The sequence below is a fragment of the Streptomyces sp. NPDC040432 genome (assembly GCF_055595445.1).
This window is the reverse complement of the sequence record NZ_JBVIVP010000012.1, coordinates 110109-218666: the sequence shown is the minus strand read 5'-3', so window position 1 is coordinate 218666 and position 108558 is coordinate 110109. Positions and strand designations below refer to the sequence as shown.

95 protein-coding genes (1 of these 95 cut by a window edge) are annotated in these 108558 nt (G+C 71.4%); 35 read left to right on the top strand and 60 right to left on the bottom strand.

Annotated elements, in window-relative coordinates; genetic code table 11:
- Positions 1 to 190 precede the first annotated feature (190 nt).
- Positions 191 to 1771: a M28 family peptidase gene (locus ACZ58N_RS24490; RefSeq protein ID WP_471163607.1), complete on the bottom strand. Its 1581-nt coding sequence runs from the start codon at positions 1769 to 1771 to the stop codon at positions 191 to 193.
- Positions 1772 to 2140: 369 nt separating this feature from the next.
- Between ACZ58N_RS24490 and ACZ58N_RS24485 the strand changes: the two genes are divergently transcribed.
- Positions 2141 to 2983, top strand: a complete 843-nt coding sequence (locus tag ACZ58N_RS24485; RefSeq protein WP_471163605.1) for an AfsR/SARP family transcriptional regulator — start codon at positions 2141 to 2143, stop codon at positions 2981 to 2983.
- A gap of 111 nt (positions 2984 to 3094) precedes the next feature.
- Here the strand turns inward: ACZ58N_RS24485 and ACZ58N_RS24480 are convergent, their stop codons facing one another.
- The 4 genes from ACZ58N_RS24480 to ACZ58N_RS24465 all read right to left on the bottom strand — a co-directional run bounded on the left by ACZ58N_RS24480 (position 3095) and on the right by ACZ58N_RS24465 (position 8669).
- A complete protein-coding gene (locus ACZ58N_RS24480) occupies positions 3095 to 5227 on the bottom strand; it encodes a tetratricopeptide repeat protein (RefSeq protein ID WP_471163603.1) in 2133 nt (710 codons plus the stop codon).
- Between the two features lie 37 nt (positions 5228 to 5264).
- Complete coding sequence (locus tag ACZ58N_RS24475) at positions 5265 to 6488, bottom strand: hypothetical protein (protein ID WP_471163601.1); 1224 nt, start codon at positions 6486 to 6488, stop codon at positions 5265 to 5267.
- Positions 6489 to 6902: 414 nt separating this feature from the next.
- Positions 6903 to 8240: a cation:proton antiporter gene (locus ACZ58N_RS24470; RefSeq protein WP_471163600.1), complete on the bottom strand. Its 1338-nt coding sequence runs from the start codon at positions 8238 to 8240 to the stop codon at positions 6903 to 6905.
- 156 nt (positions 8241 to 8396) lie between these two features.
- A complete protein-coding gene (locus tag ACZ58N_RS24465; protein ID WP_471163598.1) occupies positions 8397 to 8669 on the bottom strand; it encodes a DUF3040 domain-containing protein in 273 nt (90 codons plus the stop codon).
- A gap of 331 nt (positions 8670 to 9000) precedes the next feature.
- Here ACZ58N_RS24465 and ACZ58N_RS24460 point away from each other — a divergent pair, with 331 nt between their 5' ends.
- Positions 9001 to 9723: a response regulator gene (locus ACZ58N_RS24460; RefSeq protein ID WP_471163596.1), complete on the top strand. Its 723-nt coding sequence runs from the start codon at positions 9001 to 9003 to the stop codon at positions 9721 to 9723.
- Between the two features lie 89 nt (positions 9724 to 9812).
- Positions 9813 to 10325: a hypothetical protein gene (locus ACZ58N_RS24455; RefSeq protein WP_471163595.1), complete on the top strand. Its 513-nt coding sequence runs from the start codon at positions 9813 to 9815 to the stop codon at positions 10323 to 10325.
- 65 nt (positions 10326 to 10390) lie between these two features.
- On the opposite strand, the gene ACZ58N_RS24450 is transcribed toward ACZ58N_RS24455, so the two are convergent.
- The gene (locus ACZ58N_RS24450; RefSeq protein ID WP_471163593.1) at positions 10391 to 11431 is read right to left on the bottom strand and encodes a vWA domain-containing protein; all 1041 of its coding nucleotides are present in this window, start codon (positions 11429 to 11431) and stop codon (positions 10391 to 10393) included.
- Between the two features lie 223 nt (positions 11432 to 11654).
- Between ACZ58N_RS24450 and ACZ58N_RS24445 the strand changes: the two genes are divergently transcribed.
- Entirely contained in the window at positions 11655 to 12569 is a 915-nt protein-coding gene (locus ACZ58N_RS24445; RefSeq protein WP_471163591.1) for a LysR family transcriptional regulator, read from the top strand.
- Positions 12570 to 12668: 99 nt separating this feature from the next.
- Here ACZ58N_RS24445 and ACZ58N_RS24440 read toward each other — a convergent pair whose 3' ends face one another.
- The 3 genes from ACZ58N_RS24440 to ACZ58N_RS24430 all read right to left on the bottom strand — a co-directional run bounded on the left by ACZ58N_RS24440 (position 12669) and on the right by ACZ58N_RS24430 (position 15772).
- Positions 12669 to 14117, bottom strand: a complete 1449-nt coding sequence (locus ACZ58N_RS24440; RefSeq protein WP_471163589.1) for an aldehyde dehydrogenase family protein — start codon at positions 14115 to 14117, stop codon at positions 12669 to 12671.
- Between the two features lie 34 nt (positions 14118 to 14151).
- Positions 14152 to 14712: an SRPBCC family protein gene (locus tag ACZ58N_RS24435; protein ID WP_471163586.1), complete on the bottom strand. Its 561-nt coding sequence runs from the start codon at positions 14710 to 14712 to the stop codon at positions 14152 to 14154.
- Between the two features lie 136 nt (positions 14713 to 14848).
- Positions 14849 to 15772, bottom strand: coding sequence for a sterol desaturase family protein (locus ACZ58N_RS24430; RefSeq protein WP_471163584.1), 924 nt, complete (start codon positions 15770 to 15772; stop codon positions 14849 to 14851).
- Positions 15773 to 15851: 79 nt separating this feature from the next.
- On the opposite strand from ACZ58N_RS24430, the gene ACZ58N_RS24425 reads away from it, so the two are divergent.
- From ACZ58N_RS24425 to ACZ58N_RS24415, 3 genes are all read left to right on the top strand, one after another.
- Complete coding sequence (locus tag ACZ58N_RS24425) at positions 15852 to 16514, top strand: TetR/AcrR family transcriptional regulator (RefSeq protein ID WP_471163582.1); 663 nt, start codon at positions 15852 to 15854, stop codon at positions 16512 to 16514.
- A gap of 193 nt (positions 16515 to 16707) precedes the next feature.
- The gene (locus tag ACZ58N_RS24420) at positions 16708 to 16881 is read left to right on the top strand and encodes a CsbD family protein (protein ID WP_471163580.1); all 174 of its coding nucleotides are present in this window, start codon (positions 16708 to 16710) and stop codon (positions 16879 to 16881) included.
- A gap of 814 nt (positions 16882 to 17695) precedes the next feature.
- Positions 17696 to 18364 (top strand): hypothetical protein, encoded by a 669-nt coding sequence (locus ACZ58N_RS24415; protein ID WP_471163577.1) that lies wholly within the window; start codon positions 17696 to 17698, stop codon positions 18362 to 18364.
- A 394-nt stretch (positions 18365 to 18758) separates the two neighbouring features.
- Here ACZ58N_RS24415 and ACZ58N_RS24410 read toward each other — a convergent pair whose 3' ends face one another.
- Positions 18759 to 19970 (bottom strand): FAD-dependent monooxygenase, encoded by a 1212-nt coding sequence (locus tag ACZ58N_RS24410; RefSeq protein WP_471163574.1) that lies wholly within the window; start codon positions 19968 to 19970, stop codon positions 18759 to 18761.
- 305 nt (positions 19971 to 20275) lie between these two features.
- Here ACZ58N_RS24410 and ACZ58N_RS24405 point away from each other — a divergent pair, with 305 nt between their 5' ends.
- Positions 20276 to 20926 carry a helix-turn-helix transcriptional regulator gene (locus tag ACZ58N_RS24405; protein ID WP_471163571.1) on the top strand — a complete coding sequence of 217 codons (651 nt, stop codon included), beginning with the start codon at positions 20276 to 20278 and terminating at the stop codon, positions 20924 to 20926.
- 149 nt (positions 20927 to 21075) lie between these two features.
- Here the strand turns inward: ACZ58N_RS24405 and ACZ58N_RS24400 are convergent, their stop codons facing one another.
- Entirely contained in the window at positions 21076 to 22506 is a 1431-nt protein-coding gene (locus ACZ58N_RS24400) for a short-chain fatty acyl-CoA regulator family protein (protein ID WP_471163570.1), read from the bottom strand.
- A gap of 270 nt (positions 22507 to 22776) precedes the next feature.
- Here ACZ58N_RS24400 and ACZ58N_RS24395 point away from each other — a divergent pair, with 270 nt between their 5' ends.
- Genes ACZ58N_RS24395 through ACZ58N_RS24385 form a run of 3 tightly spaced genes read left to right on the top strand, consistent with a single transcriptional unit; the run spans position 22777 to position 26371 of the window.
- Entirely contained in the window at positions 22777 to 24297 is a 1521-nt protein-coding gene (locus tag ACZ58N_RS24395; RefSeq protein WP_471163567.1) for an MmgE/PrpD family protein, read from the top strand.
- Positions 24297 to 25202, top strand: coding sequence for a methylisocitrate lyase (prpB, locus tag ACZ58N_RS24390; protein ID WP_471163564.1), 906 nt, complete (start codon positions 24297 to 24299; stop codon positions 25200 to 25202). The genes ACZ58N_RS24395 and prpB overlap by 1 nt, the downstream gene beginning before the upstream one ends.
- 17 nt (positions 25203 to 25219) lie before the next feature.
- Positions 25220 to 26371 carry a bifunctional 2-methylcitrate synthase/citrate synthase gene (locus ACZ58N_RS24385; protein WP_471163561.1) on the top strand — a complete coding sequence of 384 codons (1152 nt, stop codon included), beginning with the start codon at positions 25220 to 25222 and terminating at the stop codon, positions 26369 to 26371.
- Between the two features lie 203 nt (positions 26372 to 26574).
- Here ACZ58N_RS24385 and ACZ58N_RS24380 read toward each other — a convergent pair whose 3' ends face one another.
- Together ACZ58N_RS24380 and ACZ58N_RS24375 are read right to left on the bottom strand one after the other, a co-directional pair.
- Entirely contained in the window at positions 26575 to 27180 is a 606-nt protein-coding gene (locus ACZ58N_RS24380; protein ID WP_471163559.1) for a GNAT family N-acetyltransferase, read from the bottom strand.
- Positions 27177 to 28307 (bottom strand): ThiF family adenylyltransferase, encoded by a 1131-nt coding sequence (locus ACZ58N_RS24375; protein ID WP_471163556.1) that lies wholly within the window; start codon positions 28305 to 28307, stop codon positions 27177 to 27179. Before ACZ58N_RS24375 ends, ACZ58N_RS24380 begins: the two co-directional genes overlap by 4 nt.
- A gap of 361 nt (positions 28308 to 28668) precedes the next feature.
- Here ACZ58N_RS24375 and ACZ58N_RS24370 point away from each other — a divergent pair, with 361 nt between their 5' ends.
- Complete coding sequence (locus ACZ58N_RS24370; protein WP_471163554.1) at positions 28669 to 29310, top strand: hypothetical protein; 642 nt, start codon at positions 28669 to 28671, stop codon at positions 29308 to 29310.
- Positions 29311 to 29486: 176 nt separating this feature from the next.
- On the opposite strand, the gene ACZ58N_RS24365 is transcribed toward ACZ58N_RS24370, so the two are convergent.
- Positions 29487 to 29966 (bottom strand): MarR family winged helix-turn-helix transcriptional regulator, encoded by a 480-nt coding sequence (locus ACZ58N_RS24365; RefSeq protein ID WP_471163627.1) that lies wholly within the window; start codon positions 29964 to 29966, stop codon positions 29487 to 29489.
- Positions 29967 to 30191: 225 nt separating this feature from the next.
- Here ACZ58N_RS24365 and ACZ58N_RS24360 point away from each other — a divergent pair, with 225 nt between their 5' ends.
- Positions 30192 to 31322 (top strand): NADH:flavin oxidoreductase, encoded by a 1131-nt coding sequence (locus tag ACZ58N_RS24360; protein WP_471163551.1) that lies wholly within the window; start codon positions 30192 to 30194, stop codon positions 31320 to 31322.
- A gap of 244 nt (positions 31323 to 31566) precedes the next feature.
- Here the strand turns inward: ACZ58N_RS24360 and ACZ58N_RS24355 are convergent, their stop codons facing one another.
- The 4 genes from ACZ58N_RS24355 to ACZ58N_RS24340 form a co-directional block, all read right to left on the bottom strand.
- Complete coding sequence (locus ACZ58N_RS24355; RefSeq protein WP_471163548.1) at positions 31567 to 32070, bottom strand: GNAT family N-acetyltransferase; 504 nt, start codon at positions 32068 to 32070, stop codon at positions 31567 to 31569.
- 64 nt (positions 32071 to 32134) lie between these two features.
- On the bottom strand, positions 32135 to 33316 hold the full coding sequence (locus ACZ58N_RS24350) for a winged helix DNA-binding domain-containing protein (protein WP_471163545.1): 1182 nt from the start codon (positions 33314 to 33316) through the stop codon (positions 32135 to 32137).
- Between the two features lie 511 nt (positions 33317 to 33827).
- Positions 33828 to 34208, bottom strand: a complete 381-nt coding sequence (locus ACZ58N_RS24345; RefSeq protein ID WP_471163542.1) for a hypothetical protein — start codon at positions 34206 to 34208, stop codon at positions 33828 to 33830.
- Positions 34205 to 34792, bottom strand: a complete 588-nt coding sequence (locus tag ACZ58N_RS24340) for a TetR/AcrR family transcriptional regulator (RefSeq protein ID WP_471163540.1) — start codon at positions 34790 to 34792, stop codon at positions 34205 to 34207. Before ACZ58N_RS24340 ends, ACZ58N_RS24345 begins: the two co-directional genes overlap by 4 nt.
- A 201-nt stretch (positions 34793 to 34993) precedes the next feature.
- Here ACZ58N_RS24340 and ACZ58N_RS24335 point away from each other — a divergent pair, with 201 nt between their 5' ends.
- A complete protein-coding gene (locus ACZ58N_RS24335) occupies positions 34994 to 36313 on the top strand; it encodes a polysaccharide deacetylase family protein (RefSeq protein ID WP_471163537.1) in 1320 nt (439 codons plus the stop codon).
- Between the two features lie 119 nt (positions 36314 to 36432).
- Here ACZ58N_RS24335 and ACZ58N_RS24330 read toward each other — a convergent pair whose 3' ends face one another.
- Complete coding sequence (locus ACZ58N_RS24330; RefSeq protein ID WP_471163534.1) at positions 36433 to 38418, bottom strand: transglycosylase domain-containing protein; 1986 nt, start codon at positions 38416 to 38418, stop codon at positions 36433 to 36435.
- Between the two features lie 433 nt (positions 38419 to 38851).
- On the opposite strand from ACZ58N_RS24330, the gene ACZ58N_RS24325 reads away from it, so the two are divergent.
- On the top strand, positions 38852 to 39991 hold the full coding sequence (locus ACZ58N_RS24325; protein WP_471163532.1) for an amidase domain-containing protein: 1140 nt from the start codon (positions 38852 to 38854) through the stop codon (positions 39989 to 39991).
- A gap of 96 nt (positions 39992 to 40087) precedes the next feature.
- On the opposite strand, the gene ACZ58N_RS24320 is transcribed toward ACZ58N_RS24325, so the two are convergent.
- The 4 genes from ACZ58N_RS24320 to ACZ58N_RS24305 all read right to left on the bottom strand — a co-directional run bounded on the left by ACZ58N_RS24320 (position 40088) and on the right by ACZ58N_RS24305 (position 43332).
- On the bottom strand, positions 40088 to 40966 hold the full coding sequence (locus ACZ58N_RS24320) for a SigB/SigF/SigG family RNA polymerase sigma factor (protein ID WP_471163529.1): 879 nt from the start codon (positions 40964 to 40966) through the stop codon (positions 40088 to 40090).
- 646 nt (positions 40967 to 41612) lie between these two features.
- Positions 41613 to 41885 carry a GlsB/YeaQ/YmgE family stress response membrane protein gene (locus tag ACZ58N_RS24315; protein WP_471163527.1) on the bottom strand — a complete coding sequence of 91 codons (273 nt, stop codon included), beginning with the start codon at positions 41883 to 41885 and terminating at the stop codon, positions 41613 to 41615.
- Between the two features lie 148 nt (positions 41886 to 42033).
- A complete protein-coding gene (locus tag ACZ58N_RS24310) occupies positions 42034 to 42759 on the bottom strand; it encodes a hypothetical protein (RefSeq protein WP_471163525.1) in 726 nt (241 codons plus the stop codon).
- A 153-nt stretch (positions 42760 to 42912) separates the two neighbouring features.
- Positions 42913 to 43332 (bottom strand): hypothetical protein, encoded by a 420-nt coding sequence (locus ACZ58N_RS24305; RefSeq protein WP_471163522.1) that lies wholly within the window; start codon positions 43330 to 43332, stop codon positions 42913 to 42915.
- 89 nt (positions 43333 to 43421) lie between these two features.
- Between ACZ58N_RS24305 and ACZ58N_RS24300 the strand changes: the two genes are divergently transcribed.
- The 3 genes from ACZ58N_RS24300 to ACZ58N_RS24290 all read left to right on the top strand — a co-directional run bounded on the left by ACZ58N_RS24300 (position 43422) and on the right by ACZ58N_RS24290 (position 44696).
- Positions 43422 to 43583: a hydrophobic protein gene (locus tag ACZ58N_RS24300; protein ID WP_471163520.1), complete on the top strand. Its 162-nt coding sequence runs from the start codon at positions 43422 to 43424 to the stop codon at positions 43581 to 43583.
- A gap of 145 nt (positions 43584 to 43728) precedes the next feature.
- Entirely contained in the window at positions 43729 to 44082 is a 354-nt protein-coding gene (locus ACZ58N_RS24295; protein WP_471163517.1) for a PRC-barrel domain-containing protein, read from the top strand.
- A complete protein-coding gene (locus ACZ58N_RS24290) occupies positions 44082 to 44696 on the top strand; it encodes an ATP-binding protein (RefSeq protein ID WP_471163514.1) in 615 nt (204 codons plus the stop codon). Before ACZ58N_RS24295 ends, ACZ58N_RS24290 begins: the two co-directional genes overlap by 1 nt.
- Positions 44697 to 44783: 87 nt before the next feature.
- On the opposite strand, the gene ACZ58N_RS24285 is transcribed toward ACZ58N_RS24290, so the two are convergent.
- Entirely contained in the window at positions 44784 to 45566 is a 783-nt protein-coding gene (locus tag ACZ58N_RS24285; protein ID WP_471163511.1) for a response regulator, read from the bottom strand.
- 116 nt (positions 45567 to 45682) lie between these two features.
- Between ACZ58N_RS24285 and ACZ58N_RS24280 the strand changes: the two genes are divergently transcribed.
- Complete coding sequence (locus ACZ58N_RS24280) at positions 45683 to 47281, top strand: sensor histidine kinase (protein ID WP_471163509.1); 1599 nt, start codon at positions 45683 to 45685, stop codon at positions 47279 to 47281.
- A 238-nt stretch (positions 47282 to 47519) separates the two neighbouring features.
- On the opposite strand, the gene ACZ58N_RS24275 is transcribed toward ACZ58N_RS24280, so the two are convergent.
- Entirely contained in the window at positions 47520 to 47870 is a 351-nt protein-coding gene (locus tag ACZ58N_RS24275) for an STAS domain-containing protein (RefSeq protein WP_471163507.1), read from the bottom strand.
- A 376-nt stretch (positions 47871 to 48246) separates the two neighbouring features.
- Between ACZ58N_RS24275 and ACZ58N_RS24270 the strand changes: the two genes are divergently transcribed.
- On the top strand, positions 48247 to 49152 hold the full coding sequence (locus ACZ58N_RS24270) for a CDP-diacylglycerol diphosphatase (protein WP_471163504.1): 906 nt from the start codon (positions 48247 to 48249) through the stop codon (positions 49150 to 49152).
- A gap of 56 nt (positions 49153 to 49208) precedes the next feature.
- Here ACZ58N_RS24270 and ACZ58N_RS24265 read toward each other — a convergent pair whose 3' ends face one another.
- Positions 49209 to 49595 carry an ASCH domain-containing protein gene (locus ACZ58N_RS24265; RefSeq protein WP_471163501.1) on the bottom strand — a complete coding sequence of 129 codons (387 nt, stop codon included), beginning with the start codon at positions 49593 to 49595 and terminating at the stop codon, positions 49209 to 49211.
- A gap of 241 nt (positions 49596 to 49836) precedes the next feature.
- Here ACZ58N_RS24265 and ACZ58N_RS24260 point away from each other — a divergent pair, with 241 nt between their 5' ends.
- Positions 49837 to 52671 carry a LuxR C-terminal-related transcriptional regulator gene (locus ACZ58N_RS24260; RefSeq protein ID WP_471163498.1) on the top strand — a complete coding sequence of 945 codons (2835 nt, stop codon included), beginning with the start codon at positions 49837 to 49839 and terminating at the stop codon, positions 52669 to 52671.
- Positions 52672 to 52818: 147 nt separating this feature from the next.
- Here the strand turns inward: ACZ58N_RS24260 and ACZ58N_RS24255 are convergent, their stop codons facing one another.
- Positions 52819 to 54564, bottom strand: coding sequence for a putative Ig domain-containing protein (locus ACZ58N_RS24255; RefSeq protein WP_471163495.1), 1746 nt, complete (start codon positions 54562 to 54564; stop codon positions 52819 to 52821).
- A 464-nt stretch (positions 54565 to 55028) separates the two neighbouring features.
- On the opposite strand from ACZ58N_RS24255, the gene ACZ58N_RS24250 reads away from it, so the two are divergent.
- Positions 55029 to 55877 (top strand): aldo/keto reductase, encoded by an 849-nt coding sequence (locus tag ACZ58N_RS24250; protein ID WP_471163624.1) that lies wholly within the window; start codon positions 55029 to 55031, stop codon positions 55875 to 55877.
- A gap of 77 nt (positions 55878 to 55954) precedes the next feature.
- On the opposite strand, the gene ACZ58N_RS24245 is transcribed toward ACZ58N_RS24250, so the two are convergent.
- The gene (locus ACZ58N_RS24245; protein WP_471163492.1) at positions 55955 to 56452 is read right to left on the bottom strand and encodes a DUF4232 domain-containing protein; all 498 of its coding nucleotides are present in this window, start codon (positions 56450 to 56452) and stop codon (positions 55955 to 55957) included.
- A 241-nt stretch (positions 56453 to 56693) separates the two neighbouring features.
- Between ACZ58N_RS24245 and ACZ58N_RS24240 the strand changes: the two genes are divergently transcribed.
- From ACZ58N_RS24240 to ACZ58N_RS24230, 3 genes are all read left to right on the top strand, one after another.
- Positions 56694 to 57908, top strand: coding sequence for a 4-hydroxybenzoate 3-monooxygenase (locus ACZ58N_RS24240; protein ID WP_471163490.1), 1215 nt, complete (start codon positions 56694 to 56696; stop codon positions 57906 to 57908).
- A gap of 176 nt (positions 57909 to 58084) precedes the next feature.
- Positions 58085 to 59872, top strand: coding sequence for a methyltransferase (locus ACZ58N_RS24235; protein ID WP_471163487.1), 1788 nt, complete (start codon positions 58085 to 58087; stop codon positions 59870 to 59872).
- A 292-nt stretch (positions 59873 to 60164) separates the two neighbouring features.
- The gene (locus ACZ58N_RS24230; RefSeq protein ID WP_471163484.1) at positions 60165 to 61196 is read left to right on the top strand and encodes a terpene synthase family protein; all 1032 of its coding nucleotides are present in this window, start codon (positions 60165 to 60167) and stop codon (positions 61194 to 61196) included.
- Between the two features lie 90 nt (positions 61197 to 61286).
- Here ACZ58N_RS24230 and ACZ58N_RS24225 read toward each other — a convergent pair whose 3' ends face one another.
- From ACZ58N_RS24225 to ACZ58N_RS24160, 14 genes are all read right to left on the bottom strand, one after another.
- Positions 61287 to 62738: a cytochrome P450 gene (locus ACZ58N_RS24225; protein WP_471163481.1), complete on the bottom strand. Its 1452-nt coding sequence runs from the start codon at positions 62736 to 62738 to the stop codon at positions 61287 to 61289.
- Positions 62735 to 63358: a GTP-binding protein gene (locus tag ACZ58N_RS24220; protein ID WP_471163478.1), complete on the bottom strand. Its 624-nt coding sequence runs from the start codon at positions 63356 to 63358 to the stop codon at positions 62735 to 62737. The genes ACZ58N_RS24225 and ACZ58N_RS24220 overlap by 4 nt, the downstream gene beginning before the upstream one ends.
- On the bottom strand, positions 63339 to 63695 hold the full coding sequence (locus ACZ58N_RS24215) for a DUF742 domain-containing protein (protein WP_471163476.1): 357 nt from the start codon (positions 63693 to 63695) through the stop codon (positions 63339 to 63341). Before ACZ58N_RS24215 ends, ACZ58N_RS24220 begins: the two co-directional genes overlap by 20 nt.
- On the bottom strand, positions 63692 to 64099 hold the full coding sequence (locus ACZ58N_RS24210) for a roadblock/LC7 domain-containing protein (protein ID WP_281204722.1): 408 nt from the start codon (positions 64097 to 64099) through the stop codon (positions 63692 to 63694). The genes ACZ58N_RS24215 and ACZ58N_RS24210 overlap by 4 nt, the downstream gene beginning before the upstream one ends.
- Before the next feature lies 1 nt (position 64100).
- Entirely contained in the window at positions 64101 to 65507 is a 1407-nt protein-coding gene (locus ACZ58N_RS24205; protein ID WP_471163473.1) for a sensor histidine kinase, read from the bottom strand.
- Positions 65508 to 66131: 624 nt separating this feature from the next.
- On the bottom strand, positions 66132 to 66557 hold the full coding sequence (locus ACZ58N_RS24200) for a DUF6003 family protein (protein ID WP_471163470.1): 426 nt from the start codon (positions 66555 to 66557) through the stop codon (positions 66132 to 66134).
- 128 nt (positions 66558 to 66685) lie between these two features.
- The gene (locus ACZ58N_RS24195) at positions 66686 to 67828 is read right to left on the bottom strand and encodes a serine/threonine-protein kinase (protein WP_471163467.1); all 1143 of its coding nucleotides are present in this window, start codon (positions 67826 to 67828) and stop codon (positions 66686 to 66688) included.
- Between the two features lie 111 nt (positions 67829 to 67939).
- Complete coding sequence (locus ACZ58N_RS24190) at positions 67940 to 68095, bottom strand: hypothetical protein (RefSeq protein WP_471163464.1); 156 nt, start codon at positions 68093 to 68095, stop codon at positions 67940 to 67942.
- Between the two features lie 253 nt (positions 68096 to 68348).
- Positions 68349 to 69452 carry an AI-2E family transporter gene (locus ACZ58N_RS24185; RefSeq protein ID WP_471163462.1) on the bottom strand — a complete coding sequence of 368 codons (1104 nt, stop codon included), beginning with the start codon at positions 69450 to 69452 and terminating at the stop codon, positions 68349 to 68351.
- Between the two features lie 30 nt (positions 69453 to 69482).
- Positions 69483 to 70142, bottom strand: coding sequence for a DUF5825 family protein (locus tag ACZ58N_RS24180; protein WP_471163459.1), 660 nt, complete (start codon positions 70140 to 70142; stop codon positions 69483 to 69485).
- Between the two features lie 24 nt (positions 70143 to 70166).
- Complete coding sequence (locus ACZ58N_RS24175) at positions 70167 to 72068, bottom strand: RiPP maturation radical SAM C-methyltransferase (RefSeq protein ID WP_471163457.1); 1902 nt, start codon at positions 72066 to 72068, stop codon at positions 70167 to 70169.
- A gap of 264 nt (positions 72069 to 72332) precedes the next feature.
- Complete coding sequence (locus ACZ58N_RS24170) at positions 72333 to 74234, bottom strand: alpha/beta hydrolase family protein (protein ID WP_471163454.1); 1902 nt, start codon at positions 74232 to 74234, stop codon at positions 72333 to 72335.
- A complete protein-coding gene (locus ACZ58N_RS24165) occupies positions 74231 to 75538 on the bottom strand; it encodes an MFS transporter (RefSeq protein ID WP_471163453.1) in 1308 nt (435 codons plus the stop codon). Before ACZ58N_RS24165 ends, ACZ58N_RS24170 begins: the two co-directional genes overlap by 4 nt.
- A gap of 291 nt (positions 75539 to 75829) precedes the next feature.
- Complete coding sequence (locus tag ACZ58N_RS24160) at positions 75830 to 76045, bottom strand: DUF6243 family protein (protein WP_471163451.1); 216 nt, start codon at positions 76043 to 76045, stop codon at positions 75830 to 75832.
- Positions 76046 to 76458: 413 nt separating this feature from the next.
- Between ACZ58N_RS24160 and ACZ58N_RS24155 the strand changes: the two genes are divergently transcribed.
- Positions 76459 to 77121, top strand: a complete 663-nt coding sequence (locus ACZ58N_RS24155; protein WP_471163449.1) for a deoxynucleoside kinase — start codon at positions 76459 to 76461, stop codon at positions 77119 to 77121.
- A gap of 132 nt (positions 77122 to 77253) precedes the next feature.
- Positions 77254 to 78345: a PP2C family protein-serine/threonine phosphatase gene (locus tag ACZ58N_RS24150; RefSeq protein WP_471163447.1), complete on the top strand. Its 1092-nt coding sequence runs from the start codon at positions 77254 to 77256 to the stop codon at positions 78343 to 78345.
- Positions 78346 to 78364: 19 nt separating this feature from the next.
- Here ACZ58N_RS24150 and ACZ58N_RS24145 read toward each other — a convergent pair whose 3' ends face one another.
- The 9 genes from ACZ58N_RS24145 to ACZ58N_RS24105 all read right to left on the bottom strand — a co-directional run bounded on the left by ACZ58N_RS24145 (position 78365) and on the right by ACZ58N_RS24105 (position 91526).
- Positions 78365 to 79336, bottom strand: a complete 972-nt coding sequence (locus tag ACZ58N_RS24145; protein ID WP_471163445.1) for a TauD/TfdA dioxygenase family protein — start codon at positions 79334 to 79336, stop codon at positions 78365 to 78367.
- A gap of 71 nt (positions 79337 to 79407) precedes the next feature.
- Positions 79408 to 80358 (bottom strand): AEC family transporter, encoded by a 951-nt coding sequence (locus ACZ58N_RS24140; protein ID WP_471163443.1) that lies wholly within the window; start codon positions 80356 to 80358, stop codon positions 79408 to 79410.
- Complete coding sequence (locus tag ACZ58N_RS24135) at positions 80346 to 81269, bottom strand: aminotransferase class IV (RefSeq protein WP_471163440.1); 924 nt, start codon at positions 81267 to 81269, stop codon at positions 80346 to 80348. The genes ACZ58N_RS24140 and ACZ58N_RS24135 overlap by 13 nt, the downstream gene beginning before the upstream one ends.
- A gap of 1 nt (position 81270) precedes the next feature.
- Complete coding sequence (locus tag ACZ58N_RS24130; RefSeq protein WP_471163438.1) at positions 81271 to 82092, bottom strand: hypothetical protein; 822 nt, start codon at positions 82090 to 82092, stop codon at positions 81271 to 81273.
- 9 nt (positions 82093 to 82101) lie between these two features.
- Positions 82102 to 83901, bottom strand: coding sequence for an asparagine synthase (glutamine-hydrolyzing) (gene asnB / locus ACZ58N_RS24125; RefSeq protein WP_471163436.1), 1800 nt, complete (start codon positions 83899 to 83901; stop codon positions 82102 to 82104).
- Positions 83902 to 83937: 36 nt separating this feature from the next.
- A complete protein-coding gene (locus ACZ58N_RS24120; RefSeq protein ID WP_471163433.1) occupies positions 83938 to 84915 on the bottom strand; it encodes a peptidase in 978 nt (325 codons plus the stop codon).
- Positions 84912 to 86192, bottom strand: coding sequence for an ATP-grasp domain-containing protein (locus tag ACZ58N_RS24115; protein WP_471163431.1), 1281 nt, complete (start codon positions 86190 to 86192; stop codon positions 84912 to 84914). The genes ACZ58N_RS24120 and ACZ58N_RS24115 overlap by 4 nt, the downstream gene beginning before the upstream one ends.
- Positions 86189 to 90025, bottom strand: coding sequence for a non-ribosomal peptide synthetase (locus ACZ58N_RS24110; protein ID WP_471163621.1), 3837 nt, complete (start codon positions 90023 to 90025; stop codon positions 86189 to 86191). Before ACZ58N_RS24110 ends, ACZ58N_RS24115 begins: the two co-directional genes overlap by 4 nt.
- 274 nt (positions 90026 to 90299) lie before the next feature.
- Positions 90300 to 91526 carry an MFS transporter gene (locus tag ACZ58N_RS24105; RefSeq protein ID WP_471163430.1) on the bottom strand — a complete coding sequence of 409 codons (1227 nt, stop codon included), beginning with the start codon at positions 91524 to 91526 and terminating at the stop codon, positions 90300 to 90302.
- Between the two features lie 447 nt (positions 91527 to 91973).
- On the opposite strand from ACZ58N_RS24105, the gene ACZ58N_RS24100 reads away from it, so the two are divergent.
- Together ACZ58N_RS24100 and ACZ58N_RS24095 are read left to right on the top strand one after the other, a co-directional pair.
- Complete coding sequence (locus ACZ58N_RS24100; protein WP_471163427.1) at positions 91974 to 93104, top strand: glutamate--cysteine ligase; 1131 nt, start codon at positions 91974 to 91976, stop codon at positions 93102 to 93104.
- 143 nt (positions 93105 to 93247) lie between these two features.
- The gene (locus ACZ58N_RS24095) at positions 93248 to 93751 is read left to right on the top strand and encodes a cupin domain-containing protein (protein ID WP_471163425.1); all 504 of its coding nucleotides are present in this window, start codon (positions 93248 to 93250) and stop codon (positions 93749 to 93751) included.
- 55 nt (positions 93752 to 93806) lie between these two features.
- On the opposite strand, the gene ACZ58N_RS24090 is transcribed toward ACZ58N_RS24095, so the two are convergent.
- The 3 genes from ACZ58N_RS24090 to ACZ58N_RS24080 form a co-directional block, all read right to left on the bottom strand.
- Positions 93807 to 94574: an NPP1 family protein gene (locus ACZ58N_RS24090; protein ID WP_471163423.1), complete on the bottom strand. Its 768-nt coding sequence runs from the start codon at positions 94572 to 94574 to the stop codon at positions 93807 to 93809.
- Positions 94575 to 94746: 172 nt separating this feature from the next.
- Positions 94747 to 95070, bottom strand: a complete 324-nt coding sequence (gene cutA / locus ACZ58N_RS24085) for a divalent-cation tolerance protein CutA (RefSeq protein WP_471163420.1) — start codon at positions 95068 to 95070, stop codon at positions 94747 to 94749.
- 127 nt (positions 95071 to 95197) lie between these two features.
- A complete protein-coding gene (locus tag ACZ58N_RS24080; RefSeq protein ID WP_471163418.1) occupies positions 95198 to 95857 on the bottom strand; it encodes a hypothetical protein in 660 nt (219 codons plus the stop codon).
- Positions 95858 to 95993: 136 nt separating this feature from the next.
- Here ACZ58N_RS24080 and ACZ58N_RS24075 point away from each other — a divergent pair, with 136 nt between their 5' ends.
- The 3 genes from ACZ58N_RS24075 to htpG all read left to right on the top strand — a co-directional run bounded on the left by ACZ58N_RS24075 (position 95994) and on the right by htpG (position 100186).
- Positions 95994 to 96671, top strand: a complete 678-nt coding sequence (locus tag ACZ58N_RS24075) for a response regulator transcription factor (protein ID WP_471163415.1) — start codon at positions 95994 to 95996, stop codon at positions 96669 to 96671.
- Positions 96672 to 96846: 175 nt separating this feature from the next.
- Entirely contained in the window at positions 96847 to 98280 is a 1434-nt protein-coding gene (locus ACZ58N_RS24070; protein WP_471163618.1) for a sensor histidine kinase, read from the top strand.
- Positions 98273 to 100186 carry a molecular chaperone HtpG gene (htpG, locus tag ACZ58N_RS24065; RefSeq protein WP_471163413.1) on the top strand — a complete coding sequence of 638 codons (1914 nt, stop codon included), beginning with the start codon at positions 98273 to 98275 and terminating at the stop codon, positions 100184 to 100186. Before ACZ58N_RS24070 ends, htpG begins: the two co-directional genes overlap by 8 nt.
- Positions 100187 to 100294: 108 nt before the next feature.
- On the opposite strand, the gene helR is transcribed toward htpG, so the two are convergent.
- On the bottom strand, positions 100295 to 102523 hold the full coding sequence (gene helR / locus ACZ58N_RS24060; RefSeq protein WP_471163616.1) for an RNA polymerase recycling motor ATPase HelR: 2229 nt from the start codon (positions 102521 to 102523) through the stop codon (positions 100295 to 100297).
- Positions 102524 to 102864: 341 nt separating this feature from the next.
- Positions 102865 to 103713 (bottom strand): MurR/RpiR family transcriptional regulator, encoded by an 849-nt coding sequence (locus ACZ58N_RS24055; RefSeq protein WP_471163409.1) that lies wholly within the window; start codon positions 103711 to 103713, stop codon positions 102865 to 102867.
- An 87-nt stretch (positions 103714 to 103800) separates the two neighbouring features.
- Here ACZ58N_RS24055 and ACZ58N_RS24050 point away from each other — a divergent pair, with 87 nt between their 5' ends.
- A complete protein-coding gene (locus ACZ58N_RS24050; protein WP_471163406.1) occupies positions 103801 to 104676 on the top strand; it encodes an EamA family transporter in 876 nt (291 codons plus the stop codon).
- A 15-nt stretch (positions 104677 to 104691) separates the two neighbouring features.
- Here the strand turns inward: ACZ58N_RS24050 and ACZ58N_RS24045 are convergent, their stop codons facing one another.
- From ACZ58N_RS24045 to ACZ58N_RS24035, 3 genes are all read right to left on the bottom strand, one after another.
- On the bottom strand, positions 104692 to 105441 hold the full coding sequence (locus ACZ58N_RS24045) for a hypothetical protein (RefSeq protein WP_471163403.1): 750 nt from the start codon (positions 105439 to 105441) through the stop codon (positions 104692 to 104694).
- Positions 105442 to 105526: 85 nt separating this feature from the next.
- The gene (locus ACZ58N_RS24040) at positions 105527 to 105901 is read right to left on the bottom strand and encodes an avidin-fold protein (RefSeq protein WP_471163400.1); all 375 of its coding nucleotides are present in this window, start codon (positions 105899 to 105901) and stop codon (positions 105527 to 105529) included.
- A gap of 88 nt (positions 105902 to 105989) precedes the next feature.
- Positions 105990 to 106271: a hypothetical protein gene (locus ACZ58N_RS24035; protein WP_471163398.1), complete on the bottom strand. Its 282-nt coding sequence runs from the start codon at positions 106269 to 106271 to the stop codon at positions 105990 to 105992.
- A gap of 343 nt (positions 106272 to 106614) precedes the next feature.
- Between ACZ58N_RS24035 and ACZ58N_RS24030 the strand changes: the two genes are divergently transcribed.
- Positions 106615 to 107499, top strand: a complete 885-nt coding sequence (locus ACZ58N_RS24030; protein WP_471163395.1) for an endonuclease/exonuclease/phosphatase family protein — start codon at positions 106615 to 106617, stop codon at positions 107497 to 107499.
- A gap of 36 nt (positions 107500 to 107535) precedes the next feature.
- Here the strand turns inward: ACZ58N_RS24030 and ACZ58N_RS24025 are convergent, their stop codons facing one another.
- Positions 107536 to 107748, bottom strand: coding sequence for a proteinase inhibitor I78 (locus tag ACZ58N_RS24025; RefSeq protein ID WP_471163394.1), 213 nt, complete (start codon positions 107746 to 107748; stop codon positions 107536 to 107538).
- 468 nt (positions 107749 to 108216) lie between these two features.
- On the opposite strand from ACZ58N_RS24025, the gene ACZ58N_RS24020 reads away from it, so the two are divergent.
- Positions 108217 to 108558, top strand: partial view of an SDR family oxidoreductase gene (locus ACZ58N_RS24020; RefSeq protein ID WP_471163393.1) — the 5' end (the start) only. Its footprint extends 6906 nt past the window's final position; the window shows 342 of its 7248 coding nt (coding positions 1–342); its start codon is at positions 108217 to 108219; its stop codon lies off the right edge, out of view.

Below are 108558 nucleotides of genomic sequence, written 5' to 3'. Positions count from 1 at the left end.
GGGAAGGGCTTTGTTTTGGTGGGTGTTTGAGGTGTTTGTGTGCGTGTTTGGGGGTGTGGGGGGGGGGGTGTTGGTTGTTTGTGGTGTGGTGGCACCCGGGCCCCCCCCACCACTCCCCGACCGGGCTGACCGTTTCCCGGACTCGCCCGCGCGTGGCGCTGGTTGTTCCGGTTCGCCGCGGGCCGGCCGGTCACCCGCTGCTCGCACCGCCGCGCGGGTCGCTGCCGCTGTCACCGCCAGTGCCACTGCCATGGCCACTGCCCGAGTGGTCGCGTTGCGGCACCGGGCGGCCCGCCGGCGCGGCGGGCAGCGCGATGCCGTACGCGTAGTGGCCGACCGCGTCGGCGATGACGTCGATGTTGATGTCGAACGCCCGCATGTCGATGTTGGTGAGATCGTCGCCGGCCATGTGGTGGTTCACGTCGTACGCGACACCCGCCTGCCCGCCGAACCGGGCGGCCTGGGCCTCGGTCTTGATGCCATCGGCCCCGGTGAAGGTACCGCCCGAGGGGATGCCGGCCAGGAGGAACGGGGCGTAGTCCGAGAGTCCCGTGAAGTCGGCGCCCTCATGGGGGATGTTCTTCGAGTCCAGGAAATCGGTCATGGCCTTCTCCACCTGTGCGGAGCCCTCGGGGCCGGGGCCCGCGCCCGTGCCGTCCGAGTCGTCTCCGTCGTGAACGAACTGGACACCGTTCGGGGAGGCGATCGTGTCGAAGTTCAGGTAGAGCCTGATCCGCCGCTTCTGCTCCTCGGTCAGGGAGGCGAGGTACGCCTGGGAACCGAGGGTGCCGAATTCCTCGGCCGACCACCAGGCAAAGCCGACCTTGTTCTTGATCTTGTCCTGGGACTTGGCCAGCTTGGCCGCGACCTGGAGGATGCCTGCGGAGCCGGAACCGTTGTCGTTGATTCCCGGCCCGCCGTGGAACGAATCCAGGTGGGCGCCGAGCAACACGGTCTCCCGGGGATCGCCGCCCCGGGTCTCCGCCACCACGTTGAAGGTCCGGCGGTTCTCTCGGAGTTCGTGGATGTCGAGCGTGACGGTGACCGGGCCGGCCGCCGCCTCGGCGGTCAGCGCCTCGCCGTCCTCCTGGCTTATGCCGCCGGTGGGGATCCGCGCGAGGGCCGCGTCGCCGATGGTGCCGTTGATCTTGCCCGTGGTGTTGTTGTGGATGACGGCCCCGAGCGCGCCCGCGGCGTGGGCGTTGCCCTGCTTGACGGCGAAGCTGCAGCCGCCACGCTTGATCAGGGCGATCCTGCCGGTGAAGGCGCCGGCGGCGAAGTCGGTGGGTTCGCAGCCGTGGGAGCCGTCGGCGTCCACGGGCACGACGGCCAGGTCCGCGGTCACACCGCCCTCGGGGCCGTTGGCGGTGTAGGCCATCAGTTGGAGCGTGACGTCCCGCGGTGTGGGCCCGAGTACGGTGAGGGTCTCCGCGACGTCCTCGGTATAGGCGAAGTCGAACTCCTGCCGGGACACCTTGTAACCGGAGGCCTTGAGCACTCCCTCCACGTAGGCGGCGGTCTGTGCATGTCCCTTGGAGCCCGCCACTCGTGAGCCGCCGTTGTAGTCGGCGATCGCCTGGAACGTTCTCAGGTGTCGCAGGGCGTCCTTGGCCGTGGACTCCTCGACGAGTTTCCCGGCGAGGACGTCACCCCGGTCCGCCGGGTACGGGCCGAAGGGCCCCGCCGTGGCGGGGCCTGCGAACAGGAGGGGGGACAGGAGGGCGGCGGCGGCCAGAGCGGCGGTCGCAGCGGCGATACGACGTGCGGGCATGGGGTCCTCTCACGGCTGGTGCACGGATGGATCAGCTCGGGTCGGGTCGGCGACTCGGGAATCGGGCCGGGTTCCGGTGGGGCGGGCAAGGGTTGAGGGGCGGTCCCGACTCGGCTGTTCCGAAGTTGGCTTGTTCGGACCACTGACACTCCGTCCGTCGATCCCGTATCCATGACGTGAGCGCGGGTGTGCCCTGCCGCGTGCCGACCGACAGGACAGTGCGCCCGAGGGCGCCGGTAGCGCGGGGGTGGCAGATCAATGCTGGCCAGAACAGCGAGATCCTCGGCGGATCCGGACTTATCCGGCTGTCCGGGGCCCGTCCCCGGTCCCACCTCCGCACCCCGGGAAACGGAGGGTGGACCACGGCCGGTGGACGGGCCGACGTACCGGATCCTGGGGCCGCTTGAGGTCCACCGGGAGGGCGTGCCCTGCACACCCACCTCCCTCAAGCTCCGTGCCCTGCTCACCTTGCTGCTGCTCCACGCCAATCGGCGCTTCCCGAGCCACACCCTGATCGGCGAGCTGTGGGACGGCCGACCACCCCCATCGGCCGCGTCCGCCGTGCAGATGTACGTGTCGGGACTACGACGCGTCCTCGACCCCGCGCACAGCCGCGACGGCGGCGACGCCCGCCAACATCCGTTGCTGCTCACCTCCGGGAACGGCTATCTGCTGCGCGTTCGACCCGGCGCCCTCGACCTGGACCGGTTCCGTTCGCTGGCCGGTGCCGGTCGCGATTTGAGGGCCACCGGAGACTGCGCCTCCGCAGCCGAATCGTTTCGTCAGGCTTTGGCCCTCTGGCGGGGCACCCCTCCCGGAGACCTCGGCCAGGCGTGCCTCCCCGCCCACTACACGGTGCGGTTGGAGGAGGAACGACTGGCTCTGGTCCATGCCCGGATCGGCTCGGACATCTGCGGGGGCAGCGCGCGCGAGGTCGTCGGCGAACTGGAGGAACTCTGCGCACGCCACCCCCTGCGAGAGGACTTCCACGAACAGCTGATGCTCGCCCTCGCCACGGCGGGGCGCGGCGCCGAGGCCCTCAACGCCTACGCCCGGGCCCGGCGCACCGTGGTGGAGAACACCGGCATCGAACCCGGGCCGGGGCTGCGCACGGCGCAGCACGCGCTGCTGAGCGGAGCCCGACCGGACAACGCCGGGCACGACGGCTGCCGGCCGGTGGGCCGGCTCCGGCCGGCCCCGCCGGGGGCCTGAGGACCGGGCCGGGCGGTCCGTCCCTCCCCCGTCCGACCGTCCCGGCGTCCGTCCTTCGCGGCGTCCGTCCGTCCGCGATCGTCGGACGGCGATCGGGCCGCTACGGGCCGCCTACTCGTCGGTGCGCCCGACCTCGCGCAGGCAGGCCTCCCGACGACTCCGCGCATCGGGATCGTCGGTGACGGCGAGGACCGCGTCGAAGTCGGCCAGGGCTCGGGTCGGGTCCCCCGCCGCCTCGTGCACCACCCCCCGGTTGAAGCGGAACTCGGGCCGGCCGTCGAGGTCCACCGCGCGGTCGAAATCGGCCAGCGCTTCGACCAGGTCGCCTTCCCCGTAGGCGAGTTCCGCCTTGATCGCCCACGCCTCGGCGAGGCCCGGGTCGATGCGCAGCGCCTCTACGAGGGAGGCGCGCGCCTCGGCGGTCCGACCCTCCTCGCCCCAGAGGCGTCCCCGTAGGCACAGCAGGTGCGGGTGTCCCGGGTCGAGCAGCAGGCCGGCCGTCACGTCGTCCAGCGCGGCCTTGTCGTCCCCCTGGTCGGCCAGTAGCCCCGCCCGCGCGAGGAGCGCCTCAAGATGGCCGGGTTCCAACTCCAGGGTCCGGTCGAAGTCGGCCAGCGCACCGTCGCTGTCGCCGAGTTCCAGCCGCGCCTCCCCCCGGTTGTAGTGCGCCTCGGGGAAGGGCGGCTCCAGGGCCAGCGCCCGCTCGTAGTCCGCGATGGCCTCCTCGACGCGGCCCAGCCGGCGGAGCATGCTGCCGCGGTTGAAGTAGTGGTCGGCGAAGTCGCTGTCCGCGTCGATGATCGAGACGTAGTCGGCGAGCGCGTCCTCCAGCCTCCCGCTCATCCCGTTGACCTGTGCCCGGTTGTAGCGCAAGCCCACGCGGTGCCAGGTCCGTTCGCCGATGCCCAGTTCCCGGTCCAGCTTCTCGATCCCCTCGTCGAGCAGCCGCAACGCCTCGTCGGGCCGTCCGGCCCTGACCTCGACCAGCGCGAGCCCGTTGCGGTTGAACACCGAGTAGAAGGCGCGCTCCTTGGGGTCGGGCAGCAGGTCCGAGATCGCGATGGCCTGGTTGACCCATGCCCTCGCCCGCCGCTCGTCACGCAGTTCGGGCGGGAAGTGGCGGGCATAGAGCATGCCCGTCTCGTACGCGAGGCTCATGTGGTGCTTGGGGGCGGAGGTGGCCGCCCGGGCCTCCTCCTGCACTGCGGCCGATTCCTCGGGCCGCCCGGCCGCGGCGAGACACACGCCCGTTTCGCGGGTGAAGGGCCACCACAGGTCGGGGCGCTCCGCCGGATCCACCCGGTGGCGTCCCTCCTCCCCCATCTCGGCGGCGGCGTGGTAGAAGCCGAAGTACTTGCAGCGGGCCTGGGCCCACCTCAGGGCGTCGAGCCCGGCGCCCTCGGAGTCGCTGCCCCGCAGCAGGTGGTACGGCAGGGCGCCCAGCTTGAGGGACGGCTCGTCCTGCGCCCGGGTGGCCAGGGCCGCGGCCCGGCGGTCGTGCAGGGCGGCGCGCTCCTCGTCGGTGACCTGCCGGTACGCGGCGGCCGCCGGCGGGTCGTCGTCGACGCAGTCCCCGTCCACGTACCGGGCGGCGACATCGAACAGCGACCCGCTCGGGCCGTCCGCCCCCAGCGCCTCGTCCGCTGCGGCGGTGCCCGGCCGGTGGATGCGGGTGGTTCGGACGGCGAGTTCCGCGGGCAGGGAGACCGAGAGCATGCCGGGCGGGTCGGCGAGGGTGTCCGTGTCGGTGCCGATCACCAGGGTGAGCAGCTCGGGTGGAACCCGCCGCAACGCGGCGGCGAGGAACTCCCGGTCGGTGACGTCGGCGTGGTGGACGTTCTCGACCACGAGGGTGCGCGGGCCGTCCCCGGCATCGGCCAGCGCGGTGAGCAGGAAGTCCACGAGGCCGTGCGCGACCCGCAGCGAATGCAGGCGGGCCGGATACCGGGTCGCCTCACCCGGCGCCTTGGCGTTCTGTTCCAGGGCCCGTTCCTTGGGCGGCACCAGGGAAGCCAACTCCGGTGTGCTCTCCTGGAGTTCGATGTAGTGGCGGGCTGCGAGACCCGGTCGGCGGCGCAGCGCCTCGGGGGCCACCTGTCGCAGCAGGGCGCCGGCCGCGGTGTAGGGGCCCCGGAGGCGCCGGTGCGCGTCCACCACCGTGAGCGGGGAGGGCAGCCCGAGTCCGGCCCACAGGTGGCGGCGCTCGCGACGCCGGGGGGCGGATATCCAGTAGTGGCCGGTCATGAACCTACCTTTCGCGGGGAGGACGGCAGGGCGGGCGTCAATCGATGACGTGGTGGGTCCTGGACCGTCGTGCGCGCAGACGTTCCCTGGTGGCGATCCAGAGGGTGAGGGCGATCTGGCCGAAGGTGAGGAGGAGGAAGGCCGAGGAGTCCAGGAGTTCGGCCCAGCTCGAACGTTCCCCGGCACCGAAACGGTCGATCGCGCCGGAAACCATCCGGACGAACACCGGGGCGAGCGCCCACACGAAGGTACCGAGGCTGATGGTGTAGCCCGCCACGATGAGCCAGGAGTACCAGCGTGCCGCCCTGCGGTCCACCGGGTGCCACAGGGATTCGTCCGCGAGGCGGTCGCTCCGACCGCACCACCGCAGGAGCCGGTTGCGGAGCATGCGGACGGACGTGGTGTGCAGGTCCACGCAGCCGAGCATCGTGGTGATCAGCACGTAGACGTCGGTGCGCAGGTAGAGGAAGAACTGCCACAGCAGGCGCAGCAGGGCGGCGAAGGCCAGCCCGAGGCACACCCGGGTGGTGAGCGTGTCGGCGCCGCCGGGACCCCGGAAGGCGTCCGCGATCGTGATGAGCAGCGCGAGGAGGACGCAGTCGGCGACCATTCCGGCCACGATCGGCAGGTAGCGCTTCCTGCGCTCGACGGCGACCAGACCGTCCAGGGCCGTCTCGACGACCAGGAAGTAGAAGCGGTACGACAGCCGGGTCCGTGAGCGGACGCCCAGGCGTCGTGCGGCGAGGGCGTGGAACACCTCGTGGACGGCGATGAGGGGGACGGCGACGACCAGCAGCACGAGGCTGATCACGGCGTAGTAGTCGCTGAACAGCAGGTCCTCGGCGGTCGGTACGAGATTGGGCGACATGATCATGCGCAGCGCGGCCCAGGCGACGATGAGGCCGTAGCAGAGCCAGGCGAGCGGTGAGAACAGGGCCCGGCCGAGCCTTTGCCAACGCACCGGCTCGGCCCGGGCCGGTTCCTCCCCGGACTCCCGGACGAACCCCAGTTCGCGCAGGGCTCCGATGATGTCCTCGACGTCGACCTGCTCACCGTATTCCGCGGCGTACCAGTCGGCGGCCTGCGCGGGTGTGGCCCCGTCCGCCAGCCGGCGCACCAGGTGGGCGCCGTCGGGCGGAAAGATGCCGTAGGAATCCGTGTCGGGCCTGCCGATGGTGACTTCGTCGCCGTCCTCCAGGTAGACGAGGGGATGGAACGGCAGCGGCGTGTCGGCGTTGCTGCGAATGCCGTGCTCCGGCATGGGGTCTCCCTGGGCTTCCGGTCCGGACCCGGCGCGGCGGGTCCCTCCGCCTTCTCCGGGAGGCGCCGTCGTGCCCGGCGGGTTGCCCGAATCACCTCGGACTGCCCGCGGGCACGACGGCGCCGTGGCCCCTGGTGCGCCAGCGGCCGGTGCTCAACCGATCCGGGATCAGTTGGGGTTCGTGTAGACGCTGCACGCCGAGGACGTCAGGCGGACCGGGCCGGCCTTGCGGACCTGGATCTTCTTCATCAGGACACCTCCTTCACACCAGTGGGTGATGCGGACGTGCTCATCCTTGCGAGGGCCGCCATCGTTTCCCCAAAGGCCCGCCAAACCCCCCTCGCGAAGGGGACGCACACCACTGGCGCTCCGGCGCGCGGGCCGGAGCCCCGGGCGGCGCGCGGCCGGGGAGGCCTACTCGCGCCGCCCCGGGACGTCCGGCACAGGCGTCGCGGCCGTCCGAACAGGTGTGGGCGGTGCCGGCTCCCGGGCGGATGCGGGTGGGGCCGACGTCCGATCGGATGCGGGCGGGGCTGCGGGGTCGGGCGCCTCGGGTGGGCGGGCCTTGCGGCCGCCGGGCCGGAGGCCCGTTACGGAGGTGAGCGCGCGGGCGAGCAGATGCGCGCGCCCGGCGACCACGGGTCCGAGGACGGCGAGGACCAGGACGTAGCCGGCGACGAACGGGGTGAGACGACCGTCGAGTCCGGCGCCGGCCGCCATCGAGGCGAGGATCAGCGCGAATTCGCCGCGTGCCAGCAACGTGGTGGCGATGTCCGCGGCGGGACCGGGTCCGTACCGGTACAGACGGGCGACGAGCAACCCCGCCACGATGTTCATCCCGATCGTCAGAGCCGCTGCGGCGGCGACCGGCACGGCGACGGACGCGATGTTCCCGGGGTCGATGGACAGCCCGAAGGCGAAGAAGAAGATCGCGGCGAAGGCGTCCCGCAGCGGGTGGACCAGTGCGCGGATGCGCGGTCCCGACGGGGTGCCCGCGAGGATCAGGCCGACCATGAAAGCACCGATGGCATCGGCGACCCCCAGGAGCTCGGACACACCGGCGACGAAGACGGCGGCTCCGAGGAAGCTGATGACCAGCAGTTCGTTCTCGCGGACCGCGATCAGACGCCCCGTCAGCCGGGTCCCGTAGCGCGCCGCGGCGGCCAGCGCCAGCAGGAAGGCGAACGCCTTCGACGCCTGCAACAGCATCTCGGCCGTGCCCTCGGCTCCGCTGATGACCGGCTGGAGCGCGGCCAGGTACAGGGCCAGGAAGATGTCCTCGACCACGATGACGCCCAGGATCAGCCGGGTCTGCGGGTGCGAGATGCGCCCGAGATCGATGAGGATCTTGGTGACGATCGCGGACGACGATATGCCCATGACGCCGGCCAGCACCAACGCCTCCCTGGCCCCCCACCCCAGTGCGAAGCCGAAGCCCAGGCCGGCCCCGACGTTCAGCAGCAGGTAGATCCCACCGGCGGTCAGCAGTCGCCTGCCACCGCTGCGGAGGTCGTCCAGGTGGAACTCCAGGCCCAGGTAGAACAGGAGCAGTACCAGACCGAGCGCGGAGAGCATTTCGAAGTCGTGCGCGTCCTGGACCAGTACCGGTCCTGGGGTGTGGGGGCCGAGCAGAATGCCGGCCAGCATGAACAGCGGGATGGTCGGCAGGCCGATGCGCCTGCCCAGACGGGCGAGGAAGGCGGCGGCGAGGAAGGCGCCACCCATGGCGAGCAAGGTGTCGGCGTGTCCCATGGATCACCACTCCCGGCGGCGCGCGCGGGCGCATCGTCTCTGATGACGAGGGCGGATGGGTCCTCCTTCGTTCGGTGGTCCGTTCGGACTCCGGTGGTTTTCGGTCCTCGTTCGGAGTGACCACGGTGGCCCGGCCCGCCATGGCCACGGCCCCCGTCAGGGGCGTCGTCCCCGCCCGGGGGACGGATCGAGCAGGCGGGCCGCCTCCCCGGCCATGACCAGGCCCGCCGCGAGGAGCAGGCCTTGGGGCAGCACCAGTCCCACCGTGAGTGTCACGAGCGCGACGGTCAGCAACATCCAGGCCTTCCCGCGCCGGTACTCCAGCGGCCGGCGGGGGTGTCCCGCGTTCAGCGCATCCACGAACCGAGGGTCGGTGCGTGCCGTCCCCGCCGCGAGGTCGCGCAGCGGTCCGTCGTCGATGGCTGCCATGGCGCCTCCTGCCAGGGTGCGGGCGGTGGGCGGTGGGCGGTGAGGGCGTCGCGTTGATGGGGCAACGGTGTCACGCCCTCCGACGGGGTAGCCATCGGCGCCGGCACCCATATCCGGGGGAGGCCGACGTGTAGGTGCGCTCGGCGGGTCAGGAGGTAAATGGGTGTCGTCCCCGATGGACACCACCGGGGACGTACCACCACCCTGGGTGTACGGCGCATCAATGCCCCGGCGACTCCATTCGGGAGGCCGCGACAGCACAGGGACACGGGGCTCGGGGCGACTCCGGGGTACGGCTCGGCGCGCTCGTCCCGTCAGGGAGTCGACGACCATGGCCTTGACCACGACCGAACCGGCAACAGGACCGGAAACGGCATCGCGACCGGGACCGCGACCGGGACCGCGACCGGCCACCATCCGCATCGTCCTCGCCGACGACCATGCCCTGGTCCGCCGTGGCGTACGGCTCATACTGGACGGCGAACCGGATCTGACCGTCGTGGCCGAGGCGGGTGACGGCGCCGAGGCCGTCGACACGGCTCTCGCCGAGCGGCCCGACCTGGTCATCCTCGACATCGCCATGCCCCGCCTGACCGGTTTGCAGGCCGCCCGCGAGCTGTCCCGCCTCCGGCCGGACCTGCGCATCCTGATGCTGACCATGTACGACAACGAGCAGTTCTTCTTCGAGGCCCTCAAGGCCGGGGCGGCCGGCTACGTCCTCAAGTCCGTCGCCGACCGGGACCTGGTCGAGGCGTGCCGCTCGGCCATGCGCGACGAACCCTTCCTATACCCGGGGGCCATCAACGCCCTCATCCGCAACTATCTCGACCACGACGGTTGCGGCGACGCGCATGCCAGGACCCTCACCGATCGTGAGGAGGAAATCCTGAAACTCGTGGCCGAGGGCCACACCTCGAAGGAGATCGCCGACGTCCTGGTCATCAGTCCCAAGACCGTGGAGCGCCACCGCGCCAACCTCCTGCACAAGCTCGGCCTCAGGGACCGCCTGGAACTCACCCGCTACGCCATCCGGGCCGGCCTCATCGAGGCGTGACGGCGCCTGCGGCGTCTCCCGGTGCACCTGGTCGTGAGCCTGCCGATCCATGCCGTGCCACCATGCCGGGTATGGGTAAGGACACGTCCATGGATACGGAAGCCTCCGACACGACAGGCGCTGCCCGGCAGGTGCACCGGCGGTGGCAGGCGCGGGAGGCACCCGACGGGGACTTCATCGTGTTCGCCGACGGTTCCCTCTCCGTGATGAACCTCGTCCGCCTCTCCCGACCGGAGCGGGGCGGGCCGCGATCCGAACAATGGCAGTGGGTCGAGGTCCTGCGGGCCACCGAGTGGACCGCCCACAACTGGGTGGACGCCGGCTCCTCGCTCTCCTCCCACGCTCACGCCGGCAGTCGTGCCCTCGCGGGCGAGTCAGCCGATCACGGGAGCATCGGGTGGGTCGCCCTCACCCGGGACGACGACGAACGCACCCTGGAGTGGATCGCCGTCTCCAACCGGTCCAATCCGTTCTCGGCGGTCACCTTGGACGGGACCACGGTGACCGCCGTCAGCACGGCGGGCCGTGTCTGGGCCTTTCCCCGAGACGCACCTCAACGAGTGGAGATCTCCGAGGACCCGGCATACCCCTGGCCGCGCTGACGGCCCCGCACCCTGCGACCCGATCCCGGCGCACCCCACGCAAGGCTCGTCGGGGCACGGGGTCGTCAGACCATGACCAGGAGTCGCGTCTGCGGTACGAGCTTCCGGTTCACGCTGGTGCTCTGCACGAAGATGGTGAAGTCGTCGTTGTGGTCCGGCTTGACGCGGACTTCGGTGTCCGGCAGTCCGAGCATGGCTCGGGCCTGCGGCCCCGTGTACACCCGGTCCGTCTTCTTCTCCAGCACCGCGATCTGCTTGCGGGCCTGGATCTTCTCCGACTTGCTCAGCTGATAGAACGCGCAACCGGTCCGATAGGTGTGTCCGCTTTCCGTCACCCATTCCCGGATCGCCGTTTCCCGGGCCACCGCGATCAGCTGGTATTCCGAAGGATCCACCGGCGTGAGGCCGGCGGCTTCTATCGCCTTCTTGTTGACGGCGTCACCGCCGGCGGAGAACACCGTCCGCGATCCTCGAATGCCCTTCGTGCGGCCCACCATGAATTTCTCGGTGGCTTCCTGGATCACGTTCCCGGCTTCTTCGAGCCCCTGCGTGCTCGTGGCGTCCCAGACGGCGATGTTGTCCTTCGGGAAACCGCACTGCATGGCCTCGCGCTTGCCCATCTGGTCGGGTACCAGCACGGCGAGCGTCCAGTTGTCCGCCTGGTTCTCGACCAGGTCCGCCACTGCCTTCACCAGTTGACTCGGATTCCTGACGGAGGTGCCGGGGCAGCGGTGACTCGCGTTCTCCTGGCCGTCCGTCAGCACGAACGTCAGGAAGCTGTGGTCGCCGTAGAGCTGGGCGGTCTGCGCCAGTTCACTCTGCGAGGTGAGGGTGGCCGACAGGAGCGCCGTCATTCCGCCGACCCGGTAGAGCTCCTTCAGGGACGGCATGCGCAGCACGTCCTTGTCGTAGATGACGCACTTCACCTCGTTCGCGAACACGTACACGGTGACGCGGGTTTCCTGGTCCAATTCCTGCGACCGCCGGGCCAGATAGGAAATCTGCCGGTCCGCGACTTCGACGACCTTGCCACTCAGGTGCGACATGGACGAGCTGGCATCCAGTACAAGGGCGACGTGGTTGATGTAATTCTGGGTTCCGGACATGAAAGTGCTCCCCGCTCTTCCCGACTTGGTACTCCAATCCTCTCAGCGACCACTGACAATCGGCCTTGGACCGGAGGAGGGGGCGACGCGTTCAACTCCTCGCTCGCCGCGCGTTCTGACGGCCCGCCCATCTTCTCGACATCCCTCGTCGAGACCACCGTCGAGTCAAGCCCCACCAGAGGCTAGCAACGAGTGCATGCTTGTCGGCCGTAGGGTTACTCCCATGCAACTGGATTTGAACCTGCTCACCGCGTTGGACGCCCTGTTGGAAGAAGGCAGTGTCGCGGGCGCCGCGGCCCGACTCCACGTCACCGCACCGGCCATGAGCCGTTCCCTGGGGCGCATCCGCAAGGCGACCGGCGACCAGATCCTGGTCCGCACCGGCCGGACCATGGTCCCCACCACTCGCGCGCTGGCGATGCGGGCGCAGGTCCACGCCCTCGTGCAGCAGGCCCACCAACTCCTCGCCGCCCAGCAGGAACTGGACCTGACGACGTTGGAGCGCGTGTTCACCGTCCGTTGGCACGACGCACTGGCCGCCGCCTGCGGCGCCGCCCTGGTCACCGCCGTGCACCGCCAGGCCCCGGGAGTCCGGCTTCGACTGCCCGCCGAACCCGGAACGGACACCCCCGAGCTGCGTCGGGGAGAGGTCGACCTCGAATCGAGTTCCAGCGCTCCGACGCTTCCCGACATCCGCCATCGCCTCGTCGGCAAGGACCGCTTGGTCGTCGCCGTACGCCCGGGCCACCCGCTCGCCGAAGGCCCTCCGAGCCTTGAGGGCTACGCGGCCGCCGAGCACCTGACCGTTTCGCGGCGCGGGCTCCTGCGCGACCGCATCGACGACGCCCTGTCCGCGTTCGGCCTCGAACGACGCGTCGTTGCGGCCGGGCCCAACGCCGCGTTCGCCCTGCGCCTCGCACTCGACACGGACCTCCTCATCACCCTTCCCGACGCGGTCACCCGTACGGCCCGGGACGAACTCGGCCTGGTCACACTCCCGTTGCCGCTCCAGCTGCCCGACGTCCCGCTGTACCTCCTGTGGCATCAGCGGTACGACGACGACCGCGCCCACGCCTGGCTGCGCGAAACGGCCGCCGAAACCGTCCAGGCGCTGTTCACGCCACGGGCCACCCCGTAACAGCGCTCGGCAACGGGGCAGGCCGGCGAAAGCCGGCGCTGCCCGAGAACAGCACCTGCCCCGGGCGCGGTCCCCTCAGTGGCTCTCACCGCCGCGGCATCACATCAGGCGCCTGACGAGACGCAGGCCGCGGCGGGTGAACGGTGGTTGCGCCGGACGGAGGGTGTCCATCATGAGCGGCTTGCGCACGACGGGTTTCAGGTGGGAGAAGGCGCGCCAGGAGTACTTGCCGTGATAGGAACCGATGCCGCTGGCGCCGACGCCGCCGAACGGCAGACCCTTGGCGGCGACGTGGATGAGGCCGGCGTCGTGCACCATGGCGCCGGACGAGGTGTGTTGCTCGAACAGGCGGCGGGTGCCGGCGGAGGAGGTGAAGACGTACAGGGCGAGCGGCTTCTCCCAGCCGTTGATCACCTGGACGGCTTGCTCGGCGGAGGCGACCGGGAGGATCGGCAGGACGGGACCGAAGATCTCCTCCCGTAGGAGGGGGTGGTGGGAGTCCGGTCCGACGGCTGGACGGTCATCAGGGTCTCGGTCCGGGCCGGAGACGGCTACCGGGGTGGGGATGGCCACGACCGTGGGAGCGAAGTAGCGTTCCGCACGGTCGTGCTCGCCGCCGAGTGCCGGCTCCGTACCCCGGAGCAGGGCCGTGAGCCGGTCGAACTGCTTCTCGTTGACGATGCGTCCGTAATCCGGGCTCGTTCGCGGGTCGGTGCCCCACATGTCCGCGATCGCACGCCGGAGGGCGTCGACGAGTGCCGGGACGCGGTCTGGGGTGGTCATCACGTAGTCCGGGGCTACACACGTCTGACCGGCGTTGGTGAACTTGGCCCATGCCAGGCGTCGTGCCGCTTGGTGCAGGTGGGCGTCGTCGTCGAACCAGACCGGTGACTTGCCGCCCAGCTCCAGTGTCACCGGTGTCAGGTGCTCGGCCGCCGCCTTCATGACGATGCGGCCCACCGTCCCGCTGCCGGTGAAGACGATGTGGTCGAAGCGTTGGAGCAGGAGTTCCGTCGTTTCGGGTATGCCGCCCTCCACGACGCGCACGGCGCCGTCGGGAAAGTGTTCCGGTACGAGGCGGGCGATCAACTCCGATGTGGCCGGGGCGAGTTCGCTCGGCTTCAGGACGGCCGCGTTGCCCGCCGCCAGGATGCCGGCCAGCGGGTTGAGCAGGAGCTGTACGGGATAGTTCCACGGGGCGATGACCAGCACCACACCGAGCGGCTCCGACACGAGCCGGGCCCGCGCAGGCCACAGTGCCACCGGCACGGGACCGCGACCGGGCCGGGCCCAGCGCCGGAGGTGCCGCAGGGTGTGGTCGATCTCCGCGAGGGTCACGTTGATCTCGGTCAGCTGGGCCTCCCCCGCGCTCTTGTGCAGGTCGCTGCGGAGTGCGGCCTCGAATGCCTGCTGGTTGTCGGCGAGCAGGGTGCGCAGTGCGCGCAGGCGGCTTGCCCGTGCCGCGAGGGGGCGGGTCCTGCCGGAGTCGAAGAGGTGGCGGGCATCGGCCACGGCCCGGGGGACGTCGGAAACCGGTTCTGGAGTCATGGAACCTTCTGCGCTGCGCATCGGAAGCGAGGAGTCACGAGCTCGTCGTGATCTTTGCGGTGTCTTCCACGGACTGTTTGAGCCGTTGGAGGGTGGTGATCATGCCTGCGCGGTTGGTGTGGACGCGCGCCGTTGGGGACGTGCCCGCGACCGCGCGCCCCAGGAGGTCGGCGACGGTGCCGCGCGAACCGCGGCGCAGATCGTGCCAGTACTGGGTGACGTGGGTGGATCCTGTCGTGCCGGCGGGGTCCAAGCCGTGTTTTCGGCCGGGGTCCCGGAGTTGGAAGCCCCAGATGGCGAGGGGCAGGCCCGCGACGGACACCTGGAAGGCGAACTCCCTGGGGGCCTCGGCGACGGTCACCCGGCAGTGGGTGAACCAGTAGCGGACTCCGTTGCGGTTGAAGCCGATGAAGGAGGCGTGGGAATCGCCCTTGCTCGGGAGGAGGAGGACCTTGACGCATTCCGGACTCCACTGCGGCATTCGCCTCACGTCGCTGATCGACGCGTACACCTCGTCCATCGGTGCCGCGATGAGGACGGATTCCTTGAGCTCCCAGGTACGCGTGGGTGCGGGATCCGGGTCCTGTCCGTTCACGTGGTGCCCTCCAAAGTGATGTGCTCGCCCTTCCATCAGTGTCCGATGCCCGCGCCGGTGGGCCGCACGCGCCCCGGAGGTCTTTGCCGGCGTCGGGACTGGCAGGAGCTGTGGCCACGGCCGGCGGACCGCGGTTTCACGGGCTCGGGATGCGGTTCACGGGATCGGGACGCGAGGTCACGGGCTCCTGGCACGGGCCCGTCGGCTCGTGGGGTCCCGGGGCGATGGCTGCGGTTTCGGGCTGCCATCCGGGCCGGCCGAGCAGGTGGCGTGCCCTGTCCTGCCATCGCGTCGCTCGGGCGAGGTCGCGTCCGATGGCGGCGTACTCGTGCGAGACGATGCGCAACGGGTTGTAGGTGTCGATGTTCTTGGTGAGGCCGTACACGGGGCGTTCCTTCTCCTCGGCCCAGGTCCCGAAGATCTGGTCCCATGTCATGAGGATCCCGCCGAAGTTGCGGTCCAGGTATCCGCCCTGTGAGGCGTGGTGGACCCGGTGGCTCGAAGGGGTGTTGATGACCCGCTCGACGTATCGGGGCAGTCTGCCGATGCGGTCGGTGTGCAGCCAGAACTGGGTGAGCATGTTGATCGCGCCGCACAGCAGGATGGCCCAGGGCGGCACGCCGGCAAGCGCCAGCGGAATGTAGAAGATCTGGGAGGTCAGGCCCGTCCAGGGTTGGCGGACCGATGTGGAGAAGTTGTACTTGCGGCTGGAGTGGTGCACGACGTGACTGGCCCACAACACGCGGACCTGGTGGTGCCCGCGGTGCATCCAGTAGTAGCAGAAGTCCTGGGCCAGCAGGATCAGCGGGAAGGTCACCCACGTGACTTCGACCCGCAGGGGGGTGATCTCGTACAGGGCGACGAACGCGGCGACGGCGATCATCTTGTACAGGATGTCCACGACGGCGGCGCCGGCGCCCACGGCGAAGCTGGCGGCGGTGTCACGGGCCCCGTAGCCGCTGGCGTTCTCATCGGGGTGGAGCCGGTAGTAGATCATCTCGATGACGACGAGGAGCACGAAGAGAGGTGCGGACAGGGCCAACAGGGATGTGTTATCCATCGGATCCTCCTATCGGAGCGATGTGCTCCGATAGGGAGTATCGGAGCACATCGCTCCGACAGGCAATAGGTTGGACGCCATGAAAAGGACAGATCCCGGCCGTCTGCGCGCGGGGGGCCGCTTCGGACGCCAGGCCGAGGCCGAACGCAACGACCTCCTGGTGCTGAACGCCGCCCGCGCCGTATTCGCGGAGCAGGGCGCGGGGGCGCCCGTCGCGGACATCGCCGCCATGGCCGGAGTGGGAATCGGCACCCTGTACCGCCGCTACGGCAGCAAGGAGCAGCTCCTCCAGCACCTGTGCGCCATCGGCATCGCCCAGACCATCGCCGACCTCAAGGCCGCAGTGAAGGCGGAGGGCACCGGCTGGGAAGCGCTGGCCCAGTACATGGCAGCGGCGGTCGATGCCAGGGCGGGCGCCTTCGCGGGCCTGGCCGGAACGTTCGCCCTGACCGAAGAGGTGTCCGCCGCGAACGAGCGGGCCAGAACCCTGGCCGAGGAGCTCCTTCGCCGGGGCCACGACGACGGAACCGTGCGCCATGACGTCACCACGCTCGACATCACGCACGTCGTGGAGATGTTCAGCCGCTGCCCCCGCCGAACCGAACAGGACGACCACGCGCGCCGGCGGATGCTGGCCCTGACCCTCGACGGCCTGAGCACCGCCCGGACCGAACTGCCAGGGCCACAGCCGGACTGGGGCGAATACCAACAGAGTTGGGTCGCCCCTGGCCGGCCCTCATAGCGGAGGTCCCTCCTGGCGGCGAGCCTCCCTGATGGCGATCCCGGCGCCCGGTCGCCCAGGTAGCAGCAGCGGCGGCCGGTGCCGTTTCGGCCGCGGGAACCACACGGTGGGACAAGTCGCCCTGTTTGAGTCGGGGCTCAGGGGCCATACGAGGTCGTGTAGGACGTCCCCACGGAACAGGGAGTGATCAGCAATGTCTGGTGAGCAGAAGGCCGAGGCCAAGGGCGAGCAGGCCAAGGGCAAGCTCAAGGAGGCCGCGGGCCACCTGACGGGCAACGAGCGACTCACCGCCGAGGGTCGTGCGGAACAGGCCAAGGGCGATGCCCGCGAGGCCAAGGAGAAGGTGAAGGACGCCTTCAAGCACTGAACCCCCGCACACGGGGCCGGGACCGCCGCGGTGGTCCCGGCCCCGCGGTATGTCCGTGTTCTCGACTCCGACGCACAGGCTGCCCATCTGCGGGGGTGGGCAGCTGTCTGTTGGCGGTGAGCGCCATGCCTCAGTGCCGTGCCGCCACGTGCGCCTGCACCACGACGTCGACGGCGGTGGGAGGCGCGACGCACCAGGACGAGATCTCACGGGGTGAGCCCTCCGCATGGCCCCTGCCCGAGGTCGGTGAACGAGCAGCCTGAACGTCCGATCCATCCACGCCCCTTCAGGAAGCCGCGGCGGGGCGACAGAATGAGGGCATGCGATACGAGGAGAAGGCGAAAATCACCGCCGCGAGACTCCTTGTCCCGGTGGTAGTCCTCCTCGTATGACCGATATTGCTGGTGGCGGGAGTGTTCGTCCGTGGCCGGTACCTCCGCCATGTCCACCGGGACGGGGCGCCGCCTCTCGTGGAGAAGGAGCGGGGCCGGATCAGTATCCACTGGTTCGTGGTCGTGAACCCGTTCCTCGGCTGGCTCTGCCGGCCCACAGAGGCACTTGCCCTGGTCGTCTCCCGCCGAGGGCGACCGGGAGACTGAAGTACCCCTTCCAGAAATCCGTCGGCGAGCGCGCCCGCCACACTCGGCAACTCCGAACGCGCGGACGGGAACCACAGAACATGCCCTTCCCCCGACAGGGCGCACGTCGGCCGGTATGGCCTCGGACGCCGTCTGCCGCAGCCGTGAACTCCCCGTCATCCAAGTAGACTTGCTCGAACCGTTGCACGTTCCGAGCGGGCTTCACCGGGGATGAAATGAGCATACGCACCATACGTACGGCCGCGCGGATCGTCGGCCGGCGCACCGCATTGCGGTACCTCGCCATCGGAGCCGGTGCCGCGTTCCTGGCGGCCTGCACGGGCAAGGACAAGCCGGCGGCACGGGCTTCGGCCTCCGTACCGGCCGGGGCCACGCCACCTGCCTCCGCGCCTACGAGCGCCGTTCCGGGCTCCACCGCCCCGTCACCACCCGCGCCTTCGAAGGCCGCCGGTGGGCCGGGCGTGATCGAGCGTTCCGTGGAGGCCTTCCTCACGGGCACCTGGAGCATCCGGACCCCCGTTCGCGGCGGGCAGATCCTTCGGGGCCGGGCGACCGTACAGGGCCAGGAAGAGGCGAACGGAAGGTGGAGCATCGAATGGGAGGATGGGCCGGCCTGGAGCGGGGGCTTCGTCTTCCGCCGCGACCGCCTGATGATGATGGTCCACGAGGGCCCCAAGGACGGCGCCAAGCTCGCCGCCTCCGCCCACGCCATACCCGGCAAGGTGGGTGACGGCTTCGACCTGATCCTGCCCTGGCAGCCTCCGGAGAAGAACGGCACCGGCGACGGCGAGCGGCTGTCGGTCGGTTACGCGAAGAACACCCTCACCATCCGCCACATCAATGCCGCGGGCAGTGCGACCGTCCACACCGCCACGCGCGCCTGACAGCAAGGGCCTGTTGGTGAGCGCCTCCGCGGGCTCGGGAGCGGACGTTCGCAAGCACGGTGCGCCCCGACGGCCCCGGAGTGCTCACGCGCTTCCTCCCGAGCGTCCGACATCCTCGGCCGGCCGCCCCGCACCCTCGACGCCTTCCTCGCCGAGCACCGGGCCCGTTTTCGCCGGCGGCCCGAGGACGCAGCCGACCCGGAGCGCGGGAGCGCGACACGGAACCCCTGACCGGGTTCGGTGCACGCCGACGTGCGGCGGGCCGTGGGCCATCACCCGTGTGGGAGTGCGTCGTGGGTGGGCCGGCCGGGGCTCGTCGCGGGAGGAGGCTGCGGCCGGCTCGTCGAGCCCTCCCGTGCCACCCTTTCCGCACCGGGCCTCCGGAGCCGGTGGGTCACGGCGACGGGGCGGGTGCGGGCGGGTAGACCGGCAGGTCGATCGCTTCGGCGGGCGGGGTGAAGAACCGCGACGCCAGACCTCCCAGGCGCGCGGCGGCGGGACTGCCGGCGATCCGTAGGACGGTGTTCATGGCGGCGAGCCCGGTACGACTGCGCGGGTTGGCGATGCGGGGTGTGCCGGGCGGCAGCTTCTGCGCCCGGTCCACGTACGGACGCATGACCTCCTCGTAGCGGGCGAACGCCGCCCGGTGCGGCCGGGTGGCGAGTTCGCCCGCGAGGACATAGGCGCCGGTCAGCGCCAGACTGGTACTCATCCCGCTGATCGGGGAGGCGCAGTACGCCGTGTCCCCGAGCAGGGCCACCCGTCCGGAGGACCAGGACGGCAAACGGGCCTGACCCACGGCGTCGAAGTAGAGCGGCGCGCCGTCGAGGGAGGCCAGCACGCGGGGCGCGGCCCAGCCGACGTCGGCGAAGGTGCGGCGCAGGATCATGTTCTGGCTGTCGCGGTCGAGCTCGTCGAGCCCCCGAACGTCCGAGAGGAAGGCGAGGGTGGCGCGGATGGTGCCGAGGTTGTCGGGTCGCAGGGTGATGCTGCGGCCACGACCGGCGCTGTGCCAGCGCCACAGGTCGGTGTCGTCGTCGGTGCGGGCGAGGGTGAGATAGGCGACGTAGAAACCGAGTTCGCGGACCGCGTCGACGCGTGGGAAGACCAGGGACCGGGTCCGGGAACGCAGGCCTTCGGCGATGACGACGATGTCGAACGAGCGGATCGCCCCGTCGGCGAAGGTGACCTCCACCCCGTCCGCGTCCTCGTCGAGGGCCACGATCCGGTTGCCGAAGACGTACTCCGTCCGGTCGCGGGTGCGCTCGACGATGATGCGGGACAGCTGGCCTCGGAGGATCTCCAGTTCGGCGGTCGCACCGCCGGAGTCCGTGGTTCCGGCCGCGAAGCGGGCGAGCGGGGCGCCGGCCGCGTCGACGAACTCCGTACCCGTCTCACCGGTCGAGGCGGCGCGGACGGCGTCCTCGATGCCCATGCGGCGGGCGACCTCGCGGCCGGCGCCGCGAACGTCGATGTTCTGCCCGTCCTCGCGGAGCTCCGCGAAGCGTTCCACGACGGTGGTCCGCCAGCCGTAACCGTTCAGCCACCAGGCCAGGGCCGGGCCGGCGATGCTCGCTCCGGAGATCAGAACCGTGGGCGTGCGCATGAGGGCCTCCAACCGTTTCGTCGTTCGGTCGGCCGAGGCTACTCCCCCGGCGCCGTGCACCGGGGTTGCCGGTGCGGGGAGTCGCGGGGCCGGGCACCACCTGGCCGTCAGGACTCGGCGGTCCCGTACCCATGGCGGCTCCCTTGATGCCGGTGGTGCCGGTGACACGGGTGGTCCTTGCGGGTCGCTCGGCCCGCTGTCCCGCTGGTCCCGGCCGATCGTCCCGTGAGGTCGGGGCGTCGGCCCCGGTGGATTCGGGGCCTTCACCCGGCGGAAGCGCGTCTCCCGCCCCCTACATTCGAGCAATGACCGAAATGACCGGATCGGACGGTGGCCCAGGCGCTCACCGGTCCTCGGGCGTGCCCTCGCGGCGACGCCTGCTGTCCCTGCTGCGGGCCGCGAGCCATCCGATGGGCGCAGCCGAACTCGCCACCGCGACGGAGCTGTCCGCGGCGACCGTACGCCACCACCTCCGCGCCCTCACCGCAGCCGGTCTCGTCCGGTCCCTGACCCTTGCGGGACCTGTCCGCGGGCGCCCCCGCCTGTGCTACGCCCCGGCCGGGTACGCGGGAGCGGATCCCGCGCACCGGGCCCTCGCCGATGCCCTCACCGGGGACCTGGCCCGCGATCCGGCCCTCGCCCGGCAGGCGGGCCGGGCCTGGGGTCGCCGCTTGACGGCGGCGAACGGGCTGCTGCCCCCGGTCGCGCACGTCCTCGCGCAGGCCACGCGCATGGGCTTCGTCCCGGAGGCGGTCACCACCCCGGAAGGCGCCACGCGGCTCCTCCTCCACGACTGCCCCTACCGCCAACTCGCCCGCGCACACCCCCGGGCGGTGTGCGCCCTGCACCAGGGCGTCCTCGACGGCCTCCTGGAGGAGCACGCCGTGAGGGCGCGGCTGCGCCCGTTCCTCACCCCGGGGATGTGCGGCGCCGACATGGGCCCCGCCCTTCCCTGACCGGCGTCGCCCCGAACAGACCGGCGCCGGGACTCCGCCGACGGCCCGTTCCGTCGCCCCACAACGGCATCACCGCGTCGTCGCAGCGGCATCACCGCGGCGACGTCGCCGCGGCGGTCGGTGCCCCGGTCGACGGACACAGCCTTGGATCATCCGCCCTTGAACACCGGGTACGGAACGTACGTCTGTCGGTCGGGGTCCACGGCGAGCCGCCCCCCGGCCGGCGGCCTGGCCCGCTGGGCGCAGTCCCGGCGTTCGCAGATCCGGCAGCCGAGCCCGATGGGCGTCGCGGCCGCCGGATCCGCCACCGCGAGGCCTTCGGCGTAGACGAGCCTGGACGCGTGGCGGAGCTCGCAGCCCAGCGCGACGGCGAACTCGGCCCGTCGTGCGCGGTGGCCGTGGCCGCCCCGGGTCACGGTGCGGGCGATCCAGAAGTACTTCTTGCCGTCGGGCATTTCCGCCACCTGGGTCAGGATCCGGCCGGGTGCGGAGAACGCCTCGTAGACGGTCCACAGGGGGCAGGTGCCGCCGAGGCGGGAGAAGTGGAAGTCGGTGGCCGACTGCCGCTTGGAGATGTTCCCGGCGCGGTCGGCCCGCAGGAAGGAGAACGGCACGCCGCGCTGTCCGGTGCGCTGGAGGGTGCTGAGCCGGTGGCAGACGGTTTCGAAGCCGACCCCGAAGCGGGCCTGGAGCAGTTCGATGTCGTGGCGCAGTTCCTCGGCCGCCGCCCGGAAGGGTCCGTAGGGCATCAGGAGGGCGCCGGCGAAGTAGTTCGCCAGCCCGACCCGGGCCAGCCCCGAGGACGCCTCGGAGTCGAACTCGGCGTCCTGCACCAGGGAGTCGAGCAGCGGACCGTGCGCGAGCAGGGCCAGCTGGGTGGCGAGCTGGAAGGCGCGTTGCGCGTCGGTGAGCCACGGGGAGAGGAAGAGCAACCCGCGTTCGCGGTCGAAGCGGCGGGCGTCCGCGGAGCGGTCGGGGGCGCCGTCCAGGAGCGTCACCCCGTGTCGGGTCGCGAGGACCTCCGCGAGACGGTCCGCGGTGCGGGCCACGGAGCCGCCACCGAGGGCCGTCGCGGCGGTCTCGGCCTCGGTGTCGAGCACGTCGAAGTGGTTGTGGTGGGCGTAGAAGAAGTCCCGCACCTCGTCGTGCGGTTCCGCTCGGACCACGGCGGTCGAGTCCCCCGGGGGAGTCAGCGCGGCGGCCTGCTCGGCCGCGTCACGATAGCGGTGGTGCAGCGCGACGAGGGCCTTCGCGATGTCCGGGTGGTCCCGGGCCATGTCCGCGATCTCGCCGGAGGCCACCGAGACCCCGCCGGCCTCGTCCGCCAGGGCGGCGCGCAGATCGGTGGTGAGGCGTTCCTCGTCGGCCTCGGAGAAGAATTCGGGGTCGACCCCGAACACCTCGGCGATCTTCAGAAGGACGGGCGCGGTGAGGGGCCGCCGACTGTGCTCGATCTGGTTCAGGTAGCTGGTGGAGAGGTCGAGCGCGCGGGCCAGCTCGACCTGGTTCATGCCACGCTCGCGTCTCAGTCTGCGCAGTTTCGCGTGGGCGTAGATCTTGCGTCCGGCCGTGCGTCCCATGGGCGACAGCGTTCCTTTCCACCCGGTCCTCGGTTGCGAAGATAGCACTCGCCACATTCGCAGAATTCGCAGGTTCGCAAGCTTTTCCGGTAGGGATTCCGCAGGTTGGAGCAGTGGAACCGGGCCTGAAAGCGGGAAAGGCTGACATCGAAACATTCGCCTTTCGCCCATCGGCACAGGCGCCCATCGGCACAGGTACACATTCATGGATCCGCACAGGCGCAGATCCGCGCGGGTGTTCCGTTCCGTCTTCCGCATCCGAGGAGTTCCGTGATCGAGCACGAGGTACGCGTCCACCCCAGTTCCGACCGGCTCCCCCGCGAGCAGCAGCTCGCCTGGAAGCTGGCCGAGACGGCCACCGCCACCGAGCAGGTCTCCGCCCTCGACCCCGGGGCGGTCGACATGGCGATCAACAGAGTCGTGGACAACGCCTCCGTGGCCGTGGCCTCACTGCTGCGTCGGCCGGTCGCGGTGGCCCGGGCACAGGCCGCGCCCCACCGGGCGGCGCCCGGGGCCTCCGTCCTCGGGCTGTCGCCCAAGGTACGCGTCTCCCCCGAGTGGGCGGCCTGGGCCAACGGCACGGCCGTGCGCGAGCTGGACTTCCACGACACCTTCCTCGCCGCCGACTACTCCCACCCCGGGGACAACATTCCGCCGTTGCTGGCCGTCGCCCAGCACACCGGTCGTTCGGGCGCCGATCTGCTGCGCGGGATCATCGCCGCCTACGAGCTGCACGTCGCACTGGTACGGGGCATCTGTCTGCACGAGCACCGCATCGACCACGTCGCCCACCTCGGCGCCGCGACCGCCGGCGGCCTCGGCGCGATGCTGCGCCTCGACACGGCGACCGTGCACCAGGCGATCCAGCAGGCGGTGCACACGACGACGGCCACCCGGCAGTCCCGCAAGGGAAGGATCTCCAGTTGGAAGGCCTTTGCCCCGGCCTTCGCCGGCAAGGCCGCGATCGAGGCCGTCGACCGGGCCATGCGCGGAGAGGGCTCCCCGTCGCCGATCTACGAGGGCGAGGACGGTTTCCTGGCCTGGATGCTGAACGGCCCCCGGGCCTCCTACACGGTCTCACTGCCCGCTCCCGGCGAGCCTCGGCGCGCGATTCTCGACACCTACACCAAGGAGTACTCGGCCGAGTACCAGGCGCAGGCGATCATCGACCTGGCGCGCCGGGTGCGGGAGAAGACCGGACCGACCTCCCGGATCCGGGAGGTCGTCCTGCACACCAGTCACCACACGCACCACGTGATCGGGTCCGGCTCCGGCGACCCGCAGAAGTACGATCCCACCGCCGGCCGCGAAACCCTCGACCATTCCATCCCCTACATCCTCGCCGTCGCGTTGGAGGACGGCGCCTGGCACCACGAGCGGTCCTACTCCCCCGAGCGTGCCCTGCGTCCCGGGACGGTCGCTCTGTGGCGCAGGATCTCGACCGTCGAGGACCCGGAGTGGACGCGCCTCTACCACCACCCGGATCCCGAACGGCGGGCCTTCGGCGGACGCCTGGTCATCACCCTCGACGACGGCGGCGTCATCGAGGACGAACTCGGTGTCGCGGACGCCCACCCCGCCGGCGCCCGCCCCTTCGACCGGGCGGCCTACACCGGCAAGTTCCGAACCCTGGCCGAAGGCGTCGTGGCGGCCGACGCCCAGGACCAGTTCCTCGACGCCGCCGGTCGACTCGCGGAGCTGGACACCGCCGGTCTCGCGTCCCTGTTCCCCGCGGTCGACACGGGTCGGACCGCGGCGTCCGACGCGTCGCTCCCGAAGGGACTGTTCTGATGCTGCACGCCCGCACCACCGTGGCCGACAAGCGCCGTACCTTCCGCGAGCAGTTGGCCTCCGGGCGGCTGTTGCGGATGCCCGGCGCCGTCAACCCGTATTCGGCGCGCCTGATCCAGGACGCGGGCTTCGACGGGGTGTACCTCTCCGGGGCGGTCCTCGCCGCGGATCTGGGCTTGCCCGACATCGGTCTGACGACGTCGACCGAGGTCGCGGCCCGCGCCCAGCAGATCACTCGGACCACCGACCTGCCCGCCCTCGTGGACGCCGACACCGGCTTCGGCGAACCGTTGAACGCGGCCCGCACCGTTCAGCTCATGGAGGACGCGGGCCTGGCCGGCCTCCACCTGGAGGATCAGGTCGCTCCCAAGCGCTGTGGCCACCTCGACGGCAAGACCCTGGTAGCGCGCGAGGCGATGGTCCGGCGGGTGCGTGCCGCCGTCGACGCCCGTCGCGATCACGACTTCCTCCTGATGGCGCGTACCGACGCCCGTACGGTCGAGGGCCTGGACGCGGCGATCGACCGTGCCAGGGCTTACGTGGACGCGGGCGCGGACGCGATCTTCCCGGAGGCCCTCGGCAGTGAGGCCGAGTTCGCGGCCTTCCGACGGGCGGTCGACGTACCGCTGCTGGCCAACATGACCGAGTTCGGCAAGGGACCCCTGCTGTCCCACAGCGCCCTGGAAGACCTCGGCTACAACCTCGTCATCCATCCGGTGACCCTCTTCCGCCTCGCCATGGGCGCGGTCGAGGACGGTCTGCGCACGATCGCGCGGGAGGGGACCCAGGATTCCCTCCTCCCCCGGATGCAGACCCGGTCCCGCCTGTACGAGGTCCTCGACTACGACGCCTACTCGGCCTTCGACGGAAGCGTCTTCGACTTCACCCTGCCGCCCGGCACCTGACCCCACCGGAGTGAGCCATGACCGCCACCACCCCTGAGATCCACCGCGGCCTCGCCGGTGTCGTCGTCGACACCACCGCGATCTCCACCGTGATCGAGGAGACAAACTCCCTCACCTACCGCGGCTATCCGGTGCAGGAGCTGGCCGCACGCCACTCCTTCGAGGAGGTCGCGTACCTGCTGTGGCACGGCGAACTGCCGGACGCCGGAGAGCTGGAGCGGTTCCGGGCCCGGGAGCGGGCCCTGCGCCCGCTCGACCGGACCACCGCCGAACTGCTCGCCGGTCTGCCCCGGACCTGCCATCCCATGGACGTGCTCCGCACCGCGGTCAGCTTCCTCGGCGCGGAGGACCCCACCGAGGACGAGGAGGGCACCACCGGGCATCCGACGAAGTCCCTGGGGCTGCTCGCCAAGCTGCCCGTCGTCGTCGCCGCGGACCACCGGCGCCGGCTCGGGCGTGCGGTGATCCAACCGGATCCCGCACTCGGATACGCGGAGAACTTCTTCCACATGTGCTTCGGTGCGGTGCCCGCCCCCGAGGTCGTCCACTGCTTCGAGATCTCGATGATCCTCTACGCCGAACACAGCTTCAACGCCTCGACCTTCACCGCCCGGGTCGTCACCTCCACCCTCTCCGACCTCTACAGCGCGGTCACCGCGGCGATCGGCGCGCTGAAGGGGCCCCTGCACGGCGGTGCCAACGAGGCGGTCATGCACATGCTGCGGGAGATCGGCGATCCCGAGCACGCAGCCGACTGGCTGGACCGGGCCCTGGCGGACAAGCGCAAGATCATGGGGTTCGGCCACCGGGTCTACAAGCACGGCGACTCCCGCGTCCCGATCATGCAGGAGGCGACCGATCGGCTCGTCGCCGGAGCCGGGGACCCCGGGACCACCACGCTCGCCGCCCTGCACGCGGCCCTGCGCCACGCGATGATCGGCCGCAAGGGCATCCATCCGAACCTCGACTACCCCGCCGCGCTGGCCTACCACCTGATGGGCTTCGACGTGCCCATGTTCACGCCGCTGTTCGTCATGAGCAGGGTCACCGGATGGACGGCCCACATCACCGAACAGCTCGCCCACAACGCGCTGATCCGCCCGCTCGGCAGCTACAACGGGCCGGCGCAGCGCCCCCTCCCCCAGGCCGTCCGAGGCCGTAGCCGGTAGCGCGCCGGGGGCGGCGCCCAGCGGTGGGTGGCGCAACCCGGGGCGGAGGATGACGACCGACCGATCCATCGTGAGCCGCTGCCCCGGGGCAGGGTGCAGGCGGCACACGGTGAACCGACTCCCTCCACCGGGCGGGCCCGGTGGAGGCCAAGGCGTGGGCAGAGGCCGCCCCGGGGTTGGCGGGCGCGCGTCGAATGCGGGGTTCAGACCCGTTCGAGTCGCGGTGCACCGTCGAGGATGGCCAGTTCCCGGGCGCCCGCCTGGCGTTTCCAGTCCGGGGCGACGGCCGCGTAGGTGGTGACGTCGTACCAGCAGCCCTGGGTGTGGAAGAGCTGGCGGAGCGTGGCTTCGGGATGCAGTCCGGCGGCGCGCATCACCCCCGGCATGTGGTGGTGGTCGCTGCGGTGGCCGGCCCAGATGCGGTGGAGCCCCAAGGGTCCGAAGCCGTAGGCCATCAGCAGGCGGCCCGCCTCGTGTCCGTGACCACGTACCGGGGTGCCCGGCAGCAGCACCAGGCTGGTCAGCATGGCGTTGCTGCCGTAGTCCTCGACGAGGAGCCCCATGGTGCCGACCAGTGCGTCGTCGTTCGGCGCGCACACGGCGAGGGTGTACTTGCGGCGCGGATGCGCGAACGGTTGGGCGAGGCTCTGGGCAAAGGCGTCGTGGGCCTGCCCGGCATCCATGCGGTCGACACCGAGGTAGCGGGTGAGGACCCGGTGGGTGAAGATGCGCGCGAAGGCCTCGTGGTCGCTCGCGTGCAGTTCCCGCAGCCGAAGGTGTTCGCCGCGCAGCTCGGGGACTCGGTTCACAGGTCGGCCCCCCGTGGTGCGGGCTGCGACGTCCGGGCGGGAACGAGGGCCTCGAAGTCGATGGAGTGACGGCCCGATGCGAGGGGTTCGCCCAGCAGGATGCGGCGGGCGGTGTCGGTGACGAGAGCGGCGCCGAGCATGACGCCGCTGGCGAGCTGGGGCCAACTGGAAAGGGTGTGGCCGACGCGGGTGAGGGCGTCGGTCATGGCGGGGCTCAGTCTCCGCTCGTCGACGACGTCGAGCAGGAAGCGGATGGTCTCCTCCCGGTCCATCACCTCGACGCCGGCGGCGGTCGTGGTTCCCGTGCGGCCGTGGAAGAGCGGCCGGTCCGGTTCGAGGTCGAAGCGCTCGATGTCCAGCAGACCCCGGTCGTTGGTGTCCATGAGGACGGGGACCCCTCGGCTGCGCGCGTGCTCGCGGGCGGCGACCTTCACCCACGGGGTGTCGCACTCCTCGATGAGCAGGTCCAGTCCGCCACCCGCACCACCGGCCGGACCATCGTCCCGGCCGTCGTCCCGACCGTCGCCCCGGCCGTCGAAGAAGTCCGCGATGTTCTCCTCGGTCACTCCGCCGCGATGGATCTCGATGTCCAGGTAGGGGTCCAGCTCGTACATGCGGCGCGCGGACAGCACGCTCTTCTCCAGGCCGAGTTCGTGGACCCCGGCACGCAGCCGGTTGAGGTTGGACAGGCCGAGTCGGTCGAAGTCGGCCAGGCGGAAGGCGCCGCCGACCCCCTCCATGGCGCAGGTCATCGCCGCGCTGCTGCCGACCGACAGCCCGATGACGCCGATGCGGCGCCGCAACAGGCTCCGCTGCTGCTCGCGGGTGATCTTGTCACGGTTGCGGTCGGTGCGAACCAGGCGGAATTCGGCCTCGGGGAGCACGTGGACCAGGCGCCCGGACCAGGGGTACCAGGCCCATCTGCCGTAGGCGTCGGGCCTGGTCCCCAGGGTTTCGGCGATGGCGCGGGACCGGGAGCGGGAGCCGAAGGCATCCTGTGGTGCGAGGCAGCGCAGGAGTTCCTCGACCTGCTCATCGATGCGATCGTGCACCTCGCGCGGCCGGTCCGACTCACGCAGTTCGGCCAGGGCCGCCGCGTCGGCCGGCCGGGAGGCGTCCAGGAGCACAGGACGAAACGATTCATCGGAAGGCTGGGGCGAGGAGGGCACGAGAAGGTCCGGCTCCGGGCCGGGAAGCAGGGGGGTCGTCACGTCATGGACGCTAGCAATCTGAAGATCTTGAACCGGCGCATCTCACTCCAGGGGGCGCAATCGAATTGATCTTCTACCTGAATGCGCCCCTTTGTGCTGCGCACGCCCTCTGTCAGTCGGTCGGGGAGGTTCCGCCGGGCTCCGTGGAGACCGAACGACGGCCTCCACCGGCAAGCATCCAGCCGCACCACCATGTTCGTGGCGGCGAAGGTGAGTTGCTATCGTCACGGGGATTGCCGGTCCGAGGGGCCGAGCGGGGAAGGCCGAAGGGACAAGCATGGAGCATCCGCCGCAGCAACCGGCCTGGCCGCCGTACCCGCCGTCGCCGGCCCCGGCCCCGGCCCCCTCCCGAGCCAAGATCTGGGCGGCGGGAGCCGCCGTGGTGAGCGCCATCGCCGGCGTGGCGACCGCCGTCGCCGCCTTTTCCAACGGATCGCCCCAGCCGTCCGCCGTACCGCCGCCGGCTTCGTCCGCCGTCGGCGACCAGCCGGCGCAGAGCCCCGCCGTCACCGCCGCCCCGAGTACCGCGACGGGCGCCGGCGGAGCCCCGTCCGTCCGGTGGTCGGGCAAGGTGGTCCTGGGGCTTGAGGGCATCGACCTCTCACAGGTGCCACCGAGCAAGGGCTCCGGCTTCGGCATCCGGCCGGCGGCCGGACGCAACGGATCCAGTTCGATGGAGGTCAAGGGCACCGTCGCCCTGTGGGAGAACCCCGGTGAACCCACGCCACAGGGTTGCAAGGACCTCCTTGCCTCCCAGTCGCGCAACGCCGTCGTCGTGGCGGAGGGCGACAGCGTCTGCCTCGTCGAGGAGAACTCCCCGATCGCCGCGCTCAAGGTCACCGCGACCCAGTACGACGAGGGCAGTTACGGCCTGATCGAGGGGCAACTGACCACCTGGAACCTGCGCGCCACCAAGTAACCGCACAGGGCGTTCGGCGGCCCGGCCAGGACCCGGTCCGCCGACGCACGGGAGGTTGGCGCGCGGTTGCGCCCGGATGTCTCCCGCGCCGGTTGTCCCCCGCGCCGGTCCGCTTCCTTCGGGTGACGCTCGACGGCCACCCGTGCCCGCTGACCCGTACACGCCGAAGCGCGACCCTAGGGCGCGGGGGGCGGAGGTTCGTCCGGAACCCGGGGGCGGCAGAAAGGGAGGGCGCCTTCTTCCTCCGCGCGCGGCCAGTACCGTCCCTCGATGGCCTCGGCGCTGCGGTTGAGCCGGACCAGGACGTCCTCCAGCTCCCGCACCTCCTCGGGCGACCAGCCGGCGACCACCCGGGCCAGGCAGGACCGGTTCACCTCACGGTCCTCGGCGAGCCTACGGCCGCCCTCGACCGTGATCCGCAGCTTGCGGGCCATGCCGCCGTCCGGGTCCGCGACGCGCTCGGCCAGGCCGCACCGCAGCAGTGCGCCCGTCTGGCGGTTCACCGTCGACGTGTCCAGCCCGAAGGCCTCCGCCAACTGCCCGATGGACATGGGGCCTTGGGTGTCGATTCGGCTGAGCAGCAGATACGCCGACCGCTCCAGGCGCTCGGGATCGCGCTCGCGCCGGGCAAGCACCTGGTGCCGCGAGAGCAGCATCAGCTCCCGCTCCAGTTTCTCCAGCACTTCGCCTCCTGCTCCTTCCGGCGCTCCATTATCGCGGACCCGCGGCTCCCGGCAAGGGCGGACCCGGTACCGCCCGGCTTCCGGGTGGTACCACACCACGGCCGCCACGGACCCTGCAATATGCATGATACATAGCATGTGTACTATGCACTTCTCGTTGTCACCCGACGAGCCACAGCCTCAACCCGGAGGACCCGCATGACCGTCACCACGACCACCGCCTCCCGCGCGGCCGAGATCCTGTCCCGGCCGGTCACGCTGAACGGACTGACCGTCCCCAACCGCATCGCGATGGCTCCGATGACCCGCATGTTCTCCCCCGGGGGCGTGCCCGGTGAGGACGTGCAGGCGTACTACGCCAGCCGAGCCGCCGCCGGGGTGGGCCTGATCGTCACCGAGGGCACCTACGTCGGTCACGACTCGGCCGGGCAGAGCGACCGGGTGCCGCGGTTCCACGGCGAGGAGCAGCTGGCCGGATGGTCGAAGGTCGCCGCGGCCGTGCACGAGGCGGGCGGCACGATCGTGCCGCAGCTGTGGCACATAGGAATGGTCCGCAAGCAGGGCGAGGCTCCGTACGCCGAAGCGCCGGCTGTCGGCCCGTCCGGCATCCGCGTCGACGGCACCGAGGGAACGGGCCGGGCGATGACCCGCGCCGACCTCGACGACGTCATCGGGGCGTTCGCCGACGCGGCCGCCGAGGCCGCCCGGATCGGCTTCGACGGAGTCGAGCTCCACGGCGCCCACGGCTACCTGCTCGACCAGTTCCTGTGGGAGCGGACCAACCGCCGCACCGATGCCTACGGCGGCGACGCGGCGGCCCGTACGAAATTCGCCGCGGAGATCGTGGCCGCGGTCCGCGAGCGCGTCCCGGCCGACTTCCCGGTGATCTTCCGCTACTCGCAGTGGAAGCAGGAGGCCTACGACGCCCGGCTCGCGCAGACCCCGGAGGAGTTGGAGGCGATCCTGTCCCCGCTGGCGGCGGCCGGTGTCGACGCGTTCCACGCCTCCACCCGGCGCTACTGGCTCCCGGAGTTCGAGGGCTCGGACCTGAACCTGGCGGGCTGGACGAAGAAGCTCACCGGCCGGCCGACCATCACCGTCGGCTCGGTGGGCCTCGACGGTGACTTCATCCGCGCCTTCGCCGGCGAGGGTGCGGCGCTCGGCGACATCGACAACCTGCTGGACCGCATGGAACGCGACGAGTTCGACATGGTCGCCGTCGGCCGGGCGCTGCTCCAGGACCCGCAGTGGGCGGCGAAGGTCCTCGGCAACCGTTTCGACGAGCTCCAGCCGTACGACGCGGCGGCGCTCAGGTCCCTCAGCAGGTAACCCCGAGCCGGTCTCCACGAACCGCGGTGCGGTGGCCGGACCAACCCGTCCGCACGGGTCCGGCCGGAGGAGGTGTGCGCCCTGCGACATCGGTTCGCCGATGTCGCAGGGCGCACACGTCGTGGACCAGGATCAGGAAGTCCCGGGCCCCGTCACGACCGCCTGCGCCGAGCGATCCTGCGGATCCGGACGAACCGCAGGACGGAGCCGGAGCGGGCCGTGGACTCCGGCGCGGGCCCTCTCGTCACGGCAACGAGCGGGTGAGCCAGGCCACTTCGCCGTTCTCCTCCATGGAGACACGGTCCCGCTCGAACCCGAGCTTCTCCAGGACACGGAGCGACGGAGCGTTCCATGTGCCGACGGTCGACCAGAGCCGCTTGCGCCCGGTCGCGATGGCGGCATCCAACACCGCGGCGGCCGCCTCGGTGGCGTAGCCGCGCCCGTGCGCGTGCTGGAACAGCTCGTAGGCGATTTCGGGCTCTTCCAGGGTGGTGCGGCCGATGATCAGCCCGCAGTAGCCGATGAAGTCACCCTCGGCGCGGCGCTGGATGGGGAGGAGCGCGATCCTCGTGGTCTCCGTCGCGGTGAGTAGTTCGGCGATGGACGTCCGGATGCGTTCGACCTCGGGGGTGCCCTTGCCGCGCTCGGAGAGGAGCGCGCAGAAGTCCGCCGCGTCCGACTCGGCCCACGGCCTGAGTATCAGTCGCTCGGTCTCCAGGTGGAACGACATCGTCTCGTACGTGGTCATGGCCCCATGCTGCCCCACCGATCCTCCCCGACCGCCGCCGGATCAGGGATGCTTCGGCCGGACCTCAGGATTCGGTGGTGAGGCGGCGTTCGAGGGGCGTGCGCATACTGGGACGGATGCGGACGTCGCCCAGGAAGGCCGCCATGCGGGCGGTCTCGGCGGTGATGGCGGCCCGTGCCTCACCGGTGCGTCCGTCGGATGTCAGGACGTGGGTCGCGATGTGCCCGTCGGGGCGTTGGGCCCAGCCCCCGATGACGCGGCCGTCCCACCACACGGTGGGGCCGATGTTCCCGTAGGCGTCGAAGAGTTCGGGGACGAGGGAGGGGTCGAGGTACCAGTCGCGGTGGCGCCATCCCATGGGGGTGGGGTCGAGCGCGGGGAGCAGGGCGGCCGCGGGTTCGGTCCGGGTGGGCGGTTCCAGTTGGTCGGGCAGGGCGTGGCCGGGGCCGTGGGACAGGTCGATCTCGATGGCGCCGGTGCGGGCGAGGGCCTTGCGGGTGTCGGTGAGGTTCCAGCCGGTCCACCACTTGACGTCGTCGGTGGTTGCCGGGCCGAACGCCCGCAGGTAGTGGGTGGCGAGCTGGACGCGGGCGTCGTCGGCGGCCGGTTCCGCGTGGGGTTCAGCCGTGGTCCAGCGGAACCGGGAGGACGCCCAGGTGCCCAGCGGACGGCCGCGCCGGATGCGGCTCTCGGCCGCCATGACGCCGAGGACGCGGGTGGTGATGCGGGGCGTGGCCGCGTAGGGCTTGCCCGGTGCGACGGAGAGCCGCGTCCTGAGGGCGGGCACGGCTTCGGCGAGCTGGGCCGCGGTGGCCTCGCCGAGATCGGACAGGGCGGCGAGCACGGACCGTTCGGTGGCGGCGAGCCAGGCCTGGTCGTACCCGTGCTGTTCGCCCAGCGTCTTGAGGAGGTTCCTGCGTTCCCGGACGGCGACGGCTCGGGCGGTCGACGCGTCCACGACGGGGGCGAGGTGGTCGGGGACGACGAACATCGTGCGGCGCATGCACAGCATCCGCACCAGGGACCGCTCCTCGTACAGGGCCCGCTCCAGCCGTGCCGGGGCCGGATCGACCGAGCGCGCCGCCACCGACAGGTGGACGGTGGCGGGGTCCGTGGCGTGCAGGGCGAGCAACGCCGCCACGACCTGCTCGGGCGTGTCCGCGCGGGTGGACGGTGTGAGCAGGTGGGCGGTGGTCAGGCGGGCGCGCCGCTGCTCGTCGGTGATCTTCAGTCGTCGCTCGTTCATCGGGTGGGGGCGGCCGCGTGCTGCCGCCGCATCCGTCCTTTCGCTGGTGGGGGCGCGAGGGGCGCGAGGTCGCGTCCGGGCCTCGGGGGCCGTTCGGGGCGGACCATCATGCTGGGATCCGGCGGTGTGTGCGCGGCGACGCGCCCGGCGGTGTACCGGGCGACCGTGGCATCGACGTGTGGGCCACGGCTGCGCTTGGCGCTTGCCGGGGAAGAGACCTGGTCCGGCGCCGTCGGCCCCCTCCTCGAAGCCGCGTCGAACGGCCCGAGGCGCCGCACTTGGAGTGACCCCCATGGACTCCCCCTATGACAGGTGACGGCGCCCGAGGTGCCGGGCGGGAGCGCCGAAATCCAGGCGGGTCCCCACCGGATGATGTCCCCGCGAGCCTTGGCGGCCGTCGAGGAACCGGCGTTGGCGGCGGACTCGGTCGAGGCGCTCCACTGACCGTCCGGGCGGTCGAGACGCTCGACCGCGCGTCGGGCATCCGCGCGCCGTTCCTCCGGGGCTGCCGCTACGCGGTGCCCGCCGCCGTCAGCACCGCGACCGGCAGGAGCAGCATCCACTGCGGCAGCCGGAGCAACGGCTTCGGCCAGCCGACCGACAGGGTGACGACCAGGAAGGCCATCGCGTAGGCGACGAAGTGCGCGGCCACGAACCACGCCAGCGGGCCGGTCGCCGACGTACCGCCCGCGAGGGCGAGGTGGACCAGGACGGCCGCGGAGAGCAGCAGGTCGACACTCACCATGTGCCACACGGCGTGCAGGACGCGTTGTGGTTCATCGGCGAGTCCGCAGGTCAGCAACGGGCGCACCACGTCGCGGTGGCCGGCGACGACGTGCGTCACGGCCACACCGAACGCGGTGATGCCCGCGGCGAGGAGCCATCCGTTCATCGGACCTCGATCCCCTGGACGATGACGGCGGCCAGTCGGACGGCCAACCCGGGGTCCGGGTGCTCCCCGACCAGACCGACGTGGAAGAACACGGCTCCCGCCATCGTGTCCAGGACCAGATCCACGGGGGTGCCGGCCGCGATCTCGCCGCGCGCCTCGGCGCGTTCGAAGACGATCAGCAGTCCCTCCTTCGACGGGGCGAGGAACTCGCTGCGGATGCGCTCCTTCAACACCGGATCGGCGGCGAAGTCGGCCAGCAACCCCGGGAGGGCCGCCGCGGCCGCGGGTGCGCGGAACTCGTCCACCAGGCCCCGCAGCAGTTCGGTCAGGTCACCGGCCAGCGTTCCGGTGTCCGGAACCGGGGCTTGGTCCGTGGTCGTGAACACGGCCTCGAAGACCAACTCCGGCTTGCCCCGCCACCTTCGGTACACCGTGTCCTTGCCGACGCCGGCACGGGCGGCCACCGCCCCGATCGACGTCGCGGCGTAGCCGACCTCGATCAGCAGGTCCGCGGTCGCGTTGACGATCGCCTCGTGCGAGCGGGGGTCCCGGGGACGTCCGCGTGAGGACGGGAAGGAAGTCATACCATTTATCTTACGGGTCGACCCGTTTGGTAACAACCCCGATCGGCACGGCCCTGCGCGGGAACGGACCGTGCACGGCCGAGCCGCGAACCGCCGAGCCGCGTACGGACGAGCCACGTGTGAACGGGACGTCAACACGTTCTATATTCATACGAATCACCCACGCGGCCCGGCTGCGGCGATCAGGAGGAGACGACGGCTATGGCCGAGACCGAAACCGATGGCGAACCGGGCACCCGGAGGGCATCGCGGAGCACCCGCAAGGTGCGCCGCAAGGCACGCAACCGTCGTCGCATGGGCATCGCCGCGGCCGTGGTCGCGCTGGGCGGAGCCGCGGCCGGGGCGTACGCCCTCGGGTGGGGCGGTTCCACCGGTGCCGAGGCGGAGCTGGCCCCGAAGGGGGGCGCGGCCGGCGGGGACAACGCCGGGAAGAAGCCCGCGGAGCAGTGGGACGGCAAGGTCAAGGTGCTCGGCGACGGATCCACCTCGTACACCGGGCCGAACCCGGGCCAGCTCAAACCGGAGCGGTTGAAGCCCGGCGAACAGCCACCGCAGTTCGTGGTGTTCTCCTGGGACGGCGCCCTGGAGGGCGAGGACCACCTGTTCTCACACTTCAGGCAGGTGGCCAAGGAGAGCAAGGCGCACATGACCTTCTTCCTGACGGGCATCTACCTGCTGCCCGAGAGCAAGAAGTCGCTCTACAACCCGCCCCAGCACGGCCAGGGTTCGGCCGCGATCTCCTACCCCACGGTTCCGCACATCAAGAGCACCCTGACCCAGCTCCGGGGCGCGTGGACCGACGGCAACGAGATCGGTTCCCACTTCAACGGCCACTTCTGCGGGCCCAAGGGCGGCGGCGACTGGAGCCCCGAGGAGTGGAAGAGCGAGATCGACCAGACCTACTCGTTCCTCAAGAACTGGAAGACCAACACCGGGTTCGCCAAGGAGGCACCGCTGCCCTTCGACCCCACCCGTGAGGTCGTCGGCGGCCGAGCCCCCTGCCTGGAAGGCCAGAAGAACCTCCTGACGGCCATCAAGCCGTACGGCTGGCGCTACGACGCCAGTTCCTCCGGCGATTTCCAGCTCTGGCCGGCCAAGCAGAACGACATCTGGAACTTCCCGCTGCAGCTCGTACCCCTGCACGGCAAGGAGGTCCAGGTCCTCTCCATGGACTTCAACTTCCTCTACAACCAGTCGGGCGACAGCACCCAGGGCGACCCTGCCAAGTTCCCCGCGTGGCAGGCACAGGTCCGCGGCTCCTACATGAACGGCTTCAACCGCGTCTACAACGGCAGTCGGGCGCCGATGTTCATCGGCAACCACTTCGAGGACTGGAACGGCGGCATCTACATGAAGGCCGTCGAGGACATGATGAGGGACGTCTGCCCGCGCCAAGGGGTGCGCTGCGTGTCGTTCCGCGAGCTCGCGGACTGGCTCGACGCCCAGGACCCGCAGGTCCTCGCGCGGCTTCGGCAGTTGGACCCCGCGCAGGCACCGGACTGGAAGGACGTCGTCCGATAGGCGCGCTCCGCGCTCCCGGACCGCCTGACGACCGGACCGCCGGGTGACCGGGCCGCCGGGCCGGGCCGCCGGGCCGCCGGGCGACGAACGGCCGCGGCGGTCCGGGAGCGGCGTCGCGGCTACTTCACGGCCTTGGCGTAGTCGCTCCACAGGCGCACCGCGCGCTCCCCGGCAGGCGTTCCCGGGGCGTCGCCGCCCAGCCCCGTCAGGGGCAGCGGGGCCAGGTCGGTCAGCGCCATCCGGTAGACGACCACCGCCGTGGACTCCTGCTCGGTGCTGGCCACGAACCAGCCCGCCGTGTTGGCCGCCGTCGTTCCCGTCTTGCCCACCGCGCCGGCCCGCACCTTGGCCGCCGTCTTCGCCGAACCGTCGGTCACCGCCTGTCGGAGCGCGTCCGTCACAGCCCGCGCGGTGGGGGCCGATACGGCCCGCGTGGGCTTCGGGGGGTCGAGGGGCACCGCCGCGCCGCCCCGGGTGACCGACCGCACCGAGTAGGGATCGGTGTGCATGCCGCCCGCGGCGAAGGTCTGGTAGGCGCCCGCCATGCGGATCGCGCTGGGCTTGGAGTTCTCCCCGAGGGCGAACGTGGGGATCCGCGGCCCGAGGCTGGACGCCAGCAGGCCCGACCGCTGGGCGAAGGCCTCCACCCGGTCCAGGCCGACGTCAAGGCCGAGCTGGAGCATGGGCGTGTTCACGGAGTCGGCGACGGCCTGACGCAGGGGAACCTGCCCCCAACTGCGCCCGCCGTCGTTGCTGCCCTTCAGCACCTTCCCGCTGCGGTCCCAGTACGGTCCCTCGGGGGTCTGCACGGTCGCCTGGTCGTTCCCGTCGTACGGAGTCGTGGGGGAAACGGGCGTTCGGGCCTTGCCCCGGGTGCGTACCACTCCCTCTTCGAGGGCGGCTGCGTAGACGATCGGCGTGAACGCCGTACCCACCGGGATCGTCGTCGCGTTCGACTCGTTGAAGCCCTGCTTCAGGTAGTCGGGGCCGCCGTAGACGGCGAGCAGGCGTCCGTCGGGCGCCACGCTGGCGGCGCCGATCTTCGCGTGCTTGTCGGTGTCCGGGCGCTTCTCCGGGTCGAAGCCCTTCTGCGTCTCCTGGACGGCCGTGGTCAGGGCCGCCATGCGCGCCTTGTCGAAGGTCGTGTAGATCTGGTAGCCGCCGAGGTCGAAGTCCGACTCCTCGATGTGTCCGGACTTGACCGTGTACGCCTTGGCCATTTCGACGAGGTAGCCGGTCTGCGCGCCCGGGATGCCGGCCAGGGAAGTGGCCGAGGGCTCCGGGAACTTCGTGTATCCGGCGCGCTCGGACGCCTCCAGGTGTCCGGTCTCGACCATGCGGTCCAGGATCCACCTCCACCGCTCCTCGGCGCGCTCACGGTTCTTGGGGCCGATGGACGGGTCGTACAGGCCGGCTCCCTTGAGCAGGGAGGCGAGGAAGGCGCCCTCACTCGCGTTCAGTTGCGAAACGTCCTTGCCGTAGTACGCCTGGGACGCGCGCTGGATTCCGTAGGTGCCGCGCCCGAACCAGCTGCTGTTGAGGTAATCCTGGAATATCTGGTCCTTGTCCTTCTGGTTGTCCAGTTTCAACGCCAACAGGAGTTCGGTGAACTTGCGCGACATGGTGCGGTCCTGGCTCAGGTAGGCGTTCTTCACGTACTGCTGCGTGATCGTGGACCCGCCCTGGGTCTCACCGCCCGTCACGGCCGCGCCCACGGCCCGCAGGACGCCGGAGGGGGATACCCCCGGGTCCGAGTAGAAGCTCGCGTTCTCCGCCGCGAGTACCGCTCCCCTGACCTTGGGCGGCACCTTGTCCAGGGGCATCTCCTGGCGGCTCACCCAGCCGGTGCGGGCCATGGTGGAACCGTCGGACCAGTAGTAGACGTTGTCCTGCTGCGTCGCAAAGGTGTTCAGGTCGTCGGGTATGTCCGTGACGGCGTAGGCGAGCGCGACGAAGCAGGTCATGCCCGTGAGTCCGTACAGGCACGCCCCCAGCCACTGGCGCCAGGACGGCACCCAGCGGCGCCAGCCCGTCCGGCCGGGGCGCGGATAGGCCGGGCGCAGGCGCCGTAGGTGGGGGCGCGCGGCGGCGAGGGCCGCGCCCACGCGACCACCGCCGACGCCGAAGCCACCTCGACCGGCTTTGCCGCGCCTGCGCGCACCGGCTTTCCTACGGCGCCCCGGCGCGGCCCCGCCGGTGGTCTTCGGAGCCGCCCGCCTGCCCCGCGATCGCCCTCTTCCCGACGTAACCTGCCCGCCCACTCCGAATGTCCCCTCTGCTGTGCTTTCCCGCACACCTTAGAGGCACATCCTGTGCGATCAACGAACTGAAGTGCGTGTACGTCGAAGTACTGCCGTGAGCACGGCCGGTGACGAAACGGAGGGATTTTCTGCCTCCCAGGGACCCACTTGTGCCCTGTCGGCGTCCGAGAACCCGTCATCCCATGGGGCCCGGACCGGAACGTGACGAAAGTGTGGTCGAGTTGTGCGAGGATGCGGTCCCCCGATTCGTGCGGATCGGGTGACAAGGGGATACACAGTGATACCGAAGAGGTTCAGGCCCGCCTTCATCGCGGCCCTGACCGTGGCCCTGACGTCCGGCAGCTTCCTCGCCTACTCCGCGAGTGCCGGTTCCGGGCCCGAGGCGGCCGACCGCGCCGCCACCGACGCCTTCGCCCGCATAGCCGACGACGTGCTGTCACGCCGTTCCGAGGCTCTCGTGGAGGAACAGCAGGGGCGCCGCGGCGCGGCCCCCGGCTCCTCGAAGGCAGGGCTGTCGGCCAAGTTCAAGAAGGACGAGGACACCGCGCTGTCGTCGCTGCGGTCCCGCAAGACGCGTCTCGCGGAGCTCGGCGAGGCCTACAGCGGCGCCGACACCCGTGTGACCGTCGAACGGGCCACGGTCACGGGCGGCAGGGCGACCGTGCTGGTGGTCGAGGACACCAAGCTCACGTACAAGAAGCTGCGCGGGGACGAGCCGGAGACGACGGACTTCCGTACCCGATACGAGCTCAAGCTCACCAGCAAGAAGGGCGGCCGCTGGGAACTCGACTCGGTCAAGTCCCAGGAGAACGGCCCCGTGGCCGTCAACGAGCCCGTCGCCGCCAAGGTGAACACGGTCAAGGACGACGGGAATCAGTACCCGGACGGCACGCCCGCCGCCACCAAGTACCCGGCCCCGGCGAAGCCCAAGGCCAAGACCGGCGGCGCGTACGACTACAACGCGATGGCGAAGTACGCGGAGAAGTACTGGAGCAACTACAACCCGCAGTACCGCAAGTTCAACGGTGCGGGCGGTGACTGCACCAACTTCATCAGCCAGGCGCTGAAGGCGGGCGGTTGGAAGCCCGTCCCGGGCTCCTCCTCCGACTACCGCAACTGGTGGTACGACGGCAGCCGCCAGAGCGACTCGTGGGTCGGCGCCAACGAATGGGCGTGGTTCACGCTGTCGAACAAGCGGGCCGCCAACCTGGCCAACGTCTACCAGATGGACGTCGGCGACGTGCTCCAGGTGGACTTCAACAAGGACGGGTCCAAGGACCACTCCATGATGGTGACGTACCGCAGCGGCAACGGCATGCCGTACCTCACCTACCACTCCACCAACACGTACCGGAAGTCGCTCGCGAGCATCCTCGCGTCCTACCCGGACGCGCGCTACTTCGCGTACCGCACCTGACGGGTACCGGGCCGGCCCCGTCCGTCGTTCGACGGGCGGGGCCGGCGCGCGAGTTCAATCGGCGGGCCCGTTCCGCCGGGCCCGGGTACGCGTCCGTCAGTCGGCGAGCATGCCTTCCCGGAGCCGGTTCAGGGTGCGGGTGAGGATGCGGGAGATCTGCATCTGGGAGATGCCGAGGCGTTCGCCGATCTGCGCCTGGGTCATCTCCTGACCGAAGCGCATCTGCAGGATGAGCCGGTCCCGGCCTTCGAGACCCTCCAACAGCGGGGCGAGGGTGCGGAAGTCCTCGAAGAGCTCCATCGCCGGGTCCTCATGGCCGAGGATCTCCGCCAACGGTCGCACGGCCCTCTCGGAGGACTCGTCCGACTCCTGTTCCAGGGGCTGGCTGGAGTGGCCGTTGGCCGCGACGAGGCCCTCTATGACTTCTTCGTCGGTCAGGTCGAGGTGTTCGCCCAGTTCGCGGACGGTCGGCGCACGGTCGAGGACCGCGTGCAGTTCCTCCTTGCCGCGCGCCAGCTCGATGCGCAGTTCCTGCAGGCGTCGCGGGACGCGGACGGCCCAGGTCGTGTCGCGGAAGTGCCGCTTGATCTCGCCGGTGATGTAGGGCAGGGCCAGGGTCGCGAACTCGTTGCCGAGGGACGGGTCGAAGCGGTCGATGGCCTTGATGAGCCCGATGGTGCCGACCTGGATGATGTCCTCGATGTCCGTGCCGTCGGTCCGGTTGCGGAACCGCCGCGCCGCGAACTGGACCAGGGACAGGTTCATCTCGATGAGCGTGTTCCGGACGTATTGGCGCTCCTGGGTTCCCTCGTCCAGGGTGCGGAGCCGCTCGAAGAACGCCTTGGACAGGGCCCTGGCGTCCTCGGGGGCGACCTCCCGGGGTTCGACGATCCGGGGCAGCCGCTCGGGGAGCCGCGGGGTTTCCGTCACCGCCTCGGTCGCTGCGACCGCTGACTGCGTGGTGAGGGTGTCCATTTCATCTCCCCAAGTACTCGGCTCCGTCGCCCGGGTCACCCGAACGGCGCTGTCTGTGTGCTGCCCCCAGAGCATCGCGCCCAACGCCCACACCCGTCAAGCAATACGCGAAACAAGTTTCGTGAGTCGTGTTGCTGTTCATCGACGCCCCATCAGATGGGGGTACGGGGCGAGGCGGTCGGCGAGGGCGCACGGTGAACGAAAAGCCTTGTCCCTCGATCGGTGCCGCGGCCGGCTTTGCCGCCATGCGCGAGATGATCACCGACGACGGTCGGACCCTGGCGGTCGAGGAGTGGGGCGACCCCACCGGGACGCCCGTCCTCCACTCGCACGGCAGTCCGATGAGCCGGCCGGCCGCGGGCCGAGTCCGGGAGGCGCGGGCGCGGTGCGGCCGGCGGGAATCGGGGACCGCGAACCCGCGTTGTCCCCGACATGGACGACGCAACCCGGTACGACGGCCGTGACTGCGCCGGGTCCGAGCGCCGCCGACCGCACTCCGCCCGACCCGTACGACCGTCCCCGGTACCCGCCCCGTGGCGGGCCGTTGACCCACGCACCGGCGGGTCGATGTCGGCCGGGAACGACGGAACGGCTCCGCCTTCCGGAGGAAGGGGAGCCGTTGCGGTCCGGAGCCGGAGCGTGCCGCTCAGGCGTGGCGGCGCTTGTTCCCGGTGATCAGTCGGTAGGCGGCGAGCAGGATGAGGGAGCCGACGATCGCCGCGATCCACGTGGAGACGTCGAAGAAGCCGTCGATGGAGTCGACGCCGAAGATGACCTTTCCGAGCCAGCCGCCGAGCAGGCCACCCGCGATGCCGATGAGGACGGTGACGATGAGGCCACCCGGGTCCTTGCCCGGCATGAGGGCCTTGGCGATGAGACCCGCGAACAGCCCTATGAGGATCCAGGCGAGAATGCCCATGATGTGTCTCCTACCTCGGTGAATAAAGCCGGTGTTAACGCTCGTCTTCACCGAGGAGCGGATTCCAAACGCCACGGTTCCTTGATCCTTTTTGCGCTCGCCCGCCCTGTGCAGCGGTGGGCGTCCGGGCGGGGCGGCCGTACGGGTGTCACCGGGGCGGTTCGCACCGCTCGGGCAGTGTCACGGTCCCGGGACGGTGCTCGAAGGTGTCCATCACCAGCCACTCGTCGAGCTCGGGATCGTAGAGGTTCTGCACGCCGAACTGGAGCACCTGCCAGAACGTTCCCCGGTTGTCCTCGTCGACGTAGATGTCGCCGAGTGCGAGCGGCAGTCGTGGATAGTTCCCGGGCGGCAGGTCGGGGAGGACCACACCCACCCTCCAGTGGTTCACCTTCCGGTGCGGTGTGCCCCGCAGGGTCTCCGGCCCGACGAATCTGGCCTTCTCGAATCCCTCGTTCAGCGCCTCCAGGTCGAAACCCGGGATGCGGGAGCAGGGGTGCTCGGTCAGGCCGGGCCATTTGTACGTCAGCGTGTAGAGCGTGCCCCGGTAGATCAGGTTCGTGAACCAGATCGGGTACTGCGGGCCCCCCGCGGTCATCTGACTGTTGCCGTCCCGCCCCTCCCACGTGAACGGCACCGTGATGTCCAGGTCACGGACGATCCACTTTCCCTTGCCGCGGAAGTCACGGGGAAGGCGCGGCGGGGGCGGCGTCGGTGTCCCGAAGACGTTCCGCTCCCCGGCCGCGATGCCGAAGGGCGACGCGTTGCCGGTGCTCGGCGCCGCGGCGACCGGGAGCGGAGCCGCCAGGACGAGGGCCACCGCGGCGACGAGTGCGGCCGACGTTCCCGCCCGGGATCTGCGTTTCCAACCCATGGTCTCCCTCGTCTGTCCTGCCAGGCGCCGGCGGGGCGCGAGGACGCTTACGGCGATGCTGGGACACCGTCCCCGGAATGAAAGATTCCGAAACCGTCGAACGCCGGACGTGTAGCCGAACGGTCCTCCCCCGGGGCGGTCATCCCGGATCGGTCACGGACGGGGGTAGACGCCGCACGCCGTCACCGGCTTGCCCTTCGCGTCGTCGAGGCAGACTCCGACGTACGAGCCACCACCGACGACGTTCGCGGGCAGGGTGGCCGGCACCGAGGTCACCGTGTTGCAGTGCGTGCTGCTGCTCCGGGCGCCGAGCGGGTTGGCATAGGCGTCGAACACGCTGTACCAGGCGCGGCGACACCCGGCCGACTTCAGCGTCCCGGTGAAGGTCACCGACCGGTTGTACCAGGTCAGCGTGCCCTTGATGTAGCTGCCCGCCCCGTCGGAAACGTTGACCGGTGTGGTGGCGTAGCCGGTTGCCGTGGTTGGGGTCGCGGCGGCGGCCGGCGCGACGAGGGGCGCGGACATGGCGAGGCCCGCCGCGGTGAACAGGGTGAGAGCGGATCGACGCAACACGATGGGGTTCTCCTTGGATGGGAAACGAGTGGACTCCGTGCGCATGGTTCGGCGGGTTCCGGACACACGGCGCCTCGGAGGTAACAACCATGATTCCCCTGCTTCTTGTCCTTCTGCTCGCCCTCGTTCTCTTCGGTGCCGGTTTCGCGGTGAAGATCCTCTGGTGGGTCGCCATCGCCGTACTGGTGCTGTGGCTGGTCGGATTCGTCGCCCGTCCCAAGGGCGGCAGCGGCCGCTGGTACCGCTGGTAGGCGTGCGCCGATCAGGGCCCGTACCCGCCGGGGCGGCGAGGGTCCCTCACGGCACGCGAGTCGTTCAAGGTGTCGCGCTCCGCGGATCGCCCGTCGGAGCCGTCCGGGCGGGGCGGGCACCGAAACCGATCAAGGGGTATTTCGTATGACGGAGAACGTGCGGGGTCACCGCGAGGCCTCCGGCCATTTGGCCGGCGCCGACCTGACGGGTTACGAGGTCGAGGCCACCGACGGTTCCCTCGGCAAGGTCGACAAGCATTCCGGGGACATCGGATCCGCCTACGTCGTGGTCGACACCGGTCCCTGGATCTTCGGCAAGGAGGTGCTCGTCCCCGCCGGCATGGTCAGCCGCGTCGACACCGACGAGCAGAAGATCTACGTCGACCGGACGAAGGAGCAGATCGAGGCGGCTCCCGCCTTCGAGCATGACGTCTCCCTCGGAGACGAGGACTACCACCGCCAGGTCGGCGGCTACTACGACAAGCCGTACGCCCCCTGATGGGCGTCCTGCGAGAACCGTGCGCACGGGCCGGGGCGGCGACCACACGGTTGCCACCCCGGCCCGTTCCGTACCCACGGTCACACCGTGGGCGCGGGCGCGCCCTCCCCGTGGCCCCGCGAAGGGCGGTGTGCGAGGATCGCTTGGTCGATTCGGCACCGGGCGGACGCGGAGAGATGGAACGGTCACGAGGGAGCGATGAGTCGGGTGGGCGAGCGCCTTTCACGGGAACCGGCCCCGCGGAGCCGGGTGCCTCCCTCCCTTCGACGGCTGCCGATGCCCGTGACCGGGTCGCGGCTCTGCTGCGACAATCCGAACCGCCGTATGAGGCTGACGTCGTGACGGACGCGCTGATGGTGACCACCGAACTCGTCACCAATGCCGTCCGGCACGGCGGCGGCCTCGCCGACTTCCGCGCCGACGTCCACGACGACGCACTGCGGGTGTCCGTGGCCGACCACAGTCGCGAAGCACCCGTCGCCCGGACCGGCCTGCCGGCCGGAATCCGCATCGGCGGTTACGGCTGGCCACTGATCCGGAGTCTGGTCGATGACCTGACCGTCACCGAGCACCCCCACGGCAAGCGGATCACCGCGTACCTGAAACTTCGCTGAGCAACCCGCCCCGTCGCGGCGCCGGCGGGCCGCGACGACGGCATGACGCGCCGCCGCGGCCCTTCGACCGGTATCGGTGTGCGGGTATCAGGGGCGGGGCAGCCGGGTGACCGTGTCGAGGTAGAAGGCGTCGATGCTCTGCACGGCCCGCTCGAAGTCTTCGAGGTTGACGGGCTTGGTCACGTACGCGTTGGCGTGGCTGCTGTAGGCGCCGGCAACGTCCTCGGGAGCGGCCGAGGTGGTGAGGACGACGACGGGGATGGTCTGGAACCCCTCGTCGTTCTTGAGGATCTGCAGGAGGTCACGCCCGTTCATGCGGGGCATGTTGAGGTCGAGAACGATCAGGTCGGGCCGCGTGCTCGCGGGATCGCGCAGGTGTTCCAGGGCGGCGACGCCGTCGGTGACCTGAACGAGGTTGCGTGTCCCGCGCTCGGAAAGGGCTTCCTCGATGAGCATGGCATCGGCCATGTCGTCCTCGACGAGCAGGACGTCGTAGGGGCGGGCGGGCGCGGTCATCATCGAAAGCTCCGTGAGGTGGTGAGGATTGCCGTCGGGCACGTGGTCGTAGAGGCCGGGCCATCGTCGGCGAGCGCCCTGACGGCTGATGCCGCAGGCGTTTCCGAGTTGGGGGTAGCCGGCGCCCGCACGGGCGGCGGCGGCCGCGGCGTCACGCTGGAGCCGTTCGGCGGTCTGCCGTACCTGATCCAGTACGTGCAGCAGGACCAGGGCCGGGGCGGGATCGTCCGCCCGGGGTGACGCGTCGCCCGTCAACCGGTGGGCAAGGCGATGCGCGAGGTCGGCGACGGCCGCCTGCGTCACCGTCGCCGCGGCCTGGGGCGCGGTCGGCGAGGAGAATTCTCTACCCGGCATACCGGCACTGTAGGCCGCCTCTCCCACCCTCGACAACATCTGTTGTCACGAAGCCTCTACAGTGTGCAGGCCGCACCGCATCCCGGGACGGTCGCGACGGCTGAGGAGCATGGGAAATGACCGGAGTTGAGGGGCCGCCGGGTGCCCGGGGGCTGTCCGCGTGGACCACGCGGCGTTGGCTGCGCGTGGGGGTGGCGGCGGCCCTGACCGTCCTCGCCCTGCTCGGCGGTACCGGGGCCTGGGTTCTGGGCCGGACCGCCTCCATCAGCGAGGAGTTGGTGGACGTGAAGTCACCGGCCCTGACCGTGGCGATCCGGCTGGAAGCGGCGCTGCTGAACCAGGAGACCGGCATCCGGGGATACGGCGCGACCGGCAGCACGGACTTCCTGGCCCCCTACCAGCAAGGGCTGAGCGATCAGAGGACCTCCGCCGACCAACTCGCCGAGCTCCTGGCCGCCAACCCGAAGGGCCTGCGCGACCTTCGGACCGTCGACGAGGCCGTGGAGAAGTGGCAGGAACGGATCGCGCGGCCGATCGCCGCCACCCCGCCCGGAACTCCGTCGGCCCTCGGCCCCGAGCGCGCCGAGGAGGGCAGATCCTCCTTCGACGCCCTGCGTGCGGCGATGTCCGGCCAGCAGGCGCAGCTCCGAGCCGACCGCGAGAAGGCCCGCGCCGACCTGGCTGCCGCGATGGTACGGCGCAACGTGATCTTCGGCGCGATCGCGGTGGTGGTGGTCGCCCTCGCGGCCCTGGTGTTCGAGGGGCTGCGACGTGGCATCACGGCGCCCCTGGAGCAACTGGGCACCGACGCCCGGAAGGTCACCGGCGGCGATTTCGAGCACCCCATCACCCCGACCGGCCCGGCGGACCTGCGCCGACTCGGCGACGAGATCGACTCCATGCGCCGGCGTCTCGTCCAGGAGCTCGCCTTCACCGAGGAGGCCCGTCTCGCTCTCGACGCACAGGCCGCCGACCTGAAACGGTCGAACGCCGAGCTGGAGCAGTTCGCGTACGTGGCCTCCCACGACCTGCAGGAGCCCCTGCGGAAGATCTCCAGCTTCACGCAGCTCCTGCAACGCCGCTACGGCGGACAACTGGACGCGAAGGCCGACCAGTACATCGACTACGCGGTCGACGGGGCGAACCGCATGCAGACGCTGATCAACGACCTCCTCGGTTTCTCCAGGGTCGGCCGCGTGCACCAGAGCCACGAGAGCCTCGACCTCGACGCGGTCTTCACCAGGACGGTGTCCTCCCTCAGCGTCGGCATCGAGGAGGCCGGGGCCGTCGTCACCCACGACCCGCTCCCCACACTGGTCGCGGACCCCACGCAGATGGGCATGCTCTGGCAGAACCTGATCGGCAACGCCATCAAGTTCCGTCGGCCGGGGACACCACCGGAGATCCACGTGTCCGCCGTGCGCGACGGGGCCCTGTGGCGGTTCTCGGTCACCGACAACGGCATCGGCATCGCCCCCGAGTACGCCGAGAAGGTGTTCGTCATCTTCCAGCGGCTGCACACCAAGGACGCCTACGCGGGCAGCGGCATCGGCCTGGCGATGTGCAAGAAGATCGTCGAGTTCCACGGGGGCACCGTCTCCGTCGACCCCGACCACCGCGACGGCACCCGCATCACCTTCACGCTGGCACCGGAACCGCCCGTCGTTCCCGACCCGTTCGCGCGGACCGAAACGGCCCGCGCGCCGTCGTCGTAACGCGGCTCTTGCGGCCACGGGCGGATCGGACACCGGAGGCATCCGGCCGACGACCTCCGGCGGGTACCGATGACCGCACCGCCGTGCACGCCGGCAGGTACTCCGGCACGTCCCGCCGTTCGCCGAGCAGTTGGTCGAAGGTCACCCTCGGTCGGATATGGCCGACATGGAGCAGGACGCCCGGCTCTGTTCGAGGAGGCGGCTCCCATCGGCAGCCATGTCCGGGCACGGCCCGCGGTCAGAGGGCCCGCGCAGCCTCCACGCCGTCCGCCACCGCGATCACGGGCCCCACCCCGGTGATGTCGAGGAGCCGCGCCAGTTGCCGGGGAACCGGGCCCGCCACCACGAGGCGGCCGGTGCGCAGCAGGCGTACCAGCTGGTTGAGCATCGAGGAGTCCGCGAACGTCAGCCCCGCAACGTCCACGACGATCCGTCGCAGGTCCGGATCGACGACGACCTGATCGGTGGCGGACCTGAGGGGGCCGACGGTGTCGGCGTCGAACTGCCCCGCGCACACGATCACGCGGACGCCGTCCACGTCGGGCAGGACCCGTACCTGCGTCTCCACCGGGCACTCCACATCGTTCATCGGCCGGGTCCGCACCGGACGACTCCGCCGCCAGGACGAGAACGGTCCGTCCCATCCAGAAGCAGTGCGGTCTCTCCGGGCCACGCGAGAAACCATAACCGCACCGCAATCCAATGTCTACTTCGGCCGAGACAGATTTTCGGGGGTTTGTCAGCCACATAGTCGGTCTCCGTGAAGCCGGGTCAGCCGCCGCCGGCGGCGGGGCGTGACGGCCTTCCGGAGTAATGCCCGGCGCTCCCCCGCTCCCCTGCCGCGAAACGGGCCGACCACGACCTAGCTTGTGACCGGATCAACGCGGATTCGAACGGGCGGGACCGTCGTCGTCACGCCCGGCCGGCCCGTCGAAGTTGCGGTCGTCGAGCTTGGGAGCCCACACATGAACGCCGTCGGTGAGACGAACGGTATGCCCCGGCGCCAATTCGTGGCGCTCTCCGGCGCCCTGGGCGCGGGAGCCCTGCTGGCCGGTACCGGTGGCGCGTCCGCCGCGACCGGTCCGGCGCCCAACCCCGAGCCCTGCCCCTCGGGGCCGAACCCGCCCGGCGGCCCGAACCCTTGCCCTCCGCCCGGTCTGCAGGGTCTCTGCGGGAGCCCCGCCGACAACGATCCGCTGTGGCAGGACGTCCAGTACTGCACGCAGGGGATCATCCCGCCGAGCGGACAGCGGCCCACCTGCCTCAAGACGACCCCCAACCACGTGGTGCTGCACGGAAAGCCCGAAACGCAGCACAACTACCTCACCCTGCCGAGCTGCCGCATCACGGGCATCGAGTGCCCGTTCCTCGTGACGCCCAACGTCGCGAACTACTGGCACGAGGCCTGGGAGAACGCCCGCGCCGGTGGCGACGTGCCCGTGCGGTACCCCAACATCGGGCTGGGGATCAACTCGCAGGGCGCCCGGCGCCTGAACCAGCTGCACATCCACATGGCCGGTGTCCGGGACAGCACCCAGCGGCGTCTGCAGGACCTTGAGGCGTCGGCACGTATCGCCACCCAGCCGTCGCACTGGGGCGACCCGCAGTACCAGGCCGCCGTGACGGGAACGCAGGGTTCGGGCGACCGCACCTACCGGGTCCTGCGTCTCGGGAGTCTCACGCAGAACCTGTTCGCGCTGCTGAACGACAACGTGGTGCGGCGTTTCGGGCTGACCATGGCCGACCAGACCCTGATCGTGGTGCCGAAGATGACGCCGACCGGTTTCGCGGGAACCTTCTACGTCCTCAACAGCGACAGCTCGCTCCACGACGGGACGAACACCTGCGACCACCTGCTGGTGTACGTCTAGGAACGGTCGGTCCCCGATCACGCTCCCCCGTGCCGGAACGCGTGATCGGGGGCCGTTCAGAGCGCGGGGGGCGTGCCGACGAGGCGGAACGAGAGGCACACCAGCGGGGTGTCCTCCTCGACCGGGGTACCGGCCGTGGCCCAGAACCGGCTGTGGCCGGCCCGCCATTCCTCCAGCGAGGCATCGCCCTCGCCCTCGGCGGCGGCGTGGGCCCAGCTCACCCGGCCGAACGGCACGACTTCGACGGCCGTGATCTCGACCGTGGCGACCTGATCCGCCGCGTTGTCCAGCAGGGCCAACGCCTCGCCGACGAACTCCAGCTCCTCGTTCTCCGCCCGGTACTCGGCAAGCAGTCCTGTCGTCGCCCGCTTCTCACCGGCGAGCACCAGGTTGTTGAGGCGGGTGCGCATCTCCCCGACGGTCCCCAGCTCCAGCGCGCGCATCCCGTCGACCCTCGGCCACATCGTCCCGTCACCCCTCGCCCACCGCACGTCGCGCTCCGCTGCGCGCGCCCCGCCGGGGATCGTATCCGGGAGCCGACCCGCCCGCTGGCGCGTCGCGGCCGGGCCGGGCATCGGGAGGTCCGGGGATCGGGAGGTCCGGGGATCGGGGAGATCCCTCGTACTCGTGGGGAGAGCGACAGGGGGCTTGGTCGCCCGGGCCACGGGACCTAGCGTGCACCGGGTGAACGCAGCGGCATTCGGGGGCCGGTCCCCGCACACCCCCGGCGGTGATGGTGACGGGCCGGACGACGACCACGGTGACGGATCCGGCGCCGGCGGCTGGGAGGCCCTCGTCGACACGGCCGTCCGACTGGTCGGGCTCCACGGCCGGGTCGCGGTCCACGGGGGCTGGGGTTCGGGGAAGTCGACCCTGGCCGACGCCGTTGCCGGGCGTTGGACGGGGCGGGTGGTGCGCCTGCACCACCGGCCCGGGGACGAACACCTGCCCTGCTCGGGGCTCATGCGGCTCGATGAGAGCCTGGTGACGGACGGCCTCGCCGGGACGGCTCCCGCCGATCGGTTGCGGCTGCGCGCTCGGGTCGCGCGGATGCTCCGCGAGCTGTCTCCCGTCCTGTTGGTGGTCGATGACGTCCAGTGGCTCGACCCGGTCAGCGCCGACGTACTGGGGTACGCCCTCGGTTCACCGGAGCGCGGGGCACTCGGCGTGGTGACGGCCGAACGGACAGTCAGCCGGCCCGAACGGTCGGCCGGGCTGCTGGGAGGTCACCCGCCGGTCGTGCACGTGGCCCCGGCCGGCCAGGAGGAGGTTTCGAACCGGCTGGAGGCCTTCGGACTCTCGGCGCGTTGGAGCGGCGCCGTGCTGCACCACTGCGGCGGCAACCGCGCGCTGCTGGCGGCCTGTTGCGAGGAACTGTCGGGGCGGCCGGTGACGGACCGGCCGTTCGGCCGGGTCCTCCTCGACGGGCTGAGGTCGGTCGAGGGCCTCGCCGACACCTGGTGGGGGACCGTGCCCGCGAATGCGCGCAAGACCCTGCGGATGGCTTCGCTGGCCCACCGGCCGGACGTGGACCTGCTGTACCGGGCGGGGTGCCCGGAGGCTTCCGAGGACCTCGCCCACGCGGTGCGGGCGGGCGTACTCGTCGCCCCGCAGGGCACGGGTGACGCCCGCTCCGGTGCCGTCCGCTTCGCCGCGCGGGCGCTGGCCGATGCCGCGGCCCGGACCGGGTCCGCCGCCGAGCGGCGGGGGGACCACGCGGCTCTCGCGGACGCCGTCACCGACCCGGTACGCGCCGCCCGGCACCGGGCGATGGCGATGGACGGGCCGGACGGGTGCACGGCGCAGGAAACGGCGCGGGCGGCCGCGACCGCTCGGGGGGACGGTGACCGCGGACTGTCGGCGGAACTCATGCTGCTGGCGGCCCGCCTGACCCCGCCCCGGCTGGCGGACCTGAGGTCGCGGCGGCTCGCCGACGCCGCCCAGGAAGCGGCGGCGGCCGGTGACGTCGACACCGCCCGCCTGGCGGCCCGGCGCATCGCCGACGACCACGGCCGTCCCGCGGATCGGGTACGGGCCCTGATGGCGGTCGTCGACGCCTGCGGCCAGGACCTCGCCGCGGCCGAGTCCTTCCTCGCGGCGGCCCGCGGCGCGGCACGCGACGATCCGCGGCTGCTGGCCGCCATCGAGTTGAGGGCATCGGTGACGGCCAACGTCACCTCCGCGGACTTCGACCGCTCCTTCCTCCACGCCACCCGTTCCGCCGCGCTGGCGCGGACCGCCGGGGACGACGGCCTGCAGGCCGCGGCACTGACGATGGCGGCCCGTACGGCGCGCCTGCTCGGGCGTCCGGGCGAAGCCCGAGCCACCCTGGAGTGCGCTCTCGCCCTGGGCGTACCGCCCGCCGCGCTCGGTGTCTCCAACAGCCCCGAGTACCTGGCCGCCCGCCACGCCGTCTTCGACGGGGACCTGCCGGCGGCACGGGCCGCGCTGCTGGAGCTCCTGCCCCTCGCCCGGGCCGCCGGCGGCGCCGAGGGCCTCACCGACCTGTGCCGCAGCCTCGCCGAGGTCGAGGCCGGGCGCGGTGCGTGCGCCGGCGCGCTCGCCTGGGCGGCCCGCGCCCGCTCGCACACCGGGGAGGCCGATCTCTCGCCGGGTCCCGTCTGGTACACCTCCGCGCTCGTCCAGAGTTGTGGTGGCTCGTTCGGCCGGGCCCTGGAGTACGCGCGGCGGGCCCTGGACGTGTCCCGTGCCGAGGGGGACGTGCTGCACACGAGCCGCAGCCTGTGGGTCACGGGAGCCGTGCACCTGCACAGCGGCCGGATCGACATGGCCGTGGCGGCCTTCGAGGAGATCGGCGACATCGAGGGCCCTTCGACGGCCGGGGATCCGGCGGTCCTCCGGTGGCAGCCCGACGCCGTCGAGGCGTTCGCGACGGCCGGTCAGGAGGCCCGGGCCCGCGCGCTGCTGGAGGCGCTCGACGAGGCGGTGACCGACGACCCGTCCCACGCCGTGGTGCGGGTGTTCGTCACCCGGGCCCGCGCCGTGTGCCTCGCGCGGGAGGGGGACCCGGGTCGGGCCGTCGAGCTCCTCGGTGACGTCGCCGCGGCCTTCGCCGCGATGGGTCGACCCGTCGAGCAGGGCCGCACGCTGCTGGCCCTGGGGCGGATCGAGCGGCGCCGGCGGCGGGTGGGTGCGGCCAGGGCCGCGTGGGAGGAGGCCGGCGCCCTGTTCGCGGCGGCCGAGGCCCGTCCGTGGACCGCGCTCGTCGGCGGCCACCTCGCCCGGCTGTCGGGTGCGACGGCGGACCCGGCGCACGGGGCCCGGACCGCGGCTCGCCGGCCTCCGTCGCGCGAGGACGGAGCGCCGGCGGTCGTGCTGACGGAACGCGAACGTCACCTCGTCGACCTGGTCGCCGGCGGCAGCAGCAATCCCGAGGCCGCCCAGCGGCTGTTCGTCTCCCGCAAGACGGTCGAGGCGATGCTCAGCCGCATCTACCGCAAGGTGGGTGTCCGCAACCGAACCGAGTTGGCCGCTCGTGCGCGGTCCCGGGACGACTGACGGGACCGGCCGTTCCCCGCGTCGCGGCCCGCCTGCACCCGTCCAAGGCCGCCGCCCGATGGCTCGCCTTCGGGATCGGAACCCGGGCGACGGCCGGGGCCTGCGGTCCCGCCCCCCGGCGCCGGGACCGCAGGCTGCTCGGGCCGGTCAGGACCAGACGGTGAACGTGGCCGTGGCGGTCGACTTCCTGCCGGCCGCGTCGGTGACCGTCAGGGTCACGTTGCGGAAGCCCCAGCCGGTGGGGGTCCCGGAGATGACGCCCGTGGCCGCGTTGATCGTGAGGCCGGTGGGCAGGTTGGTCGCGGTGAAGGTGTAGGGAGCGCTGCCGCCCGTCGCCGTCAGCGGCAGGTTGACGGGGCGTCCGACGTGGAGGTTCTGGTTGCCGGGGCCGATCAGGGTGGGGTTTCCGGAACCGGCGGGTGTGATGGTCCAGGTGAAGGAGGCGCTGCCCTTCTTGCCGGCGCTGTCGGTCGCCGTCACGGTGACGGAGTGGGTGCCGTCGGCCGTCGGGGTCCCGGAGACCGTTCCGGTGGACGGGGCGATGGACAGGCCGGCCGGGAGGCCGGTCGCCGACCAGGTGTAGGGAGCGGTACCGCCTTCGGCGCTGTTCCTGAGTTCGAGGGGGCTACCCGTGGGGTGTGACTTGGCGGAGACGGCCGCCACGGTGACCCCGCCGGGTTGGGGGGTCGATGTGGTCAGAGCGGCGCCGAACCTGGAGAGGGCCTCGTTGACGGGCTGGAAGATGGTGAACTTCTCGCCGCTCCCGCCGCTGCAGGTGGCGCTGCCACCGCCGGAGTGCAGGCCGACGGCCTTGCCGCCGGTCGCGGTCACGTAGCTGCCGCCGGAGTCCCCGCCGGCGGAGCAGGCGTTGGAGTAGGAGAGGCCGTTGATGACGACGTTGCCGTAGTCGACGCTCTGGTTGATCCTGGTGACCTCGCCGCACTGGAATCCGGTGGTCTGGCCGGACCGGCAGACGGCGCTCCTGACCACGGCTTCGGCCGTGCCCGTGAGGGTGACGTCGCCCTTGCCCCAGCCGGAAACGGTCGGGGTCGGCTCCCAGCCGGCCTGGTCGACGTCGACGATGCCGAAGTCGCCCTCCGCCGCGTTGACGCTGCCGGTTCCGTTCTTGTTGGAGGTTCCGACGCGGGTGCCGTCCTTGCCGTAGGCGGCCTGGTTGACGTCGTTGGTGCAGTGGCCGGCGGTCAGGAAGGCCTTGGTGCCGCCGCTGGTGCGGGTGACGGGGAAGCCTATCGAGCAGGGGCTCTCGCTGCCGGGTACCCACTTCTCGCCGCCGACGACGTTGCCTCCCTGCTGACGGGGGGTGTCCGTGGACTCGGTGACGTCCACGAGGTCCTCGAACGCCGCGAGACGGGTGCGGAGCGCGGTGGTGGCCCGCGTCGGATCGAGGACGACGCCGACCCGGTTGGCGCGGACGTCGGGTCCCCAGGCCAGGAGCCCGGGAGCGTGCCCGGCCCACTCCCCGATCTGCCGGGCGACCGATTCGAGCCGGTCCGCGCTGTGATCGACCCGCTCGGCGACCGCTCCGGCGCGACGGACCGCGTCGGCGTCGGCGGACGTGGTGACCGCGGTGTGCAGACGGCCGTCGGCGGCGTCGAACCAGACTCCCGCGACACGGTCGCCCACCGTGGCTCGGACGGCCGTCGCGGTCCGCTCCGCCGCCTGCTCGTCGGCGATCCGCCCGCGGACGCCTTCCGCCGAGAGCCCGAGGTCCCGGGCCATCGCCGCCCGCACGCCGGCCGGTACGGACGCCGCCGGATCCGGTGACGTCGGGCCGGGTGCCGGGCCGGCGTGGGCGGGGAGGGCGGCGAGCCCCAACAGGGCGGAGGCCGCGACAACTCCCTTGAGGACGTGCTGGTTTCGTACGGTGCGCATGGAGGTCGTTCCCTTTCACGGAGGGGGCCGGTGTGGAGGGCACCGGAGGGATCCGTCGGAGGGCCGCTTCGCTCGGGTCGGCGATCGACCGGCCGCTCCGCGACGCCGCTCGCCGACCTCGTGGGCCGGCGGGTGCGATGTTCCGAGGGGCCGGTCGACGGTGGGTCGGCCGCCGGACCCGCTCGGGACTGGGCACAGCCTCGGGGGTCCGTCGGGGCCGTGAACAGCGGGGAGCTCCCTTGCATCGCTCCGGCCCCGCCGAGGGAGGTGACGCGGCCACGGGCGCCGTCCGGGTCCGTGCGCGGCGGACCCACGTGGAGTACCCGGCGGGAGGCGGTGTCCGGCAGCGGGTAGGCGTGGACGAGCACGGCCCCGTACGGCAGGCGGGTCCCTCGCCGGACCGCACCGGGATCCAGCCGGCCATCCACGTGGGCCAGTACAAGGACAAGGACAAGGAACCCCACATGCACAACGTCACCCTGAACAACGGCGTCGAGATGCCCGTCCTCGGCTTCGGCGTGTACCAGATCCCGCCCGAGGAGACCGAACGGGCCGTCAGCGACGCGCTCGCGGCCGGCTACCGATCGTTGGACACCGCGGCTGCCTACGGCAACGAGGAGGCCGTCGGCCGGGCGATCGGCAACAGCGGCATCCCTCGTCAGGACCTGTTCGTCACCACCAAGGTGTGGGTTTCCGACACCGGCGAGGACAGGACGGCACGCGCCTTCGACACCTCACTGGGCAAGCTCGGCCTGGACCACATCGACCTGTACCTGATCCACCAGCCCTACGGGGACGTCTACGGCTCCTGGCGTGCCATGGAGGCCCTGCTGGGTGAGGGACTCGTGCGGGCCATCGGCGTCTCGAACTTCCACGGCGACCGGCTGGTGGACCTGATCGACCACAACGAGGTCACGCCGGCCGTCAACCAGGTCGAGACCCATCCCTTCCACCAACGCACTTCCGACCAGGAGCTGATGCGCGGGCGCGGCGTTCAGATCGAGTCCTGGGGGCCCTTCGCCGAGGGCCGCAACAACCTCTTCGGCCATCCGACGCTCAGTGGGATCGCGGACGCGCACGGCCGGTCGGTGGCTCAGGTCGTGCTGCGCTGGCTCGTCCAGCGCGGTGTCGTGGTGATCCCCAAGTCGGTGCGGCCCGAGCGGATGGCGGAGAACCTCGACGTCTTCGACTTCGAGCTCGCTCCCGCCGAGATGGCGGCCGTCGCCGCCCTGGACACCGGGGAGTCCGTGTTCTTCGACCATCGCGATCCCGCCGTGGTCGGCCGGCTCGGCACCCACGTGCTGGGCGACTGACCGCACGGCTCCACGACCGGCCGGCGTACGCGGGGAGGCCCGGCCGGCGTGGAGGTGGCGGGCCCCGGGGGCCGGTGTCAGGCTCCGGGGCGAACGGGGCCGATGACCGTACCCGCGGTCACCTCGAAGGGGCCTTCGGCGACGGAGGTGCCCGGGATGGCGCCACCCGGGGCGCCGAGCGTGAAGGACACCTCGTCCGCCGGGGTCCCGTGGTCCTGGTGGGGAACCCGCACGTCGAAGTGGACGGGGCGGCCCGGCCCGAAGGTCACGACGGCGTTCTGGTCGCCGTACCGTCCGGCCGTGATGCCGAGCGGGGTGCCGTGGTGTGCGAAGGCCACGTCGGTCGGGGAACCGACCAGCCGACACGCCGCGTATCCCTTCGCGGCGGTCAGTGTGACGCGGAAGTGGAGGTGCCCGGATTCGGCGCGGTCCGGTGCGATCTTCGCGAGGTGGTTGGCCGGGCGACAGGCCGAGGGTGCGGCGCCGCTCGCGGGGGCGGCTTGCGCGACTCCCAGAGCGGCGACGGCGGCCAACGCGCCGGCGAGGAGGGGAACGGACCTGCGACTGGTGTGCATGCTGAACTCTGCCTGTCTTCCGACCGGTTCCTTGACGCCCTCCACGCAACCACGGGCCGGGGCGAATGCCGGCCCGACGCTCCGTCGGCCGTGTCCGCGCGGTGTACCGAGGTCGGGGCCCGGTCCATGACCTCGGCCGGACCTCCGCCCGCCCCTACGGAAGAATCCTTTTCTCTTCGGCCGGGCCATACGGGTGATCTTCGACTGTCCGTCCCCCGAACAGTCCCTAAGATCCACCTCCGTGACAGAAAGTAAGCACGCCGCGATTCCGCGGCACTCGGCCGATGTGGTGATCGTCGGCGCCGGCCCCGCCGGCCTGGTGCTGGGGAACCTCTTACTCCGGAGCGGGATCGACTGCGTCGTCCTCGAACGCGCCGAACGCGAGCACCTCCACCATCGGGCACGGGCCGGCTACCTCGCCGCCCACACCGTGCGCGTCCTCGCCCGCAACGGCCTGGACGAGGGGCTGCGGCGACGCGGGCAGGAGCACGGCGTCTGCGAGTTCCGCACCGAGGAGGGACGCTTCCGCCTGGAGTACGGCCGACTGGGCCGCGGCGAGCCGCACACGGTCTATCCCCAACACGAACTGGTGGACGACCTGTTGGGCCAATTCCTCGACGCCGGTGGTCGGGTCCGGTTCGGCACCGAGGCCACGGCCATCACCGACGCGGACGGTCCGAACCCCTCGGTGGCGGTACGTGACCGCGACGGCGACCCCGGGCACTGGCGGGCCCGCTACGTCGCCGCCTGCGACGGCCGACACGGTGCGGGGCGGCGCTCGCTCCCGGCCGGGGCGGTCCGACGTCACCACCGCGACCACGGGGTGTCATGGCTGGGGCTGCTCGCCGAGGCACCGCCGAGCATGGACGCCGTCGGCTACGCGGTCCACCCGCGCGGCTTCGCGGGGCACATGGTGCGCTCGACCGAGAACACCCGCTACTACCTGCAGTGCGAACGCGGGCACGACCCCGGGGCATGGAGCGAGCAACGGATCTGGGAGGAACTCGCCCTGCGCATGGGCGCGGCCGAGTACGGCGCCCTGCGGAGCGGGAGGATCCTCCAGCGGGCCGTCGTCGATCTCGAATCCGACGTGCTCGAACCGTTGCGCCACGGATCGTTGTTCCTGGTGGGCGACGCGGCGGCCCTGATCAGTCCCGCGGCCGCCAAGGGGGCGAACCTGGCGGTGCTGGAGGCGGAGATCCTGGCCCGTGCGCTGACCGACGCACTCGTCCACGGGAACCCCGAGCCGCTCGGCCGCTACTCGGACCGTTGCCTGGACCACATCTGGCGGGCCCAGGAGTTCTCCCACTGGATGATCAACCTTCTGCACGGGACGCCCGGGCCGGAGGGAACGCCCGCGCCCTTCCAGGAGCGGATGCGCTCCTCCCGCCTTGCCTCGCTGCGCGACTCCCGGACGACCCAGGACTGGTTCGCCGACCACTACGTCGGCGTCTGACCCTCCCCACCACCGGCCCCGCCACCGGGCCGATCGGCACGTCCTCACCACCCCCCTCGCCCCCTTCGGCACACGTCGGCGCCCCTCGGCACTCCGTCGCGACCAGCGAACCGCGAACCGCGAACCGTGATCGCTCCGAGGCTCCGGGGCGCCCCCTCCTTCGACAAGGACACGGCATGTACTCCGACGACCTCTCCACCACGCCCACCACCGGCGCCGCCCCCCTGCTCCTCGACGACGCGGCGCGGTTGCGCGCGGCGGCCGATTTCGTGCGCGGGCAGGACACCTCCGTCCTGCTGGCGCGCGTGCTGCCCGGCCTCGACGGCCCCGAACTGCGGGCCCTCACCGATCGGTGCCGCTTCGCGCACGCCGCCCTGCTGGTCTTCCCGGCCGACGAGGCCGCCCTGCGCGCGCAGCTCGCGGACTGCGGGCTGGCCTGCGATTCCGCGGCGCAGCCGAGCGTGGTCGTCCGCAACCGCCTCGCGTCACGCCACCACCGCGACCCCGCCGATCTTGACGTAAGGATTCTCCGGCCCGGGGTCAACGGACCGTACGGGGAGCGACGCGCGGTCGAGGTGTTCGCCCTGGCCCTGACCCCGGGATCCGGATCGGAACTGATCGCCGAGCGGGAACGCCGCCAGGACCACGAGGCCCACCTGGCGTTCGACGTCGTGCGTCCCGACCCGCTCGTGCTGCGAGGGCTGTTGGCGAGCTTCGCCGGTCACGGCGCGGTACCCGACGGCGGGGGCTACAACCCGCACGAGGACGGGACCGTGTTCTACTTCACCGCCCCCGCGGGCACCAAGACGGTCTACGGGCGGGTGGAGCTGTACGCGTGCGGCGATCACCGCGACGTGCTGGGCGAGCACCTCGCCGGTGGGCCGGAGCCGACGGAGGCGCCCGCGGAATCCCTCCTGCGGATGCTGACCGGGGCCTGGACCACCCAGGCCCTGGCGACCTGCGCCGAGCTACGGCTCCCCGAGGCCCTCCACCGGCATCCCGGGGCCGGCGCCGCGGAGCTGGCGCGTGAGGTCGGCGCCCGCCCCGAACGTCTGGCGACCCTGCTCCGGTACCTGGCCATGTTGGGCGTGGTGGCGGAGGACGGCGTCGGGTACCGGTTGACCGGCGTCGGCGCGCTCCTGGACGCGGGGGCCCCGTCCTCGATGCGGGCCCTGGCACTGATGTACGGCGGCCCCTTCTACCAGTCCTTCGGTCACCTGACCCATACCGTTCGGACCGGACAGCCGGGTTTCGATCACCTGTACGGCGAGAACCACTTCGACCACTTCGCGCGCAGCCCCGAACTGTCCGCGCTGTTCGACCAGTCCATGGCGGCCTCGGCCGCCATGTTCGACCCCCTCCCCGATCACCCGGTGCTCACCGCCGCCGGCGCGGCCGGTCGCGCCCGCACCGTCGTCGACATCGCGGGCGGGACGGGGGAACTGCTGGAGCGGGTCCTGACGCGTCACCCCGACCTCCGCGGCACGCTCCTCGAACGCCCCCAGGTCCTCGCCGCCGCCCGGGCCCGGCTCGGCGCGGGCCCCGTGGGCGCCCGGTGCGGCTACCTGGCCGGTGACTTCGCGGACGTGCCGTCGGGGGGTGACGTCTACCTCCTCTCCCGGGTACTGCACGACTGGGACGACGACCGGTGCCGGGAGATCCTGAGGTACTGCGCCGACGCCATGTCGGGGGACGCAGACCTGCTGATCGTCGAACGCCTGCTGCCGGCGGACGGCACCCCGTCCCTCGCCACCGCCTGGGACCTGCACATGATGTGCAACACCGGCGGCCGGGAGCGCACCGCGGACCACTACGCCCGGCTGCTGTCCGATTGCGGCCTGCGGCTGGTCGGCCACAGCCCCCTTCCCCTCGGCGCCCGCACCCTGCACGCCCGACGGGCGGAGCGCGTTCACCCGGACGTCCGAAAAGTCTCTCCTGGGGAATTCGTTCCGTTCGGGAAGTGAATATGTCCTGACCGCAGGTCAGGGACCGTTTCGGGATTGCCGGCCGTTCACGGCGGGCAGGGGTGGAGAGCTCCGGAATGGACACGATCCGGCCTCAAGAAGGGACGTTTCGACCACATGCGGGCACATGTGCGGCGTCCCGCATCCCTCAGCCATGCGGCCCGAAGGGCGCGCCCCAGCGCACAGCAGCCAGGTGAGTACGACCGGGCGGCGGCCCGGCCTTCCCCGGTCCACCGCCCGCGTGGTGGTCCGCAGAGCCGTGCGGGCCGGAGAGAGAAGGAGTCTGGTCCCGATGACCGTGCGTACCGTCGAGCTCCCCCAGCTGTGGATGCCCTATCCGCTGCGAGTGAATCCGCACCTGCCGGCCCTGCACGCGGAGAACGAGTCCTGGGCGCGCGAGATGGGCATGCTGGAGGGCCACGGCGGGCCCGCGGGCGCGCGCCCGATCTGGACGCGGCCCAAGTTCCACGCGATGACCGTCGACCAACTGACCGCCTGGACCCTGCCCGACGCCTCCCTCGCGGACCTGCGGCTCAACCACCGCTTCAACGTGTGGGCCCTGGCCTGGGACGACTACTTCGCCACCACCTTCAAGCAGACCGGTGACCTCACCGGCGCGGTGGTGTTCACCGCCCGCCTCCACGAGTTCCTGCGGACGGAGCCGGGCGCTCGGCCGCCGGAACCGACGAACGCCGTCGAGCGGGGCATCGCGGACCTTCAGCGCTGCCTGTTCCCGCCGAGGCTGGCGCACTGGCGGCGCGAGTTCAACCAGCACCTCGTGCGGTACGTCGACGCGGGAGTGGAGGAACTCGCGAACAGCCTCAGCGGCCGTGTTCCCCATCTGATCGACTACGCCTCGTTCCGGCGCGACAGTTTCGCCGCCCACACCGCTCCCTACTCCGTGGAGTTGGCCACCGGAGCGCGAATACCCGAACAGATCCGGCACAGCCGGACCGTCCGTGCCCTGCTCGACGCCTTCATGGACTTCATGGGGCTGGCGAACGACATCGCGTCCTACGAGCGGGAGGTGCACGAGGAACGCGACGTCAACAACCTTGTTCTGGTGGTGGGTTCGTCCCTGGGCATCGGTCTCCACGAGGCCGTGCCCGGCGCCCTGAACCTGGTCAACGCCCGGTTGCGGGACTTCGAGCACCTCAGGCGGAACGACCTCGCCCAGCTCGTCCAGCGCACCGGACTGCACCGCGACGAGCGGGAGGAGCTGGAGGTGTGGCTCGGGGGCGCCTGCGGCTTCCTGTCCGGTCTGCACGCCTGGTACACCGGGGCGCCGCGCTACGCCTCCTCGGACGAGCCCTTCCCGGAGTGACGGCGCCGCGGCCGGCATCGACGGAGGGGCGCCGACGGGTGTCGGCGCCCCTCCCCCGTGCGTACGGCCCCGGTGCACGGTCGTGCTCGCCTACCGCCCGCGCAGGAAATCGGTCAGGCGCGTCCACCAGGAGGCTCGGGGTGGGAGCCGGTGCGAGACCACGGGCTCGGTGACGGGACGCGGCGGCGGCGGCGCCGATCGGGTCGCGCCGCTCCGGACCGGGGCGGCGGGCAGCGGGGCCGGGGCGTCCTGGGGCCTCGGTGCGCGGGGCGCGAAGGTCACGGGCAGCGCCGTCAGATGCCGGGCCCAGGTGGAGGATCGCCAGGTCAGGGCTTCCTCGGGGACGGCCAGGGTGATGTCCGGCAGCCGGGTGAGCAGGATGTCGATGCCGGTGTCGGCGATGATGCGACCGATGTCCTGACCGGGGCATTCGTGGGTGCCCGCGCTGAAGGCCAGGTGCGCGCGGTTGTGGTGCACGGGGGTCGAGGGGTCCCTGCGGATGGACTGGTCGACGTTCCCGGCGGCCAGACCCAGCAGGAGCATGTCACCGGCCCTGATCTGCCGACCGCCGAGCACGGTGTCGCCGTTGGCCCAGCGACCCGGGCACACCATCAGCGGGGGCTCGTCCCACAGGACCTGTTCGACGGCCTCCGGGAGCGTCATCTGGCCGCCGGCCAGGGAGCCGCGGAACCGGGGGTCGGTGACGACCATGCGCAGGACGTTGGACATGAGGTTGGCGGTCGTCTCGTAACCGGCGAGCAGGATGAGGCGCAGGTGGTGTTGGACCTCCTCGTCCGTGAGCCGGGCGGGGTGTGCCAGCAGCGCGGAGGCGATGTCCTGGCCCGGGCGGGTCCGCTTGGCGATGACGAGCCGTTCCAGGCTGCGCAGCACGTAGGCGTTGCTGGCCAGCGAGGTCTCGGTGGCCTTGAAGAGGTCACGGGCGGCGTGCACGAGCCCGGGGCCGTCCTCCTCGGACATGCCGAGCAGGTGGGTGAGGGTCAGCATGGGTACGTGCTCGGTGAACTGGCCGACCAGTTCCGCCTCGCCGCTCTCGCTGAACGTGTCGATCACCTGGTGGGCGAAGCGGGTGATCTGCCGGCGGACCCCGCGGTGGTCGAACTGGCTGAGGCCGGCCGTGACGGCTCCGCGCAGTCGCTGGTGTTCCTCGCCGTCCGCGCAGACGCAGTCGGGACGCCAGCCGATCATGGGGACCAGGGGTGAGGTGGCGGGGTCGATCTCCCCGCTCCGCCAGCCGTGCCAGACGCGGGGGTCGCGGGAGAACTGGGTGGGGCGGCTGGCCACGTCCCGGTTCTCCTGGTAGCCGAGGACGAGCCAGGCGCGGACGTCACCGTCGAGGAGGACGGGCGCCACGGGACCGTGCTCGGCCCGCAGCTTCTCGTACAGGCCCATGGGGTCCGTCTCCGCGGCGGGTCCGTACAGACGGGTGGCTCCGCCGGGTCCCGTGGCGGTATGGGCCGGGCATCCCGGGGGCGGGACCGAACCGCCGTACTCGGTGGCGTGTTCGGGGGGTGGGAAGGTCATGCGGACTCCTGGGCGGCTGCAAGGGTGCACAGGTAGACCATCAGCGAGAGCAGGGCGTCGCGGCAGGACGCCCGGTCGCGTGCGTCACAGGTGACGATGGGCACGGAATCGCTGAGGGCCAGGGCGGTGCGCAGTTCGGGCAGGGGGTACTGCGGTGCCTCGGGGAAGGTGTTGACGACGACGACGAAGGGCACCCGGCGGTCTTCGAGGCGGGTGACGACCTCGAAGCAGACTTCGATCGTGCGGGTGTCGACGAGGACCACGGCGCCGAGGGCACCTTCGAAGATGCCGTTCCACAGGAACCAGAAGCGCTCCTGTCCGGGTGTTCCGAACAGGTAGAGGATCAGCTCCTGGTTGATGCTGATCCGGCCGAAGTCCATCGCGACGGTCGTGGTGTTCTTGCCCGAGACGCCGGGGTTGTGGTCGATCCCGACGCCCGCCTGCGTCATCGTCTCCTCGGTGGTCAGGGGCGGGATCTCGCTCACCGCGCCGACCATGGTGGTCTTGCCGACCCCGAAGCCGCCGACGACCACCACCTTGACTCCCCTGGCGCCGTGGGGCAGCAGCATGCCGGCGTCGCGCCGGCCGGCGCCGGGCGCCTCAGAGCTTGCGTAGTCCATGGATCACCGCCTCCAGCAGGCCGCGTTCGGGAAAGGCAGCCACCGGCACGGGTGCGATGGCTTCGAGCCGCTCTTCGTCGACGAGTTTGGACAGCAGTACGGTGACGACGCTGAACGGGAGGCTGAGGTACGCCGACACCTCGGCCACCGACAGCGGGTAGGTGCACAGGGAGAGGATGGCGGCCTGTTCGGGCTGCATCGAGGGGTCGGGCTCGGACCTCGCCGCGATGAGGGTGACGAGGTCGAAGGTCTTCGCCGCGGATGCCGGGCCGCCGGTGATGACGTAGAGCGGAACGGGGGTGCCTTCATCCCACGGGTCCGGATTCTCTGATGTCACATCGCCTGCCCTACGTCCTCACGGGGCGGGCTGGTCATGTGCTGACCGATCCGGACCACCAACGTCCTCATGCGGTCGCCGAGGAGTCCGGCGTCCACCTCCTCGTCGGCCAGGACCGCGAGGGCGGCCCCGGGGCCTGCCGCCATCAACGAGAAGTACCCGCCGTCCGCCTCGATGCCGACCATCCGCGTCGAGCCGTCCCCGTGCGGGAACATCTGCGCGACGGCCCTCGCCAGGCTCTGGATGCCGGAGCAGGCGGCGGCGAGGGCGTCGGCGGTGTCGGGCGCCGTGTTCGCCTGACCGATGCACAGGCCGTCCGACGACAGGACGACCACGTGTCGCACGTAAGGGACACCGCCCACGAGCTCCTTGAGCATCCAGTCCATGTTGGGCAGTGGCTGCATGTTACTCAACCTCATCTGACGGCTCGCTGTGGGAAGTGGAAGGTTCGGCGCCCGATCGCCTCTCGCCGTTGAACGCCTCCCACATCAGCCCCGGCTGGCGGGTGCTGCCGGAGGTGCCCCAGGAGATGACAGGAGCGACGGGAGGCGTGGGGGTGGCCAGGACGACCGGTGTCGGGACGGGTGATTCGCGTCGTCGTTGAGGCAGTCCGCCCAGGCTCTTCCTGACCTCGGGAGTGTCCTCGACGGCGTCGCGCACCGGCATCGGGCGGGACAGCGCGGGGCCTCCCTGGCGCTTGCGCACGGGTTCCTGGGGGCGGCGGACGATGGACTGCGGCACCGTGGTGATCAGTCGCCTGGGCACGAGGACGACCGCCCGTACACCGCCGTAGGCGGAGGTGCGCAGGTCGACCTCGCAGCCGTGCTCGTGGGCGAGCCTGCTGACCACCGGCAGGCCGAGTTGCGTCACCTCGCCCAGGCCCGCCAGGTTGATGCCCGAGACCGCCCGCGCCATGACGCGTTCGACGTGTTCCCGGACCTCCTCGGTGAGTCCGACGCCGCGGTCCTCGATCTCGATCGCGATGCCGGAGGGCACCTCGCTCGCGGTGACCTCCACCGGGGTGTGCGGCGGCGAGAACGTCGTCGCGTTGTCAAGGAGTTCGGCGAGCAGGTGGATCAGCGGTTCGGCTCCGGGGCCGATCACCGCCACCTCCGCCACCGACTGGAGTCGCACCCGGGGATAGTCCACGATGCGTGACATCGCGCCGCGCAGGACGTCGTAGAGCGGGATCGGCTTGGACCACTGTCGGCCGGGGCGGGCGTCGCCCAGGACCGCGATGCTGGCGGCCAGGCGGCCGATCAGCGCGTTGCGGTGGTCGATGTCCTGGAGGCCTCGGGAGACGATGACGTCCGTCCCGTGCATGATCTGCATGGAACGCAGGTCCCTGGCGAGCTGGTGCACGATCGACTGGACCCTGCGCGCGACGGCCACCAGGGCGCGCTGGGACGCGTCCCGCGTCTGCTCCTCGGCCTCCACCGCTTCCAGGAGCGTCCGGAGCGCGCCTTCGAGCGCTTCGGTGAACTCGGCGTCCAAATGGGTCCCGAAGCTCACGGCATGCAGGATGTCCGATGCGGAATCGCCCTTCTGCAGGCGGGCGACGGCGGCGGGGAGCAGTTCCTCGGCGAGCCAGACGGTGGTCGCCCGCTGGTCGGCGAGGCGTCCGAGCAGCGCGGCCTCGCGTTGCGCGGAACGGGCTTCGGCCTCGGCCCGCGCCTGGTCCTGGCGGGCGGCCTCGGCGGAGCGCAGGCGGCGCACGGTCTCGGCCGAGGTGATGACCGTCAGGACGACGGCGGCGACGCCGCACCAGGCGACAGTCGTCCATATGTGTGCAGGGGAAAGGAGCAACGCCATCGCGGTGGCCCCGGCCAGGACTCCGGGAGGAAGCAGCCACTCCCGGACGACAGCGGTTGGCCGGGATCTGGAAATTGCACCTGCACGAACCATCAAGGTCCCCTACCAGTCTGATAAGAGCGGACTGAGGTGATGCGACGCACCGAAAGGAACACCGGAACTCCACCCGCGCTCGCACGCGTGCTCGATGGCGTCCCCGGTCGGTCGCTCCGGGAGCGCGCCGTCGCCACTCCCCCGTGCGGCCACGGTCCTTCCGCAGCGCGCCACAGCGTCCATGACTCGCTGTGAGCGCAGCGCAACACATCGGGGAGCATAGTCAGTTCGGGTTCGCCATGTGACCTTGCGGTAAGGACAGCCCGCACCGGTTATTCCGAGCCCACAAACGACCAATCGAGGTACCCAAGATGCTATGAAACGATCACGTTCTGGCGTCCGTTCGGACGGATCCCGCACCCGTCCCCGTACGCCTGGCCGGTGGGTGCACTGAAGACCGAGCCGGTGCGCCGATCGCGCGGCCGAAGCCGGTCGGGGCACCCGCGGCGACGGCGTACGGATGTGTGACGCCATGAAAAAAGCGGCGTCAGCACCCGCTGACGCCGCCCCGCTGGTCCTCCGTCGTGCCGCTCAGCCCTCCGAGACGGAGGAAAGGGTGGTGGGGTCCACTCCGGAGAGTTCGACGATCCGGTGGGCCGGTACGCCGGCGGCGAGTGCGCGGCGCAGCAGGTCGTCCCGGTTGTCCTCGGTGTCGCGGAAGGCGGCCAGGTCCTCCTCGACGTCCGCGACGGTCTCCGTCGCCGCGGCGCGGCGCACCCGCTCCAACTCCTCGGCTCCCAGCGGGATCGGGAGCCGTTCGGCGCCCTCGGGGATCAGGGCCGTCTCCTCCGGGGGTACCACGCGGACCTCGGCGGACGCGGGACTGACGCCCTGGGCCGTGAACCAGGCCTGTACGGCCGGGGTGTCCAGGCACTCCAGCGGTCCGACGAGGATCAGGGGCGTCCCCTGCCAGCCGGAGGCGGGGTTGGCGAGGAACAGGTAGGCGTCGTCCGTCATCGTGGGTCACTCTCCTGGTACACCGGGCCGCACTCGATCGCCCACCGCCTACCCCGCGATTCCGCGTTCAAGCAGCCGTCGCGCGACCGGGTGCGGGGCCTCTCGGGAACCGGGCCGGGTGCGCGGGGTCAGGGCGCGTCGTTCGGGGCGCCGGGGGCCACGCGCTCGGCCGCCTCCACCACCTCCGGGGTCGGCGACCGATGGCGGAACGTCGCGTCGGGGAGCGTGCCCTCGCCGGCCGGGACGCCGCCCGTCAGCAGGGTGCAGGCGCCGATCACGGTCGCGGCCGCGAGACCGACGGCGGTACCGCGCCGGCGGGTGGCGGGCTTCCTCGGCGCCGGGGCGGACCGCGCGTGGGAGCGGACGACCGCGCGGGGCGTCGACGGCGCGCGGCGCGCGGGGACTTCCGCGGAGCCCCTCGTGATAGTCGTGCGGGAGGCGGGCGCGCGGACCAGGTCCCGCAGGCCGAGATGGACCCGGGCGGCGTCGGGGCGTGCGTCCGGGTCCCGGTCCGTCATCGCCCTCAACAGCCTGCCGAGCTCGGCCGGGAGCCCTTCCGGGACCCGGGGCGGGTGCAGGAGGTGGGCGGTGCCCACTTCGACGGGTGTCCCCCGGTACTCGCGGTGGCCGGTGAGCGCTTCAAGGAGAGTCAGTCCGAAGGCGTAGACGTCACTGGCCGTGGTGGCGGCCTCGCCGAGGAGCTGTTCCGGGGCCATGTACGCGAGCGTGCCGACCAGCGTGTCGGGTGTCCCGCGGGGCCGGTCGTGCACGGTCCGGGACAGCCCGAAGTCGGCCAGGAAGGGAGCCTCCCCGTCGCGGAGGAGGACGTTGGAGGGCGTGACGTCGTGGTGGATGATGCCGTGGCCGTGGACGTGGTCGAGGGCCGAGGCCAGTTCGGCGCCGAGCCGGGTGACCTGGACGGTGTCGAGGCGACCGGCCTCCATGCGGGTGCGCAGGGTTCCGCCGTCGATCAACTCCGTGACCATGAAGGCCGCTCGGCCGTCGCAGCCGATGTCGTAGACGGTCACGAGCGCCCGGTGCGAGAGCCGGGCCATGGTGCGGGCCTCGTCGCAGAAGCGCTCGACGCCGGCCGTGTCGGTGTCCGCCCGGAACACCTTGACGGCCACGTCGCGCCCCAACACCTCGTCCGTACCGCGGAAGACGTCGGCCGTGCCGCCGGTTCCTATGGGCGCCCGGAGGCGGTAGCGGCCCCCGAGCAGGGTGTCGTGTTCGGGTGGTGTTCCGTACGCGGGGACGAGCCGGGCCGGCATGCGGATTCCTCCTCCACTCGGGGCGGTGCCCCGCGCCTACCCCGGCACGCGGGGCCGACACCCCCGAGGCGGCGTCACGCGGCCGGGGTGGGTGTCGGGCCCGCACCCGTGTCAGGAGGACCGGGGCGCCTCGGCTTCCCCCGGTCCCGCGGGCGTGAGGCCGTAACAGCTCGTGTAGCACATGAGGCGGTGCACGTCCCCGGCCTCCGGAGAGGGGACGAGGGCGAGCTCGAAGGTGACGTCCTGTCGCTGTGCGGTCGTGTCCATGTCTTGGCTCCTTCGTCGCTGGTGCCCGTTCCCGCAGGGACGGGGGCGGGCCGGACAGGTCGAGCCTCGTCGGCCGGGGGGACCCGCGGTGTCATCCGAACGGAGGAGCGGGCGGCGGAAGCCGCAGGCGCGGTGCGATGTCGCGGCGGACGGGGGGAAGGACGAAGGACCCCGGTCCGACGACCGGGGTCCTTCACGCGTCGGGGCCGAGGGCCCGTGGGCGGGGCCGATCGGGCGGCCTCCGGTCGCCGGCTCAGCCCGCCGGCGCGGGCGCCGCCTCCACCGTAGGGGGTTCGGTTTCGGTGAGTTGCTCGCGCAGGTAGTTCCAGAAGACGGCGATGAGCGCGGCGGCGGGCACGGCGAGGAGGCTGCCCACGACTCCGGCCAGGCTGCCGCCCAGGGTGACCGCCAACAGGACCACCGCCGCGTGGAGGCCGAGCCCGCGGCTCTGGATCATCGGCTGGAACACGTTCCCTTCGAGCTGCTGGACCACGATGATGATCGCCAGCACGATCAGCGCGTCCGTCAGCCCGTTGGACACCAGGGCGATGAGCACCGCCACCAGGCCCGCGAACAGGGCGCCCACGATCGGCACGAACGCGGACACGAAGGTCAGCACCGCGAGCGGCAGCACCAGGGGCACGCCCACGATCCACAGGCCGAGGCCGATGAACACGGCGTCGAGCAGCCCGACGAAGGCCTGGGAGCGCACGAACGAGCCCAGGGTGTCCCAGCTCCGGGAGGCCACGACCGGGACGTCGGTGGCGAACCGGCCGGGGAGCTGGCGGGTCAGCCACGGCAGGAACCGGGGGCCGTCCTTGAGGAAGAAGAACATCAGGAAGAGCGCGAGGACAGCGGTGACCAGGCCGTTGAACACGGTGCTGACACCGGTGGCGACGGTGGAGACGGCGCTGCCGACGCTGTTCTGGAGCCGGGCCATGGCGGCGTCGAAGGCACCTGTGAGTTGGTCGTCACCGATGTTCAGCGGCGGCCCGGCGGCCCATTCCCGCAGTTGCTGGATGCCCTGGCGCACACCCTCGACCAACTCGCCCGACTGGGAGGCCACGGGGACGGCGATCAGCGCGACGATGCCCGCGGCCACCAGCAGGAACAGCAGGGTGACCGCGGTCGCGGCGAGCGCGGGCCGCCATCCCCGCCGCCGCAGGAAGGAGGCCAGGGGCCAGGTCAGCGTGGTGAGGAACAGGGCGACTATGAGCGGCCAGACCACCGACCACATGCGGCCGAGGATCCAGAGGGCGGCCGCCGCCATCGCCAGCACCACCAGCGACTCGGCACTGACGCGTGCCGACGTACGAAGAGCGGCGGCGGCTCTTCCGGAGCTCAATGTGACAGACATGGGGGTCACCTTAAGCACCCCGGGGCGGGGTCAGATCACCAGTGGTGCCTCCGACCATCGACGGACCCGGTACGGGGCCCACCACAGGTGGTCGCCGAGACGCAGGACGAGGGTCTCCCCCATGAGGTCGTCCAGGATCGGCTGCGGGATCGCGTCGGCGCGGGCGCCGTCGGTGAGGGCCGTGATGGCCTCGTGGTACTCCGGTTCGTCGATGGTGAAGCGGCGCAGTTCGCCGTAACGCCGGTCGCGCACCTGGATGAACCCCGGGCCGTACCGGAAGACGCATTTGCAGATGTAGTACGCGTTGCGCCAGGCCAGAGCCGTCGCGGCGGGGTCGGCGGTGCCGAGGACGGCCGTCGGCGGGTGGAGATGGCCGTAGTGGCGCCAGGCATCGGGGTCGGGGCCCGTGTGCAACTGCCAGTCGACCGAGATGGCCAGGCTGGAAAGGTCACCCACGAAGCTGAGGGCCCGGACCGACCAGGCGGCGTCGGCGGGGTCGGTGACGTCGACCGGGCGCGGGAGCGTGACGTGCCGGGCCCCCGCCGCGAAGAGCCTGCGGGCCGCCTCGCCGCCGGTGAGGTCGATCTCGTAGCGGCCCAGGAACATGCTGGGCAGCGCGCCGACCTCGGGGTCGTAGTCCCGTGAGGCGGTCACCGTGAAGGGCGCGGTGCCGGTGAGTGCTGGAGTCATCGTCGTCCCTCTGTCCGGCGGGTGTCAGGCGGTCGTGGTGGCGAGTTCGGAGTCGCGGGTGGAGGTGTGCCGCATGAAGTCGATCCGCAGGAACTCCTCGTTGAGGGCGGGCGGCGCGATCTGCACGAACTGCCCGCTGTCCTCGAAGACGACCCCGAGCGCGCGCCATCGCGCCAGCACCTGCCGCAGCTCCTCCTCGCTCCTCCCGTGCTCGTCGTGCAGCTTGCGGGCGGCCGCCTTCACCGTGTGGGGCTGGTCGAGCAGCCGGAACAGGGCCAGTTCGAACGGGTCGGTCAGTTCCAGGTGCGTCCAGTCGAAGGCGCGGCGCTTGCTGACGAGCACGATGCGGTCCTCCAGGTCGCAGTGGGTGAGGCGGCTGCCGGCGTAGTTCCGCTTCCAGTGCTGGATGGCCTCGTCGAGACGTTCCACGACGTCCTCCCCGATGCCGCGCGGTGGCACGTCGAAGACGTACGCCAGGTCGAACATCTCGGCGTCGGGGAGGTCGTAGGTGAGCCGGTAGGGTTCGGCGGCGCGCAGTTCGGAGAAGCCGAGACCGGGGTTGTTGAAGTACGGGCTGAACCGCTCGATGGCGATCCGGGAGGACGGTCCGACGGGCGGGTTGAGGTGTTCCAGCGCGGCCATCTGCGCCACCACGTCGGTGTAGTCCTCGGCGTCCTCGCCGGGGAATCCGTGCAGGTAGTTCCAGGCGACCGAGAGGCCAACGGTGGCGGCGTCCCGGAGCATGCGGACGTTCTGGCCGCCGGTCACGCCCTTGTCCATGAGGGTCAGCACCCGGCTGTTGAGGCTCTCGATGCCCGGTTGGACGAAGATCAGGCCCGCGTCGGCGAGGGTCTGGAGCTGTCCCTGGCGCATGTTGGACTTGATCTCGATGTGCATGCGCAGGTCGAAGCCGCTGTCGATGATGCGGGGCAGCACCGTCTTCACGTATCCCATGTCCAGGATGTTGTCGACGACGTACATGTCCAGGACCCGGTGCTTGCGGGCGAGTTCGATGATCTCGTCGTAGAACACGTCCGGGCTCTTGCTGCGGAACTGCATGAACGATCCGTTCAGCCCGCAGAAGGTGCAGTGGTGCTTCTCGCCCCACCAGCAGCCCCGGGCGCCCTCGACGACCAGTTTGGGCTCGACCCAGTTCCGGGCGTGCGAGGAGGCGAGGCGCTCGAAGTAGCCGGCGTAGTCCGGCGGGAGGATCGCGGCGGGCGGCAGCGGTTTGGTGCTCATGGCGTTGACCACGGAGGTACCGTCCGAGTCGCGCCAGCACAGTCCCGGGACCTCCGACAGCGGCTCGCCGGCGTCCAGCGCCCTGAGCAGCGCGGGGAACGACACCTCGCCCTCGCCGCGCAGGACGTGGTCGACGAAGGGGAAGTTGCGGTGGACGGTCTCGCCCTGCTTGCCGTCGCAGTTGGCGCCGCCCATGGCCGTCACGATGTGCGGGGCGAGGCGCTTGACGTACTTGGCGGCGGCGAGGGCGGCCGTGTTCTGCTGGAAGGTCGAGGTGAATCCGACCACGTCCGGTGCGAGTTCGACGATGCGCTCGGCAATGTGCCGCACGAAATCGGGAGCGGTCTCGTGCAAAGCCTTCGTCATCTCCATGCGGGGCCCGCGCACCCGCGTTCTCATGGCCTCGGTGAATTCGGCGACCCGCCACTTCGGGTCGTCGTACAGGGCGGAGGAGAACACCCAGTCGCCGCAGCCGAGGAAATAGGATCCGAGCGAGTAGTAGGAGTAGTCCTCCAGCGTGAATTCCGTGTTCCTGGTGATCCAGTCCACGTATTCGATGTTGGCGTGGAGAACGTCCGCGGTGGCGTTCGGTACGCGCTCGTCCACGCTGCGCTTGAGAATTCCGAGAGCCAGCGACGGAAGGTCGATCGGGGCCCAGGGCATGTTCACCAGGAGTACGCGCATGGCTGGCCTCTTCTCATGTGATCGGTGCGCGGTGACAGGGGTCCGCCGGGTGTCCGGCCGGGAGCGGTCGGGCTCCCGGCCGGGCCGGTGGGGCCGGTCGCGCCCGCGGTGCGCGGGCCGGCCCCTCGTTGCTGCTCGGCTACTTGTCCTCGTCCTCCATCTCCTCCGCGGAGCGGAGGTAGACGACGACACCGACGCCCGGCTTGCGGCTCTCCTCGTCGCCTTCCAGCGGGTCGCCGTGGATGATGTCCTTCTGCATGCTGTTCACCTCCTCTCCGGGTGTGGGGACGGCTCGGCCCGCACGGGCGCCGTGGGCAGCCCGCGACCGAGAAATCTGAGGGACCGCCGGATCACGGCCAGATGGTCGGCGCCGTCGTAGCCGTCGTGGCCGGAGTCCAGCCACATCAGCTCGTGGGCGACCCCGGCGGCGCGCAGGACGGCCAGGTAGGCCTCGACCTGTTCCGGTGGGCACTTGGCGTCCCGGCGCGCGGCGACGACCAGGAGCGGGGAGCGGATGGCGGCCGCGTACGTGGACGGGGAGGCGTGGGCGTAGGCGTCGGGCACCTCGTCCGGGGTGCCTCCGAACAGCCTGCTGTCGAGGGCCTGGAGGGCGGGCGTGGAGTGCCGGAAGGCCGTGGCGCAGTCGGCGAGGGGCTTGACGGCCACTCCGACGTCCCACAGGTCGGGACGGGTTCCCATGGCGAGCAGGGTCAGGTAGCCGCCCCAGGAGGTGCCGCACAGGCCCACGGCCCCCTCACGGCCGATTCCCCTGTCGAGCAGTTCGGCGCGGGCGCGCACCAGGTCGGCGACCTGGGTGTGGCCGACGCCCTCGGAGTAGGCGTGTCGCCAGTGCGGCCCGTAGCCGGTCGAACCGCGGTAGTTGACGCGGGCCACGGCGTGACCCGAGCCGACGAGGGCCTGCACCATGGGGTCGTAGGCGTCGCGGTCGTGGTCGGCCGGGCCGCCGTGGACCAGGAGGACCAGGGGGTGCGGCGCGGGACGGTCGGCGGGTGTGGTGACGAGGGTGTGCACCGGGCCGTCGGGGCCGGGGGTCCACAGGTCCCGGCGCCGGCCGAACCGCGGGAGCCGCCACTGGCTCTGCCCGGGCAGGGGCCTGCCCGACAGGGACAGCGCGCGCGGCACGTTCACCGCGTCGGTCCAGATGAAGTGCACGTCGCCGTCGGCGGCGGGTGCCGCGTCCAGGATGCTGCCCTCCGGGGTGGGCACCGGGGTCAGCTCGCCGCGGTCCAGGTCGGCGGTGAACAGTCGGCTGCGGCCGTGCCGGTCCTGCCGGAGCAGGATGCGCGTGCCGCCCGGGCCGGGGTACCAGCGGGCGGTGGTCTCGGTGTCGAACGAGCACCAGGGCAGCAGCTCCAGTCCCCGGTCGGGGGCCCAGGTACCGACGTGGTAGCGGCCGGCCCGCTCGCGCAGGACCAGCAACAGGGTGCGGCCGGAGCTCGGCTGCGGGGCCGATGACGTCGTCGGGCCGGGTGCGGCCGGGGCGTCGGGGAAGGGCACGGCACCGGGTAAGGGCGGTGCGCCCGCCAACGGCGCGCCCGTGGGTGCGAAGCCGAGCGCCCAGGTGCGCTCCCCGGTACCGGAGAGCACCGCGACCGTGGTCCCGTCCGGGGTCAGCAGTGTCACGGCGCGATCGGAGTGCGCGGGTCCGGACACCGCCAGCAGGGAGCCGTCCGGCGCCAGGTCGCACAGCGTCCCGGATTCCGTCGTGCGCAGCACGGGCAGGGCGATGCCGCCCCGCCGCCCCAGGTGGACGGCGAGCCCCTCGGGCGTCCGGATTCCGACGGCCACCGGGCCGCCCGCCGCCAGCGCCAGGCCGGCGGGCCGCCCGTGCGGTACGCCGACCAGGGCGGGACGGTCCGGGCCGCCGTCGAACCCCTGGGTGCGCCAACCGCCGCTGCCGGCCGGGTCCTCGTCGAACCACCAGACGAACTCGTCGTCGTCGATGGCGCACAGCAGTGTGCCGTGCGGCCGGTCGGTCAGTTGTCGGCCGGTGCCCTCGGAGCGGTCCCACGTGAAGATCTCGCAGCGGCCGTCGGCGTCCCCCGTGTACACCATCCGGTCGGGGTTGCGGGGGCTGGTCACCGGCAGCACCGGCCGGTAGATGCCGTACGTGCGTGTGCCCGTCGTCGGCCCGGGCCGCGTCATGGCGCCTCCTCCACGACGAATCCGGCTCTGGAGGTCGCGTACAGGGCCAGGCCGGCGAAGGCTCCCGCGCACCCCAGCGCCACGGCGCGCCCCCCGTACTGCGCCACCAGGACCCCCGCCGCCACCGGGGCGAGCACCGCGACGCCCTGACCGGCGGTGCCCAGGACCGTCCCCATCCGGGCGAGGAGCCGGTCGGGGGTGGCCAGGACCGCCCGGGTCTGCAGGACGACCACCACGGACGGCACGATCAGCGACACCCCGCCCAGCAGCAGGCCGTAGGTCCAGGTCCGTGTCGCGAACGCGAGCCCGGCCGCGGTCGGCACCATGACCCACGATGCGGCCGTCACGATCAGCGCGGCCGGGACCCGTCGCACCAGCCACGGCGCGGCGAGTGCGCCGAGCAGTCCGCCGACGCCCGCCAGGGTGAGGATGAGTCCGATCGAGGACGGGTCGGCGCCCTGGGCGTGGGAGGAGAACACCGCGTGGAAGTACAGCGCGCCGAGGAGCGCGTTGATCCCTGCGGTCCACACCACCACGAAGCGCAGGAAGGGTTCGGCGCGGACGAAGCGGAGCCCTTCGGCGAACTCACGGGTGAACGGCTCGGCCGGGCCCTCCCGGTCGGGCGTCAGGTCGGTGCGGATCGCCCTGCTCAACACCGCCACCAACAGGAACGAGACCGCGTCCGCGAGGAGCGGCACCCACCGCGACAGTTGGTACAGGACGCCGCCGAGCGTCGGCCCGACGATCTGCACGGCCTGGTCCCGGGCCTGTAGGTATCCGATCGCCCGGGTGTATCCCGCGGGCGGCACCAGCCGACGGATCGTCCCGGAGGCGGCGGCCCCGTAGGTGGCACTGGCGGCCTGCTCGATCGCCGCGGCGACGAGGACGTGGACGAGGAGGACGTGGCCGAGGGCCACGGTGACGAACACCGATCCCATGGCGCAGGCCGCGACGAGGGCGGCCGCGTACATCATGGGCTTGCGGGGCCACCGGTCGGCGAACACGCCCGCGATCGGGGAGACCACCAGTCCGGTGACGAGTGCCACCGAGGCGACGAGGCCGGCGAGGCCGGCCGAGTGTCCGGCGCCCAGCAGGATCAGCGGGAGGAAGAGGGAGGAGGCGCAGGTGCCGAGTCCGTCGACGGCGCCCGCCGTCCAGAAGAGCAGGAAATCCCGGCTGCGCAAAGGGGAGGAGGACCGACGTTCACCCTCGGGCAATAACTCGTCGGGCAATAACTCGTCGGGTAGTGAATCGTCGGGTAATAAGGGGCCCGAGGGTTCTAATTTCTCCTCGGCCTCTCCCATCAGAAATCCCGCTCGGGGGATATTGCTGACACGAACGAACCCACAATACCCCCCATTGATATGTGGTACGTACGGCCGCTGAGGGTTGCGATCGTATCGAACGCGGTCACCCCTTACAACACCTTCGTTCGAATGTAATTCTGGATCAAGGAACGAGGTTTTCCGGGGGTGCCGAGGGGTCTCGTGGGCGGACTCCCGCCGGGGATCGGGCCCCGGTACGACGACAGGGCCCGGGCCGCGCGTCGCGGTCCGGGCCCTGCCCCTGCGGTGCCGCCCCGCGGCGGCGGTGCGTCAGCTCCGGGCGGTGTCGTCGCCCGCCTGCGCGGCGGCTTCGGCCGCCGCCGCCTTCTCGCGCATCTTGCGCACCAGCTCGGCCTTCTGGTCGGCCGCGCCCTGGCGGTCGCGGTTGCGGTGCGGGCCGTTCTCCTGCCGTTCGGCGCGGGACAGCCGCTTGCGCTGGCCGCCGCCCTGACCCACGGGGTTGTTGATGTTCTTGCTGTCGGTCACGGGTTCTCCCGGTAGTGGTGTGGAGTGGTCCACGGAGCGATCGGTGGGGGACGGGCGGCGACGTCGGGGGACGTCAGCAGGGGCCCATCACGCCCTCACTCGTAAATCGGCCTCCGGAAGAACACGACAAGGACGTTACCCGGTTCCCTCGGCACCGCACACCAACCCCTCACCTCCGTCGGGCTCGCGGCCCGACGGAGGTGAGGGGTCCGGGCCGCGTCCTCGCGGCCGAGACTTCACTTATGATTCATCGCGGCCGCGGGACGGCGACTCGTCGGTCGGACGGCGGACCCCCGACGCAGGTCACGAGGATCTTGGGGAATCGAGTGACCGCAGGCATGCGTTCCGCCGGCGTGGTGTGCCCGGTCCACCCGCCCGCCGATGAACAGAAGACCCCCCGGGAGAAGTGAGGTATGCCAGTGATCTGCGTCGGAGGCATGATCGGGATCGGCAAGACGAGCGTGGCCGAGCTGCTCGCCAAGGAGCTCGGCAGCCACGTCTTCTACGAGAGCGTGGAAGACAACCCGATCCTCCCGCTCTTCTACACGGCGAGCCCCGAGGAGATCCAGGCGAAGCGGTACCCCTTCCTGCTCCAGCTCCACTTCCTGCGGACGCGGTTCGCCTCGATCAAGGAGGCGTACAAGCAGGACGACAACGTCCTCGACCGGTCCATCTACGAGGACTGGTACTTCGCCAAGGTCAACCACGATCTGGGCCGGATCAGCTCCCTCGAAATGCAGGTGTACGAGGGACTGCTCGACGAGATGATGCGCGAGATCGAGGGCCTGCCCTACCGCAAGGCGCCCGACCTCATGGTCTACCTGAAGGCCGACTTCGAGACGGTGCTGCACCGCATCGGGCTGCGGGGCCGCGATTTCGAGCAGGACGCGGGCCTCGTCGAGTACTACCGGACGCTGTGGTCCGGCTACGACGAGTGGGTGCACGAGCACTACTCGGCCAGCGACGTCCTCGTCGTGGACATGAGCCGCACGGACGTCGTGAACAACCCCGAGGACGCCGCCCGGGTGGCACAGCAGGTCAAGGACGCCCTGGAGGCGGGCCGCCGCACCGCCTGAGGCTCGACGGCGCCTCTCTCGAACGCGCGTTCCCTTCCTTGCCCCCGGGGGACGAGGCCCGGCGCCGGGGCTGCGTCCCCCGCGCCGGCTCCACCGGAGGACGCAGCACCACCCCGCACTTATGGTGGGTGTGTGATCGAGTCCGGACGGCCGCGGCTCCGCCGGCGTTACGGCCGGGGGACGCTCGTACGACTGTCGCCGATCATCCTGACCGTCGTGATCGCGAGCCTGGCCTACGCCACCCCGCCGGAGATGGCCTTCAGCCGTCTCCTGCCGGCGGCGCCGGCGCTCGCCGCCGCGATGTGGCCCGTCCTTCCGACCGTCCTGCTCGGAACGGTGTGCCTCTGTCTGATGATCGGCCTCGGCCTCGTCTTCCCCGACCTGGGAACGTGGTGGACGGCCGCGGGGATCATCGCCGTCACCGTCGCCGCCGCGTACGGGAGCCACCTCCGCCTCCAGCGGGAGCGCACCCTCCTCCAGGTACGGCTCGTCGCCGACGCGGCGCAGCAGGTGGTCCTCAGCCCCATGCCGCGCCGCTTCGGGAACGTCGAGATCGAGTCGCTGTACCTCGCGGCGGCGGCGGAGGCGCGCATCGGCGGGGACTTCTACGAGGTCGCCGACACGCCGTTCGGCATCCGGCTGCTCATCGGTGACGTGCGCGGCAAGGGCCTGCCGGCGGTGGGGGCGGCCGCCGCGATCGTCAACGCGTTCCGGGAGGCGGCCTACGGCGAGGCCGACCTGGTCGACATCGCACGCCGGATGGACGCCAGCAGCGCCCGCTACAACGCCGCCTTCCCCTCCGACGAGCCGATGGAGCGCTTCGCCACCGCCCTTCTCGCCGAGATCCCGCACGGGGAGCAGCGCATCGTGATCCTCAACTGCGGACACCCGCCGCCGCTGCTGCTGGGCGAGAGGCGGATCCGGGTCCTGGAGTCCATGACCCCCTCGCCCCTGCTCAGCCTCGCGGAGCTGATCGGCGACCACTACAACGTCGACACCTTCGACTTCGCCCCCGGCGACCTGCTGCTCCTCTACACCGACGGGATCGCCGAGGCCCGGGCCCGCGACGGCGAGTTCTTCCCGTTGACGGCCTGGATGGGCCGACAGCCCCCGACGCCGCCCCGCGAACTGCTCTCCGCCCTGCACCGGGACCTGCTGCACTACAGCCGGGGGCGCCTCGACGACGACGTCGCCGCGCTCGCTGTGCGGCTGAGACTGCCCTGAGGCGGCGCGTCGCGTACGGCTACCAGGCCTCCAGCCGGTCGCCCGCGACGAGTTCCGAGGTGAACCCGTCGGGTCCGGTCGCGGGCTCCCCCATGACGGTGACGCGGTGCATGACCCGGTCGACGTCGAGGTGGCCGAAGTCGGTGGGGGCGAAGTGGCAGGTGCTCCGGTTGTCCCAGAAGGCGATGCTGCCCGGCTCCCACCGGAAGCGAACCGTGTATTCGGCGCCGGTCATGTGCTGGAACAGCAGGTCCAACAGGTGCCGGCTCTCGATCTCGCTGAAGCCGACGATCCGGGTGGTGGAGCCGGGACTGACGAACAGCGCCCGCTCCCCCGTTTCGGGGTGTACGCGGACCACGGGGTGGACGGCGACCTGGGGGTCCTTGCAGTAGATGTCGAGGATCTCGCGGTCACGGGCGTCGGAGTGGCGCAGGTGGACGCCGGTGAAGAAGGCGTGCTCGGCCCGGAGGGAGTCGACGAGGTCGCGGAGCTGCGGCGAGAGGGCCTCGTAGGCGGCGACGGTATTGGTCCACTGGGTGTCGCCACCGAAGGGCGGGGTGGTCTCGGCCCGCAGGATCGACAGGTCCGGCGGGTTGACCGCCTGGGTGAGGTCGCTGTGCCAGCCGGCGATCGGGGAGACCCACTTGCGCCGGTAGTGCTCCTCGAAGTTCTTCCCGTAGCGCTCGACGTCCGCCTTGGCGTCCACCGTCAGGATCTCGGGGAAGCCCTCGGGCGAGACGCCGTGCTTCTTCCCGGGGCGGCGGGTGAGGGCGCCGAAGCGGCGACCGAAGGCCACGTGGTGGGCGTGGTCGAGCCGCTGCCCGCGGAAGAAGACGACGCGGTGCGTGAGCACGGCCCGGCGGATCTCGGCGACGGTGGCGTCGTCGAGATCGTCCCGCAGGTCCACGCCGGAGATCTCGGCGCCTATGTGTCCGGCGATCTGTCGGACGGTGATCCGGGTGGTCGGAGCTTCCTGGGTTGTCTGGGTCACGGTCGGGATCCACCTCTCGGATGGTGGTGTGAGGGGTACGGGGTCGCGGTGCGGGACCGTCCGCTTCGGCCTCAGCCGAAGTGGACGGTCCACTGCACCCACAGGGGCAGCACGAGCAGCGACGCCAGGGAACTCTTGACGACGAGTTCCGCGGACAGGGCCACGTCGACGTCGTAGCGCTGCGCGAAGATGAACAGGTTCTGCGGGGCGGGCATCGCGGCGATCAGCACCAGGTAGGCGAGCCAGTCGCCCTCGACGCCGAAGGCGTAGCGGCACACCGCCCACGCCATGAACGGGAAGACCAGGCACTTGAAGGCGACGAGCCACACCTCCTCCGCCGTGGTGCCCCGCAGGGTGAGGCCGGCTCCGCCCAGGTGCAGGCCGAGCGCGAAGAGTGCCACCGGGGAGGCGCTGTCGCCCACGAACGCGAAGCTGTCCAGCACCGCCTCCGGCAGTCGCACCGACAGCAGGTTCAGCACGATCCCCGCGTTGCACGCGAGGACGACGGGCGTCACCAGCGAGGCGCCGACCGCGCGTGCCAGGCGGGCGCCGGGCCCGCCGGTGCGGTCCGGCCGACCCAGCTCCATGATCGAGATGACGACGAGGGACAGCACGCAGACCTGGAACAGCAGTACGGGGAAGATCGGTGCGGCGTTCCCGAAGAGCATGATGAACACCGGTACGGCGAAGTACGCGGTGTTCACCTGGACGCCCGCCATGATGCGCAGGGCGACGCCCCGGGGGTCCAGCACGCCGAACAGCCGGGCCGCGGTGCCCACCACCACGACGGCGCAGGCGGCGGTGGCCGCGTAGCCGCCGATCGCCCGCCAGTCGAAGAGGGCGGCCAGATCGCTGGCGTAGATGTTGCCGAACAGGTAGCAGGGCACCGCGAAGAGGAAGGCGTAGTCGGCGAAGACCTTGGAGCTCTCGGCCGGTACGACCTTGCGTCGTGCGAGGAGGACGCCGCAGCCGAAGGCCAGGACCACCGGCAGCAGCTTCTCCAGGGCGGTTACCGCCCCCATGCGTTCGGCACTTCCACCGGGCTCCGGCCTGCGATCAGGTCGTGGTAGCCGGTGATGAGCCGTCCGATCACGTCGTTTCCGGTCAGGTCGTAGTGGTGGTCGTCGATGCGGGCGACCGGGAGGATCTCGCAGGCGGTGCCGCAGATGAAGGCTCCGTCGGCCTCGGCGGGGAAGCCGCTGCCCAGGTCCCCGATCTCGTGGGGGATGCCCTCGTGGTCGGCGATGGCCAGGACGCAGGCCCTGGTGATGCCGTCGATGGTGCACCGAGTGGTCGGTGTGTGGAGGACACCGCCCCGGGTGAAGAAGACGTGCGCGCCGGTGGCCTCGACGATGTTGTCCTCGTCGTCGAGGAGCAGGGCGTCGTCGAATCCCGCCCGCAGGGCGTGGTTCTTGCTGACCGTACCGATCATGTAGTTGCCGGCGGCCTTGCTCTTGACCGGGGCGTGGCGCGGGGAGGGCCTGCGGTATTCGGCCGTCACCAGGGAGATGCCCGTACGGAGGGCGTCGGCCGCGGCGTAGTAGCCCGCCGGGATCTCCCAGGCGGCCACGGAGGTGTGCACGGACGTCCGCAGCGCGGCCGTCTGGATGACCTCGGAGCCGCGCCAGGCGTTGATGCGGACGTAGCCCTCGGTGATACCGGCCTTGGCGACGACGTCGAGGGTGGCCCGGTGGAGGGTCTCCTCGTCGTGTTCGAGGTCGAAGTCGAGGATCCGCGCCGAGGTCCGCAGCCGCGCGAGGTGTTCGCGGAGCATGAAGGGGGCGCCGCCGTAGACGCGGACGCCCTCGAAGACGCTGCTGGCGTAGTGCAGGCCGTGGGTGAGGACGTGGATCCTGGCGTCGGCCCAGTCCACGAGGCGGCCGTCGAGCCAGATGTGACCGGTTCGCTGGTCGAAGGGAAGCAAGGGGGGCACCTCAGAGCGCAAGGTCGAAGAGCGGGTTCTGGAGATCACCGACGAGGGCGACGAAGCGCCGCTGGTGCGGTGTGAGGCTGCGCACCGACACACCGTGCAGGGCCAGCGGGTTGATGGGGTACATCACGAGCGTGTTGCTCCGGTACGGGACGGTGGCGACCTCCTCGACGTACTGCGGATCGATGTCGAACCGGTTGTCGCCGTACTCGGAGGCGCTGGTGGTGAACTTGTGGGCGCCCTCACGGTACTTGTAGAGGACGAGGTCGCCGCCGATGGCGTCGTCCTCGGCGAGGCGCATGTAGAAGAGTCCGCCGAAGAGCTTGTAGGGCTTGTCCACGTGGGGGCCGCGGTAGGCGGAGGGCCGGCCGGTGACGGCCGAATTGATGACGGCGGTGCAGTCCATCAGGATGTCGTGCGTGTCGAAGCCGTCGTGGTTGCGGCGGCCGACGCGCAGGTCGCGCAGCGGGCCGCACTGCTTCTCGGCGTCGGGCAGGTTGGCGAGCAGGTCGTCCTCGAACAGGTCGAGGAACTGGGCGTAGAACTCGGGTGACGCGTGATAGGTGACGAAGTCCTTCCACACCTGGGCCGTCGCCTCGTCCCGGAGGATGTGTTCGGACATGTAGTTGTAGCGCTCGTTCGACGTGATCTCCTTGCCGATCCGCGTGCCGATGTACTCGACGTCGGGCATGGAGGCGGCCAGCGCGTCGTACAGGGGTTGCGGGAGCGCGTCGCTGATCACGATGTGCGGGAACGGGTCGCGGCGGATGTCGTCCTTGGTGACGCCTGCGAGCAGCGAGCGGATGGGCGGGGTGGACTGCGACATGTCTGTCTCCTACGGGGTGAGGTTCCTGGCGGAGAGCCAGGTTTCGAGCATCAGCAAGGACCAGAGGACTTCCGCGGTGTGCGCGCCCGGATTCTCGGACTGCATGCGGAACAGGTCGTGGACGACGTCCTGGCGGACGTGGTCGCGGTAGCGGGCGCCGGGGGCGAGGAGGGTGTCGCCGATCAGCTCGTGCAGCGCCTCACCGGGCTTGATCATCGCGGCGATGGGGAGGGTGAAGGGCTGCTTGGGCCGGTCGATGACGCTCCTGGGCACCCAGCGCCGAGCGGCTTCGGAGACGGGCGCCTTGACGGTGTCGCCGACGACCTTGAGCGAGGCGGGCAGGGCGTGGGCGAGGCGCATGACGGAGGGTTGGAGGAAGGGGATCCTGGCTTCCACGGAGTGGGCCATGCTCAGGTGGTCGACCCGGCGCAGGATGTAGTAGGGGAAGCGCTCGAACTGGTCGTAGCGCAGGAGCGTTTCCAGTTTGTCGAGCTTTCCCGAGCGGACCCGGCGGTCGAGTTCGTCGCCGGTGCGGTCGCCGAAGAGGCCGCCGTTCGCCGCGAGGAGGGCCCGGTGGGCGGGGGTGTAGAGCCGCGCGAGGGTGCTGGTTCCGATGGCGGCCATGGTGTCCTGGTAGCCGCGGTGCCAGGTCGCGGAGTCGTCGCGCGCCGCCTTGACGAAGCGGGCGTAGCCGCCGAAGAGTTCGTCGGCGCCGTCGCCGGTGAGGGCGACCTTGAACCCTGCCTGGTGGATCGCTTCGAAGAGGGCGAAGGTGCTGAGGCTGTGCGGGGCGTTGTTCGGCTGGTCGAGGTGACGGACGAAGCGGTCGACGAGGGAGGGGAAGTCCGCGGGGTCGAGGAGGACCTGGTGGTGGCGGGTGCCGCTGTGGCGGGCCGCCTCCTCGGCGAAGTGTCGTTCGTCGGCCGGCCAGTCGCCCCGGTAGGCGACGTTGAAGGAGGCCAGGTCGGGGACGATGCCGGCGGCGATGGCCGACGTGTAGCTGGAGTCGAGGCCGCCGCTGGTGATGACGCAGACGGGCACGTCAGCGTCGAGCATGCGGGCGAGTTCGTGGCGCAGCGTCCCGTCGAGGAGCTCGGCTGCCGCGCCGAGGTCGGGTACGGCGTCGGGTCGGTGCGGTTCGTCGGGTGACAGCGGGGTCAGGGTGAGGGAGAGGCGTCCGTCGGCGAAGCGCAGGGTGGTGCCGGGGACCATGGTGCGGACCTTGGCGTGGACGGTCTGCGGACCCCAGACGGCCCTGCCGCCGAGGTAGCGGTCAATGGCGAGCGGGTCGAGGGCGTCGGGGAAGTCGGGGAACCGGGACAGGGCCTGGAGTTCCGAGGCGAAGCAGAGCCGGCGGCCGTCGGTGGAGAGGTAGTAGAAGAGGGACTTCATGCCGGCGTGGTCGTTGAAGAGCTTCAGGCAGGGCTCGGCGCGGCGGTCGACGACGGCGATGGCGAACATGCCTTCGAGGCGGGAGACGAAGGCGTCCCCGTGGCGTTCGTACAGGGGCAGCAGGACGTCGCCGTCGCAGTCGCCCTCGAAGGTGTATCCCGCCGCCGCGAGTTCGGCGCGCAGTTCGCGGTGGTTGTAGATCTCTCCGTTGAACACGCACGTCATGTCGCCCAGGACGAAGGGCTGGCGTCCGTGGTCGATCCCCTGGACGGCGAGGCGGTTGTTGCCCAGTGCCCAGGTGGCGGCGGTGTGGACGGTCCGGTCGTCGGGACCGCCGTGGTGCATCGCCCGTGCGACGGCGTGCAGGACGTCGCGGTCGACGGGCTCCCCGCCGAAGTGGCCGTAGATGCGGCACATGCTGGTGACCTCTGTCTGTGTGCTGACCGGCCGGGCTCAGGGGCCGACGGGTGTCAGGTGGTGGCCGGACGGGCTCTGGCGGGCCTCGGGGTGGTGACGGCCGAGGAACTCGGTGACGATCTCGACCTGGCGGAGGATGTCGTCGAGCTGGTTGAGGCTGGGGCTGACGCCGTGCCCCTCCAGTGCGCTGTTGCCGGTCTTGAGGTAGATCGGCGCGGCCACGCGGACGAACTCGGGTGCCTCGTACGTGCGGACGAATCCTCCGGACATCCGGGGGTTGTCCACGTGGCAGTCGAGCGGGATGGACACCGCCTGGCGCAGCGCCGCGATCATCGGCAGGGTGAGGTCGCGGACGGGGTTGAAGCTGTCGGCGCCGAGCATCTCCAGCATCTGCGCGGAGGCCGCGTTGCCGTGGCCGCAGTGGGCGGAGACCTTGAGGTGGATGTCCGCGGGGAGTTCTCCGGCGGTGCGCAGCCGGTTCAGCACCCACAGCAGGCCCTCGTCGTAGACGACGAAGCCGCGCACGCCGAGTTCGAGACCGCGTTTGACGTCCTCGACGGCCCGCACCATCTGTTCCTGGCCGCGCAGCCGGTAGCCGATCCGGACGCCCTCGGGGGTCTGGACGCTGCCACCGGTGTCGTAGCTGGCGCGGGGGCCGACCGACATGAGGATCTCGGCGCCGTACTCCCTGCCCAGGGCGACGTACTCGCCGATCTCCCGGGCGGTGTGACGGTACATGCCGCGGGTCTCGGTGATGCGGTTGATGGTGAAGCCCCGGCGTCGGCTCTGCGACAGGAGTGTCTCGGCGGCCTGTACGGAGTTGACGGTGGGCACCTCGACGCGGAAGTGGCAGCCGTCGGCGAAGGTCTTGCCCGAGCTCTCGGTTGCGGCGGGGTCGGCGTCCGGCAGTCCCAGGCCGGCGAGCTGCGCCCTGGTCTCGGCGAAGAAGGGCCGGGTGGGCGCGGGCTGCGCCGGGGGCGTGGCGGGGGCCGTGGTCGGTGTCGTCATCGTCATCCCGTCACCTCGAAGCCGAGCAGGTCCGCCGTCCGTCCGACGATCCGCTCCGCGATCCCGATCGATGTCGTGTGGTCGGCGTGGACGACCTGTACCTCGCCGAAGTTGCCCAGGTTGCCCCGGCAGGCCGGCAGTACGTCGCCGTCCGGGAAGCGGACCGTCAGCGCGTGCAGGGAGTCCCCGTACTCGTCGGCGGCCCAGGCCAGGTCGGGGACCCGGTCGGGGCGGGGGGTCGGTTCCGCGGCGCCGAACCAGCGGACGGTCGCGTACCGGGTGAAGGTGGGGGTGCGGGGCTCGATCTCCTCGTCGAGGTGGACGCGGACGAGCAGTTCGAAGACGTCCCCGCCACCGGCGAGCCGGTAGAGGTTGGGCAGGCAGGAGCCCATGATGCGCGGGTTGAGTTCGATGAGCCGGGGGCGGCCGTCCGCGCCGAGCATGATCTCGACGTGGAAGATCCCGAGGCGCAGGTCCAGGGCGCCGACGACGGCCTCGGCGAAGTCCATGACGGCGGTGCGGTCCTCGCCGGCGAGGGCGGCCGGGATGGTGGTGCCGGTCTCCAGGGCCTCGTGGCGGTGCCAGGTCGAGCGTTCGCTGACGGCCAGCGGCAGGAAGCGGCCGTGCGAGAGTCCGATCTCGGCGGACACGAAGCGGCCGGTCAGGTACTCCTCGACGAGGATGCCCGCCTCGTAGGTGGCGTCGTCCGCGGTGGCCCGGGCGAGGACCTCGCGCAGCGCCCTCTCGTCGGGTACGACGTGGGCGCCCTCGCTGGCGGAGCCGCGGGCGGGTTTGACGACGACGGGGTATCCGGTGCCGGCGGCGAAGGCCGCGGCGCCGTCGAAGTCGGTCACGACGGCGTGCCGGGTGGTGTCGACGCCGGCGGCGGCGAGGACCTCGCGGCAGCGGTGCTTGAGTTTGGCCGCCCGGGCGCCGCTCGCGGCGGTGAAGGGGACGCCGATCTCCTCGGCGATCTCGGCGACCGGCACGACGAGCGCGTCGACGGTGGCGACGAACCCGTCGACGGGCCGCCGGCGGTGGACGTCGAGGACGAGGGCCCGCAGGGCCTCGTGGTCGGTGGCGTCGTCGAGGACGTGCACGGAGTCGACGAAGACGCCGTAGGGCGAGGCGTCGAAGTCGATGTTCTGGGACTTCTCCATGCGCAGCGAGCGGATCAGGGTGACCTCGTGGCCGAGCCGTTTGGCCGCTTCGAACGCGGCTGCGTTGCCGGTCTTCCAGGTGACGAACAGGACGTGCTTGGGGTTGGCGCGGGGCGTTGTCATCGGACCTTCCTGGCGAACCGCTGGCCGATCCGCACGAATGCCGGGAGCCGGGTTCCGGGTGCGGGGATGAAGGAGATGGAGCCTGCGAGGACGTTCTTCCTCGACATCGAGCTGAAGCCGCCGGCGCCGGAGAGGACGAGGTCGCCCTCGTCGAGGCGCTGCCACTTCCCGTCGCGGCCGCGCTCGGAGTACTCGTAGCCGAGGTGCTCGCGGCCCCGTAGGACGGTCAGCCGGTAGCCGTCGGAGTCGTACTGGCCGGCGCAGGCGTCGAGGTCCATGTCGAAGGGGCGGCCGGTGCGGATGAGGCCCTCGCCGGTCAGGGCGCGCAGGAGGTCCTCGTAGAGGCCGAAGGCGGGGTAGGCGTTGGCCAGGAGCAGCAGGAAGGTGCGCTGCTCGGGGAAGATCTGGATGAAGTTGTGGTGGCCGCTGCCGTTGGAGTTGAAGCCGAAGGCGGTCGGCCCGAACATCAGCCAGCCGAGGCCCCAGGCGTGCATGAAGTGGTGGCCGGGGACGTCGATCTGCGGGGTGCGCATCTGTTCGGCGAGGTCGGCGGAGAGCAGTCGCTCTCCGCCGGGGGCGACGCCGTCGTGGAGGGCGAGGAGGGCGATCCTCGCGAGTTCGTCGAGGGTGAGGCAGACGGAGAAGGAACCGGCCGCGTCGTCGGCGATGGTCTGGGGCGGCGGGTCGTGGCGGACGTAGCGCTGTTCGCCCTCGCTCCACAGGTAGCCGGCCGAGACGGTGTCCCCGTAGTGGCCGCCCTCGGTGAAGGTCTCGGGGATCTCCTTGATGCCGAGGGGGGTGAGCATGAGCTCGTTGACGGCGCGGCGCCAGGGGATGCCGAGGAGCTTTTCGATGAGCGCGGCCACGATGGAGGTTCCGCAGGCGGAGTACGCGAAGACCTCGCCCGGTTCGAAGAGCTGTCCGTACCCGGAGAAGGTGTCGAGGTAGCGGTCGAGGTCGGGGAGGTCGGTGTCGTGCCAGACCTCGTAGGAGTCGTCGATGCCGCTGGTGTGCGACAGGAGTTGGCGCAGCGACACCTCGACGGTGCGGTCGCCGCTGCGTCGGAACGCGTGCGGCAGGTGGGTGGTGAGGGGCTCGTCGAGGCCGATCAGTCCCCTGTCGACGAGTCGCAGTGCGGTGAAGGCCAGCATGGGTTTGGTGATGCAGGTGACGCGCTGGCGGGAGGTCTCGTCGCGCGGGGCGCCGGTCTCGATGTCGTCGACGCCGTGGTGCACGAGCCGGAGCTTGCCGTCGACGTACACGGCTGCGGCGGCTCCGGGCACGCCGTGGCCGCGGCCGGACGTGTGGAGGGTCTCGGCGACGGCGTCCAGTCGGGCGTCGGTTCCCGACCCGGGGGTGGCGGCGGGTGCCTGTTCGCGTTTGTGGCGCAGCAGGCGGGCCTGTGCCGTCAGGGTGCGGTGCTCGTAGATCTCGGCGACGCGGACGGTGCGGCCGGCGGCGTCGCCGAGCCGGGCGGCGAGCAGGTTGGCCAGCAGCGAGTGTCCGCCGACGGAGAAGAAGTCGCGCTCGGGGCCCAGTTGGGCGACGCCGAGCAGGTCGGTCCAGACGGCGGCGACGGCAGCCTCGTCGGGGTCGTCGGTGGTGAAGGTTCGGCCGTCGCCGCCGGGCGCGCTCCGGTCGATGTCGCGGGCGGCGAGGGCCTTGCGGTCGACCTTGCCGTTGGGCAGTTGCGGGAGCCGGTCCTCGACGAGGATCCGGGCGGGCTGCATGTAGTGCGGCAGCTTGCGGCGCAGGTGGTCGGCCATCTCCTCGACGGTGATGTCGGCGCCTTCCAGGCCGACCCAGCAGACCAGTCGGGTGTCGCCGTCCGTGCGGACGGCGAGGGCCGCGACGTCCTTGGGGCCGACCGCCTCGCGGAGCACGGCCTCGATCTCGCCGAGCTCGATGCGGAAGCCGCGGACCTTGACCTGGTTGTCCTTGCGTCCCATGAACCGCAGTTCGCCGTCCTCGGTCCAGCGGGCCAGGTCGCCGGTGCGGTAGAGGGTGCCGGACGGCAGGGGCGGCGGGGCGGCGACGAACACGGCGGCGGTCCGCTCGGGGTCGTTGATGTAGCCGCCGGCGAGGCCGTCCCCACCGAGGTGGAGTTCACCGACGACGCCCCGGGGCACCAGGTGTCCGCGTGCGTCGAGCAGGTGGGCCACCGTGTTGTGGAGGGGGACGCCGATGGTCGGGCTGTCGGTGACGGGGCCGGTGAAGCACTTCCAGGTGGAGTACGTGGTGTCCTCGGACGGCCCGTAGAGGTTGAAGAGCCGTTCGACGCCGGTGGTGGCGAAGGCTGCGTTGACGAGCTCCTTCGCGAGGGGTTCACCGGCCACGTTGAGGACCGTGGTGCAGGCGGGTACGGCCGACCGCTGGAGCAGGACGTTCAGCGCGCTGGGCACGGTGTTGACCAGGCTCGGGCGCAGGGTGTCGTCCTCGGTGAGGGCGAGGACGTTGTCGACGACGACGACGGTGCCGCCGGTGGTGAGGGGCGCCCACAGCTCGAACACCGAGAGGTCGAAGTTGAGGGAGGTGGCGAAGAGCACCCGGGCCAGTTCCGCGGGCCGGTAGGTGTCGCGGACCCAGGCGAGCAGCGCGGTCACGTTGCGGTGGCCGATGACGACGCCCTTGGGCAGGCCGGTCGAGCCGGAGGTGTGGATCAGGTGGGTGGTGGCGGCCGGGTCGACGTCGACCTCGGGCGGGTCGGGGCGTTCGGCGCCGGCCTTCTCCCACAGTTCGTGCCAGGGCAGGGCGGTCGCGGGCACGGCGTCGAGCCAGGCCGCGGCGCCGGGTGCGTCGTCGAGGACGACGGCGGCCATGTCGGCGGTCGCGGCGATGCCGCCGAGCCGGTCCGCGGGGTAGGCCGGGTCCAGGGGGACGTAGGCGCAGCCCGCCTTGTGGACGGCGAGGAGGAGGCAGACGGTGCGGTGGGTGCGGGTGACGGATACGCCGACGCGTGAGCCGGGGACGATGCCGTGGGCCAGGAGGGCGCGGGCGATCCGGTTGGCGTGCTCGTCGAGCTCGCGGTAGGTCAGGGTGCTGCCCCGCCACTCCACGGCCGGGGCCTGCGGGGTGCGGGCCGCCTGGGCCTCGACGTGCGCGTGGAGCGTGGTGTCGTCCAGGTGGACGCGGGGGGAGACGCCCAGCTCCGTGAGCAGGTGCCGGGTCTCCTCCTCCGAGAGCGCGGCCAGGTCGCCCACGGGTGCGGTGGGGCGGGCGCAGGCGTCGAGCAGGAGGGTCCGGTAGTTGGCGGCCATGCGGGAGATGAACGCCTCGGTGAACAGGGCGCCGTCGTAGGTCAGGGTGAAGCGGACGGTGTCGGGGGCGTGTTCGACCTCCAGGAGGAGGTCGAGCCCGTCGGGACGGGCGCCCGCCGAGGCCCGGGCCGGGGTGTCGCGGCCGGCGAAGCCCACGCGCAGTCCGGTGCCGAGGTCGGCGGGTACGTCGGCGTGCTCGGGGTCGCGTGCCGCTGCGCGGTGGCGGGCGGAGAGCGCGGCCGTCAGGGTGGCGAAGGTGACGTCGTCCCCGATCCGGGAGCGGACGGCCACGGGGTGGACCCGGTCGGGGTCCGCCGGTCCGCCGGCGCGGGCCAGGACGATGTCGTCCTGGCCGCTGTAGCGGTGCAGCAGCACGGTGAACGCGGCGTTGAACAGGTCGGCGGACTCAAGTCCCCGCGCCCCGACGAACTCGCTGAGCGGCTGGAAGGCGTGGTCGGTCCAGGAGTGCGAGGCCGGTGACTCCGGTGCGTGGCCGACGTCGTCCCGTACGGGAAGCTGGAGGGCCGGAGCGGTTCTCGTCGTCCCTTCGGGCGCGATGGACGTGACGGCAGGCATTTCGCCCACGGACGTGATTCCCCTCGTTCGATGGCGCTTTTCGGGCTGCGGACGCGACGGGCGGGCTTTCCCGGACGGTGCGGTGCACGGGAAAGCAACCCTGTCGGGGCACGCAGGCCCTCTGGAATGTGCGCACGCCGATGGAACCCGGGGCCCGGAGGGCGCGCGCAGCACGGAATTGTTGAATGGCGGAATGACGGAATGACAGAATTGGAGTAAGGGTGAGGTGATCCGAGAAAAGAACGGCGAATGGCCGGATGAGCGGGAGTGACCGTCAGGGGGTCGAGGGCTCGCGCGTGCGCTCGGAATGTCTGTTCCGCTCGGCCCAGCGCGCCACCGGTGGCATCAGGGCCCCGATCGCGGCGAACCCGACGGCCATGACAAGCCACCCGACGGCACCGTGTTCGATGGCAAGCCAGGTGAGCACGGCGGGCGCGATCATCTTGCCGAGGTCGGCGCCCATCGCCGATGTGCCCTGGTACTGGCCTTGGGCGTGTTCGGGTGCAAGGCCGAAGGACATGCCCCAACTGCCGGCCGACTGTCGGATCTCGCCGAGGACGTGGGCCAGCGCACCGGCGACGAGGAGGGCGCAGGCGACGACCGCGGAGGCGCCCCCGGTGAGGGCGAAGATCACGCAGGCGACGCCGAGGCAGAGCGATCCGGCCCGGGACGCACGGGCCGCGGCGAGCGGTTCCTCGGTTCCGCGCGCGGCCCTGACCTGGAGCAGGACGACCGCGACGGTGTTGGTGATGAGGATGACGGCGATCATCCAGCGGGGTGCGTCGGTGTGGTGGAGCACCCAGAGCGGGAGGACCACGTCCAGCAGCAGGTTGTGCATGGAGAGCAGGCCGTCCAGCACGACGAAGGTGAGGAAGGGCCGGTCGCGCAGCACGATCAGGGCGGGCCCGGGCCTGGCCGGTTGTGGCGGCACGGCCGGGAGCAGCAGCGTGAGCAGGCCGGTGATCAGGTACGTGGCGGCGTTGAGCACGACGGCGGCCCGGTAGGCGGCGGGCGTGTCGACCACGAGCGCCAGACCGGCGAGGGCGGCTCCGACGGAGACGCTGACGTTGCTGGTGGCCCGCAGGTGGGCGCGGACGGTGACCCGGTCCTCGGGCGGGACGAGTCCGGCGACCATCGCCATCCGGGCACTGCGGCTGGCGCTGTACGCGACGGCCTGCAGGGACAGCACCAGCAGGTACTGGCGGAACCCGTCGACGAACAGCAGGGAAGCGGTGAGCGGTCCGAGGGCGAGGAAGGACCAGATCTGCACGGCCCTGGGGCCGATCCGGTCGGCCAGGTGCCCGCTGGGGGTGCTCAGGGCGAGCGCGACGCCCGCCGCGACGCCGACCCCGATGCCGAACTGTCCGGGTGAGAGCTTCAGGACGGACACGGCGTAGATGGCGTTCAACGCCATCCACAGGCCTTGTCCTAAGGTATGCACCAGCGTGATGCCGGTCAGTGTGCGGGCAGGGCCGCGCTTCGGGAGCAACTGGTTCAGCATTGCCGTACCGCGTCACTCGGATTGAATTGTCCGGACCATTTATCGACCGTCAGGATCACTGACACCGCTCCGACCTCTCGTTCAGCACCATTGCCAACGACAAGATTCGGGAATTTCCCCCGTAGATACCCGGCCAAGATCGTCGGCCGGACACGAAGACCTATTAGAGACAGTGCCGACACGACCCGTCCAGGGAATAACCTGTGGCGCTCGTCACACACCAATAGCGCCCCGCGAGGGCAGTAAATTCTTGGTGAAATCATCCGGAGCAATGTCGCGAACGTCCGGACTACTCGCCGGTAGCGGCGGGCGGGACGGCGCGGAACACCGAGGCACTCGTCACCCCTCGCGAACGGACCGGCGAACCGAAGGCCGCCGGCCGGGTATAGGGGGCCGTGGGCGGGGCAGGCGGGAAGCGGTTCGGTTCATGACGAGACAGGCGGTCGCATGCGCAGCGTGGGTGTGGAAGAGGAACTGCTTCTGGTCGATGCCGACAGCGGTGAGGCGCTGGCCCTCTCGGGGGCGGTACTGGCCGCCGCCGACCGCGCGTGCGCGCCCGTCGACGGCAAGGGCGGTACGGACGGATCGGAGGGTCACACCTTCGAGGCGGAGCTCCAGGAGGAGCAGGTCGAGTTCGCCACCAAACCGGTCACGGAGATGGGCGAGCTCCAGGAGGAGATCGTCCGCTGGCGCGGGGAGGCGGCGCGGCACGCCGCCACGGCCGGTGGGCTCGTCGTGGCGGTCGGCACCTCCCCGTTGGCCGTACGTCCGTCCATCAGTACCGGACCCCGCTACGAATGGGTGGAGCGCCAGTTCGGGCTGACGGCGCAGGAGCAACTGACCTGCGGCTGCCACGTGCACGTGTCGGTGGAGTCGGACGAGGAGGGGGTGGCCGTACTGGACCGCATCCGGCCGTGGCTGCCCGTCCTCACCGCGATGAGCGCGAACTCGCCGTTCTGGCAGGGCGAGGACAGCCTGTACGCGAGCTACCGCAGCCGGGTGTGGAACCGGCTGCCCTCCGCGGGCCCGGTGGACGTGTTCGGCTCGGCGGACCGGTATCACGAGGAGGTGGGCGCCATGGTCGGGACGGGCGTCCTCCGCGACACCGCGATGATCTACTTCGACGCCCGGCTGTCGGCCTCCTACCCGACCGTGGAGATCCGGGTCGCGGACGTCGCCCTGCACGCCGGGACCCCGGTGCTGCTGGCCGCACTGGCGCGGGGGCTGGTGGAGACCGCGGCCCGTGCGTGGCGGGCCGGGGAGCCTCCCGCGCGGATCAGCACGAGCCTGCTGCGGCTGGCCTCGTGGCGGGCGGGCCGATCGGGCCTCGACGGGCCCCTGCTGCACCCGCTGACCATGCGGGAAGCCGCGCCGGAGGCGGTGGTCGAGGCCCTCCACGACCACGTCCGCGACGCGCTCGTCGACCTCGGCGACGACGGGCTCGTCCGGGCGGGCATCGCCGAGCTCCTGGCCCGCGGCAACGGGGCGCGCGTCCAACGCTCCCTCCTGCGTGCGCGGGGCAGCCTGGCGGAGGTGGTGCGGCAGTGCGCGCGCGTCACGACGGAGGGCGCCGGCTGAGCCGGCCGGCCCGGGATCCCGCACGCGCGAGCCCCCGGCGGTCGCGGGCCGCGTCGCGCACCGACCCGGCCCGTAGGGTTCGTCCGACGGGCCTCGGCCCCGCACCGTCGGACCCGACGGGCCCACCGACCGCAGGAGGCCGCGTGCCCACCGCACATGACTGGATCAACGCCCTCGGCCTGGAGGAGCACGTGGAGGGAGGGTACTTCCGACGCACCTTCCAGGCCGACCACCGTCCCCGGATACCGACGGCCGGCGGTGAGCGGCACACCCTCACCTCGATCCACTACCTGCTCACCCACTGGTCACCCGTCGGGCACTGGCACCTCAACGAGTCCGACATCCTGCACTTCCACCACCACGGCGAGCCGATCACCTACCACCTGATCCACCCGGACGGCCGGCACACCACCGCCGTCCTGGGCCAGGACCCGGGCCGGGGGCAGTCCCTCGCCCTGGCGGTGCCCGGGGGCGTCTGGAAGGCGTCCCACCTCACCGCCGGGGACCACGCCCTGATCAGCGAAGCCGTCGCCCCCGGATTCGACTACGCCGACATGACCCTCGGCCGGCCCGAGGACATGTTGCGCCTCTTCCCCGAGCACGCGGAGCTCGTGCGCCGCTACTGCCGGACCTCTCCGGAGCGTTGACGGCGGTGGGTGCCGGGGCGCCGGGAGCCCGGCGTGCGTTCCCGCCCGACCGACGTCAGAGGTAGGGGTCGAAGGGGATGCCGGCCGGTTTGGCCTCGGCCAGGTGCGAGGCGAAGGAGCCGTCCTTCAGACCGAAGTGCGCGCTGCCGAAGTTGGCCTGGGTCAACTTGTCGCGCACGCCGGACGGATAGCCGTTCCACCCGACGAGCGCCGGGTACTGCCAGGTGCCCTTGTGGTTCTCGGGCGGTTCGTCGTTGGTGTTCGCCGCGCGGAAGCAGTGGGTGCCCAGACCGTCCTTGTGGTAGACGATCTTGGGGTGGGTCCCCTCCCAGCGGATCCGGTCACGCGCGTGGACGACGAAGTCGCCGTGGGCCGAGGTCGCCACGTACTTGGCCTCGTTGCCCTGGATCCACACCACCACGTGTTCCCAGTCGTGACGGTGCCCGCCGAGGCTGATGCCCGGTATCGCCTGGTCCTTCTCGAAGTACAGCGCGTACGCCACGGCACACCAACCGTTGTTGCAGGTCGATCGGGCGTAGCCGTTGGTGTTGTCGAGGTCCGAGGCGTCCCGGCAGTTCCCGTTGAGGGCGCCGGTCGGGTTGAGTCCGCCGTTCAGCGCGCCGGTCGAGCTGATGGCGGGTGTCGGATAGCAACCGTCGGTGTCGTAGTCGTAGGCCGGCTGGAAGGTCAGCTCGATCGCGTCGGCGTTGACGGGCAGGGCCGGCGGCGGGGCGGCGAAGGCCGGTGGGGAAACCCCGATGACGAGGGCGAGGGCCGCTCCGGCGACCACGAACGATTTCCGCGTACGACGGTACGTCCGCAAGGTACGCCTCCTGGCAGGCCGGGTGCGGGTGTGCGTGCGGGGTCCGGCCCGTGCCGAAATCCGGACGCCCGCAGCATCATTGGCGAAGGAACCTCATCCGACAAGGGTTCGGATGCATGAACTTGCCTTGTTTCAAAAGGAGTTGACACCCGCACCGCACCGCATCGCCTCTCTACCCTTGCGCGGTCTCCTTCACGGCCCACTCCAGGTACTCCTGCGAGGCGTGCACCGGGGCCAGTACGATCCACTGCGGTACCTCGTACGGGTGGCGCGCGTGCACCCAGGCCTCCAGCTCGGCGGCCTTCTCGTCGGTCGTCTGGAAGGAGACCCGGTACTCCCGCTCGTGCCGCAGCTTGCCCTCCCACCAGTAGAAGGTGGTCATCCGCGCGTCCACGTGCGTGCCGGCCGCCAGCCGGGCCTCCACCGCGGCCCGCGCGATGTCGTACGCCTTGTCCTCGTCGTTCACGGTCGTCTGTGCGATGACGATGCTCGTCACTCCGGTCCTCCTCCGTCGGGTGCCGCCGACCCTATCCACCCGCGTGCCGAGGGTCGGCCGTCGCCTCCCGGCGGCCCCCGGTCGCGGCCGTCCGCGCCTGCCGCGACCGGGGGCTTCGGCCCGACGCCTATCGGGCCACGGGAGCGTTACCGGTGACCGTTCCGTCCGTGCCGGACACCGTGACGGCGTGTCGGACGCCGTCCGGGCCGAGGACCACCGCCAGCCAGGCGCTGCCTCCACCTTCCTGGGCGACCACGCGCAGGCTCTCCACCTTCCCGCCGGTCACCGCCGCGGCGGCCTTGCCGGCCGCGTCGCCGATGGCGAGGGAGGGCAGTGGCGCCGGTGCTGCCTGCGCGGGACCACCACCGGCGCCCCGCTCCCCGGGACCGTCACCGCCCGCGCCCCGACCCCCCGGGCCACCGAGCGCTCGGTGCTCCCCGGGGCCCGCCTGACCGCCGTGTCCGGGCACGGATTCGGCGCGGCGCTCCCCCGGGCCGTCGACGCCGGGAGCGATCCGGGCGAAGCGCGGCCGGTCCTCCCGGTCGTGGTGGTGCTCGGCCACGGCGAGGACCGCCACTCCCCCGGCGACGAGAACCACCGCGGCGCCGAGCGCGCCCCATCGGGCGCCGTTGCTCCGGGGCACCAGCCGGCCCAGCGCCGTCCGCCCCCGGGGTCCCACGGTCGGCGGGCCGTCCTGCGGCGGCGCGGACGGTCCGGGCTGCGCGGCCGATTCGGGTTGCGCGGCCGGTTCGGGTTGCGTGGCCGGGGGGATCGACGAGTCGGGCATGCTGTTGCTCCTCAGGACAACCGGGCGCGTCACCCGGCGGGGTTCCCGAGCATGCCGAGCCGAAGCTGAAGCCCCGCTGAAGCCACCTGAAGACCTCTTCAGCCTCCCGCGGACCGGGCCTGAGACCCTGTTCGGCATGCGCGTACTGGTGGTGGAGGACGAACGGCGACTCGCCGTGGCACTGCAACGGGGACTTCGGTCCGAGGGGTTCTCGGTCGACGTGGCCCACGACGGACCCCAGGGCCTGTGGATGGCGTCCGAGCAGACCTACGACCTGATCGTGCTCGACATCATGCTGCCCGGCCTCAACGGCTACCGCGTCTGCGCGAAGCTGCGCGCCGCCGGCAACGAGTCGGGCATCCTGATGCTCACCGCGAAGGACGGCGAGTACGACGAGGCGGAGGCACTGGACACGGGCGCCGACGACTTCCTGTCCAAGCCGTTCTCCTACCTGGTGCTCGTCGCCCGGCTCCGCGCGCTCGCGCGGCGCGCGGGCAGGCGCGGCCCGCAGGTGCTGCGGTGCGGCGACCTGGTGATCGACCCCGCCCGGCGGTCGTGCACCCGTGACGGCACCGCCATACGCCTGACCGCGCGGGAGTTCGCGGTCCTGGAGTGCCTGGCCCGCCGCTCGGGCGAGGTGGTGACCAAACGGGACATCCTGGAACAGGTATGGGACAGCGCCTTCGAGGGCGACCCCAACGTCGTCGAGGTGCACGTCAGCGCCGTGCGCCGGAAGATCGACGCACCGTTCGGGCGCGCCGCGCTGGAGACCGTCCGCGGGGCCGGATACCGGCTGGCGGCCGACGGTGGCTGAACCCCGTCCCGTCCGCGACCCGTACGGCCCGCGCATGCGCCGCCGCCGGGTCTGCGGCCTCCTGCTCCACCACGTGCGCGTACGGGGCCCGTTCATCCGTAGCCGTCTCCTGGAGAGCCGGCCCGCCGCGGCCTGCCGCGCCGGAGCAGTCGTGGCGCTCGAACGATGGCCGGCCCTGCGCCGGCTGTGGCCGACCACCGTGCGGGCCCGGGCGACCGCGGGGGCGAGCCTCGTCGTGGCCGCGGCCCTGGCATTGGCCTCGTTCGCCCTGCTCGGCCTGCTGGAGGCCAACCTGTTGCGCAACGCGGAGAACGACGCGCGGCGGCAGGCCGACAGCGTGGCGCAGCTCGCCGCCGCCGGGCGGCTCGACCGCGTCCGGCCGACGGGCCGCGGCGTCGAGTTCGTCCAGGTGGTGAGCGCCGACGGAAGCATCCTGTTCGCCACCCCCAACCTGCTCGGAGTCCCCGCGTTCCCCTCGGCCGGTCCCGACGCACCCGGGATCCGCTTCCAGACCTGGCGTGTTCGGCCGCTGGGCGGGGACCACCGTCAGCGGGTCGTCCGGGTCGTCACGGACACGCCGAGCGGCCCCGCCGTGGTGTACGCCGGGGCCTCCCTGCGCGACGCGGACGCCGCCGACGACACCACCACCGCGGCCCTCGTGATCGGCATGCCCCTGCTGCTGGCGACCGTCGCCCTCGTGACGTGGCGGGTCACCGGCCGAGCGCTGCGGCCCGTGGAGGCCATCCGCGCCGAGGTCGCCGGGATCTCCGACCGCGACCTGCACCGCCGGGTGCCCGTACCGGCCACCCACGACGAGGTCGCCCGGCTCGCGGAGACCATGAACTCCACCCTGGACCGGTTGGAGGCCTCCGGTGCCCGTCAGCGGCAGTTCATCGCCGATGCCTCGCACGAACTGCGCTCCCCCATCACCGTGCTGCGCACGCAGTTGGAGGTGGCCCTGGCCGTCCGGGACCCGGAGCTGTGGCCCGAGCTCATCGGTGGGGCCCTGGAGGACGTCGAACGGCTCCAGCACCTCGCCGCGGACCTGCTGCTGCTCGCCCGCATCGATGCCGCGCAGCCCGTGACCACCGTCGCAGTCGACCTGACCGCCCTGGTGGACGAAGCCGTCGGGGCCAGGGTGGGCGACCGGGTCCCCGTCCGCACGTCCCTTGAGGAAGGGGTGGGCATCACCGGCAGCGCCCTGTGGCTGAGCAGAGTCGTCACCAACCTCCTGGACAACGCGCAGCGTTACGCGGACGGGTCCGTGGAGGTCACCTTGCGCACCTCGGACGGCCCGGGCCCGCGCCTGGCCGTGCTGGAGGTCACCGACGACGGTCCGGGCATCCCGACGGCCGACCGGGACCGGGTCTTCGAGCGTTTCACCCGTCTCGACGACTCGCGCAGCCGCGATCATGGCGGGGCGGGCCTGGGCCTGGCCATCGCCCGGGACCTGTCGGCCGCCCACGGCGGGACGTTGACGGCCGAGGGCGCCGCCCGGGGCGCCCGCCTGGTCCTGCGGTTGCCCGCCGTGCCCGTGGTGCCCGACCCGGACACCAGCCCGTCTATCATGCGTTCCAACCGTAACGAAGGGAGCACCCAGAGTGGGTAGCAGTGTCGAGACGCTCGAATTCCAGGCCGAGACGCGCCAGTTGCTCCGGTTGGTGATTCACTCGATCTACTCGAACAAGGACATCTTCCTGCGCGAGCTGATCTCGAACGCCTCGGACGCCCTGGACAAGCTGAGGCTTGAGTCACTGACCGACGCGGACCTCGGGGTCGACACCTCCGACCTGCACATCGTGCTGGAGACCGATCCCGACGCCCGCACGCTGACCGTCCGCGACAACGGCATCGGCATGAGCCGCGACGACCTCGTGGACCTCATCGGGACGATCGCCAAATCCGGCACGGCGAGCCTGCTGGAGAAGATCAAGGACGCCGACGACCCCGCCGCGGCGCAGAACCTGATCGGGCAGTTCGGCGTCGGCTTCTATTCCGCCTTCATGGTCGCGGACAAGGTCACCCTGCGCACCCGGCGGGCGGGCGGCGAGGAGGGAACCCGGTGGGAGTCCGACGGCGAGGGCACCTACGAGATCGAGGCCGTCGACGGCCTGCCCGTGGGCACCTCGGTGACCCTGCACCTGAAGGCCGCCGACGGTGAGGACGGCCTGGCCGACTACCTGGCCGCGTGGAAGGTCCGTCAGATCGTCAAGCAGTACTCCGACTTCATCCGGTGGCCGATCAGGATGGCGGTCGAGCGCGCCGACGGCGACGACGCGACGACGCCCGAGGTCGAGACGCTGAACTCGATGAAGGCCATCTGGGCACGGCCGCGCAGCGAGGTGACCGAGGCCGAGTACAACGAGTTCTACCAGCAGATCAGCCACGACTGGCAGGCTCCGGCCGAGACCATCCACATGAAGGCCGAGGGCAACTTCGAGTACGAGGCCCTGCTGTTCGTGCCCGCGCAGGCGCCGTTCGACCTGTACTCCCGCGAGAGCAAGCGCGGGGTGCAGTTGTACGTCAAGCGCGTGTTCATCATGGACGACTGCGAAGCGCTGATGCCCAACTACCTGCGCTTCGTCAAGGGGGTGGTGGACGCCCACGACCTGTCGCTGAACATCTCCCGCGAGATCCTCCAGCACGACCGGCAGATCCGCAGCGTGCGCCGCCGGCTGGTGAAGAAGGTCCTCGCCGCCCTCAAGGGCGTGCGGAACGACGACAGCGGTCGCTACGCGGAGCTGTGGTCCCAGTACGGCCGGGTGCTGAAGGAGGGCCTGCTGGAGGACACCGACAACACCGAGGCCCTGCTCGAACTGGTCGCCGCGGACTCCACGCACGACAAGGGGACGACCACCACCCTGCGCGAGTACGTCGAGCGCATGCGGGACGGTCAGGACACCATCTACTACCTGACCGGCGAGAACCGCACCACGGTGGAAAACTCGCCGCACATGGAGGCGTTCGCCGCCAAGGGGTACGAGGTCCTGATCCTCACCGACCCCGTCGACGAGGTGTGGACCGACCGGGTACCGGCCTTCGACGGCCACCGGCTCCAGTCGATCGCCAAGGGTCAGGTCGACCTCGGCGGGCCCACCGGCGAGGACGAGGACGCCGAGTCCGGGGCCAGGCGCGAGGAGGAGTTCGCCGCGCTGCTGCCCTGGCTGACGACCGCGTTGTCCGACGAGGTCAAGGAGGTCCGGCTGTCGTCGCGGCTGACCACCTCGGCGGCCTGCGTCGTCGGTGACGCCCAGGACATGACCCCGACGCTGGAGAAGATGTACCGGGCGATGGGGCAGGAGATGCCCCCGGTCAAGCGGATCCTGGAACTCAACCCCACGCACCCGCTGATCGCGGCGCTGCGCACGGCGCACGGGGCGAACGCCGACGACGACGCCCTGAAGGAGATCGCCGAGCTCGTGTACGGCAGTGCGCTGCTCGCCGAAGGGGGCGACCTGCCCGACCCGGCCCGGTTCACCCGGCTGCTCACGGACCGGCTGACCCGCACCCTCTGACCGGTGGGTGCGGCCCGGGGCGCGCGGATCGCGCGGCCCGGGCCGCACCCGCGGGGTGACCGGGTGGTCCTTCGGCGTTCGGTGGCGGCCGTACCGGGCGGGCGCCCCCTACCGCGCGGCTTCGCGCGAGGGCGTCCCGTCCGCGTCGCCGGCGTCGTGCCACCGTCGGCCGGGAGTGGTGAGGACCACGAGCCGCTGGGTCGCCCGGGTCATCGCGACGTAGCGGTCCACCGCGCCGGCGACGCCCGCGCCGAAGTCCTGCGGGTCGACCAGGACGACCAGGTCGAACTCAAGGCCCTTCGACAGCGCCGGGGTCAGTGACCGGACGCGGGGCGTCGCGCGGAACGAGGGATCGCCGATGACGCAGGCCACCCCCTCGGCGTGCGCGGCGAGCCAGCAGTCGAGGATCGCGTCGCGCTCGGTCACGGATCCGTGCAGGACGGGAATGCCGCTGCTGCGGACGGAGGTCGGCACGTTGGCGTCCGGGAGCGCGGCGCGGATGACCGGTGCGGCTTCCGCCATCACCTCTTCCGGGGTGCGGTAGTTGACGCTCAAGGAGGCCACGGTGATCCGGTCGATCCCGACCCGCTCCAGCCGTTCCCGCCAGGACTCCGTGAATCCGTGTCCGGCCTGGGCGCGGTCGCCGACGATGGTGAAGCTCCGGGACGGGCAGCGCAGCAGCAGCATCTGCCATTCGGCGTCGGTCAGTTCCTGGGCCTCGTCCACGACGATGTGCGCGAACGGCCCGGCGAGCCGGTCCCGGTCGGCGTCGGGCAGCGCGGCGGCGTCGATCAGGCTGTCCTGGAGGTCCCTGCCGCGCAGCATCGTCACCGCGCCCTCGCCGTCGGCGTCGGCGGCGAGGACGCTGTCGATGACCCCGGCCATGCGCTCGCGTTCGGCGGCGACGGACGCTTCGTGGCGGCGCTTGCGCAGGGACGCCCGCGGGTCGCCGAGGCGCTGCCTCGCCGCGTCCAGGAGCGGCAGGTCGGACACCGTCCAGCGCCGGGTGTCCGCGCGTTGCAGCGTCTGCGCCTCTTCGCGGCTCAGCCAGGGGGCGCACTTGCGCAGGTAGGCCGGTACCGACCACAGGTCGGCGACGAGTTCCGCCGGTTCCAGAGTCGGCCAGGCACGGTCGAGAGCAGCCGCCAGTTCCCGGTTCCCGCGCAGCGACCTGCGGAACAGTTCCTCCGGGACGTCCTCCTCGTCGCCGTCGTCGTCCCACCGGTGCTTCTCCAGCAGGATCGTGGCCAGTTCGGTCCGGATCTGCTCGCGCGCCTCGTTGTGCGGGGTGCCCGGCTCCACCGCGTCGAAGGCCGTGGCCCAGTCATCGGCGGTCAGCCGGATGTCGGACCAGTGGGTCGTGACCGTCATGCCCCGGGCGGGCGGCTCCTCGTAGATCCGGACGGCCGCCTCGACGGCCTTCACCAGGCCCGCGGAGGACTTCAGCCGGGCCACCTCCGGGTCGCTCTCGACCGTCGCCGCGGCTCCTTCGGCGACGAGGTCCCGGAGGGTGCAGGTCGCCACGCCCTCCTCGCCGAGGCTGGGCAGGACATCGGAGACGTAGGCCAGGTAGGGGCGGTGCGGGCCGACGAACAGCACGCCGCCGCGCCGGTGTCCGAGCCGGGGGTCGGAGTGGAGGAGGTGGGCGGTGCGGTGCAGGGCGACGACGGTCTTGCCGGTGCCGGGACCTCCGTCGACGACGAGGGCGCCGCGGGAGCCGGCCCGGATGATGGCGTCCTGGTCCGCCTGGATGGTGCCGAGCACGTCCCGCATCCGGGACGAACGGTTGGCTCCGAGACCGGCGATGAAGGCGGACTGGTCGTCGAGGGCGGCGTGCCCCTCCAGGCCGTCGGCGGTGAACACCTCGTCCCAGTAGTCGCCCACCCGGCCGTCGGTCCAGCGGTACCTGCGGCGGCTGGTCAGGCCCATCGGGTTGGCGTGGGTGGCGGCGAAGAACGGCTCCGCCGCCGGGGACCGCCAGTCGACCAGCAGCCGGCGGCCCGTGCTGTCGGTGAGGCCGAACCGTCCCACGTACAGGCGCCGGGCGTCGTCGGCGCCGACCATGCGGCCGATGCACAGGTCCAGGCCGAAGCGGCGCAGCAGGCGCAGGCGGGCGCTGAGCCGGTGGATCTCCGCGTCCCGGTCCATCGCCTCCCGTCCCAGGCCGCCTGGTGCCCTGCGCGCGGCGTCGAGTCGCTCGGACACCTCGGCGATCGTGCGGTCGAGGCTGTCCGCGAGGGCCGAGAAGTGCTGCTCGTCGTCGGCTACCAGCTTCGGGTCGGCCTTGGCGGAAAGGTGGTCGGGAAGGTCGAACACGCTGGTGGTCAGCGGGTGCACGGATGCGGCTCCGATCTCGGGTCGGTCGTCGGCGACCCCGGTGTGCGGGAGGTTCGTCACGCGAAGGCGGCGGGCGCGGCGGGTGGCCCGGACGGGGACCACTGCGCGCATGGTGGACCCCCTGTCTCGTGACCGTGGGGGCTTGGACCGGTGATTCTGCTGCACCACCGGGGCCTTGCCGCAAGGCCCCCCACGCGCTATAACTTGAGAGTGGCAAGGAGTGCGTACACCTCCTTGCCTTTGTTGTTGGCGGTCGGTTGCGAACGGCCCGTCGCCGCGGACCGACCGGGCCCGGGGACGGACGGCGCCCCACCCGCTGCCGCGGCGTCGACGGGCGGCCGTCAGTACGAGTGGTCGACCGTGACGTCGGCCGACAGCCGTAGCGCCTCCTCGGCCGGTGCCCCGCGCAGCCCCAACAGGGTCAGTGTGAGCGCGTCGATCGCGGCGAGGTGGGCCAGTCGGCCCGCCACGGTCTCCAGGCCGAACACCAGGTCCTGGCCGCCCGCGACGAGCGTGCAGTCGCTGGTCCCGCTCAGGGGCGAGCGGGCGTAGCTGGTGACGGCCACCACCTGGGCCCCGGCCCGTCGCGCGCGCCGGGCGGCGTCCACCGTGCTGCGCGTGGCGCCGGTGTGGCTGATGGCCAGGCAGACGGCGGGGGCCGTGAGCTGCGACGCGGCCAGTTGTGCGGTCAGCGGATCGGCCGGCGCGTCGACCGCGCAGCCCAGCGCGCGCAGCCGGTAGGCGGTGTCCAACGCGACGGCGCCGGACAGTCCCGCGCCGACGACCAGGACCCGTGCTGCCGCGTCCAGCAGGGCTGCCGCCGTGCTCAGGTGCTCCGGGGTCACCGTCGCCGTCAGCCCGTCGAGTGCCTCCTGGGCGGCGCGGACCGTGTCGGCCAGGGCGCGGGCGGCCGGGTCCCGGTCCCGGGAGGGTTCCGGGGCGGGTGCCTGCCGGGCGGCGTTGATCTTCAGCTCCTGGTACCCGCGGAATCCCAGTCGCTGGCAGGCCCGTACGACCGTGGAGGGTGCGGTGCCGGCGAGGGCCGCGACGTCGCTGACGCTGAGGTGCACCAGCTCCGCGCCCTGATCCAGGACGACCCGCGCGACCTTGGCCTCGGTCTCGCGCAGGTCGGGCAGGTGGGACCTGATGTGTGCGGCGAGCCCGCCCCTCGATGCGGAATAAATTTCCATGGGTTTAGTGTAGTGGGGAATTCTGTTCCACAGCTTCGTGGCTCCTCGGAGTCATGTCACTCCGTAGGACCACCGTGGGGAGCACACGTGCCCGGGAACCTGCCCATCTCGACGGGCACGGCCGCCGTGCCCGTCGTCGTGCTCGCCTCGGCGGTGCTGCACGCCACCTGGAACGGGCTCACCCACGGCCTGCGCGACAAGCTGGCCGGCTTCACGCTGATCAGCCTGGCCTCCGCCGGATGCGGCGCCGTCCTGGTCTGTTTCGCCCCGCCGCCCGCCCCTGCGGCCTGGCCGTACATCGCGGCCTCCGCCGCCCTGCAGGTGGCCTACCAACTCCTGCTCCTGCGGGCCTACCAACTCGGGGACTTCGGCCAGATGTACCCGACCGCCCGGGGTACCTCGCCCGTCGTGGTGGCCCTGGTCTCCACGACCCTGCTCGGCCATTCCCTGCCGGTCGGACAGGCCGTGGGCATCGCGGTGATCTCCTGCGGCCTGGCCGGGCTCGCACTGGCCGACGGCCTGCCGGGCCGCGACCGGTTCCCCGCGCTCGCGGCCGCCATCGGGACGGGGGTCATGATCGCCTCCTACACCCTCGTGGACGGCAGCGGCGTCCGCGTCTCCGGCAGCGTCCTCGGATACATCGCCTGGCTCTTCCTGTGCCAGGGCCTCGTCCTCCCGTTGATCGCCCTGGCCCGCCGGGGGCCCGCGCTGTTGACCGCGCTGCGACCGCTGTGCGGCCGCGGGCTGGTCGGCGGGCTGCTCTCCCTCCTGGCGTACGGGCTCGTCGTGTGGGCGCAGTCCCGCGGCGACCTGTCCACCATCGCCGCCCTGCGGGAGACCAGCATCGTCTTCGGCGCCCTGATCGGCGCGTTCGTCTTCCGCGAGAGGCTCGGTCACCGACGCGTCACGGCCGCCGCCACCGTCCTCTCGGGCATCGCCGTGCTCCAGCTCACCGGTCGGTGAGGCCCGTGCGACGGGTCACTTCTTCTCGCAGGTGAAGGTCACCTGCGCGCTGCGCGCGCTCTGGTTCTGGTCCGGCAGGTGCAGGGTGACGAAGGTGCTCACCGTCGAGGCGTTCGGCTGCGGCGGAACCTCCACGACGTGCAGCAGGGCGTGGCCGGTGGTGGGGGGCTTGAAGTCGACCGAGCCCGGCGAGACGGGGGTGGCACTGGAGGCGAACGTCCAGTAGTAGCGGACCTTTCCCGTTCCGGTGGCCGTGATCTTGCCGTCGAACTCGGCCGTGGTGCCCTTGGCGCAGTCGATGACGGAACCGGCCGGTGTCAGGACGACCACTTCGACCTTGGTGACCCGTACGTCCTGCTTGCCGCCTCCCGGCTTCTGGGCCGCGGCCGTGGCGCACGCGACCCGCTTGGTCTGCTGGGAGCCGGCGACCTTGTAGCTCACCCCGTACGCGCCGTGGCGCAGTCCGGGGCGGTCCAGGACCCCCTTGGAGTTGACCTTGACCTGAACCGACGTCTTCGGTCCCTCGATGCGCACCGTCTGGTTCGCGGGGAAGCCGCCGAGGTGGAGCTTGTAGGACGTGTCACCGGCAGGCCCGCCGTTCCCGCCCGGCAGCAGTTGGCAGGAGGGTGCCGCGGGTGCGGCTCCCGGCTGCGTCGTCGCCTTGCCGCCTTGGGCCGCCAGGGCGGGGGTGAGGGCTACGGAGGAGGCGAGGAGCGGAGCCGCGAGGAGCACGAGACACCGACGCCGGTTGGTCTGCCCGTTCATCGCGCTGCCCTTCGTGAGGAGAGCCCCGAGCGAGGAACTCAGGATATCGGCCGTCGCGTCCTCGGGCAGCGCGTGCCGCTCGCGGTCAGGGGTTGTCCCGGTCCGGGCCCCGATCGCCCGCGGGTCGGACCTCTTCCACCGTGCTGGTGCCGCTACCCGGCCGGGACTCCCACGTCCACGTCTCCTCCAGGCGGAGGCGGCCGTCGGCGAGCTCGGTGACGAGGGAGACGCAGTGCCCGGAAGCGGTCGTACCGTCGGAGCGGAGTTGGACGTAGCGGAAGTCGACGGTGTCGCCGGCCCGGGTACCGACCAGGTGGCCCCGCACCACGTCCCCGCCGGCGTACTCGGCCCAGACGCGTCCGTCCGCCTCGTGGTACTCGAAGAGGGTCCGCAGACCGACTTGGCCGGGGGCCTGGTCGGCGGTGGGGGCGAAGGTGAGGCCGTCGAGCGAACGCGTCATGAAGGGGTCCTTGGGAGTGGGTGGGTCGCCGGGGATCGCACGGTGCCGGACGCCCGCCGGAAAAGCGAATCGGGGGTGGGTCGGCGGGCTACCTGCCGAAAAGGAAGGAGCGGGCCGGGACGAAGATCTCGTGACCGGTGGGGAAGCGGACGCGCACTCCGGACTCCGTCCACGTGGTCGATTCGATGCCCTTGGCGCCCAGGACCGGGTCGATGTCCAACCAGTGTCCGTAGGACGCGCCGGGATACCTGCCGACGACCATCCTGTAGGAGTGCCGACCGGACAGGGTGTGTGCGTGCACCAGCCCCAGGTGGTGCGGCGCCTCGTCGGCGTACTTCACGTCCGCGGGGGCGGTGCTGCTGTACGTCACCTCGGTCCGGGGCCACCAGAGGACGGCCAGGAGACCGGCGGTCAGGAGGATCCCCGCCGCGGCGCCGAGCAGGAACCTGCCGATCCCGCTCCTCCGACGGGGCCGCGCGAACCGGTCGGGCCGGTCGGGGGTGATGGTGTCGATGGTCTTCCTCCAGGGCAGCGCGCCGTACCCGGTCCGCCCGGGGCGCCTCCGTGGGAAGGACGCGGATGCTGGCCGGCGGGTTGTCGTGACGGCGGCTCAGTTCCGTGTGCGTGCGCGCCGGCGGGGGCTCGTGCGCGCCCGCCGGCGCGGGGTCGGGGCCGCTTCGTCCGCGGTCCGTCCCCTACCCTCGTGCACGGAGATGATCCGTGATGCCGTGCGCATCCGTACCGAGGAGGCGACGGTGAGGGGAACAGGCCTGCGGTGGTGGCTCGCGGGGGCCGTGACCGCGCTCTGCGTGGTGCTCCTGGGGCCCAGCGCACCGAGCGGCGCCCTCATCGCCAGGCCGCTGCCGGCCCACGCCGTCAAGGACATCGTGCCCGACCGGGTCGCCACCTGGAACATCTGCAACCCCTGCGGTGCGGTCGGGCAGAACCTCGGCCGGGCCGCGGAGATCGCCACGTACGCGCCCCAGGTCATCGCCCTGCAGGAGGCGTGCGTGCGCGACGTGGAGAAGATCCGTGACCACCTGAGGACCTTCTACGGGCTCGACTACCACGTCGAATACGGCATGGTGCTGCGGAACCGGAATCGCTGCGGGGGGCTGCCGTGGAGTCCGGGGGCCTTCGGTCAGGCGATTCTCTCGGCGGCACCCATGACCGACAGCAAGCAAGTGGAATATCCCGACGGTGGATCCGAGGACCGTGGGTACATGGCGGTCACCACCACCGTGGGAGGCCGATCCGTCCGCGTCCTCAACACCCACCTCGCCCAGCGTCGGCAGGAGACGGTCCGGGCGGAGCAGGTCGGCGTACTCGCCGCGGAGGTCGCCCGGCACGACCGGGCGATCGTCCTCGGGGACTTCAACGCCGTGCCGGACGCCGCCGAACTCGGCCCGGCATGGGCACTGGCGACGGACGCGGACCCGCAGTGCCGGCCCTCGCCCGGCGCGTGCGGGCCGACCACCGACTGGAACATGAAGTTCGACTACGTCTTCCTGCGGGGCATCACCCCGCGGGCGCAGCACGTGCGACCCAGTCGGTACTCGGACCACCACCTGGTGCACGCCGATCTGAACATCGACTGACCCCGGCTCGAAGCCGGGTCGAAGTCGGCCGCCGGGTCAGCCCTTCCAGGCGCGTCGCACCCTGCCGTCGTCGACCTCGAAGTTCAGGCGCCCCTCCAGGTATTCCAGGGTGATCAGCGCGCCCGGCGGAAGGCGGCGGAAGGTCGACCAGCCCCGTAGGCGGGCCCGTTGTTCGGCCTCCCCCGCTTCGAGCCCGACGTAGCGGGTCGGGTCGTCGTCGGGGGACGCGGGGACGGAAGAAGGAGTCATGGGTCCCTCCTGCCCCGCCGGCCCCCTGTCGACGCCCCGGGCGCCTGAGCGGTACGGGGCGGCGCCGGACGGTGCCCGGGGAGGCCGGGCGGCCGTGGCTTGAAATCGGACAGGTGTCCGGTACGGCGGGGTCCGGACCTGCTCGACGAAAGCCCTACTGACCAGTACTTTCGGCGTCCCGACCCATGCGGATGCCCGATGAATTCGGGCCTTTCATTCGCGGCGACGCATGATGCACGAAACGTCGATATCAAGAATGGGGCACCCTCCTACGGCGTCCCGGCACCCTGGGGCCCCCTGCGGATCAGGGCCGCAGCGTTGACCCCTCAGTAACTTGCCGCTACTTTCGCTACGTCCACCGAACTGCCCGAATTCCCGTTCCGGGCGCGCGCGACCTCATGCCTTCCTTCGGCGCTTTCGTTTGACCGAAATTTCCCCCCGGGTAATGCATCGCACATTCGGAGAATTATGACGTCGGCAGAGCACGTCCTGGACCTGGTCATTGGATTGACTCCTTTCGGTGAGCCCGACGCGCGGCTGGCGGCCGCCGTGACGCGCGGTGGGGGGCTCGGTGTGCTGGACCTCGGGAGCGGGGACCGCGCCGCCAGGAAGGAGTGGACCGACCTGCGCGGGTGGCTGCCCGGCCGCCACGGGGTCCGCGTCGGTCCGCGGTGCCGATTACCCCTCGACGACCTGGTCCGTGACGGCGGACCGCCGCACACCGTGGTCCTCGGCGTCGGCGCCACCTGGTCACCCGGCGCCCTGCCCCGCGGCGTGCGCGTCCTCGCCGAGGTGACCGGGGCGGACGAG

Coding starts and splice junctions, on each gene's coding strand:
- ACZ58N_RS24430 (WP_471163584.1), bottom strand. CDS start 15,772: ATGGATAACACATCCCTGTTGGCCCTGTCCGCACCTCTCTTCGTGCTC.
- ACZ58N_RS24310 (WP_471163525.1), bottom strand. CDS start 42,759: ATGGGTTGGAAACGCAGATCCCGGGCGGGAACGTCGGCCGCACTCGTC.
- ACZ58N_RS24210 (WP_281204722.1), bottom strand. CDS start 64,099: ATGCAGCCACTGCCCAACATGGACTGGATGCTCAAGGAGCTCGTGGGC.
- ACZ58N_RS24460 (WP_471163596.1), top strand. CDS start 9,001: ATGGCCTTGACCACGACCGAACCGGCAACAGGACCGGAAACGGCATCG.
- ACZ58N_RS24200 (WP_471163470.1), bottom strand. CDS start 66,557: ATGACGGACGACGCCTACCTGTTCCTCGCCAACCCCGCCTCCGGCTGG.
- ACZ58N_RS24155 (WP_471163449.1), top strand. CDS start 76,459: ATGCCAGTGATCTGCGTCGGAGGCATGATCGGGATCGGCAAGACGAGC.
- ACZ58N_RS24445 (WP_471163591.1), top strand. CDS start 11,655: ATGCAACTGGATTTGAACCTGCTCACCGCGTTGGACGCCCTGTTGGAA.
- ACZ58N_RS24405 (WP_471163571.1), top strand. CDS start 20,276: ATGACCGAAATGACCGGATCGGACGGTGGCCCAGGCGCTCACCGGTCC.
- ACZ58N_RS24170 (WP_471163454.1), bottom strand. CDS start 74,234: ATGACGCGGCCCGGGCCGACGACGGGCACACGCACGTACGGCATCTAC.
- ACZ58N_RS24165 (WP_471163453.1), bottom strand. CDS start 75,538: ATGGGAGAGGCCGAGGAGAAATTAGAACCCTCGGGCCCCTTATTACCC.
- ACZ58N_RS24120 (WP_471163433.1), bottom strand. CDS start 84,915: ATGACGATGACGACACCGACCACGGCCCCCGCCACGCCCCCGGCGCAG.
- ACZ58N_RS24185 (WP_471163462.1), bottom strand. CDS start 69,452: ATGTCTGTCACATTGAGCTCCGGAAGAGCCGCCGCCGCTCTTCGTACG.
- ACZ58N_RS24300 (WP_471163520.1), top strand. CDS start 43,422: ATGATTCCCCTGCTTCTTGTCCTTCTGCTCGCCCTCGTTCTCTTCGGT.
- ACZ58N_RS24350 (WP_471163545.1), bottom strand. CDS start 33,316: ATGAACGAGCGACGACTGAAGATCACCGACGAGCAGCGGCGCGCCCGC.
- ACZ58N_RS24235 (WP_471163487.1), top strand. CDS start 58,085: ATGTACTCCGACGACCTCTCCACCACGCCCACCACCGGCGCCGCCCCC.
- ACZ58N_RS24175 (WP_471163457.1), bottom strand. CDS start 72,068: ATGCGCGTACTCCTGGTGAACATGCCCTGGGCCCCGATCGACCTTCCG.
- ACZ58N_RS24025 (WP_471163394.1), bottom strand. CDS start 107,748: ATGACTCCTTCTTCCGTCCCCGCGTCCCCCGACGACGACCCGACCCGC.
- ACZ58N_RS24225 (WP_471163481.1), bottom strand. CDS start 62,738: ATGACCTTCCCACCCCCCGAACACGCCACCGAGTACGGCGGTTCGGTC.
- ACZ58N_RS24365 (WP_471163627.1), bottom strand. CDS start 29,966: ATGCTGCTCTCGCGGCACCAGGTGCTTGCCCGGCGCGAGCGCGATCCC.
- ACZ58N_RS24055 (WP_471163409.1), bottom strand. CDS start 103,713: ATGGAAATTTATTCCGCATCGAGGGGCGGGCTCGCCGCACACATCAGG.
- ACZ58N_RS24195 (WP_471163467.1), bottom strand. CDS start 67,828: ATGCCGGCCCGGCTCGTCCCCGCGTACGGAACACCACCCGAACACGAC.
- ACZ58N_RS24320 (WP_471163529.1), bottom strand. CDS start 40,966: ATGGACACCCTCACCACGCAGTCAGCGGTCGCAGCGACCGAGGCGGTG.
- ACZ58N_RS24315 (WP_471163527.1), bottom strand. CDS start 41,885: ATGGGCATTCTCGCCTGGATCCTCATAGGGCTGTTCGCGGGTCTCATC.
- ACZ58N_RS24360 (WP_471163551.1), top strand. CDS start 30,192: ATGACCGTCACCACGACCACCGCCTCCCGCGCGGCCGAGATCCTGTCC.
- ACZ58N_RS24295 (WP_471163517.1), top strand. CDS start 43,729: ATGACGGAGAACGTGCGGGGTCACCGCGAGGCCTCCGGCCATTTGGCC.
- ACZ58N_RS24205 (WP_471163473.1), bottom strand. CDS start 65,507: ATGGCGTTGCTCCTTTCCCCTGCACACATATGGACGACTGTCGCCTGG.
- ACZ58N_RS24290 (WP_471163514.1), top strand. CDS start 44,082: ATGGGCGTCCTGCGAGAACCGTGCGCACGGGCCGGGGCGGCGACCACA.
- ACZ58N_RS24400 (WP_471163570.1), bottom strand. CDS start 22,506: ATGGGACGCACGGCCGGACGCAAGATCTACGCCCACGCGAAACTGCGC.
- ACZ58N_RS24075 (WP_471163415.1), top strand. CDS start 95,994: ATGCGCGTACTGGTGGTGGAGGACGAACGGCGACTCGCCGTGGCACTG.
- ACZ58N_RS24230 (WP_471163484.1), top strand. CDS start 60,165: ATGACCGTGCGTACCGTCGAGCTCCCCCAGCTGTGGATGCCCTATCCG.
- ACZ58N_RS24440 (WP_471163589.1), bottom strand. CDS start 14,117: ATGACTCCAGAACCGGTTTCCGACGTCCCCCGGGCCGTGGCCGATGCC.
- ACZ58N_RS24040 (WP_471163400.1), bottom strand. CDS start 105,901: ATGACGCGTTCGCTCGACGGCCTCACCTTCGCCCCCACCGCCGACCAG.
- ACZ58N_RS24100 (WP_471163427.1), top strand. CDS start 91,974: ATGCGCAGCGTGGGTGTGGAAGAGGAACTGCTTCTGGTCGATGCCGAC.
- ACZ58N_RS24265 (WP_471163501.1), bottom strand. CDS start 49,595: ATGCGCGCGCTGGAGCTGGGGACCGTCGGGGAGATGCGCACCCGCCTC.
- ACZ58N_RS24340 (WP_471163540.1), bottom strand. CDS start 34,792: ATGACTTCCTTCCCGTCCTCACGCGGACGTCCCCGGGACCCCCGCTCG.
- ACZ58N_RS24420 (WP_471163580.1), top strand. CDS start 16,708: ATGTCTGGTGAGCAGAAGGCCGAGGCCAAGGGCGAGCAGGCCAAGGGC.
- ACZ58N_RS24080 (WP_471163418.1), bottom strand. CDS start 95,857: ATGCCCGACTCGTCGATCCCCCCGGCCACGCAACCCGAACCGGCCGCG.
- ACZ58N_RS24480 (WP_471163603.1), bottom strand. CDS start 5,227: ATGACCGGCCACTACTGGATATCCGCCCCCCGGCGTCGCGAGCGCCGC.
- ACZ58N_RS24275 (WP_471163507.1), bottom strand. CDS start 47,870: ATGAACGATGTGGAGTGCCCGGTGGAGACGCAGGTACGGGTCCTGCCC.
- ACZ58N_RS24475 (WP_471163601.1), bottom strand. CDS start 6,488: ATGCCGGAGCACGGCATTCGCAGCAACGCCGACACGCCGCTGCCGTTC.
- ACZ58N_RS24490 (WP_471163607.1), bottom strand. CDS start 1,771: ATGCCCGCACGTCGTATCGCCGCTGCGACCGCCGCTCTGGCCGCCGCC.
- ACZ58N_RS24140 (WP_471163443.1), bottom strand. CDS start 80,358: ATGGGGGCGGTAACCGCCCTGGAGAAGCTGCTGCCGGTGGTCCTGGCC.
- ACZ58N_RS24465 (WP_471163598.1), bottom strand. CDS start 8,669: ATGGCAGCCATCGACGACGGACCGCTGCGCGACCTCGCGGCGGGGACG.
- ACZ58N_RS24385 (WP_471163561.1), top strand. CDS start 25,220: ATGACCGCCACCACCCCTGAGATCCACCGCGGCCTCGCCGGTGTCGTC.
- ACZ58N_RS24370 (WP_471163554.1), top strand. CDS start 28,669: ATGGAGCATCCGCCGCAGCAACCGGCCTGGCCGCCGTACCCGCCGTCG.
- ACZ58N_RS24335 (WP_471163537.1), top strand. CDS start 34,994: ATGGCCGAGACCGAAACCGATGGCGAACCGGGCACCCGGAGGGCATCG.
- ACZ58N_RS24105 (WP_471163430.1), bottom strand. CDS start 91,526: ATGCTGAACCAGTTGCTCCCGAAGCGCGGCCCTGCCCGCACACTGACC.
- ACZ58N_RS24425 (WP_471163582.1), top strand. CDS start 15,852: ATGAAAAGGACAGATCCCGGCCGTCTGCGCGCGGGGGGCCGCTTCGGA.
- ACZ58N_RS24455 (WP_471163595.1), top strand. CDS start 9,813: ATGGATACGGAAGCCTCCGACACGACAGGCGCTGCCCGGCAGGTGCAC.
- ACZ58N_RS24470 (WP_471163600.1), bottom strand. CDS start 8,240: ATGGGACACGCCGACACCTTGCTCGCCATGGGTGGCGCCTTCCTCGCC.
- ACZ58N_RS24245 (WP_471163492.1), bottom strand. CDS start 56,452: ATGCACACCAGTCGCAGGTCCGTTCCCCTCCTCGCCGGCGCGTTGGCC.
- ACZ58N_RS24220 (WP_471163478.1), bottom strand. CDS start 63,358: ATGGACTACGCAAGCTCTGAGGCGCCCGGCGCCGGCCGGCGCGACGCC.
- ACZ58N_RS24030 (WP_471163395.1), top strand. CDS start 106,615: ATGATCCGTGATGCCGTGCGCATCCGTACCGAGGAGGCGACGGTGAGG.
- ACZ58N_RS24130 (WP_471163438.1), bottom strand. CDS start 82,092: ATGTCGCAGTCCACCCCGCCCATCCGCTCGCTGCTCGCAGGCGTCACC.
- ACZ58N_RS24180 (WP_471163459.1), bottom strand. CDS start 70,142: ATGACTCCAGCACTCACCGGCACCGCGCCCTTCACGGTGACCGCCTCA.
- asnB (WP_471163436.1), bottom strand. CDS start 83,901: ATGTGCCGCATCTACGGCCACTTCGGCGGGGAGCCCGTCGACCGCGAC.
- ACZ58N_RS24285 (WP_471163511.1), bottom strand. CDS start 45,566: ATGCCGGGTAGAGAATTCTCCTCGCCGACCGCGCCCCAGGCCGCGGCG.
- ACZ58N_RS24250 (WP_471163624.1), top strand. CDS start 55,029: ATGCACAACGTCACCCTGAACAACGGCGTCGAGATGCCCGTCCTCGGC.
- ACZ58N_RS24410 (WP_471163574.1), bottom strand. CDS start 19,970: ATGCGCACGCCCACGGTTCTGATCTCCGGAGCGAGCATCGCCGGCCCG.
- ACZ58N_RS24415 (WP_471163577.1), top strand. CDS start 17,696: ATGAGCATACGCACCATACGTACGGCCGCGCGGATCGTCGGCCGGCGC.
- ACZ58N_RS24110 (WP_471163621.1), bottom strand. CDS start 90,025: ATGCCTGCCGTCACGTCCATCGCGCCCGAAGGGACGACGAGAACCGCT.
- ACZ58N_RS24355 (WP_471163548.1), bottom strand. CDS start 32,070: ATGACCACGTACGAGACGATGTCGTTCCACCTGGAGACCGAGCGACTG.
- ACZ58N_RS24255 (WP_471163495.1), bottom strand. CDS start 54,564: ATGCGCACCGTACGAAACCAGCACGTCCTCAAGGGAGTTGTCGCGGCC.
- ACZ58N_RS24345 (WP_471163542.1), bottom strand. CDS start 34,208: ATGAACGGATGGCTCCTCGCCGCGGGCATCACCGCGTTCGGTGTGGCC.
- ACZ58N_RS24115 (WP_471163431.1), bottom strand. CDS start 86,192: ATGACAACGCCCCGCGCCAACCCCAAGCACGTCCTGTTCGTCACCTGG.
- ACZ58N_RS24190 (WP_471163464.1), bottom strand. CDS start 68,095: ATGGACACGACCGCACAGCGACAGGACGTCACCTTCGAGCTCGCCCTC.
- prpB (WP_471163564.1), top strand. CDS start 24,297: ATGCTGCACGCCCGCACCACCGTGGCCGACAAGCGCCGTACCTTCCGC.
- ACZ58N_RS24280 (WP_471163509.1), top strand. CDS start 45,683: ATGACCGGAGTTGAGGGGCCGCCGGGTGCCCGGGGGCTGTCCGCGTGG.
- ACZ58N_RS24045 (WP_471163403.1), bottom strand. CDS start 105,441: ATGAACGGGCAGACCAACCGGCGTCGGTGTCTCGTGCTCCTCGCGGCT.
- ACZ58N_RS24450 (WP_471163593.1), bottom strand. CDS start 11,431: ATGTCCGGAACCCAGAATTACATCAACCACGTCGCCCTTGTACTGGAT.
- ACZ58N_RS24270 (WP_471163504.1), top strand. CDS start 48,247: ATGAACGCCGTCGGTGAGACGAACGGTATGCCCCGGCGCCAATTCGTG.